This window comes from Blautia pseudococcoides, assembly GCF_001689125.2.
In the GTDB taxonomy this organism is placed as follows: Bacteria; Bacillota; Clostridia; order Lachnospirales; family Lachnospiraceae; genus Blautia; species Blautia pseudococcoides.
In genome coordinates this window covers 1425897-1541239 of sequence record NZ_CP015405.2, presented here as the reverse complement: position 1 = coordinate 1541239, position 115343 = coordinate 1425897, and the positions used below count along the sequence as shown (strand labels likewise).

106 protein-coding genes and 4 pseudogenes (2 of these 110 cut by a window edge) are annotated in these 115343 nt (G+C 44.8%); 84 read left to right on the top strand and 26 right to left on the bottom strand.

Going from position 1 to position 115343, the window contains the following annotated elements; all coding sequences use genetic code 11:
* The 30 genes and pseudogenes from A4V09_RS07235 to A4V09_RS26365 form a co-directional block, all read left to right on the top strand.
* Positions 1-366: the final stretch of an MBOAT family O-acyltransferase gene (locus A4V09_RS07235; protein WP_065541759.1), read on the top strand. It extends 1224 nt beyond the left edge of the window; 366 of the gene's 1590 nt are visible here — the last part of the coding sequence; the start codon falls outside the window, past its left edge; it ends in the stop codon at positions 364-366.
* Positions 353-1429, top strand: a complete 1077-nt coding sequence (locus A4V09_RS07230; protein WP_065541758.1) for an SGNH/GDSL hydrolase family protein — start codon at positions 353-355, stop codon at positions 1427-1429. The genes A4V09_RS07235 and A4V09_RS07230 overlap by 14 nt, the downstream gene beginning before the upstream one ends.
* On the top strand, positions 1338-1928 hold the full coding sequence (locus A4V09_RS26375) for a TVP38/TMEM64 family protein (RefSeq protein WP_065541757.1): 591 nt from the start codon (positions 1338-1340) through the stop codon (positions 1926-1928). The genes A4V09_RS07230 and A4V09_RS26375 overlap by 92 nt, the downstream gene beginning before the upstream one ends.
* Positions 1929-2029: 101 nt before the next feature.
* Complete coding sequence (locus tag A4V09_RS07220; protein WP_065541756.1) at positions 2030-2668, top strand: CDP-alcohol phosphatidyltransferase family protein; 639 nt, start codon at positions 2030-2032, stop codon at positions 2666-2668.
* 56 nt (positions 2669-2724) lie between these two features.
* Complete coding sequence (locus A4V09_RS07215) at positions 2725-3480, top strand: phosphatidylserine decarboxylase (protein ID WP_242964013.1); 756 nt, start codon at positions 2725-2727, stop codon at positions 3478-3480.
* 22 nt (positions 3481-3502) lie between these two features.
* The gene (locus A4V09_RS07210) at positions 3503-4219 is read left to right on the top strand and encodes a response regulator transcription factor (RefSeq protein ID WP_065541754.1); all 717 of its coding nucleotides are present in this window, start codon (positions 3503-3505) and stop codon (positions 4217-4219) included.
* Between the two features lie 358 nt (positions 4220-4577).
* Positions 4578-5522: an ATP-binding protein gene (locus tag A4V09_RS07205; protein ID WP_242964011.1), complete on the top strand. Its 945-nt coding sequence runs from the start codon at positions 4578-4580 to the stop codon at positions 5520-5522.
* Between the two features lie 371 nt (positions 5523-5893).
* Complete coding sequence (locus A4V09_RS07200; RefSeq protein ID WP_065541752.1) at positions 5894-6454, top strand: response regulator transcription factor; 561 nt, start codon at positions 5894-5896, stop codon at positions 6452-6454.
* Positions 6455-6942: 488 nt separating this feature from the next.
* Positions 6943-7377 carry a LuxR family transcriptional regulator gene (locus tag A4V09_RS07195; RefSeq protein WP_065541751.1) on the top strand — a complete coding sequence of 145 codons (435 nt, stop codon included), beginning with the start codon at positions 6943-6945 and terminating at the stop codon, positions 7375-7377.
* Between the two features lie 599 nt (positions 7378-7976).
* Entirely contained in the window at positions 7977-9944 is a 1968-nt protein-coding gene (locus A4V09_RS07185) for an ATP-dependent DNA helicase (protein ID WP_065541749.1), read from the top strand.
* Between the two features lie 171 nt (positions 9945-10115).
* Entirely contained in the window at positions 10116-11234 is a 1119-nt protein-coding gene (locus A4V09_RS07180) for a tyrosine-type recombinase/integrase (protein ID WP_065541748.1), read from the top strand.
* 14 nt (positions 11235-11248) lie between these two features.
* A complete protein-coding gene (locus tag A4V09_RS07175; protein WP_065541747.1) occupies positions 11249-12997 on the top strand; it encodes a tyrosine-type recombinase/integrase in 1749 nt (582 codons plus the stop codon).
* A complete protein-coding gene (locus tag A4V09_RS07170) occupies positions 12987-14495 on the top strand; it encodes a tyrosine-type recombinase/integrase (RefSeq protein WP_065541746.1) in 1509 nt (502 codons plus the stop codon). The genes A4V09_RS07175 and A4V09_RS07170 overlap by 11 nt, the downstream gene beginning before the upstream one ends.
* On the top strand, positions 14470-14853 hold the full coding sequence (locus tag A4V09_RS07165; protein WP_065541745.1) for a DUF6262 family protein: 384 nt from the start codon (positions 14470-14472) through the stop codon (positions 14851-14853). Before A4V09_RS07170 ends, A4V09_RS07165 begins: the two co-directional genes overlap by 26 nt.
* Before the next feature lie 184 nt (positions 14854-15037).
* Complete coding sequence (locus A4V09_RS07160; protein WP_065541744.1) at positions 15038-16423, top strand: metallophosphoesterase family protein; 1386 nt, start codon at positions 15038-15040, stop codon at positions 16421-16423.
* An 8-nt stretch (positions 16424-16431) separates the two neighbouring features.
* Positions 16432-16680 carry a hypothetical protein gene (locus A4V09_RS07155; RefSeq protein WP_065541743.1) on the top strand — a complete coding sequence of 83 codons (249 nt, stop codon included), beginning with the start codon at positions 16432-16434 and terminating at the stop codon, positions 16678-16680.
* 1 nt (position 16681) lies between these two features.
* Positions 16682-18424, top strand: coding sequence for a DUF2326 domain-containing protein (locus A4V09_RS07150; protein ID WP_065541742.1), 1743 nt, complete (start codon positions 16682-16684; stop codon positions 18422-18424).
* Positions 18425-18486: 62 nt separating this feature from the next.
* A complete protein-coding gene (locus A4V09_RS26370; RefSeq protein ID WP_242964010.1) occupies positions 18487-18765 on the top strand; it encodes an ATP-binding cassette domain-containing protein in 279 nt (92 codons plus the stop codon).
* A 1-nt stretch (position 18766) separates the two neighbouring features.
* Entirely contained in the window at positions 18767-21271 is a 2505-nt protein-coding gene (locus A4V09_RS07140) for an ABC transporter permease (protein ID WP_065541741.1), read from the top strand.
* A gap of 278 nt (positions 21272-21549) precedes the next feature.
* On the top strand, positions 21550-21861 hold the full coding sequence (locus A4V09_RS07135) for a winged helix-turn-helix domain-containing protein (RefSeq protein WP_198168575.1): 312 nt from the start codon (positions 21550-21552) through the stop codon (positions 21859-21861).
* A gap of 140 nt (positions 21862-22001) precedes the next feature.
* Positions 22002-23336 carry a sensor histidine kinase gene (locus A4V09_RS07125; protein WP_065541739.1) on the top strand — a complete coding sequence of 445 codons (1335 nt, stop codon included), beginning with the start codon at positions 22002-22004 and terminating at the stop codon, positions 23334-23336.
* A gap of 122 nt (positions 23337-23458) precedes the next feature.
* The gene (locus A4V09_RS07120) at positions 23459-24688 is read left to right on the top strand and encodes an ABC transporter permease (protein ID WP_065541738.1); all 1230 of its coding nucleotides are present in this window, start codon (positions 23459-23461) and stop codon (positions 24686-24688) included.
* Positions 24689-24702: 14 nt separating this feature from the next.
* The gene (locus A4V09_RS07115; RefSeq protein WP_065541737.1) at positions 24703-25128 is read left to right on the top strand and encodes a hypothetical protein; all 426 of its coding nucleotides are present in this window, start codon (positions 24703-24705) and stop codon (positions 25126-25128) included.
* Positions 25129-25146: 18 nt separating this feature from the next.
* Positions 25147-25494, top strand: a pseudogene (locus A4V09_RS25910) (ABC transporter permease); the annotation flags it as partial.
* Positions 25477-26094 carry an ABC transporter permease gene (locus A4V09_RS07110; RefSeq protein WP_330396571.1) on the top strand — a complete coding sequence of 206 codons (618 nt, stop codon included), beginning with the start codon at positions 25477-25479 and terminating at the stop codon, positions 26092-26094. The pseudogene A4V09_RS25910 and the gene A4V09_RS07110, both read left to right, overlap by 18 nt.
* A gap of 14 nt (positions 26095-26108) precedes the next feature.
* Complete coding sequence (locus tag A4V09_RS07105; protein WP_065541735.1) at positions 26109-26759, top strand: ATP-binding cassette domain-containing protein; 651 nt, start codon at positions 26109-26111, stop codon at positions 26757-26759.
* Positions 26760-27223: 464 nt separating this feature from the next.
* Positions 27224-27535 (top strand): DUF1330 domain-containing protein, encoded by a 312-nt coding sequence (locus A4V09_RS07100; RefSeq protein WP_065541734.1) that lies wholly within the window; start codon positions 27224-27226, stop codon positions 27533-27535.
* On the top strand, positions 27532-28356 hold the full coding sequence (locus A4V09_RS07095) for an MBL fold metallo-hydrolase (RefSeq protein ID WP_065541733.1): 825 nt from the start codon (positions 27532-27534) through the stop codon (positions 28354-28356). The genes A4V09_RS07100 and A4V09_RS07095 overlap by 4 nt, the downstream gene beginning before the upstream one ends.
* 209 nt (positions 28357-28565) lie before the next feature.
* Entirely contained in the window at positions 28566-29477 is a 912-nt protein-coding gene (locus tag A4V09_RS07090) for an alpha/beta fold hydrolase (RefSeq protein ID WP_065541732.1), read from the top strand.
* 362 nt (positions 29478-29839) lie between these two features.
* A pseudogene (locus tag A4V09_RS26365) lies at positions 29840-29938 on the top strand (cation transporter); the annotation flags it as partial.
* A gap of 17 nt (positions 29939-29955) precedes the next feature.
* Here the strand turns inward: A4V09_RS26365 and A4V09_RS07075 are convergent.
* On the bottom strand, positions 29956-30579 hold the full coding sequence (locus A4V09_RS07075) for a class I SAM-dependent methyltransferase (protein ID WP_065541730.1): 624 nt from the start codon (positions 30577-30579) through the stop codon (positions 29956-29958).
* 459 nt (positions 30580-31038) lie between these two features.
* Here A4V09_RS07075 and A4V09_RS07070 point away from each other — a divergent pair, with 459 nt between their 5' ends.
* From A4V09_RS07070 to A4V09_RS06945, 27 genes are all read left to right on the top strand, one after another.
* Positions 31039-31464 (top strand): 3'-5' exonuclease, encoded by a 426-nt coding sequence (locus A4V09_RS07070; protein WP_065541728.1) that lies wholly within the window; start codon positions 31039-31041, stop codon positions 31462-31464.
* A 576-nt stretch (positions 31465-32040) separates the two neighbouring features.
* Positions 32041-33048: a PhoH family protein gene (locus A4V09_RS07065; protein WP_065541727.1), complete on the top strand. Its 1008-nt coding sequence runs from the start codon at positions 32041-32043 to the stop codon at positions 33046-33048.
* Between the two features lie 32 nt (positions 33049-33080).
* On the top strand, positions 33081-33164 hold the full coding sequence (locus tag A4V09_RS26955; RefSeq protein WP_455802574.1) for a DUF7736 domain-containing protein: 84 nt from the start codon (positions 33081-33083) through the stop codon (positions 33162-33164).
* Positions 33161-33379: a PhoH family protein gene (locus A4V09_RS07060; RefSeq protein ID WP_065541726.1), complete on the top strand. Its 219-nt coding sequence runs from the start codon at positions 33161-33163 to the stop codon at positions 33377-33379. Before A4V09_RS26955 ends, A4V09_RS07060 begins: the two co-directional genes overlap by 4 nt.
* 42 nt (positions 33380-33421) lie before the next feature.
* Positions 33422-33916, top strand: a complete 495-nt coding sequence (gene ybeY, locus A4V09_RS07055; RefSeq protein ID WP_065541725.1) for an rRNA maturation RNase YbeY — start codon at positions 33422-33424, stop codon at positions 33914-33916.
* A 17-nt stretch (positions 33917-33933) separates the two neighbouring features.
* Positions 33934-35181, top strand: a complete 1248-nt coding sequence (locus A4V09_RS07050; protein WP_065541724.1) for a DUF3048 domain-containing protein — start codon at positions 33934-33936, stop codon at positions 35179-35181.
* 114 nt (positions 35182-35295) lie between these two features.
* On the top strand, positions 35296-35787 hold the full coding sequence (locus tag A4V09_RS07045; RefSeq protein WP_065541723.1) for a hypothetical protein: 492 nt from the start codon (positions 35296-35298) through the stop codon (positions 35785-35787).
* Positions 35788-35862: 75 nt separating this feature from the next.
* Positions 35863-36705 (top strand): glutamate 5-kinase, encoded by an 843-nt coding sequence (proB, locus tag A4V09_RS07040; protein ID WP_065541722.1) that lies wholly within the window; start codon positions 35863-35865, stop codon positions 36703-36705.
* Between the two features lie 40 nt (positions 36706-36745).
* Positions 36746-36967 carry a DUF896 domain-containing protein gene (locus A4V09_RS07035; RefSeq protein ID WP_065541721.1) on the top strand — a complete coding sequence of 74 codons (222 nt, stop codon included), beginning with the start codon at positions 36746-36748 and terminating at the stop codon, positions 36965-36967.
* A 272-nt stretch (positions 36968-37239) separates the two neighbouring features.
* Positions 37240-38697: a tRNA (N6-isopentenyl adenosine(37)-C2)-methylthiotransferase MiaB gene (gene miaB / locus A4V09_RS07030; RefSeq protein ID WP_065544680.1), complete on the top strand. Its 1458-nt coding sequence runs from the start codon at positions 37240-37242 to the stop codon at positions 38695-38697.
* Positions 38698-38703: 6 nt separating this feature from the next.
* On the top strand, positions 38704-41379 hold the full coding sequence (gene mutS, locus A4V09_RS07025) for a DNA mismatch repair protein MutS (protein ID WP_065541720.1): 2676 nt from the start codon (positions 38704-38706) through the stop codon (positions 41377-41379).
* The gene (gene mutL, locus A4V09_RS07020; RefSeq protein ID WP_065541719.1) at positions 41373-43646 is read left to right on the top strand and encodes a DNA mismatch repair endonuclease MutL; all 2274 of its coding nucleotides are present in this window, start codon (positions 41373-41375) and stop codon (positions 43644-43646) included. Before mutS ends, mutL begins: the two co-directional genes overlap by 7 nt.
* A gap of 9 nt (positions 43647-43655) precedes the next feature.
* Positions 43656-44600, top strand: a complete 945-nt coding sequence (gene miaA / locus A4V09_RS07015) for a tRNA (adenosine(37)-N6)-dimethylallyltransferase MiaA (RefSeq protein ID WP_065544679.1) — start codon at positions 43656-43658, stop codon at positions 44598-44600.
* Positions 44600-45898, top strand: a complete 1299-nt coding sequence (locus A4V09_RS07010; protein ID WP_065541718.1) for a methionine gamma-lyase family protein — start codon at positions 44600-44602, stop codon at positions 45896-45898. Before miaA ends, A4V09_RS07010 begins: the two co-directional genes overlap by 1 nt.
* 4 nt (positions 45899-45902) lie before the next feature.
* Positions 45903-47102 carry a BaiN/RdsA family NAD(P)/FAD-dependent oxidoreductase gene (locus tag A4V09_RS07005; protein WP_065541717.1) on the top strand — a complete coding sequence of 400 codons (1200 nt, stop codon included), beginning with the start codon at positions 45903-45905 and terminating at the stop codon, positions 47100-47102.
* A gap of 22 nt (positions 47103-47124) precedes the next feature.
* Positions 47125-48717 carry an NAD(P)/FAD-dependent oxidoreductase gene (locus A4V09_RS07000; protein WP_065541716.1) on the top strand — a complete coding sequence of 531 codons (1593 nt, stop codon included), beginning with the start codon at positions 47125-47127 and terminating at the stop codon, positions 48715-48717.
* Between the two features lie 95 nt (positions 48718-48812).
* Positions 48813-49511, top strand: coding sequence for a RadC family protein (gene radC, locus A4V09_RS06995; protein ID WP_065541715.1), 699 nt, complete (start codon positions 48813-48815; stop codon positions 49509-49511).
* Between the two features lie 62 nt (positions 49512-49573).
* Positions 49574-50566: a rod shape-determining protein gene (locus tag A4V09_RS06990; protein ID WP_065541714.1), complete on the top strand. Its 993-nt coding sequence runs from the start codon at positions 49574-49576 to the stop codon at positions 50564-50566.
* A 61-nt stretch (positions 50567-50627) separates the two neighbouring features.
* Complete coding sequence (gene mreC / locus A4V09_RS06985; protein ID WP_065544678.1) at positions 50628-51485, top strand: rod shape-determining protein MreC; 858 nt, start codon at positions 50628-50630, stop codon at positions 51483-51485.
* A complete protein-coding gene (mreD, locus tag A4V09_RS06980; RefSeq protein WP_084043466.1) occupies positions 51486-52019 on the top strand; it encodes a rod shape-determining protein MreD in 534 nt (177 codons plus the stop codon). It begins immediately after the preceding gene.
* Positions 52004-54898 (top strand): penicillin-binding transpeptidase domain-containing protein, encoded by a 2895-nt coding sequence (locus A4V09_RS06975; protein ID WP_065541713.1) that lies wholly within the window; start codon positions 52004-52006, stop codon positions 54896-54898. The genes mreD and A4V09_RS06975 overlap by 16 nt, the downstream gene beginning before the upstream one ends.
* A 119-nt stretch (positions 54899-55017) precedes the next feature.
* Positions 55018-55806, top strand: a complete 789-nt coding sequence (gene minD / locus A4V09_RS06970) for a septum site-determining protein MinD (protein WP_033142419.1) — start codon at positions 55018-55020, stop codon at positions 55804-55806.
* Between the two features lie 20 nt (positions 55807-55826).
* The gene (gene minE, locus A4V09_RS06965) at positions 55827-56081 is read left to right on the top strand and encodes a cell division topological specificity factor MinE (RefSeq protein ID WP_242964008.1); all 255 of its coding nucleotides are present in this window, start codon (positions 55827-55829) and stop codon (positions 56079-56081) included.
* A gap of 43 nt (positions 56082-56124) precedes the next feature.
* On the top strand, positions 56125-57255 hold the full coding sequence (locus A4V09_RS06960; RefSeq protein WP_065541711.1) for an FtsW/RodA/SpoVE family cell cycle protein: 1131 nt from the start codon (positions 56125-56127) through the stop codon (positions 57253-57255).
* A complete protein-coding gene (locus tag A4V09_RS06955) occupies positions 57252-57647 on the top strand; it encodes a methylglyoxal synthase (RefSeq protein WP_065541710.1) in 396 nt (131 codons plus the stop codon). Before A4V09_RS06960 ends, A4V09_RS06955 begins: the two co-directional genes overlap by 4 nt.
* Positions 57631-58680, top strand: a complete 1050-nt coding sequence (locus A4V09_RS06950) for a D-alanyl-D-alanine carboxypeptidase family protein (protein WP_065541709.1) — start codon at positions 57631-57633, stop codon at positions 58678-58680. Before A4V09_RS06955 ends, A4V09_RS06950 begins: the two co-directional genes overlap by 17 nt.
* Before the next feature lie 141 nt (positions 58681-58821).
* A complete protein-coding gene (locus A4V09_RS06945; protein ID WP_065541708.1) occupies positions 58822-59247 on the top strand; it encodes a twitching motility protein PilT in 426 nt (141 codons plus the stop codon).
* A gap of 79 nt (positions 59248-59326) precedes the next feature.
* Here A4V09_RS06945 and A4V09_RS06940 read toward each other — a convergent pair whose 3' ends face one another.
* Positions 59327-59539, bottom strand: coding sequence for a DUF378 domain-containing protein (locus A4V09_RS06940; protein WP_065541707.1), 213 nt, complete (start codon positions 59537-59539; stop codon positions 59327-59329).
* A gap of 146 nt (positions 59540-59685) precedes the next feature.
* Between A4V09_RS06940 and A4V09_RS06935 the strand changes: the two genes are divergently transcribed.
* From A4V09_RS06935 to A4V09_RS06900, 8 genes are all read left to right on the top strand, one after another.
* The gene (locus tag A4V09_RS06935) at positions 59686-61152 is read left to right on the top strand and encodes a biotin/lipoyl attachment domain-containing protein (RefSeq protein WP_242964002.1); all 1467 of its coding nucleotides are present in this window, start codon (positions 59686-59688) and stop codon (positions 61150-61152) included.
* A 13-nt stretch (positions 61153-61165) separates the two neighbouring features.
* Complete coding sequence (locus A4V09_RS06930) at positions 61166-61861, top strand: YggS family pyridoxal phosphate-dependent enzyme (RefSeq protein ID WP_065541705.1); 696 nt, start codon at positions 61166-61168, stop codon at positions 61859-61861.
* 16 nt (positions 61862-61877) lie between these two features.
* Positions 61878-62474: a cell division protein SepF gene (locus A4V09_RS06925; protein WP_065541704.1), complete on the top strand. Its 597-nt coding sequence runs from the start codon at positions 61878-61880 to the stop codon at positions 62472-62474.
* A gap of 18 nt (positions 62475-62492) precedes the next feature.
* Complete coding sequence (locus A4V09_RS06920; protein ID WP_065541703.1) at positions 62493-63245, top strand: YlmH family RNA-binding protein; 753 nt, start codon at positions 62493-62495, stop codon at positions 63243-63245.
* 16 nt (positions 63246-63261) lie between these two features.
* On the top strand, positions 63262-64353 hold the full coding sequence (gene aroB, locus A4V09_RS06915) for a 3-dehydroquinate synthase (protein WP_065541702.1): 1092 nt from the start codon (positions 63262-63264) through the stop codon (positions 64351-64353).
* 16 nt (positions 64354-64369) lie between these two features.
* The gene (gene lspA / locus A4V09_RS06910) at positions 64370-64891 is read left to right on the top strand and encodes a signal peptidase II (protein WP_065541701.1); all 522 of its coding nucleotides are present in this window, start codon (positions 64370-64372) and stop codon (positions 64889-64891) included.
* Complete coding sequence (locus A4V09_RS06905) at positions 64888-65802, top strand: RluA family pseudouridine synthase (RefSeq protein ID WP_065541700.1); 915 nt, start codon at positions 64888-64890, stop codon at positions 65800-65802. Before lspA ends, A4V09_RS06905 begins: the two co-directional genes overlap by 4 nt.
* Positions 65803-65938: 136 nt before the next feature.
* The gene (locus A4V09_RS06900; RefSeq protein WP_065541699.1) at positions 65939-66580 is read left to right on the top strand and encodes a cytidylate kinase-like family protein; all 642 of its coding nucleotides are present in this window, start codon (positions 65939-65941) and stop codon (positions 66578-66580) included.
* A gap of 105 nt (positions 66581-66685) precedes the next feature.
* Here A4V09_RS06900 and A4V09_RS06895 read toward each other — a convergent pair.
* Positions 66686-68106 (bottom strand): IS3 family transposase gene (locus tag A4V09_RS06895; RefSeq protein WP_242963995.1). Its coding sequence is split into 2 segments (ribosomal slippage): positions 66686-67620 and positions 67620-68106, totalling 1422 coding nucleotides; the frame shifts between segments, so codons are not numbered across the junction.
* Positions 68107-68197: 91 nt separating this feature from the next.
* The gene (locus tag A4V09_RS06890) at positions 68198-68926 is read right to left on the bottom strand and encodes a PP-loop family protein (protein ID WP_065544675.1); all 729 of its coding nucleotides are present in this window, start codon (positions 68924-68926) and stop codon (positions 68198-68200) included.
* Between the two features lie 228 nt (positions 68927-69154).
* On the opposite strand from A4V09_RS06890, the gene A4V09_RS06885 reads away from it, so the two are divergent.
* From A4V09_RS06885 to A4V09_RS06875, 3 genes are read left to right on the top strand one after another with little or no spacing between them, the layout of a single operon-like run.
* Positions 69155-70453 (top strand): AI-2E family transporter, encoded by a 1299-nt coding sequence (locus tag A4V09_RS06885; protein WP_065541697.1) that lies wholly within the window; start codon positions 69155-69157, stop codon positions 70451-70453.
* Positions 70450-70899: a D-aminoacyl-tRNA deacylase gene (gene dtd / locus A4V09_RS06880; protein ID WP_065541696.1), complete on the top strand. Its 450-nt coding sequence runs from the start codon at positions 70450-70452 to the stop codon at positions 70897-70899. Before A4V09_RS06885 ends, dtd begins: the two co-directional genes overlap by 4 nt.
* Before the next feature lie 10 nt (positions 70900-70909).
* Positions 70910-73432 (top strand): peptidoglycan DD-metalloendopeptidase family protein, encoded by a 2523-nt coding sequence (locus tag A4V09_RS06875; protein WP_065541695.1) that lies wholly within the window; start codon positions 70910-70912, stop codon positions 73430-73432.
* A 123-nt stretch (positions 73433-73555) separates the two neighbouring features.
* Here A4V09_RS06875 and A4V09_RS26950 read toward each other — a convergent pair.
* Positions 73556-74217: pseudogene (locus A4V09_RS26950) on the bottom strand (IS3 family transposase); the annotation flags it as partial.
* Positions 74218-74298: 81 nt separating this feature from the next.
* Positions 74299-74640, bottom strand: a pseudogene (locus A4V09_RS26945) (helix-turn-helix domain-containing protein); the annotation flags it as partial.
* 392 nt (positions 74641-75032) lie between these two features.
* Between A4V09_RS26945 and A4V09_RS06860 the strand changes: the two are divergent.
* From A4V09_RS06860 to A4V09_RS06840, 4 genes are all read left to right on the top strand, one after another.
* Positions 75033-75710, top strand: coding sequence for a response regulator transcription factor (locus A4V09_RS06860; RefSeq protein ID WP_084043463.1), 678 nt, complete (start codon positions 75033-75035; stop codon positions 75708-75710).
* Positions 75683-76837, top strand: a complete 1155-nt coding sequence (locus A4V09_RS06855) for a sensor histidine kinase (RefSeq protein WP_065541692.1) — start codon at positions 75683-75685, stop codon at positions 76835-76837. The genes A4V09_RS06860 and A4V09_RS06855 overlap by 28 nt, the downstream gene beginning before the upstream one ends.
* Before the next feature lie 186 nt (positions 76838-77023).
* The gene (locus A4V09_RS06845) at positions 77024-77698 is read left to right on the top strand and encodes an ABC transporter ATP-binding protein (RefSeq protein ID WP_065541690.1); all 675 of its coding nucleotides are present in this window, start codon (positions 77024-77026) and stop codon (positions 77696-77698) included.
* Positions 77695-80163: an ABC transporter permease gene (locus A4V09_RS06840; protein ID WP_065541689.1), complete on the top strand. Its 2469-nt coding sequence runs from the start codon at positions 77695-77697 to the stop codon at positions 80161-80163. The genes A4V09_RS06845 and A4V09_RS06840 overlap by 4 nt, the downstream gene beginning before the upstream one ends.
* 98 nt (positions 80164-80261) lie before the next feature.
* Here the strand turns inward: A4V09_RS06840 and A4V09_RS06835 are convergent, their stop codons facing one another.
* Positions 80262-81614, bottom strand: a complete 1353-nt coding sequence (locus A4V09_RS06835; RefSeq protein WP_065541688.1) for an MATE family efflux transporter — start codon at positions 81612-81614, stop codon at positions 80262-80264.
* Between the two features lie 66 nt (positions 81615-81680).
* On the bottom strand, positions 81681-82496 hold the full coding sequence (locus A4V09_RS06830) for a MerR family transcriptional regulator (protein ID WP_065544672.1): 816 nt from the start codon (positions 82494-82496) through the stop codon (positions 81681-81683).
* Between the two features lie 173 nt (positions 82497-82669).
* Between A4V09_RS06830 and A4V09_RS06825 the strand changes: the two genes are divergently transcribed.
* The 3 genes from A4V09_RS06825 to A4V09_RS24250 all read left to right on the top strand — a co-directional run bounded on the left by A4V09_RS06825 (position 82670) and on the right by A4V09_RS24250 (position 87843).
* Positions 82670-86908: a DEAD/DEAH box helicase gene (locus tag A4V09_RS06825; RefSeq protein ID WP_065544671.1), complete on the top strand. Its 4239-nt coding sequence runs from the start codon at positions 82670-82672 to the stop codon at positions 86906-86908.
* Positions 86909-87026: 118 nt separating this feature from the next.
* Positions 87027-87647, top strand: coding sequence for a DUF4317 family protein (locus A4V09_RS06820; protein ID WP_065541687.1), 621 nt, complete (start codon positions 87027-87029; stop codon positions 87645-87647).
* 19 nt (positions 87648-87666) lie between these two features.
* Positions 87667-87843 (top strand): hypothetical protein, encoded by a 177-nt coding sequence (locus tag A4V09_RS24250; RefSeq protein ID WP_157123466.1) that lies wholly within the window; start codon positions 87667-87669, stop codon positions 87841-87843.
* A gap of 5 nt (positions 87844-87848) precedes the next feature.
* Here A4V09_RS24250 and A4V09_RS06815 read toward each other — a convergent pair whose 3' ends face one another.
* Genes A4V09_RS06815 through A4V09_RS06805 form a run of 3 tightly spaced genes read right to left on the bottom strand, consistent with a single transcriptional unit; the run spans position 87849 to position 90462 of the window.
* The gene (locus tag A4V09_RS06815; protein ID WP_065541686.1) at positions 87849-88838 is read right to left on the bottom strand and encodes a sensor histidine kinase; all 990 of its coding nucleotides are present in this window, start codon (positions 88836-88838) and stop codon (positions 87849-87851) included.
* Positions 88825-89511 carry a response regulator transcription factor gene (locus A4V09_RS06810; RefSeq protein ID WP_065541685.1) on the bottom strand — a complete coding sequence of 229 codons (687 nt, stop codon included), beginning with the start codon at positions 89509-89511 and terminating at the stop codon, positions 88825-88827. The genes A4V09_RS06815 and A4V09_RS06810 overlap by 14 nt, the downstream gene beginning before the upstream one ends.
* A gap of 51 nt (positions 89512-89562) precedes the next feature.
* Entirely contained in the window at positions 89563-90462 is a 900-nt protein-coding gene (locus tag A4V09_RS06805) for a LysR family transcriptional regulator (RefSeq protein ID WP_065541684.1), read from the bottom strand.
* Between the two features lie 400 nt (positions 90463-90862).
* Between A4V09_RS06805 and A4V09_RS06800 the strand changes: the two genes are divergently transcribed.
* The 3 genes from A4V09_RS06800 to A4V09_RS06790 all read left to right on the top strand — a co-directional run bounded on the left by A4V09_RS06800 (position 90863) and on the right by A4V09_RS06790 (position 92744).
* Positions 90863-91609: an alpha/beta fold hydrolase gene (locus A4V09_RS06800; protein ID WP_065541683.1), complete on the top strand. Its 747-nt coding sequence runs from the start codon at positions 90863-90865 to the stop codon at positions 91607-91609.
* A 135-nt stretch (positions 91610-91744) separates the two neighbouring features.
* Positions 91745-92188, top strand: coding sequence for a DUF3795 domain-containing protein (locus A4V09_RS06795; RefSeq protein WP_065541682.1), 444 nt, complete (start codon positions 91745-91747; stop codon positions 92186-92188).
* Entirely contained in the window at positions 92181-92744 is a 564-nt protein-coding gene (locus A4V09_RS06790) for a YdeI/OmpD-associated family protein (RefSeq protein WP_065541681.1), read from the top strand. Before A4V09_RS06795 ends, A4V09_RS06790 begins: the two co-directional genes overlap by 8 nt.
* A 20-nt stretch (positions 92745-92764) precedes the next feature.
* Here the strand turns inward: A4V09_RS06790 and A4V09_RS06785 are convergent, their stop codons facing one another.
* Positions 92765-93832 carry a tyrosine-type recombinase/integrase gene (locus A4V09_RS06785; protein WP_065541680.1) on the bottom strand — a complete coding sequence of 356 codons (1068 nt, stop codon included), beginning with the start codon at positions 93830-93832 and terminating at the stop codon, positions 92765-92767.
* Positions 93833-93959: 127 nt separating this feature from the next.
* On the opposite strand from A4V09_RS06785, the gene A4V09_RS06780 reads away from it, so the two are divergent.
* The gene (locus tag A4V09_RS06780) at positions 93960-94415 is read left to right on the top strand and encodes an ATP-binding domain-containing protein (RefSeq protein ID WP_065541679.1); all 456 of its coding nucleotides are present in this window, start codon (positions 93960-93962) and stop codon (positions 94413-94415) included.
* 64 nt (positions 94416-94479) lie between these two features.
* Here the strand turns inward: A4V09_RS06780 and A4V09_RS06775 are convergent, their stop codons facing one another.
* The 3 genes from A4V09_RS06775 to A4V09_RS06765 are packed head-to-tail and all read right to left on the bottom strand — an operon-like array spanning position 94480 to position 96671.
* Complete coding sequence (locus A4V09_RS06775) at positions 94480-94902, bottom strand: DUF2000 domain-containing protein (protein WP_065541678.1); 423 nt, start codon at positions 94900-94902, stop codon at positions 94480-94482.
* Positions 94886-95815, bottom strand: coding sequence for a DMT family transporter (locus A4V09_RS06770; protein WP_065541677.1), 930 nt, complete (start codon positions 95813-95815; stop codon positions 94886-94888). Before A4V09_RS06770 ends, A4V09_RS06775 begins: the two co-directional genes overlap by 17 nt.
* On the bottom strand, positions 95808-96671 hold the full coding sequence (locus A4V09_RS06765; RefSeq protein ID WP_065541676.1) for an AraC family ligand binding domain-containing protein: 864 nt from the start codon (positions 96669-96671) through the stop codon (positions 95808-95810). Before A4V09_RS06765 ends, A4V09_RS06770 begins: the two co-directional genes overlap by 8 nt.
* A gap of 600 nt (positions 96672-97271) precedes the next feature.
* Here A4V09_RS06765 and A4V09_RS06755 point away from each other — a divergent pair.
* On the top strand, positions 97272-98465 hold the full coding sequence (locus A4V09_RS06755) for an MFS transporter (RefSeq protein ID WP_065541674.1): 1194 nt from the start codon (positions 97272-97274) through the stop codon (positions 98463-98465).
* Positions 98466-98512: 47 nt separating this feature from the next.
* On the opposite strand, the gene A4V09_RS24245 is transcribed toward A4V09_RS06755, so the two are convergent.
* The 3 genes from A4V09_RS24245 to A4V09_RS06745 form a co-directional block, all read right to left on the bottom strand.
* Positions 98513-98668 carry a hypothetical protein gene (locus A4V09_RS24245; protein WP_157123465.1) on the bottom strand — a complete coding sequence of 52 codons (156 nt, stop codon included), beginning with the start codon at positions 98666-98668 and terminating at the stop codon, positions 98513-98515.
* 49 nt (positions 98669-98717) lie between these two features.
* Entirely contained in the window at positions 98718-100016 is a 1299-nt protein-coding gene (locus A4V09_RS06750) for an HD domain-containing phosphohydrolase (protein WP_065541673.1), read from the bottom strand.
* A 98-nt stretch (positions 100017-100114) separates the two neighbouring features.
* Positions 100115-101281: a glycoside hydrolase family 5 protein gene (locus A4V09_RS06745; RefSeq protein ID WP_065541672.1), complete on the bottom strand. Its 1167-nt coding sequence runs from the start codon at positions 101279-101281 to the stop codon at positions 100115-100117.
* Between the two features lie 149 nt (positions 101282-101430).
* On the opposite strand from A4V09_RS06745, the gene A4V09_RS06740 reads away from it, so the two are divergent.
* Entirely contained in the window at positions 101431-102639 is a 1209-nt protein-coding gene (locus A4V09_RS06740; protein WP_065541671.1) for a helix-turn-helix domain-containing protein, read from the top strand.
* Between the two features lie 14 nt (positions 102640-102653).
* Here A4V09_RS06740 and A4V09_RS06735 read toward each other — a convergent pair whose 3' ends face one another.
* From A4V09_RS06735 to A4V09_RS06705, 7 genes are all read right to left on the bottom strand, one after another.
* On the bottom strand, positions 102654-104690 hold the full coding sequence (locus tag A4V09_RS06735) for an FtsX-like permease family protein (protein ID WP_065541670.1): 2037 nt from the start codon (positions 104688-104690) through the stop codon (positions 102654-102656).
* Positions 104680-105447 (bottom strand): ABC transporter ATP-binding protein, encoded by a 768-nt coding sequence (locus A4V09_RS06730; protein WP_065541669.1) that lies wholly within the window; start codon positions 105445-105447, stop codon positions 104680-104682. The genes A4V09_RS06735 and A4V09_RS06730 overlap by 11 nt, the downstream gene beginning before the upstream one ends.
* Before the next feature lie 68 nt (positions 105448-105515).
* On the bottom strand, positions 105516-106565 hold the full coding sequence (locus A4V09_RS06725) for a sensor histidine kinase (RefSeq protein WP_065541668.1): 1050 nt from the start codon (positions 106563-106565) through the stop codon (positions 105516-105518).
* Complete coding sequence (locus tag A4V09_RS06720; protein ID WP_065541667.1) at positions 106562-107227, bottom strand: response regulator transcription factor; 666 nt, start codon at positions 107225-107227, stop codon at positions 106562-106564. Before A4V09_RS06720 ends, A4V09_RS06725 begins: the two co-directional genes overlap by 4 nt.
* Entirely contained in the window at positions 107208-108650 is a 1443-nt protein-coding gene (locus A4V09_RS06715) for an NAD(P)/FAD-dependent oxidoreductase (protein ID WP_065541666.1), read from the bottom strand. Before A4V09_RS06715 ends, A4V09_RS06720 begins: the two co-directional genes overlap by 20 nt.
* Before the next feature lie 75 nt (positions 108651-108725).
* Positions 108726-109286: a chromate transporter gene (locus tag A4V09_RS06710; RefSeq protein WP_065541665.1), complete on the bottom strand. Its 561-nt coding sequence runs from the start codon at positions 109284-109286 to the stop codon at positions 108726-108728.
* Complete coding sequence (locus A4V09_RS06705; protein WP_089280636.1) at positions 109279-109848, bottom strand: chromate transporter; 570 nt, start codon at positions 109846-109848, stop codon at positions 109279-109281. The genes A4V09_RS06710 and A4V09_RS06705 overlap by 8 nt, the downstream gene beginning before the upstream one ends.
* A gap of 111 nt (positions 109849-109959) precedes the next feature.
* Between A4V09_RS06705 and A4V09_RS06700 the strand changes: the two genes are divergently transcribed.
* Positions 109960-110874 (top strand): LysR family transcriptional regulator, encoded by a 915-nt coding sequence (locus A4V09_RS06700; RefSeq protein ID WP_242963992.1) that lies wholly within the window; start codon positions 109960-109962, stop codon positions 110872-110874.
* 123 nt (positions 110875-110997) lie between these two features.
* Here A4V09_RS06700 and A4V09_RS06695 read toward each other — a convergent pair whose 3' ends face one another.
* Entirely contained in the window at positions 110998-113445 is a 2448-nt protein-coding gene (locus tag A4V09_RS06695) for an ATP-binding cassette domain-containing protein (protein WP_065541663.1), read from the bottom strand.
* Positions 113446-113574: 129 nt separating this feature from the next.
* Here A4V09_RS06695 and A4V09_RS06690 point away from each other — a divergent pair, with 129 nt between their 5' ends.
* Both A4V09_RS06690 and A4V09_RS06685 read left to right on the top strand, forming a co-directional pair.
* Positions 113575-114888, top strand: a complete 1314-nt coding sequence (locus tag A4V09_RS06690) for an MATE family efflux transporter (RefSeq protein ID WP_084043458.1) — start codon at positions 113575-113577, stop codon at positions 114886-114888.
* Positions 114889-114897: 9 nt separating this feature from the next.
* On the top strand, positions 114898-115343 hold the start of the coding sequence (locus A4V09_RS06685; RefSeq protein WP_065541660.1) for a phosphotransferase family protein. The gene runs 535 nt beyond the window's last position; the window shows 446 of its 981 coding nt (coding positions 1-446); the start codon lies at positions 114898-114900; its stop codon lies beyond the right edge, outside the window.

The window sequence follows — 115343 nt, the reverse complement described above, 5'->3', positions numbered from 1 at the left end:
CAGGTTTTAAAAACTTGGCTTATTATATTTGTTGGAGAACTGTTTTTCCGGGCAAATGGTCTGGCTGCCGGATTTCGGATGTTTAGAAGTATGTTTCGGAATTTCGAGTTGCAGAAATTATGGGATGGGACGCTGCTTACCTTTGGATTGGACCAGGCAGACTATTATGCCATTATAGCTGGGTGTATGGTGGTGGCCGTGGTCGGAATGATAAAAGAAAGGGGTCTGCTGGGTGAAGAAGGAATCGGGAAATTGTGTCTTCCGTTCAGATGGGCGGTCTATTATGGACTCATTCTGGCGGTGGTAATCTTTGGAGCCTACGGAAGCGGTTATCAGCAGGTGGACATGATTTATGCGGGATTTTAAAAGTATACGAAACAGAGCAGGAACACTAATTGTATTTTTTTCGGTTCTGATTGTAATTTTAGTAGGAGTATCAGAAAAAATAGAGCTGGCTTGTATAGAAAATGATAATCTGGTTCAGAGCAGGAATAAAAGTACCTTTCGGATTTTAAGGGAGCCGGAAAACAGCATAGATGTGATCGTTGTGGGTGATAGTCTGAGTTATTCATCAGTCTCGCCAATGGATTTATGGAAGAATCATGGGATTACTGCTTATGTTTGCGGCCAATCAGGACAAAAGATACAGGAAACATTTCATATGCTTGAAAATGTATTTACTGCACAGTCACCCAAATTGGTTATATTGGAAACAAACACTATGTTCAGGGGAAGAGGGGGACAGGATTTGATTAATCTAAAAGAAACACTGGAAGAATGGGCAAACAACTATATCCCGATTTTCCGTGGGCATGATATTTGGAAATCTTTTGTAATGGATAAAGAGTATCCAGAAGAAAATTTCAAAGGATTTGCGTTAAGGTGTGGTGTACAGCCATATGAAAAGGGAGATTATATGCTGGAAACCGAGCAGAAAGAGGAAATGCCGTCTATGGTAAAAAATTATATGGGGGATATCATAAATCTTTGCAAGCAAAATGGAGCTAAGTTGCTTCTTTTAGGAACGCCATCTCCATTAAATTATAATTATCGAAGGCACAATAGCATTGATGCATATGCAAAGGAGCACAATCTGGAATACCTGGATATGAATATGAAACTGAAAGAAGTTGGGATTGATTGGAATACTGACAGTTTGGATAAAGGTGATCATCTGAATCTGTCGGGTGCCAGGAAGGTTACACAATATCTGGGGGGATTTTTGACCAAGAAGTATGTACTCCCTGACCATAGGGGGGAAAGTGACTACACTGCATGGATGAAAGAAGCAGAAGATTATACGAGGAAATTAGAAAAATCGTTGATGGTGATGAGAGATGATAAGAATAAAACAAACAGAAAACTGGAAAAAGTGGATAACAGCGATATTTCTGCTTGTATGTCTGGCCTTTTGCGTGTTGCTGTTTAAAGCATATTTGGATGGAAAGTTCGACTCTGTTGATACTCTGCAAAAGTACATCGCGGGATTTGGTCTGATGGCCCCGGTCATTCTGACAGCCATTCAGGCAGCGCAGGTAGTGCTGCCGATACTGCCAGGATTCTTAGGATGCGTTGTCGGAGCTGTCATGTTTGGATGCATGGGTGGCTTTTGGTGCAATTATATTGGAATTTCGGTAGGATCCATTATCGCATTTTTACTGGCGAGAAGGTATGGGCAAGGATTGGTCAGCAGAATGTTTCCGGGAAAGAGGTATGAAAAGTGGGCGGATTGGGCAGCTAAAAGTAAGTCCTATACCGGGATTCTGTTTCTTGGTATGGTGCTGCCACTGTTTCCGGATGATTATTTTTGCTATTTTACCGGAGTTACAAATATGAGTGTCCGCAAATTTGTAACAATTATTGTTTTGGGAAAACCCTGGTGTATTTTTGTATATAGCTTGATATTTTCTAATTCACTTGGTAGATAGGACTAATATAATAAAAGGAGAATTCTGCGGATAAGTATGGGCACTCCATTTCGCGAAAGGGAGCTGTCATTGCAAAACGCAGGGAAAGATTGAGAAGAGAGATGGAAGAAAGAAAAAAACTATGTGGATACTATAACTATACGGTCGTTCTGACTTATTTGGGCATGCTTATGGGGTTTACAGGAATTGTGCTTGTGACTGAAGGCAAATACCGGCAGGCAGTTATCTGCCTGATGATTTCCGGAATCTGTGATATGTTTGATGGAACAGTTGCGGCGACAAAACAAAGGGATGCAAGGGAAAAACAGTTTGGGATTCAGATTGATTCTTTAAGCGATCTAATATGCTTCGGCATTCTCCCAGCTTTGCTTTTATACAGTATCAGTGGCAAAACATATCTTTCTTTTTTGACAGCGGCTTTGTATGTGTTATGTGCGCTGATTCGTTTGGCATATTTTAATGTTATGGAAGTAGAAAGGCAGGAAAAGGAAAGCGGAAGACGGGCGTGGTATCTGGGACTCCCGGTTACTGCAGTAGCATTGGTTGTGCCTGTCTGCTATATGATAGAAAATAAATTGGCTTATGGAGGAACTTTGCAGACAGCTCTTGTCATGATGGCTGTGGCATTTGTACTGCCTTTTAAAATAAAGAAACCGTATCTGGCAGGAAAAATTGGTATTATATTTACGGGAGTGGTAGAATTTGTTATCCTGTTATTGGGCTTGGGATTAGAAGTATGAAGAAAGATACACTGTTTATCCGATTTTTATATCATACCATCCCCGGACGGTGTATTTTGAAAATACTTGTAAAGCCGCAGATATCAAGAATAATAGGGATAATACTTAATTCCAAATTTTCCAAAGGACTTGTACCGCTCTTTGTAAGGAAGAATGGTATTAATCTAAAAGAGTATGAAGAGGAGAAGTATACTTCATTTAATGATTTTTTTACAAGAAGACGGCGTGCAACACGGATTGATATCACACCGGGGCATCTAATAAGTCCCTGTGATGGGTATCTGACCGTATATCCAATTGACAAAAACAGCACTTATCGAATCAAGCACATTGAGTATCATTTAGAACAACTATTGGAGAACAGAGAACTGGCGAAACATTTTTCCGAAGGTTGGTGTTTGATTTTTCGGTTAACGCCAAAGAATTACCATAGGTATTGCTATGTCTGTGAAGGTATTCAGCGAGAATACCGGAAAGTAGAAGGGAAACTACATTGTGTACGCCCAGTGGCATACACTTCGCTACCGGTTTTTATAGAAAACTGCCGAGAATACATGAAAATAGAATCTGACTTTTTAGGACATATAGTCCAGATGGAAATCGGAGCACTTTTAGTAGGAAGGATTCAAAATTATCCCTGTAGCCCTAAAGTGCTGCAGGGACAGGAAAAAGGGTATTTTGAGTTTGGCGGTTCAACCATCATTATACTTTTAGAAAAAAACCGCATAAAAATAAAAAATGAAATACAGGAACGTTCCCAGCGCGATGAGGAAACGGAAGTTCTTCTGGGAGAACAGATAGGCAACACTTAAAAAGAAAGGGGAAGTATAGTATATGAGTAAAGAACGTGTATTGCTAGTGGAAGATGATGCGGATATTCGGGAAGGTGTCCGTATTTTATTAGAAAGCGAAAATTACAACGTTGTAGAAGCGGAGAATGGCAGACAGGGGCTGGAACTTTTAGATGAAAATACGGATTTGGTTATTCTTGATGTAATGATGCCTGGGTTGTCAGGACTGCGGACCTGTGAAGAAATCAGGAAGGTTTCTAATGTTCCTGTACTTTTTCTTACTGCAAAAGCACAGGAGTCAGATAAATTAATAGGATTGATGGCGGGGGGCGATGATTATCTGCCGAAGCCTTTTTCATATGCGGAACTTCTGGGAAGGGTAAAAGCATTGCTGCGTCGGTACAACATCTATATGGGAAGAAATATGCCGGAAGCGGGTAAAGAAGAGTCATACTTGGAAAATGGCGGTATTAAAATACATGAAAGTTTTAACGAGGTGTATGTCGATGGTATGGAAAAAGAAATGTCTGATATTGAATACCACATACTTTTGTTAATGATGCAGCATCCGAGAAAGATATTTTCTGCACAGAACCTCTATGAAAGTGTGTGGGAAGAACCCTATTTTTATTCCTGTAACAGTACAGTCATGGTGCATATCCGGAAACTCCGGGTAAAAATAGAGAAAAATCCGAAAGATCCGAAGTACATCAAAACCATATGGGGAAAGGGGTATAAGTTTGGCGCGGGAAACGAGTAGAAGAAATTCCATTTATACACAGTTACTGCGTCTTTTGATTGTATCCGCATTTGCAGCGTTGGCTATGTTTGGTTTTTTGGATATTGCAGGGCAATACTTGACTGATTGTTATGTGGAAGGGACAAATTACGTTGAAAAGAAGAATCAACGATATGTAGTAAAACTTCAAAAATATGTTGAGCAACAAGAACTCTCAACCAGAGATACCAGTAAGTTGAATGCGTGGGTAAAAAAGCAGCAGTTATTATTCATACGAGTGTATAAAGATGAAATACTGGTATTCAATTCAGAATATCAGGGGCAGGAAATATGGGAAGAAGAGATTGCAGCTGAAAACTATGCATGGGAGAGCTCCTATATGGTAGAATTTTCAGATGGTACGGCGGAAGTCATCATAACAGGCGCATATATCTATCAGTTTTATAATTATGTTATGCTAGGTGAGATAATACTTTCTTTTGTCCTGTTTCTTCTGTTTGTCCTTATGGGCATTCGTCGGAAAATGGATTATATTCGAAAACTAAGCGATGAGATTGGAATTTTAGAGGGCGGTAGTTTAGATTATAAGATTACGGTAAAGGGAAAGGATGAATTATCTGAACTGGCAGAAGGGCTGGACAACATGCGGCTTTCTTTTGTCAGCCTGATACAGCAGGAAGCCGAGATGGTACGGGAAAACCAGCGGGTTGTCACAGAGATGTCCCATGACCTGCGGACTCCAGTAACCTCTATCATGCTTTATACGGAAATCTTGAAGAAGGGGAAGTATAAGAGTGAGGTACAGTTTCAAGAATATCTGGATAAGATTGACCTGAAAGCTCATCGCATGAAGCAGTTGACAGACCATCTTTTTGAATATTCCTTGATTGCAGGAGAGGGCGAGATAGAGCTGGAAAAACCGGAGCAGTATGAAGTTTTGTTTTACGATTTGTTTTCAGAGACCTGCAGCTTTCTTGGGCAGAAAGGTTTTCAGGTTGTATTTCATGTCGACTGGGTGGATAGTGTTGTACAGATTTCAACCGATTATGTGATGCGGATTTTCGACAATGTGACTTCTAATATTGTGAAGTATGCCGATCCGTTAGCACCGGTGGAGATTTCTTCCGTTCAGGAAGAGCATATGGTCGGTTTTTCTGTCAAAAACAGTATTCAGAGGTCAGGAAAAAAGCCAGAAAGCACTGGGATTGGAATACAGAATATAAATAATATGATGCAGAAAATGGGTGGAAAATCTATTGTTCAAGAAGATGAAAAGCAGTTCCGGTTAGTGATACTTTTTCCTTGTTTAGAAAATAAATGTTAGGGAAAGTTTTTTGTGTATCAATAGATATTGTTAGCAGAACTTATTGAGGAACTGGATGAAATAATACAGGAGGCAGATAACTCCTCATACAGAATTTATGGTGACATCATGAAAAGGAGTACATATCTGATAGATTTAGAACTATGGACAAAGGTAATGGACTTGCGTATATCTGAAAATCAGGGAGTTTTTTAAGATGGGGAAAATGAGCCTTCATTGGTAATAGCTGGACGAAATTATTCTGAATTGAAGTATAAGCTGACACAAAGATATTTCGGATTCATTAGTTATACAATGAGTAGTTTCATATTTAGCGGTTTATACTTGAAACGGTATGAACCGCTTTTGTGCAATTAGCAGGAGGAATACATATGAAGTATAATATACTTTTGATTTCCAAAGAAACTTCAATTAAAAGCAGGATATTTACACTAACTGAAAACTTTGCAAATACTTACTGGACAAAATGTATGCAAGACGGGCTGTTCCACTTAACTATGTTTTCCTATGAGTTGACCATTGTGGATATGATACAGGATATGAAATTTACATATGGTACTATAAAAACGATACGTAAATTTAGAAGATTACTGATACTTGTATTAGCATCGGAGAAGATTGAGGAAAAAATGTTATGTATAGAAGCAGGGGCAGATATAGCCATGACAAAATCCACAGCCGATGGAGAATTGCAGGCACAGATCTATGCGCTTGTGCGCAGGCCTGTCCAGAATATACAGGAAAGCGGTCTAACCATGAATTATGTGTTCCGGAAAGCATATTGGAAAGAAAAAGAGTTAAACCTTTCCAGATACGAATATGATTTCCTATACCTGATCGCTTCAACACCGGGACGGGTCTACACGTTTGAACAGATCTATCAGGTATTCTGGGGCGGTTATCCGCATGGTAATACAGATAACGTGCTTTGATGTCTTATTAAGCGGATTAGAAAAAAACTAAACGAACTTGAACCTGAGGCGGGCAATATTAAACAAAGTATTCCCAAAACCGGGTATTGCTTTCGTTTAAATCAAAATAATAGCGGATGAAACAGCAGATGACTATAAAAAGTAGCCTGCTGTTTCTTTTTTGTCATAATTTGCGAAAAGTGACCGCAGTATAACTGGCTGTCAACCATAAAATGACAGGTGCATTTTGTATACTACTCTATTGTGTGAAAAAGGGGGGGAGAATCCTAGTTACAAAGGAGCAGTTTATTTGCAGAAATGCCAGACGAAAGAAAAAAGCAAAGGCCTTTTAGTGGACCATATAGTGCCGGGATTCGAGAAGAATTTAAGGCACTTTTTTTGTCGACAAAATCAGACACCTATATACATTACATCATTGGGGAAGCAAAAGCAAGGCCACCACCTACTTCGATTTGATTTCTAAAAAATTCAAATCGGAGGTAGAAAGGATGGCTTATAACAAAGCAAAAGCAGAATATGCATGGAAGAAGTGGAAGGAAAAAGAAGAAAGTCAACTGAGGGAGGCTGGTGTTTCAGAAGATATGATTAAAAATTTACGGAAATCCGACTGGGAGGATTTTAAGGCAGAGAGGCGGTACTTTGAGCATACAGCCATGCTGCTTGGAGAGGCTGATCTGCCAGAGAGAGAAATGGCTGAACCAGACATTGATGATATAGGCGGATTGTTGAACTGCGTAGAAGATCGGCGGTTGCTACATACTCTGCTGGATGCGGATAAGAGCACGCTTCAGATTATCCTGTTTAAGATGATGGGATATCAGATAAAGGAGATTGCAGAAATGACAGTGACTCCGGAACAGACACTCTATACAAGAATGAACCGCCTGAAGAAAAAAATAAAAAAAATTCTGGAAGATGAATAAAAAGAGACAAATTAAACGGCTCTATTTAATGTAAGGGGTATTCTAGCCTCTTTTGTTCTTTGACAACTTCATACCAGCATTACAGGTACGTTCCCGTAAGTAGTAGCGTGGCAGAGTAAGCGCCAGGACAGATGGGACCAGCAGCCACACCAGCATTCCGACCGGGAGATATTTCCGGCTGGAAAACGCAGGAGAGATTTTCTTTTTGAAATTATCTCCCTGCCAGCTGGTATGGGGCGGTTTCGTTTCGAGCGAGTCCTTATATCTGCAAGAGAGCCGTGGCTGGCTTTCCGCCATGATCATAAGCGGGGGATAATGATACGTTTACCTGCCAAAGAGCAGAGGATGGACATTGGGTTGTAATCAGCAAGACCCTTTGAAAATTTGCGAATGACATCAGGCCGGATGTCTGCCTGTAATGTTCCCGCCACAAAGTTGTGGAAGGTTTCCGGGGGAGCGGGGTCAAATACGGAGCCAGAATCATTTTAAATTTAGAAATCAATGAAAGTGTGTGGTTGATATCAGATACATGCGGCTGTGGGGAACCATGGCCGCATTGATGTGGTATCAACTTCATGCGGATAGAGAAGGATGAGAGTATGTTTTATCGAAAAGAATATGAAAAGAAAGCCCACGGGGAGATAGAAAAAGTTTTCAGGGACATTCTCCCAAAGCATGGCTTATGTGTCCGGGAGGCACAGATACAGCTAAGCCACCAAATGCTGGACACCCTGCTGGGAAATAAGATCGCACTGTGTGATGCCGGGGTAGGGATTGGCAAGACCTATGCTTATCTGACAGCCAGCGTCATTTGGAGGAAGTATGCATCTGCCCTCGGTCATTTTTCAGTCTGCGACCACAGGCCAGTGACTATATCCACATCCAGCATTGCTCTACAGAAGGCCATTATGCAGGAGTACCTGCCCTTTTTATCTAAGGTAATGCAGGAGTCAGGGATGATACAGCAGCCGATCCAGGCAGTGCTGCGGAAGGGAAAAGAGCATTTCGTGTGTGACAGAAGGCTGGAATCCCGGCTGCAGGCGATCGGGCATAAGCAGAAGAATGCGCTTCAAAAACAGGCAGTTCTAAAATTAAAGGATATCTGCGACATGGATGCTGTCCATGGACTGAGCGGCTTTGACCGCAGGCAGGTATGCGTCCCCAAATTCTGCCCGTCAGATTGTCCGGGACGGAACGGATGCCGTTATCAACAATATTTGAAAAGAGCCAAGAGCAGGGATGTCTTTTTCCAGATCTGCAACCATAATTATCTTCTCGCAGACGCCTTGCACAGAGCAAAGGACTATAAGGCGCTGCTTGCGGATTACCGGGCATTAGTTGTGGATGAGGCGCACCAGTTACCAGAGGCCGCAAGACAGATGTATGGGAAGACATTGGGTGTTGAGGATATTGAGGAGATCGGAAGGTTTCTCGAAAAAGAATTCCGGAGAAAACAGGCAAAGAGATTGCGGGAGGCTTATCATGCTTTTTTGGAAGTTTTCCGAAACCAAGCGGAAACAACAGAACCGGATGGACATAGCGCATCACTTTCCGTACAGCAGAGAGAGGCGCTTAAAAACTGCCTTTCACAAATCCGGCAGATCCAGCAGGAACTAACGGGAGGCACTTCCCGGTGGCTTATAAACCGGCTGGGAGAAGCAGAAAAGGTACTGGCTGCCTTCGCCAATCAGGATCCCCACTACATTTTATACTGGAAGGAAGGCAGAAACCAGTTTCCCGTCTTTTGTGCCATCAGCCGCAGGATTCCCAAGCGCTTACAGGAGACACTGTGGAGCCAGAGGCTTCCGTCTATATTAACCAGCGGGACTTTAAAGGCCGGAAATGGATTTGAGAGGACCCGGCAGGTGACAGGGTTGACGGGGGAATCTAAAGTAAAAGAGTATGTGGCGGAGTCCCCGTTTCATTATAAGGAAAACTGCCTGTTATATCTGCCCCAGACATTAAAACCGATGAGAAAGGGAAGCCTGGGGGAGGTACATATGATAGCAGACCATATCCAAAGGCTGATTGGCGCCACCTATGGGCATACGCTGGTGCTGTTTACCTCCTATTCCTTGATGGGAAGCGTGTGCCAGCAGCTTCGGGACAGCCTGCCGTTCCCGCTCATTGAGGTCTGGAGGCATTCACAGGAAGAGATTCATCGGTTTAAATCATTGGAGAATGCGGTTCTGTTCTCAGCCGGCTCCTGCTGGGAGGGCGTGGATTTTCCGGGAGACATGGTGTCCTCCCTGATTATGGTAAAACTGCCCTTTGCTGTTCCGGATCCGGTAAGGGAAGCGGAGAAAGAACAGTATGAGCATTTGGAGGAATATATTCAGGAGAACATCGTGCCGGATATGCAGAAGAAACTGCGGCAGGGATTTGGACGAGCCATCCGGACAGAGCAGGATACCTGCGTGGTGTCGATTTTGGATACCCGTGCAGTGGCAGGAGGCAGGTACCATAAGGATGTCTTAAGCGCGCTGCCGGAATGTAGGATGGCAAAATCCATAGAGGATATAGAACAGTTTATCCGCAGCAGGAAAGGGACTGAATATTATATGTAAAACCGGCGCATGGGGACTGTTGGTTCTGCTGTAAAGCAGGACAAAACAGAGGAAAATGTTTGGTGGTATTTCAGAGGGGATTTTGCCCGGATTGTTGGTATTTGTGAATAGATATGTTGGCATGAGTTGGGTATACTGTGTATGACGTTAGAGGAAAGGAAGGGAAAGAGCATGAAGCGATATACTGTACAAAGCATGCAGGACGGAAAAATAAAATATTATTTTATTCGTGACTGTATCACCATGGAAATGGTACTGCTCCCTTCCAAATATCTGGCGCACAAGATCAAGGCGAACCAGTCTCCAAATACGGTCAGAAGATATGCGTTTGCGATTTCCTTCTATTTGGAATATCTGCTGGAAACCGGATTGGATATTGAACAGGTCTACGAACTGGAGTACGAAGATCAGAATGAGCATTTTATAAATTTCCTGAAATGGCTGAAAGCTGGAAAACATAAAGATGAAAATGACATAAGGATTCCCCATAATGGAACCTGCAATGCATACCTAAAGGATGTGTTCAGGTTCTATTCTTTTGTAGAGAAGGAATGCCAAATACAGACGGGACTTAAAGTTCTTTACTACGATTCTTTTTTTACACCGAATGCAGTAGGAGTGCAGAAAGAGATGCGTTTCCGGTCATTTAAAGGTTATTTAAAAGAGGAAGAACGGAAGGTCAGGGCTGCCGAACATGATGAAATTGTGGAAATTTTAAAGGCATGTACCAATATCCGGGATCAGATACTGGTCATGCTGATTTCAGAAACCGGGTACCGGATAGGGGAAATACTTGGTGTAGATTACACGAAGGATATCGATTACCAAAGGCATACTATAAGGATTTATTTCCGGGATGACAATGATAATGGAGCAAGAGCGAAAAATGCGGAATACCGCAGAGCAAAGGTCAGTGATGCAACCTTCCAGTTTCTAATGTGCTACCTCGCCAAGTACCGTGAACTGCTCCAATACCAGCAGATGCTGTTCATCAACATTTCCGGTGATACGAAAGGGCAGGCACTAAAGGTGGATGCGGTATACTGCATGTTTAAACGCATGGAAAAGAAAACCGGAATCCGGATTACACCTCATATGCTGAGACGGTATTTTGCAAATATGCGATGGGAAGCAGGCTGGCAGCTGGAAATGATCAGCCAAGCTCTTGGTCACAAACACCTGGATACGACAATCAAATACCTGAAAATTATAGATGACAGACTCATAGAGGCAAGTGACAAATTCTATGAGCAGCATTCTGAGTTATATGGTATTGAGAAACTAATTTAAACGGAGGTGGTGAGATGACCGCCTATGGCTTAAGGTTAGTAGAGCCGCAGGAAGACAGAGAAATACAGTACCGCCAGCTGGAAGAAGAAATCAATGCCTGTACGCATGTGATAAGTAATTTTAGAAACCGAGTGAAACAATTTCTGATAGAATATGAAGTCTGGCATATTGCTGATATAAATTTTTCACTTAGACAAGCTTATGAAAAATATCTAAAACAAAATGAAACCATACAGAAGCATGCTTCATGTCTGCATGCGTTTGACAAAATCAAACGGCACGCTATGTGGGAAGAACAACAGACTATGGCAGGAAAACGGAAATATGAATTGCGGTATGAAAACCAGCTTCTTTTCCTTCCTTATTATCCCAAATTAGAGATAGCAGAACAATTTGCCAGGCACCGAAAACAAGAAGGTTTAATATGGGATTTTACGAAATCTTGTTCCGAAATGATGAAGAGACAAGTTTTTACAATCCTGAATTATATTCTTGTGACATATAAAAAATGGGAACGAACAGAGAGATTGTGTGCTTTGGAAAAACTGTATGATTTCTGTATACACAGAAAAATTACAGATATAGAAAAGTTAACTCTGGAAGAGGAGGATTCCTTTCGCAAAAAGCTGCATGAATTGCTGGACGGGAAAAAAGAAGCGTATGCCTTTGGAATTGTGGAGATAAGCAGAAAAGTGCTTTTCCTACAAGGAGATAAAATAAACTGGAATTCCGCAGTCTGGTTTTTAGAACGGTTTCATCTTTCAAAAGAGAGAGTGAATCAGAGTAAACCAGTAGAAAGTCTTTCTTTCAGGGAAGTTACTCAGGAGGATAATCAAAAACTATTCAAGAAGTATGCACGGTACCTATTGGGAATCACGGATTTATCAGTTAGCACGATATTAACAAAATTTTTGTGTATCCGCAGTTTTCTGGAATATTTTAATAGAGAAACAGAACCGATATACAGACTTGAAAAAAGTAAAATTGAAGAATATTTTAAAATACTCCAGAACAAGGATATACATAGTAGGAATTTTAATGGGCAGATTTTTAATATTCTGCAGTTTTATAATTTCCTTTTGGTAAAAGGATATGTAAAGCAGATTCCTTTCCAGCACGAATATTATTTGAAGAAAGTCATTCCAATGCATCATGACAGGAGTGTGGAAGATACAGTATATGAAGAAATCCTGTCGAAGCTGAAATATTTTCCGGAGCATTTGAGACTTATGTTTCTGCATTTATGGGGCGTGGGGCTTAGAATCAGCGAGATATGTACATTAGAAGGAAAAGCCTACGAATGGAAAGATGGGGATGCCTGGATAAAGGTTTATCAGATTAAAATGAAGAATTATAAACGGGTTCCAATTCCTCACACTCTGTATAAGCTGATGCAGGTCTACATACAAAAATATCAGATAAAGCCGCAAGAATACCTGTTTAAAAACAGAAATGGGGGTGCATTCTTATATGCGACATTTCGGAGCCAGATGCTAAAACACTGTGAGGAAAACAAGATAGCAAATGGGGAATACATTTTTAAGTCTCATGATTACAGGCATACGCTGGCTACAGAATATTATGATAATGGTATATCCATACAGGCGGTGCGGGATTATTTAGGACATGATTACGAAGAGATGACCAGACAATACATTGATTATATGCCAAAGAGATTAGAAAAAGCTAGTGAAGAATATTTTAATGATCCTGAGCGCAGCCTTGCGGCCGAGTTGATGAAGGGAGCAGAGCATGAAAAATAAAATATACCTACAGGATTTAAAATGTTATAAACGGGCACCAGAAAACCAAAAGAAAATGGTCAGAGAAGATGTTAGCTTCGATTTAGAACTCTTGCCGACAAAAGGTTTGAAAAAGGAGTTTTACAGTTTTTTAACAGCAAGGTGTGAAACAAAATCTATCAGCACTTTGATTAAAGAAAGATACTTATATGACCGGATATGCCAGTTTTTCAAAGACAAGCGGATTCAGGCAGAGAGCCTCCATGAAAAGGAACAGGAGACATGGCTCCGGCAGCTTCGTGCTTGGCTTTTGAACCATGGGCAGGCAATAACCGTACAAAGTATGACTGCATATGGAAGCATTAAGACGCTCCCTTCCGCACCTATCATATATTTTAGAATGATTTATCATTTTATGGAAGAAGAGGATTATCGTGATGAGACAGAAAAGGATATATGGGAATTAAGCAAACTGAATATTTCTTACAGGGAAAATCTGGTTAAGAATTTTCAAACACTTAATTTTACAAAGATTATACAGCAGGACATCAGGGAAGAAGTAAAGAAAGCGGTTTTTTTACATTTACAGCAGGAAGCACTATCCAGTATCACGAAAGAACTTACTGCCATAAGACGGCTGTCTAAATATTTGAAAGAAGAATATCCAGAGATTGAGTCCTGCAGGGAAATCAACAGGGAGGTTTTTGAAGAATATCTGATTCAGCTACAGACAGAGGATACAGGAGTGAATAACTTTAAAGCGGATCTGACAAGGCTGCGGGCGCTCCTGGAAACGATAGGAAAGATTTATCGCTATGAACATCTGGAGTCCCTGGTACTAAATACGGATATACCCAGAATGACAAAAACAGTCATCAAATCTTACTCGGATTCAGAATTAAAAAGGCTGAACGCAGTCCTTGTGAAACTGGATGAACAGACATGCCGGCTGATGGTCATACACCAGATGCTGGGAACACGGATTTCGGACACTCTGACATTGATGACAAACTGCTTATATGAACAGAACGGCCATCCCATGATACGGATTCAGCAGATGAAGACAAACACATATGTAAAACCAATCAGTGCAGAAGTGGAGGTGCTGATCAAACAGGCGATTCGATATACGGAAGAACATTATGGTAAAACGGCATACATATTTGTGGATGATAAAAATCCAAAAAGACCGAAGAAATATAATTCGATTCAGGAAAAGGTTATGAGGCTCATCCAGAAAGAAGATCTGAGGGATGATAAAGGAGACTTATTCGGATTTGGAACACACATGTTCCGGCATTATTACGGAATCAAACTGACAGAGATGCATCTGGATGATAGGACTATAGCGAGGCTATTAGGACATAAAACAGTTAAAAACGTAAAGTATTACCGGAAGATGAGTCTCCAGATTATTGCAGAAGAGACATGGGAAATAAGAAAACAGAAAAGCCGGATGATAGAACAGAATTTGGACGGCTGGGGTGAAGAATATGAACAAGTACGACAAAATGATTGAGAAAAACAGAAAAAGCAGCGAAGACAAGATAAACCGGGCGAAACAAGCTATTCAGGAGATGCTGGATGACGAAGAGAAAGTTACGATTCCGAGACTGATGAAAAGCACAGGGCTTTCCAGAGGATTTTTTTACAAGAATCCTACGGTAAGGAAAGCAATAGATTGGGCAATGGAACAGCAGGCCGGGATGGTGGATAGAAGAAGAGCAGTCCTGGATATGGCGATGGATAATAGAATCATGCTGCTGGAGGAGGAGATTGTCCGGCTGCAGCGTGAGAATGCAGAATTGAAAAAGCAAAATGAAAGGCTTCATAAGATATTAAATAAGAAAGAATTGAATATTTTGAAGAATTTTTAACGGAGCAATAGATTATGACAAGAGGCTGTTAATATTCGTTAGATGTTGCGAAAGGGAAAAGTGTGTTTGAAATGTGTCAAATAGTTTACCTTGTGATAGAAAAAATGTAAATAATTGCCTAAAAATGTATTCAAAAGAAGAAAAAGATATTATAATAGTTCTAGAATCTTTTTGGGAGGACGTCATGGATACATTAAGATGGTTACATTTTTCGGATATACATTTTTCTAATGCCGAGGATTATGAAATTAAGAGGATGCGAGATAGCTTAGTTACAAAGTTAGGAGATTTACTGGGAAAAAATAAAGTGGATTTTGTTGTGATTTCTGAAGATTTAGTTTATCAATGTGGTTCTTATGATGCAAACTTAAAAAAGTTTGTGGAGTCAGTTATAAATATTTCAGGTATAACCCCAAATGACCTGTTTATGGTACCTGGAAACCATGATTTAAAAAGAACACAAATGAGAACGTTTTTTCTAGAAGGGATTAGAGCCGAGAATTCAAAATTTGAAAAAGAATTAATTAATCAATTGGAAAAGGATTTTAAAAAATATAATACATTTTATCAGAAAATTAAAGGGAAAAGTGGGAATTTTATATATAAAGTAGTGAAAAGAGGAGAATACAACATATTTTTGATGAATACTGCATTTACTGCTGGCACAGACCAGGATGAAGGAAAACTAGTGTTAGAGAAAAATTTATTCTTCGATGAAATAAAACAATTAAAAGATCAAGAGAGGTGTGTGAACATAGCAGTTGGTCATCATCCTATTTCCTGTTTTATGGAAGGAAATCAGGAAAAGATATGGAATAATTTTAATGATTATAACATTGATTTTTATATATGTGGTCATTTGCATAAAGGGGCATATGACTACGATTTAAGTGGTGGCCGAACAATACCGACTTTTCAATGTGGTAGTGGACGTGTTGACAACTATGCTACGGTTGCATTTATGATAGGTGAACTAGATATGCATAGTAAAAAGGGCAAATTAACATCTTACAAATGGCTAGTTAACGAAGAATGCTGGAATATGGGAGGCATGGATGGACGCAGAGCGGTTTCGGGTGAAATTGAAATAGATCTTGGAAGATTTAAAAAAGACGAGAATACATTTATTGAAGATGAAGATGTCGATGAGGATGAGTTTCGAAGATTTATGATGAAATTTCATGAACAGTTAAATCATAAAGGTATATCTGATATTAATATAAATCCTAAAGATGTATTTGAAAAATTTTCTAATATGAAATGTAATAAGAGTGTAGAAAAGCAGTATCATTCATTATGTAGATATTTTCCTGTGATTGATGAAATTATGGAAAGCGCACTATTAACACAAATAGAACGTGAAAGTATTCCAAATATAATTATATCTGAATATAACAAAGTGTGTGGGAAAGTTACAAATGGCAATGAAATTATTGAATTAATTGTAGAAAATATCTTTCAGTTATATAAAGAGAAATTTTCTTATTCAAATTCAATTTTAAAAACATATTTCAAAATTTTAGTATATTGGTCTATTTATGAATGTGATATATTTAATGATAAAATTTAGGAGGAAATATGGAATATTTTAAGGTGAATAAATATTCATCAGTCGATGAGAACATCTTGTACATTTCTAATAATATTATTGAGCTATTAAAAGGAAATGAGAAAGAATTCGGGAAATTAGTTGAGCAGTATGAAAAAAAATATTTTTCTGAGATAAGTGTTAATATTGAGATGAGCATCTATTTAGCAATGCTATTTCTTTTTGGAATTGGGAAAATTAAGGTCAATAATAAAAAAATTAAACTGGTGGTAAAATAGTATGATTTTAAAAGAACTTTATGTAATATCACTAAAAGAAAAAAAGGTACTTAGCAAATATGTGTTTAATGATACTGGTTTGAATATAATTTTAGGAGTGGCTAAAAAAGACTCTAATGGTGTGGGAAAAACAGCAATGGTTGATGCTATCCGTATGATTCTTGGAGAAAAAATGCCAGAAGATTTCCAACATAAAGAAGAATTGGCCAATAGAGACATTCTAATAGTTCTTAAAATTGATACTGGTAACAAAATACAATATTTAGCAAGACAAATTATTGATGATGAGAATGGATATATATCCGAACAAGTAGTTATGGATATAAAGGGATGGAATATTTATGACATAAATAGTTATCGCATGAAGATTCAGTCGCTTGTTTTTGGTACCTTAAATAGTGAAGATACTCCTTCATTTCAGTCAATACGGGAATATTTAATTAGAGATGAAAAGCAAGGATTTGGTGATATTACATTAACAAGACGAAAAGCAATTCAGAATAGTCAATGTTTGAATTTTCTATCATTATTGCCGGTTAATTATGAGGTTGATATTAATAAACTTAAAAATGAACAGGCGGCATTACAAACAGAAATAAAAATCATAAGGACAATAGCCAAAGATATAAGTAAACTAAAGAGTGAAAAAATTAAGTTGGAAGCAGAAATTAATAGAATGAAAAATATGTTGGATTCTATTAATGTAAGCGATAAAATTGATTATGATGAAGAAAAATATATTTTAGCTAAGCAGAAATTAAAAAATATAGAATCACAAATTTTTAAAAAGGAATATAGTAAAAGGCAATTCAAGCAAAACATAGAGGGATTAAAGCAAAGACATAAAAAGATGTGTGAATTAGTTGATTTACAGTCGTATTATGAACAAATATTAAAATATTTTCCGAAAGATTTAGAAAAGAATTATGATGATATGGAAAAATTCTTTTCTTATATGCTTGAAAACAGAGGAGACTATTTTCAAAGCAGAATAGATAAGCTGGAAGAAGAATTGGAGAATTTGCAGAAAAAGAAAAAAGAACTGCAGAGGATAATTGCAGAAAGTACAAAAATATTTCAGAACACACAATTAGTAGATGATATACATAACATTAATGAACAACTCAATATAGAATATCAAAAATTGGCAGATGTGAAAATGAAAATTGAAAAGTATAATGAGATAAATAAATTAACAAAGGATTTAAATCGTAAGGGAAAGGAAATATTAGAAAAAACACTTCAATATGAGCAGGAATATAATTCTTATGAGGATAATGTGAAAAATATTGAGGCTCACTTTAATGCGCTAACAGAAAGTGCTTATGGAGAAAGTGGCGATTTGACTTACGCTTACGAGAATGATGTGAAAAAAAAATCAACAACAGGTAGGATTAAGATCACTTGTCAAATTGCAGATGAAAATTCTCATGGTCGTTTATATATGAAAATCAATATGTTTGACTTGGCCTTATTCCTTAATAGAGTTGATTTGAATACGGGTTGTCAATTTCTAATTCATGATGGTTCTTACTGTAAACCTAATTTTGATGCAAAAGCAAAAGTTATTAAATATGTAGATGAATATTTAAAAGAAAAAGGAGTCGGTCAATATTTTATAACATTAAATAAATCAGAAATAGATGCTAAGGATTTGAAATACTTTAAAAGTCAAGGTATGGTTGTTGCAGAGTTTGATAGAGAGCATGAAGATGCAAATAGATTCTTTGGATTCAAATATTAAAAAGTATATTTAAAAGTCAGCACTTGATATTTATTAGGCGAAAGTGCTGGCTTTTATATTGATTGGATTTAGAGACTACTATTTTTGTATTAGATGCACAAGTGTGTATACCGTTAAGCCCAGTGTTTTCAAAGGATGAGGGAGAGGGGCACCAGTTTACGGATGAGCCAACAGGTAATCTTGATAGTCGAACAAGTCAAGATGTTTTAGGGTTGATAAAAGTTTCAAGTCAAAATCTGGGACAAACGATTGTAATGATTACCCATAATGAAGAAATTGCTCAACAGGCAGATAGAATTATCCGTATCGAAGATGGGAAAATTGTGAAAGGCGGTGAGTAAAATGCTCAAAGTCGATAATAAAAAAGTAATAAATGACCTTGCCAAAACAACATATAAGGCAAATAGAAAAAGGAATATATTAACGATAGTAGCAATTTTTTTGACAACATTTTTGCTTTGTACAGTAATATCTATCGGACTATGTTATTGGGATACGGTTTCTTTACGACAGCAAAGAATGCAGGGGGTAGATTATGATATTGAATTAACAGAACCTAGAGATGAGCAAGTATCTATCATGCGAGAAATGGATAATGTAGAATATGCAGGACTTAGTGTAAAATGTGCAATTATCTCAAAGTTTCAAGATAGAGAATTAGATAAAGTACAATTATTTTGGTTAGATGATATTTGTTGGGAAAAGCAAACAATTCCTGCTTTGGATCATTATACAGGAACTTATCCCACAAAAGAAAATGAATTGATGTTATCAAAGAGTGCTTTAAATTCTATGGGAATAAAGAATCCCAAAATAGGAATGAAACTTCCATTACTTTATCAAAATTTATCTGATAAGCAAACAAATGAAGATACTACAAAAACATTTGTTTTAAGTGGCTGGTTTTTAGATTATACTGGCAAAGACAAAGGTTATGTTTCAGAAGATTTTTATAAGACCACAGGTGCTCTTCCAACAGATTTAACACAGGGAACATTAAAAATTTCTTTAAAAAACCCTTTATATACTGAAAATGATATTATAGAAATGCAAAATCAAATTAAACTATCTGCAAATCAGATTATTGTGGCTGATTATGATACCATTTCTAATTTTATCAAAACTATTGTTGGATTATTAGTTTTATTAGGTCTTGTTTTTTTAAGTGGGTATTTATTTATCTACAACACATTATATATTTCGGTAAATCGAGATATTCGCTATTTTGGACAGCTTAAAACAATCGGAACAACTTCTGTTCAAATCAGAAAAATGATATATAAGCAAATGTTGTGGAACGCAGTCATAGGAATTCCCTTAGGTTTGTTTGGTTCAGCGATTGTTGGAAAAATTGTTATTCCACAATTATTACATGCTCTCAATCCTGCTATTACAGCAAGTGATGTTGAAACTGTTTCTTTGTGGGTATTCGTATTAGCAACCATTTTTTCATTTGCAACTACTATGATTAGCAGTCAAAAACCAGTGAAAATAGCCATGAATTGCTCGTCTATTGAAGCAATGAAATATATAGGGACAGCTTCTGTCAAAGTTAAAAGTAAAAAGCGCACAGGCGGAGATATACGTTCAATGGTAAAAATGAATCTGTTTCGAGATAAGAAACAATTTGTTATTATTATGTGTTCTTTCAGTTTGGCGGTATCGCTTTTCTTAATTATCAATGTTGTGATTCATGCAAATAATGCAAAAAATATTTTGAATCATACCTATGATTATGATTTAAGACTTTTGAATCAAACTTTACTTTCTGATAATGAAAAGCAAGTCATTACTTCGGATTTAATTGAACAAATAAAATCCATAGATGGTGTAAAGGATGTACGCGTTTTAAAATCGGCAACAGCGGTTGTACCATATCAAGAAAATGTCTATGGTGAATATTATAAAGAATTATATAGTTCCAGATACACTCCAGGCGACTATGAAAAGGATATGGAACTATATAAAAAACAGCCAGATTACGTTTATTTTACTTGTAGAATTGTAGGAATTGATGATTTAGAATTTGAAAAGATAAATAAAACTTTGAAAAATCCTCTAAATAAGGAAAAGTTTAAAAATGGAGAGGTTGCTTTTGTTTCCAAATCCTTTACACAAGGTGATAACGGTATCGTCGGAAAAAATGTTGAATTTTCAATACCAACTGCGTTAAATCCAAATGAAAAGGAAGTAGTTAAAACAGGTGCAGTCATAGACAATTATCCTGCCTATTATTCGGCTGGTTATACGCCTGATTTAATTATTAGTGCTGATTTTTTCGAGAATATTGTAGAACAACCATTGATAGAAATGTTAAAAATTGATTATGATGAATCTTTTTCTAAAAGCACAGAAAGCTCAATTAAAGGTCTTATGGAGAGTAACGAATTGATTTCTACAGATTCGAAATTAGACAGGTATTCTGAAATGAAAAATTCTGAAAATCAAATTACTGTTTTAGGTGGAAGTATTGGAATTATTATCATGCTGCTTGCTATTTCAAATTACCTAAACATGATGTCCGAAAGTATACAGAACCGTTCTAAGGAATTTGCTATTTTAGAAAGTGTTGGTATGACAAGAAAGCAAATTAAAAAGATGATAGTGTTTGAAAGTCTATGCTATGCAATTTTGTCGATTATCATTTCATTGATAATTGGCATACCGATGAGCTATATGGTATATACAAACTTCAATATATATAGCCTTCCGTTTGAGTTTCCTGTATTAAAGAATTTACTTTTATTTTTAATAATTATCATAACCTGCGTAGCCACCTCTTTATTTGTTTTTTCTAAATCGAAAGGTGAAACGATTATTGAATTATTGCGTAGAAATGAAATATAGAATAGCAAAAGAGAGATAAAACTTTAATAAATGAATTTAATTGCTTCCTGCGGAGCAGATTATCAACTAAGTAAAAACACAGAGAAAAAGAAAAGGGAAACGAAAAGTTTATTACTTCTCGCTTTCCCTGCTCTCTCTTGCTTCGCAGATGGTCATTTTTAATATAACCGAGGTGGTTACATGGGAAAATTTTAATTGTAGACTTTAATGAAAATGAAGAATTTGTCAACTATCAAACCCTTGAATATCTAGTTAAAAAATTATCAGTTGTACCAACAATGGCTAGGGTAAGTATTGACTTAGATATCAATCCATTTACAAGAAAATTTGTTAATAAAAGCGGAAAAGAAATTACATTAACATCAAAGGAATTTGATTTATTATATTTTATGTATTTACATAAAGGGCAAGTGTTTTCAAAGGAACAGCTTTATGAAAATGTATGGGGCTATGATGATATGCCAGCTTCAAGTAACCTTACATCATTTATACGAAAGCTAAGAAAGAAAGTAGAGCCAGACCCAGACAATCCGCAATACATTATAACTGTATGGGGTGTCGGATATAAATTCAGTGAAGAAAAACCGTAGATTGTAATTCACGGCTATGTGATCTACAAGCTACGGTTTTATCTATTCTCATTTATTTTTGTTTCAAACATTTTTACGGTTCTCGTAGATGTTTTGGTTGCTTTTAAAACATCTACAAGTACACGGACTTCATACTCCTTATGCCAAAGGCCTATGACCATCAGAAGAAAAAGGATCTGGAAGCAGATGTTTCTGTTCTGGCCCGGGAAATTACAGATGCCGCCCCGGAGGAAAGGCTTTCTATTGTGACGGATTTTGCAAGTAAGTGGAATGCAAATATTACAGTAGAATATGATGCGCTCTCTTATGAGGTGAATTTGCTAGGTGAGGAAATCAATCCGGCGCCCACTAAGGATGGCAGGGTGGATACAACAATCCGGTTTCGTAAGGATAACCATGACTCGCAAATTTCCCTGGTTAATAATATAAAAGGCGGGGCTGATTTTTTCCAGGCTGCACAAAGTTTCTCAGATGGTAAAGGGCACATTGACACAGTTGTGTCCCGCCAGCAGATTGAGGATGCTGTCAGTACTGTATTGATGATACTTCCATTTACCGCAATGATCTGTACTGTCATTTCTGTTTTCTTTGCCATCTTTTATTCCAAAATGTATACAAATCCCATCCGGAAGATTTGCAGTGCTACGGAAGAGATGCGGCAGCTGAAACCGCAGGCTCATTTCATGAATGTAACACAGGATGAGATTGGCATGCTGGCAGACAATGTAAACGGGTTATACCGGGATCTGCTGACGACCATTCACGAATTGGAGAGAGAAATTAAAAATGTGGAAGAAGCAGAAATTCAGAAGACAGATTTTCTACGGGCCGCATCCCATGAATTGAAAACACCAGTCACCGCCGTCAACGCCATGCTGGAAAATATGCTGATGGGAGTTGGTAAGTATAAAGACCGTGACACTTATCTTGCCAGATGCAAGGGACTGATGGAACAGCTTGCGGATATGATCAGAGACATCCTGGATACCTTAAAAATTGGATTTGCCGGTGTACAGGAGTGTTCTAAAATGGATTTGGCAGATACGCTGCTGACTGTCATGGAGCCATATCTGGTCATAGCAAAGACAAGAGGAGTGGAGTTTGATATCCGTCTGGAGAACTCATTTGTTTTGCAGATGCCCAGGGAGATGTTTAAAAAAGCACTTTCTAACATTTTGGCAAATGCCGTCTCCTATACCAGACAGGGAGGCATGATTTACATTTATATAGAGAAACAAACACTCGTAATAGAAAATGAGTGTACCCCAATATCGCCAGAACATCTTTCCCACATTTTTGAGCCATTTTACAGAACAGACTTTGGACGTAACAGGACAAACGGCGGCAATGGCTTAGGTTTATATATTGTTGCTGCCATTTTAAAGTCCATGGATGTTGAATACAGATTTACGCCATCTGAAATGATAAACGGAATGAGTTTTCAAATATTATTAAACCAAAAGGGCATTCCGTAACTCATGTCCTGCGGCAGTGCTGCATAATAAGATATAATTTCACACTGGCTCCACATACCACCCATACAGGATTCATATTGCGTTGTTAAGATACCTCCATCAAAAGATAGGAGGTATTTTATTTGGACATCCTGAAACGGGCTTTCCTTTTTAATATACATAAAAAAGGGAAAAGCCTGACCCTGTTTTTACTTTTTTCGATTCTCACCTCGTTCCTTACAATCAGCTTTTCTGTATTGTCTGCCACCCGGGCAGCGGCGGTCAGGCTGCGGGAAACGATAGGGGCATCTTTTACTCTGATGGGGAATCCAGTTGATTTTGACCGTACTGACGGGAAACAGGACAGCATTTCATTAATCCCAATACCCCAAGGGATGATTGATGCTATATCTGACAATGCCGGTATAAAAGGCTATAATGCCCAGCAATCGGCGTTGGTTTATGCCAAAGGCTTTGTTTTTCCATCTGGTATGCCATATGGAACCATATCTGCGAATACGGAAACCGTTTGGAACCAAAATTTTACAAACGGAACACTGACCCTTGCAGAAGGACATCACATCACCGGTAAAGAGTGTGATACTGCTCTGATCAGCAGGGAACTAGCCAAAGAAAATGATTTAGCGATTGGCGATTTTTTACCACTTACCTCAGCAGTAGAAGAATCCAGCTCTCATGCTGTGGCTTTACAAATTGCCGGTATCTATGAAAGCGACGCGGATATGGAATTTGATGCCGGCACCATCTTTACCGGACATGATGTGTATTGGGAATTGACAGGGAGAGAGGCAGATACTTACACTGGCAGGACTGATTTTTTTGTTACTGACCCGGCAGGGCTTGATGCTATCATCGCACAAGTCAGACAGGATTCCTCCATTCAGTGGGAGAATTATTTCCTTCAGGCAGATGGGGCAGAGTACGAGGCCATAGCACATCAGCTTTCATCTATGGGGCGTCTTATGGGAATCCTGATTGCTTTGACAGCTACCGTCAGTGCAATCGTCCTGTTGCTGCTTCTGGTAATGCGGATCAGGGACCGGAAACATGAGGCTGGCGTATTCCTTGCGGTTGGGATATCAAAGGGAAAAGTCATCCTGCAGTTCATGGCGGAGGCAGCCGGTATCCTTATCCCGGCAATTCTCATTTCCTGCCCCTTGGCCTATGCGGCGGCAATGCAGATTGGCGCTGTTCTGCAGGACAAAATTGGGATAATCAGCTTATATGTTCCGGTCGGAAGGCTCCTGCTGCAATATGCCATTGAGCTTATCCTTGTCCTTGGGGGAGTGGTTGCGGCAGCCAGCCCCATTCTTCAATTGCAGCCAAAAAATATTTTATATAAAATGAGTTAATGGGGGAAAATCATATGAATTTATGGAAACGTGCATTCTTATATACCATACGCAAAAAAGGGAAAACCTTAATTTTGTTTCTTGTTCTGTCCATCCTGTCAACCTTTGTCCTGTCCGGGCTTTCCATCCTGTCGGCAGTCCAACAGTCCGCCTTGAATCTGCGGCAATCCGTAGGCGGGAGCATCCATCTGATCCGGGACGAAGACAATAGCTGGAACTGGACTTACCAACAGGCGCCGGGCGGTACGCTGGTAGGCTATACCGGTTCTCCGATCACAGATCATGAGATAGAGAAGATTATGCAGGTGGAAGGCATAAATGCTTATAACGGTGTCGGGGACGGAAGTGTCTTTGCACGGGATTTCTCTTTTATTTCCGGGATTCAATTCAGTGAAAGAAGCGATTACAGCAGGCTGCCTTCTGTAACAAATTCTGAATAGTACAAATATTTTCAGAGAGGTGTTTTCCAGCTAATCGAAGGGCGGCATATCAGCCCGGAGGATAACAATGTTGTTCTGATCAGCACAGCCCTTGCAGAAAAAAACGGTCTGAAATTGGGTGATACCTTAACGGTACAATGCAATTATGACGCAGGCGGTTATCCGGATGTGACACTGGAAATCATCGGCATTTATAAAAGCACAGTGGATGACGGACAATTTAATACAACTTCCACAGACAAGAGAAACCGCCTGATTATTGACCATCATGCTATGCAGGAAATCATGATGACGGATACCGTGCAGTTTGATAATGGCGTAGAATTTTTTGTGAACGACCCAGAAAATATGGAAAATATTGTGTCGGAGATTCAAAAGCTGGACCTTGACTGGGACTGCTTCAAGCTGACAGTTGATAATTCTGGGTACGAAGCAGTCGCTTCTTCTTTGACAGCGATGCAGAGCATGATTACAGGACTTATTACCGGGATTGGCGTTGTGAGTGTTGGAATTTTGGCACTGATACTCCATATGAGGGTAAAGCAGAGGATTCATGAAACCGGCATCCTGGTTTCTGCTGGCGTAAGCAAAGGCGGGATTATTCTGCAGTACATTGCTGAGACATTGCTGATATCTGTGGCGGGGTTTGGCCTGTCATACTTTTCAAGCAGTATGATTGCACAGGGGACAAGTGATTTCCTTTTTGACCAGATTGCAGAAGAACAGCCGGTTATAGAATTAGAAGCACCTGATGATGGGTCGGAATTTCTGGATATTACAGGGAAATATATCCCTTATGACACGTCTGATATGGTGACGCCGCAAGACATTGAAGTCCGGGTGACAGGATTTCACCTGCTTCTGGTTTATCTGCTGGGAGGGTGTATTGCTGTCCTTGCGGTTACTCTGGCATCCCAATCGGTATTAAAAATGAAGCCTAAAAATATTTTAACACAGATGAACTGAGGGAGAGGAATGAAATGAACATCATAGAAGTGAAAAATCTGGAATATGCATATGAGAACAAAAAGAAGGTGCTGCGGAACATCAATGCAAAGATGGAGCAGGGAAAAATGTACGCTATCCTTGGCCCTTCAGGATGCGGCAAGACCACGCTGCTATCTCTGCTGGGTGGTCTGGACAGCCCGGTAAGCGGCCAGGTACTGTATCAGGGGGAGGACATTGGGAAGACGGGTCTTGCACAACACCGCCGCAGAAATGTGGCGTTCATTTTCCAGAGTTACAATCTGATCGATTATTTAACGCCTATGGAGAACGTGGCTCTGGCTTCAAAACGCCCGCCTCTTCCTGTCTTGGAGCAGCTGGGTCTCACAAAGAAGGAGGCGAAGCGGAATGTTATGAAGCTCTCGGGGGGCCAGCAGCAGCGTGTGGCAATTGCCCGCGCCCTGGCAAGCGACGCAAAGATCATCCTTGGGGATGAACCTACTGGAAATCTGGATGAGGAAACCGCAGCCGAGATTATTTCAATATTAAAAGAGACGGCGCATAGTATAGGAAAATGTGTGATTATCGTAACACATTCCAACGAGTTAGCCAGACAAGCGGATGTTGTAATGCGTTTGCAGAAAGGCGATTTGCAGACTTCAAATGAAGCTTGCAAGATCACCTGAAAAGAAAATAGGCGGAGCTTTTATGTCAGGCGGGCTTACAAAAAAGTACAGTGTTGGCAGACAGTCACGGCTGTGCAGCCTGCAGAGAAACACCAAGCACCACCAGCAAAACCGTAAGCGAACATTTTTTTCTGTATCCTATATCATCATCCTCTCTTTCTTATCGTTGACGGAGGGCGTATAGGTTTGCCGGACAGCACCATCGAGTGCCATCGTTTTTATGGTATGCTGCCCCAACAGGCAAAGTGGCTCGCCTTAATGTCGTTTTATTTTAGACAATAAGAATTCTTTATGATATAATAATTATCTAGGATGCAGAAGGGGTGCCGATGGCAGCCTTTTTGCTAAGAAGTATTATAAAGCATTTCTATAGGCTACAGGTTTGAATTTCTCGGAAATGAAATCTATATTAATTTATTATTTTTCAGGCAACAGCAAAAAGAGAACGGGGGAGGCAGATAAAGATGTCTTATTATTTTATGGTGGATACTTATATATCAGAAGAAGGTTTTGGAGAGTATAATGATTATATTGCCCGGGTTAGACCTATTGTAGAGCAGTACGGAGGGAGGTATCTTGTCCGTACCAATACCGTGGTAAGCCTGAACGATGGAAGATGCCCGCAGAGAAGCATTGTTATCGAGTTTCCGGATAAGACAGCACTGGAACGTTGCTTTTCTTCCACAGAATACAAGGCGATTATGATGAAACGGGTTAACAGTGTTGACAGCAGGGCAATTATCGTGCCGGGAATAGAGGAGGAGATAGGGCAGTGAAAGTTCACCAGATAAAGGTTGATTTTCTCGTTACAGAGCAGATTAAGCGGTATGTTTATGTATATATAATAGAAGGGAAGAGATGCTATCTGATTGATTCCGGGACTTATGGGAGCGAAGGAATCATTGAAGATTACTTACAGTCTATCGGGAGAAGTGTTTCTGATATCAGAGGTATCTTTCTGACACATGCACATCCGGATCATATTGGGGCAGCCGCATATTTTCAGAATAAAACAAAATGTAAGATTTACGCCAGCGCAGGGGAAAGACGCTGGATTGAAAATTTAGATCTGCAGTTTGAGGAAAGGCCGATTCCGAATTTTTATCATCTTGCCGGAAAATCATCCGTAGTGGACTGTGTAGTGGCGGATGGGGACTGCATTGATTTAGGGGAAGATTTTACAGTACAGGTTCTTGGCACACCAGGGCACTCAGCAGATGAGATTTCCTATATCATTGGCGGATCTGCATTTATTGGTGACACAGTTCCAGTATCCGGGGATATTCCCATCTATGTGGATAAAAAAGGCACTTTGGAAAGTTTACGGAGATTAGAAGAATTATCAGTGGCACATACGTTTTACCCGGCCTGGGACAAAACATATACCAGGGAAGAATTGCGGGTAAAAATCGTTGGGGCCAGAAACATAATCGGAATGCTGGAGGCTGCCACCGCAGCCGTAAGGAAAGAAATGCCAGGAGAAAATCTGGAACGGATTGCACCTCTGGTATGTGAAAAAGTTAATATGCCACAGCTGATGCAGAATCCGCTGTTTAAGATGACAATTAAAGGCCACTTGGAATCCTGCCAGGAATAACTGATAAATTTGAAAAACAGGTAGATAAAATAGAATTTGTTTTATCTTTGGGAAAAAGGCTAATATGATATATACTCTGATATACTCTGGCTGACAAGTTTCGTTCAAGGCAATGGTCGGTCAAATTGTTACCAAAAAAAGAAAGCCATAACTGCATGGTGTAATAAATAAATTTACATTTGTGCCAATATGGAAATAGGAAAAAGGAAATGTATATTGACGAACAGAAAAAAATTATGATAAATGGCGTGCAGCAATTTGTTTCCATACGCGCAGAAGTTAAGGATGCCCCTTTGCTTCTTTATCTTCACGGAGGGCCAGGGGATGCAGCGCTTCCACTGGTCATGAAGTATAACAGGGAATTAGAAAAGCATTTTACGGTTGTAATCTGGGAACAGCGTGGAGCAGGAAAGTCTTATTATAAATTTGACGGTGAGATAACCATAAATATTTTCCTGCAAGACCTTCATACCCTCATAAAATATCTGCTGGCACGATTTCATCAAAACGCTTTATTCCTGGCAGGTCATTCATGGGGAAGTGTCCTGGGACTTTCTTTTATTCAAGCTCACCCTGAACTGGTGCACACTTATATCGGCTGCGGGCAGGTTGTGAATATGAAGAAATCTTCTAAAATTGCCTACGATTATGCACTTATGCATGCTGACAAAAAAGATTTGAAACGGTTAGAAAAAATTGACTGTTCCTATTCTTCTGAAAAATGGTTAGACGATTTGCTTTTCGTCACAAGACAGGTTGTGAAGCACAAGGGTTCTCTCTATGGACAAACGAATTATAATGATTTGGTCAAGCCCTTTTTGTTTTCAAAATACTATACGATTCCTGATCTGATCAGGAGACAGAAGGGCAGTTTACAGGCAATCCAATACTTATGGCAGGAGTTGATGGAAATCAATTTTGAAAGCCAGACGAAGTATGAGGTTCCTATCATATTTGTTGAAGGACGGTATGACAGCCATGTATCATCAGCCCTTGCAAAAAGTTATTTTGACCAGTTAGAAACAGAAAAACAGTTCTTTTGGTTTGAAAAATCCTGTCATTTTCCACAATGGAGTGAGAGTGAACGATTTAACAAACTCATGGTCGAGTTGCTTTTATAGCATCCCCAGAAATAGCTCAGTAAGTATAGACGGAAATTCTAGGTATCCATTTTATATATCATTAGGGTGTTTAGTTCATACTTTTACATAGCCGAGTGGTTTTATCAACGAAAATTACTCGGCTGCATTTCTGGAGGTAATTTTATTAAATGAGAATGAACAAACCGTATGTGCAGCTTGACCCTGCGGTGGTTGAACATGGATTTGCTGACCCACCTCAATTCTGCCAACCGCATCGGCATCTCCGGTCAGCATAACGCTTTTACGGACGCCAACTGATTTCAATGCCTTTATAGCCGCAGGGGAATCAGCTTTTATTTCCATCGCAAGCCAGGTAAACGACGGTTCCCTGTTCAGCCTGCTCCGCAAGGATTGAAAAAAGTGTTTCAAAATTGTCAGGCATTCAGGAAGTGTCCGTAAATTTGTTAAAGAACAGCATGGTTTATCTATGGGTCACATGATGGGATGGCCGCTGAACTTACTGCACCCGCTTTTTCATCTCATATACACAACTATAATCACAATGATATTTTTGTATGATTTCAAATTGATTGTCAGAAAAATATTCCTTCTTATCCAATGCAAAAAAACTTGTAAAGGGCTTCGGTTCCAGTATTTTTATCGGTGCAAATTTAATGCTTTTAATAATGCTACTTGATTTTTCCCATTCAAGAACAATGAGTTCACCATCGTTTTTTAGAAGTCTATACGCTTCCTTTAGCATTGCGTTTGCAAGTTCCATTTTAATTTCATGAAGTACCAATGCAATTATGACATAATCAAATTTTTCATTTTCGAATTCAGTGTTTGTCGCATCGCATTTGTGGATACTTGCATTTTTTACCTTGTCCTTTCTTATTTTATCTTTAGCTATATTAAGCATATTGGAAGAAAGGTCAATGCCTATAACCTTAGCCCTTTTTCTTTTCTTTGCTATTCTGATACCGTTTGACATAGTTCCACAACACATATCTAAAACTTTCACATTCTTGTTTGGTATTATGTTCAAAATAGCTGTTCGAGGATTATCCCCTTTTGATGTAAAATAAAACACATCTATTAAATCATAGAATTTTGACAATATTTTATGTGTAATTTTCAAATTATTTTTCCTCCACAAATTTGCGACTTTGCATGGGCAAATGATGCAGGTCCGAATGCCGCAAACTGTGATTGGAAAATAATCAAGCTGTTCAATAACGGACAAAAAATCCTGACAGAATCGGAATTTGTCAGCATGAACGGCAACGCATCCGATTACATCTCTGCCTTTCCTTACTTACTGCATGTGACTGAGAAGAACATTGATGGATGCGGCGGAGAATGTGACATATAGGTACAGCTAGACAAGCTTCTTACCAGAACCTTGCGGGAGCGGTTTGCAAAACTGTTGGAGCAGGTAAAAAATGAGATGAAGATACCGGCACCGAAGGATTTGTGGCCGAGGCGATCCGACTGTTTACAGCCGAAAGTGGGATAGCAGCGGAAATTGTTCCATCCCCCGCAGATGACCACATTGATTTTTAAGAATACGCCCATCCACATGCATAAAGGAGAACTAATGGAGAAAGAAAAAGCGACAAAGAAGACATCTCTATTTTATTGGAGAAGCCTTCGTACAGTACAGGAAATTCAAGAAGAACTGGCAGCCTGTGAGCAGCTTATTGTTTATGACCTGGAGACTACCGGATTCAATCCGCTGAGCAGCAGGATCATTGAGCTGGCGGCAATCAAACTCAGCCAGAGGAACGTCGTATTCCATGAAGAGGCCCGATTACATCGGTATTTTCGGCTGCCAAAAGATATCCCCCTGCCGGATGAAACGGTCAAGCTGACTGGAATTACAAGAGAACAGTTGGAAGCAGAGCGGACAGAAGAGGAGTGCCTGGAAGACGTGCTTCATTTTTTCAGGGATACACCAATCGCTGGGTATAACAGTATAAATTTCGATGATTTGGTTCTCTGGACAGCACACTGCTCCAAGTGATGACAGATCTTATCCCGGAGACTGTACGGGATAATTTTGCAGATGTGGCCTCCTAAGTGAAGGATGGCAGTATCATACGGTGCGGCGAACATGGTATGGTCCATCCCGGGTATAAAATGATGGATAACTAGGAGGTATCTATATGAATACAGAAAGCACTATTTTGACAGACGCGGAGAGTGGGAACGGACAGCGGTGTTCTACCTGTTGTCAGAAATCGGTCCAAGAGATTACATCTATCCGGTTGTGGCATCCGCTCCTTTTCATTTGGACCCGGACCACCAGATATGCCTCATTGAGAGACCCGGCTTAAATAACCGGCAGTTCATGAGTGCGGACCGCTTCCGGGAATGGCTGGCGCAAAATGACCTGCCAATTCATGTGAGGGGACAAATACTTGCATTTCTCAATACATGGCTCCCTGATACACCTTGATGCCGCAAATTTTCTAAATACTTTCAAAAAATATGAAATCCGATTGAATATGTTAATACTTGCCCTTGAAAAAGTGCGTCCCATTGACTATAATAAAATTTGGGCTTTCCGCCCCAGGAAAAAGAAAGCGAGGTAAGGTATTTGCAGACAGAACAGCTTGAGTTAAATACCATAGAACAACAGCAGGCCCTTTTCGGCACTCATGATCAGTTTATTCGGGTCATAGAGAAGGCCTTATCTGTTTATATAGGAATGCGGGATTCAAAAATTGAAATCAAAGGCGAGTCCGATAAGAATGTCAAATATGCGTTAAAAGTACTTCAGTCCCTTCTGCAGCTTCATGGAAGCGGGGAGACGATCAATGAGGACGTCATCTACCGATTGATTGAAGACGCAGCAGATGGTGACCTGGAGGAAACAAATAAGGTGATGCTGGGAGATGTGGTTACCATCGCCCATAAAGGGCAGCCGATCCGTTGTAAAACGATTGGACAAAAAAATTATGTAAAAGCTTTGCGCGAAAATGCTGTAACAATCTGTATAGGCCCTGCCGGCACAGGCAAAACTTATCTGGCTGTGGCGCAGGCAGTCCAGGAATTACAAGAGGGCAAGATTGAACGAATCATTATGAGCCGCCCGGCCATTGAAGCAGGTGAAGAACGCCTGGGATTCCTGCCGGGTGACTTGGCCCAGAAGGTAGATCCATATCTGCGTCCCCTGTATGATGCACTATTTGATATGTATGGTGCAGAAAAGGCAGAAAAGCTTCGCGAACGTGGAACAATCGAAATAGCGCCTCTGGCCTACATGCGCGGACGCACATTATCCCATTGTAGGTTACTGATCGACGAAAGCCAAAACGCGTCCCTGTCTACTTTAAAGATGGCGCTGACTCGATTAGGTGAAGGTTCCAAGATGGTCTTGACAGGCGACGTAACGCAGATCGACCTTCCGAAGTCAGTCGATTCCGGACTGGAGAAATGTGCACACATTCTCGGCTCAATTGATGGCATTGGCGTCATTCGATTAACTAACCGCGATGTGGTCCGAAACAAGATTGTAAGAGATATCGTAAAGGCTTTTGAAAAAGCTGAAGCAGAGAAAGAGAAGCGAAACCAGTTTTCACGATCACCCCGAAAGAAGAGGTAAGGATAATAACGAAACAGGAAGCAGTTATTATCATGGCCTATACGGGAATAAACATGGGATTCATGGATGAATATTATGAGTACGTTGGGAATCTTATGGGACATCCTGTGATGTGACACAGATCGCTCTTCCAAAGATCACGGAATCCGGCCGGAAAAAATGTGCCGCTATTCTGGGTTCCATTGATGGAATCGGCCTTGTGCGGCTGAACAACCGGGATGTGGTCAGAAGCCGGCTTGTGAAGGATATTGTCAAGGCATTTGAAAAAGCGGAGGCTGATAAAAAACCGGGACAATCCGGCAGGCCGCAGCATAGCCGCGGAAATAAATAAAGCAGAAATAATTACGAAAGCGAATAATGGGGAGGAAAATGTATGACACTGAATATTGACAAGGAGTATCCCGGGGATGTGGATTTTGATTATGAAGCCATTGCCCGGCTGGTTGTGGAAGCTGCTCTGGATTCTGAGAACTGCCCTTATGAGGCGGAGGTGAGCCTGGTCCTCACTACAGATGAGGATATCCATAGAACAAACCGGGAATTCCGGGAGATAGACAGGGTAACGGATGTGTTGTCCTTCCCCATGCTGGATTATGATACACCGGGGGATTTCTCCTTTGCTGAGGAGTCCGGGGATACGTTCCATCCTGAGACAGGGGAGCTGATTTTAGGGGATATTATGATCGCAGTGCCAAGAATGCTGGAACAGGCTGACCAGTACGGACATGGAGCTGTACGGGAGTTTGCGTTTCTGGTTGCCCACAGTATGCTGCATCTGATGGGCTATGACCATATGTCAGAAAAAGAGGCTGCTGTCATGGAAGCAAAACAGGAATCCATCCTTGATGAACTGGGCATCCGCAGATAAGAATTTGGAGGAAAATTATGAGAACAAAAAAATATCTCACATGGCTGCTGGTTGGAGCTGTCTGTGCATCCACACTGCTTGCAGGCTGTGGGAAAAAGAAAGAGGTTGAGAAAAAAGAGGTTCCGCAGGAGACAGTTGAGAAGCCGGAAGAAAAAGAAGAAGCCAAGGAAATTGTCCTGCAGCCCAAAGAGCCGGAGACAGAGCAGATTCCGGAAGGTATGATGAAGAGCTACCTGACTGGGGAGTATGTAAGCCCTGCCATAGGCCAGAGAAGACCTGTGGCTGTTATGCTGAACAACATCCAGGCAGCTGTTCCCCAGGCGGGGATCGCTAACGCCGGTGTGGTATATGAGGCACCTGTGGAGGGTGGCATCACCAGGCTTATGGGCATTTTTGAAGATTATGACAATCTGGAAAAAATCGGTTCCGTGAGAAGCTGCAGAGATTATTATATCTTCTACGCAATGGAGTTTGAAGCTCTCTATGCCCATTATGGACAGGCAGCTTACGCGCTTCCTTACCTGGAGATTCCGGAAGTCAATAATTTAAGCGGCCTTTCCGGTTATGGGGCAGAGGTTTATTACCGCACTACAGACCGGGTGGCACCCCACAATGCTTACACCAGTTTTGCGGGACTGCAGAAGGGAATAGAGATCAATGGCTACAGCCAGGAGTATTCTGCGGATTACAAAGGGCATTTCCAGTTCGCGTGGGTAGGCAAAGAGGCTGCTCCGGCAGGAGGAACCCCGGCATCCACCATAAAGCCCGGCTATTCTGTAAATGCCCCCTGGTTTGACTATAATGCGGAGGAAAAACTCTACTACCGTTTTCAGTATGGAGAACCGCAGATTGATGAGCTGACAAGCGGACAGCTTGCTTACAAAAATGTGATTCTGCAGTATTGCCCCTGGGAAAATTATGAGGACAGCGCTTATCTGCACATTAATGTCATGTCCGGCGGCAGTGGTAAATATATCTCTGAAGGCCAGGCCATTGACATTACCTGGAAAAAGGATTCCGAATGGGCGCCAACACACTACTACGACGCAAGCGGCAATGAAATTACGCTGAACCCGGGAAAAACCTGGATTTGTATTATTCAGGATACCAATGCGGATCAGGTGGAAATCACAGGCCCGGAGCCGGCAGCACCGGAAGCGGCAGAGAATCCCGACCCAGCAGCAAACCAGGACGCGGTGCAGGGAACAGAAAACCCGGCGGAGACACCGGAAGATACCGGCGCAGAGGAGGCTCCTGTCCAGTAAGCAGGAAATCTTTTGAGAGCTTTAGAAAATGCAGGGAATAACTGAATAAAGTGGAAAAAAAAGCCGATACTAATATTCATAGAGAGTTTATATGAATAAAGGAGTGATTCTTTCATGAAAAGAATTTTTTATAGTATCGGCTTTGTATTTGCCATTTTTTTCCTGAGCTGTGGATTTTTCCTGAGTTACCAGCTCTCCTCTTTAAGAGACCGGATGAACCGTCTGGAGCAGGAGAGTGCCTTGATGGGAAAACAAGTCTCCGCCAATCCGTTTTCCAGGGACAGTGATTATGTCTTTGAATCTTTTAATTCTGAGACAGGCAAACTGGTCAAGGAACGCTTTCGGGTATCCTCCTACGCAGACGATCAGGTGGTACTGAGGCAGGAGCTGGGGGACGTATCCGCGTCTGATGAAGAGACCCGCTACTGCATCCGTATGGAAAACGGCAGCCTGGTGGTTTACCTGGAAGATGGAAAGGAAGTCTTTGAATACACGGATATTCCCCTTGAGGCGCTTCCAAGTCAAGAGCAGGCCGAAGTCCTGGGCGGCAAGGAGATCGTGGGGACAGATGAGCTTTACAGTTTTCTAGAGAATTATTCCAGCTAAAGAAAAAGGCCCTCTGGACGAACCCATAAAAATGGTGTAATATAAGAGGACATGAAAACTATGGAGTGATCAACAATGAACTTAAGAGAAAAATTAAAAGATAAAAAAAGAGTAGTGGTAAAAATCGGCTCCTCCTCCCTGACACATGAGGAGACAGGCCGTTTGAACCTCACAAAAATGGAAATTCTGGTCAGGGAACTGGCAGACCTTCACAACCAGGGCAAGGATGTGATCGTAGTGTCTTCCGGTGCCATCGCTGTGGGAAGAAGTGCCATGGGCATTCGCAGGCGTCCTGAGGAGCTGGCAGAAAAGCAGGCTTGTGCTGCTGTGGGGCAAGCCCGGCTTATGATGATCTATCAGAAGCTTTTTGCAGAATACAATCAGACTGCCGCCCAGGTGCTCATGACAAAATACACTATGATCAATGCAGCCACCAGAAACAATGCCATAAATACGTTCAATAAGCTGTTTGATATGGGGGCGATCCCCATTGTAAATGAGAATGACACCATTTCCACGGATGAAATTGAATTTGGTGACAATGATACCCTTTCCGCGTTGGTAGCCGCTTTGGTGGACGCCGATATGCTGATCCTGCTGTCTGATATTGACGGGCTCTTTACCGATGACCCCAATCAGAACCCGGACGCAAAATTTATTGAGGTGGTGGAAAAGATTGACAGCCACCTGGAGAAAATGGCAAAGGGCAGCACAGGAAGTTCTGTGGGTACCGGAGGCATGGCGACAAAACTGACAGCCGCCCACATAGCAACCAGCGCAGGTGCTGATATGGTGATCGCCAACGGAGAGGATTTCCATGTGATACATAAGATCATGCAGGGAAGAAACCATGGCACTTTATTTTTATCAGATAAAAAAGAAGGGTTCTATCTGGATGATATCATCCAAAAGCTCTGATGCTGCCCCTTGAAGAACAAGATAGGAGGAGAAGATTTACATGAACCAGGAACAGATAGACAGAATCAACGAACTTGCCAGAAAGTCTAAAGTTACAGAACTGACACCGGAGGAGAAAGAGGAGCAGAAAAGACTCCGCACAGAGTACATTGCCACTATCCGCATGAATATGCGTTCCCAGCTGGACAACATTGATATCCAGGAAAAAGACGGCACAGTCACGAACCTGGGACAAAAATACGGACTCAAAACAAAACATTAATTTTATAAGAAAAGAACACAGGAAAAGGTTGGGTGTATGACAAGATTTGATACATTCCGACCTTTTTTCCTATTCTGTTTCGATATTATGTAAATTTTAATGATTGAAAATTAAAATCCGTTATAGTAAAATAGGTCTGAATGTTTTGATGATAAAATCGAGGTAACTATTCAGCAGCCAAGCAAAAATCCCATCTCCAAATGCGAATCTGCATGGATTTTGCCTGTAACGTTGAGGATACTGAACAGTTGCAAATTTGGAAAGGATATGGAATGAATCAGGAAAATTTGGAAGAAATTCTGGGAAATATAGATATAAGCGGTGAAGCGCCGGTTCTTGAACCGGACCGCCAATATTATTTCATGAAAAAAGCACGGACTCTTGTGAAGGAAAAAAGCGAAGCTCTGGGGCGGCCCCTGACTTTCTGTGTAAATACTTTCGGCTGCCAGATGAACGCCAGGGATTCCGAAAAGCTGGTTGGCGTGCTGGAGAATATCGGATATGTGGAAAAGCAGGAGGAGGATGCAGACTTTGTCATTTTCAATACCTGCACGGTCCGGGAAAATGCCAACCACCGTGTATATGGCCGCCTTGGCCAGCTTCACGCAAAGAAAAAGAAAAATCCCCATATGATGATCGCTCTCTGCGGCTGCATGATGCAGGAGGCTCACGTGGTGGAGAAGCTGAAAAATAGTTATTCTTTTGTCAATCTGATATTCGGCACACACAATATTTATAAGTTCTCAGAGCTGATCGTCAGTGCCCTCACTTCTGACCGTATGGTCATTGATATTTGGAATGATACCGATAAGATTGTGGAGGATTTGCCTGCGGAGCGGAAGTATTCCTTTAAATCCGGTGTCAATATTATGTTTGGATGCAATAATTTCTGCAGCTACTGCATTGTACCCTATGTGCGCGGCCGGGAGAGAAGCCGAAGTCCAAAAGATATTGTAAGAGAGATTGAACAGCTTGTAGCTGACGGTGTGGTGGAGGTTATGCTTCTGGGTCAGAATGTAAATTCATATGGCAAAAATCTGGAAGAACCTATGACGTTTGCAGGTCTTTTGCAGGAGATTGAAAAGATTGAAGGACTTCGCCGCATCCGCTTTATGACATCCCATCCAAAAGATCTGTCGGACGAGCTGATCGAAGTCATGAAGAACAGCAAAAAAATCTGTAGGCACCTTCATCTGCCGCTTCAGTCAGGCAGCAGCCGTATCTTAAAACGAATGAACCGAAGATATGACAAGGAGCAGTATCTGGCCCTTGTGGAAAAAATCCGCGCCGCTGTGCCGGATATTTCCCTTACTACGGATATTATCGTAGGATTTCCCGGCGAGACGGAGGAGGATTTTCTGGAGACCTTGGATGTGGTGGAAAAGGTCCGCTATGACAGTGCCTTTACCTTCATCTATTCCAAGAGGACCGGAACGCCTGCCGCTGTCATGGAAGACCAGATTTCCGGGGAAGACGTAAAAGACCGCTTTGACCGGCTGCTTAAAAGGGTACAGGTCATAGGCAGGGAGATGTCGTCCAGAGATACGGGGACAATACAGGAGGTTCTTGTGGAAGAACAGAATGAACACGATAAATCTCTTATGACGGGAAGACTTTCCAACAACACACTGGTGCATTTTCCGGGCGATGCCTCTCTGGTCGGAAGCCTGATTCAGGTGCATCTTGATGAATGCAGAGGATTTTATTACATGGGTACGAAAGTAGGATGACAATATATGGGACTTACATTTAAAGACGTGGATGTGACATCACTCTCACCAATGATGCAGCACTACGTGAAGACAAAAGAAGAAAATAAAGACTGTATCATATTTTACCGCCTGGGCGACTTTTACGAGATGTTTTTTGACGATGCTGTCACCACATCCCGTGAACTGGAACTGACCCTGACCGGTAAGGACTGCGGACTTACGGAGCGTGCGCCTATGTGCGGCGTTCCCTATCACGCGGCAGAAGTCTACATAAACCGTTTGGTCGCAAAGAGCTACAAAGTGGCTATCTGTGAACAGATGGAGGACCCCAAAGAAGCCAAGGGCATGGTCAGAAGAGAGGTTATCCGTGTGGTCACACCGGGAACCAACTTAAATACCCAGGCTCTTGATGAGACAAAAAACAACTATATTATGGCAGTGGTCTATCTGTCTAACCGTTTCGGCATTGCCATCGCTGATGTGACCACCGGTGATTTTATGGTGACAGAAGTGGATAAAATAAGAACGCTCCTGGACGAGGTATACAAGTTCTCCCCGGCGGAAATCATCTGTAATGAGGCTTTCTGCATGAGTGGTGTGGATCTTGATGAGATCAAAAACCGTTTGAACATATCTCTGTATCCGCTGGAGAGCTGGTATTTTGATGATGACCTATGCACAAGAACACTGAAAGAACATTTTCATGTGGGCAACCTGGAGGGGCTGGGCCTGAAAGATTACGAGTGTGCCACCATCGGGGCAGGTGCTCTTTTGACCTACCTGCTGGAGACGCAGAAGAATTCCCTGGAGCACATGCGCGCCATCACACCATACATTACGGACCGCTTTATGGTGATCGACAGTTCTTCCAGACGGAATCTGGAACTGACGGAAGCCCTTCGTGAGAAGGTAAAACGCGGCTCTCTTTTATGGGTGCTGGATAAGACGAAGACCGCCATGGGAGCCAGAATGCTGCGTTCCTTTATTGAGCAGCCTCTCATTGACGAGGATGCCATCAACCGGCGCCTGGACGCTCTGGAAGAAATCAATTCCAGGGAAATGGACCGGGAGGAGATCAGGGAATACTTAAATCCCATTTACGATATGGAGCGTCTTATTGGACGTGTCAGCTATCAGTCAGCCAATCCAAGGGATATGATCTCCTTCAAATCCTCCATCTCCATGATCCCGTATATCAAACAGCTTGTCAAAAGCTTTTCCGCGGAAGAGATGCAGTGTATTTATGATGATATGGATGATCTGAGGGATTTGTATACGCTTCTGGAGTCTGCCATTGTGGAGGAACCGCCTCTTGCCATGAAAGAGGGCGGGATCATTAAAGATGGTTATAATGAAAATGTAGACCATTTCCGGGAGGCTAAGACAAAGGGGAAATCCTGGCTTGCCGAGCTGGAAGCCCAGGAGAGGGAAAAAACCGGTATCCGCAATCTGAAAATTAAATACAACAAGGTTTTCGGCTACTATCTTGAGGTCACAAATTCCTTCAAAGATATGGTGCCGGATCACTATACAAGAAAACAGACGCTTACCAATGCGGAGCGCTATATCACGCCCAGGCTGAAAGAACTGGAAGATATGATCCTGGGTGCAGAGGATAAACTCTACGCTTTGGAATACGAGCTTTTTGTGAACGTAAGAAATACCATTTCCAGAGAGGTGGAGCGTATCCAGCGGACCGCCAAGGCTATCGCCAAGCTGGATACCTATATTTCCCTGGCTTTGGTGGCTTCCAGGAATAATTTTGTCCGCCCGAAGATCAACACCAAAGGAATCATCGACATCAAAAACGGACGCCATCCGGTGGTGGAAAAAATGATCCCAAATGATATGTTTATCCCAAATGACACGTATCTGGACAACAATAAGAACCGGGTATCCGTCATCACAGGCCCAAACATGGCAGGTAAATCGACTTATATGCGGCAGACAGCCCTGATTGTCCTGATGGCGCAGATTGGTTCCTTTGTTCCGGCGGAGAAGGCAGACATCGGCATTGCGGACCGGATATTCACCCGCGTGGGAGCCTCGGACGATCTGGCAAGCGGCCAGAGTACCTTTATGGTGGAGATGACAGAGGTGGCTAACATTCTGCGCAACGCCACCGCCAGAAGCCTTTTGATCCTGGATGAGATTGGACGCGGTACCAGTACCTTTGACGGTCTCTCCATTGCATGGGCAGTTATTGAATATATCAGCAACACAAAAATATTAGGTGCAAAGACACTTTTTGCCACCCATTATCATGAACTGACTGAGCTGGAGGGAAAACTGGCCGGTGTGAACAATTATTGTATTGCCGTGAAAGAGCGGGGAGATGACATTGTCTTTCTGCGTAAAATCGTAAAAGGCGGAGCTGATAAGAGCTACGGCATTCAGGTGGCAAAATTGGCCGGTGTGCCGGATATTGTCATAGAGCGGGCAAAAGAACTGGTTGAGGAACTGGTCAGCGCTGACATTACGGCAGCAGTGAAGGATATAGCATCGGAAAACAAAAAGACCAAGACAAAACCTCAGGTACATTTGGATGAATTGGATTTGGAGCAGATTTCCCTGTTTGATACGGTAAAGGATGACGATGTGCTGGAGGAACTGAAAAATATTAATGTTTCTAATTTGACGCCAATTGACGCATTGAACACAATTTATAAACTTCAGAACAAGCTGAAGAACAGATGGTGACAGAATTGAGAAAAATTGCTGTTTTAGATCAGAATACCATAGATAAGATAGCGGCAGGCGAGGTGGTGGAACGCCCCGCCTCCGTGGTGAAGGAGCTGGTGGAGAATGCCATTGACGCCGGTTCCACAGCCATTACCGTGGAAATCAAAGAGGGCGGCATCTCCTTCATACGAGTGACCGACAACGGCGGCGGCATGATGAAGGAACAGGTGCCCTTGGCTTTTCTGCGCCATGCCACCAGTAAGATTGAGAAGGTGGAGGATCTGATGATGATCTCCTCTTTGGGATTTCGCGGGGAGGCGTTATCCAGCATTGCCGCCGTTGGGCAGGTAGAGCTTATAACAAAGACCCCGGAAGCCCTAACCGGAATACGTTATCTCATAGAAGGCGGAAAAGAAAAATCTTTGGAAGAAATCGGAGCACCCTGTGGTACTACCATTATTGTAAGAAATTTATTTTTCAACACACCGGTCCGGGCAAAATTTCTAAAGACAGCCATGACGGAGGCGGGATATGTGAGTACCTACATGGAACAGCTTGCCTTGTCCCACCAGGCTATATCCTTTAAATACATGGTAAACGGACAGACAAAGCTCCACAGTTCCGGCAATGCCAGCCTGAAAGATGTCATCTACGGCATTTACGGAAGAGATATTGCCAGGGAACTGGCTGGGGTAACATATGAGAAAAACGGCATTTCCATAGAGGGATTTGCAGGAAAGCCTGTCATTGCCCGCGGAAACAGAACCTTTGAGAATTATTATATTAACGGCAGATATGTAAAAAGCAAGGTGATCATGAAAGCCATAGAGGACGCTTACAAGCCTTATATGATGCAGCATAAATATCCTTTCGTCTGCCTGCAGTACAATATCCAGGGGGATGAAATTGATGTTAATGTGCACCCCACCAAAATGGAAGTGCGGTTTCAGAACCAGCAGGCCGTCTATCAGGCTACCTATGAAGCGCTTACCTCTGTACTGGCCCACAGGGAACTGATCCCTGACATTGAACTGGTCCGGGAGAAGGAGAACGAAACTCCAGAAAAAAACCCCGGAAAAACCGCCGGCCCGGAACCCTTTGAGCAGAACCGCAGGGCAGGCCTGTTTTATACAAACCAGCAGAGTGCCGGGAACCATACCCCACAGCAGGCTCGCTCTCCCCATACTTCCCAGATGCAGCGGGCAGCGTATACGGACGCACAGCAAGCGCAGCAGCCAGAGCCGATTAGCCCACAGCAGACGCGGCAGACAGAACACATCCATACACCTAAGACACAGCGGGCAACTCAGTCTGGCGGTATGCAGGTACAGCATACAGATCCGTTTAACGGCCAGCAGCCCGGGCATATCAAAGAGGAGAGCAGCCCATATAAATATGACAGCGCTTCCGAAACATCAGCGTCAAAGTCTGGGATCGGGCGGGATGCTGAGATTCCGGAAAACGGAAATCCGATTGGCGTTCACCCGGCAGTTGTAAGACCTGTTTCCGACGAAAAGATACAGCCGCCCAAGGACAGTGCCGTGACAGATACCAGCCCTTTTTCCGCTCCGGGCATTCAGTCTGCCAAATGCAGTCCTTCAGACGCCCCGGCCAATCCCGGTGAAGATACATCCCAGGATACCGTTATACTGAAAAACACCCAGCAGATGGAGCTTTTTGACGACAAGCTTCTGTCAAAAAAAGCCAGACAGCACCACCGCATCATCGGACAGCTCTTTGACACGTACTGGCTGGTGGAATACGATGAAAAGTTTTACATCATTGACCAGCACGCTGCCCATGAAAAAGTGCTCTATGAGCGCTTTATGAAAGAGTTTGAACAGCGGGAAATCATTTCGCAGATGGTCAGCCCGCCGGAAATCATTGCTCTCAGCCTTCAGGAGGCCGCCCTTTTGAAAGAACAGATGGAGATATTTGAGCAGTTTGGCTTTGAAATATCCTCCTTCGGCGGAAAAGAGTACAGTATCAGCGCAGTTCCGGCTAACCTATACGGCATCACGGTCCAGGAACTGTTCATTGAAATCCTGGACAGCCTGGAAGCAGAGGGCAGAAATAAGACGCCTGAACTGATCACCCACAGAATTGCCACAGCCGCCTGTAAAGCCGCTGTTAAAGGCAATCAGATACTCTCCGTTTTGGAAGCTGACAAACTGATTGATGAACTTCTGGGCCTTGAAAATCCTTATCATTGCCCACATGGGAGACCAACCATTGTCTCCATGACAAAATACGAATTGGAAAAGAAATTTAAACGGATTGTGTAGGTGAAAAACTTGAAACAACCTTTGATCATATTGACCGGGCCTACTGCGGTGGGCAAGACCCGCTTGTCCATCTCACTGGCCCACGCAGCAGACGGGGAGATCATCTCAGCGGATTCCATGCAGGTGTACCGCCATATGGACATCGGCTCCGCCAAGATCACGAAAGAGGAGATGGACGGTGTTCCGCATTATCTCATTGATGTGTTGGACCCTGAGGAAGAATTCCATGTAGTCAGATTCCAGCAGATGGCAAAAGAAGCTATGGCACAAATTTACGCAAAAGGAAAAATCCCCATCCTGACAGGCGGCACGGGTTTTTATATCCAAGCTGTGGCAAAGGACATTGATTTTTCCGAGGATACGGAAAAAAGCCCGGTAAGACAACGGCTGGAGCGGGAAGCTCAGGAATATGGAGCCGCCCGGATGCACCAGCGCCTCCGGGAAGCAGACCCGGTCTCAGCGGAAAAGATACACGAGAACAACATAAAACGAGTCATACGTGCTCTTGAATATTATGAACTGACAGGGGAGCCCATTTCCAAGCACAATGAGCGGGAGGCAGAAAAAGCTTCCCCCTACAACACCGCTTACTTTGTCTTGAACGATGACAGGGAAAAACTATACGCCCGTATTGACCGACGGGTGGATGAAATGCTGAACGCAGGTCTTATACAGGAAGTCCGGAGACTGAAAAATATGGGTTACAACAAAAATATGGTTTCCATGCAGGGCCTTGGCTACAAGGAAATCCTATCCTGGCTGGATGGGGAAATTTCCCAGGAGGAGGCAGTTTATATTCTAAAAAGAGACACACGCCATTTTGCCAAGCGGCAGCTCACTTGGTTCCGCAGGGAAAAGAACGTTATATGGGTAAATAAACCGGAATTCTCCTATGACGAGGATGCCATTTTAAAATACATGCTGAAAATATGTAAGGAAAGAGGAATTTTGTGATGCAGGAAATGAATGCAGTGTACCGCCGGCTTGGAATCAGCAGTGAGGTACTGGCATATGGAAATAAAATAGAAAAAGAACTGAAGGAGCGTTTTGCCGCCATCGACGAAAATGCAGAATACAACCAGATGAAAGTGATCCTGGCTATGCAGAAAAACAAAGTCAGCGAGGCGTGTCTCTATGCATCCAGCGGATACGGATACAATGATTTGGGAAGAGATACCCTGGAAGATGTATATGCGGACGCTTTTCACGCGGAAGCCGCGCTGGTCCGGCCCCAGATAGCCTGTGGTACCCATGCACTAGCTGTAGCCCTGTCCGGCAATCTGCGGCCCGGCGATGAATTGTTTTCCCCCGTGGGCAAACCATATGACACTTTGGAGGAGGTTATCGGCATCCGTCCGTCCGGAGGTTCCCTGGCAGAATACGGGGTCACCTACAGACAGACCGATTTGCTTCCTGACGGCAGCTTTGACTATGATAACATAAAAAAAGCCATGAACGAAAAGACAAAACTGGTTACCATTCAGCGCTCCAAGGGCTATCAGACACGCCCCACACTGTCCGTAAAACGAATCGGCGAACTGATTGCCTTCGTGAAACACATCAAACCGGATGTGATCTGCATGGTTGACAACTGTTACGGAGAATTCGTTGAGACTGTGGAACCCACTGATGTGGGAGCGGATCTGATCGTAGGCTCCCTCATTAAAAATCCCGGCGGCGGCCTGGCTCCCATCGGCGGCTATATTGTGGGGAAAAAGGAATATGTGGAAAATGCCGCTTACCGCCTTACTTCCCCCGGCCTTGGAAAGGAAGTAGGTGCCACTTTGGGTGTGAACCAGTCCTTCTTCCAGGGGTTCTTTCTGGCCCCCACAGTAGTGGCAGGTGCGCTGAAAGGCGCCGTATTTGCCGCTAATATTTATGAGCGCCTTGGCTTCGGGGTGGTTCCAAACGGAACGGAAAGCCGTCATGATATCATCCAGGCAGTCACTTTCGGCGTGCCGGAAGGTGTCATAGAATTCTGCAAAGGCATTCAGGCAGCCGCACCGGTGGACAGCTTTGTGGAGCCGGAACCGTGGGCCATGCCCGGTTATGACAGTGATGTGATCATGGCAGCAGGCGCCTTTGTGCAGGGCTCCTCCATTGAACTTTCTGCGGACGGTCCCATCAAGCCCCCCTACGCTGTATATTTCCAGGGTGGACTTACCTGGTATCACGCAAAACTTGGAATACTCATGTCCTTACAAAAACTTATTGATAAGAAAATCGCAGTATTGCCAAAACAGGAGGCATAGATCCATGAACAAAAAAACTGTCTGTATCATTGGCGGAGGCGCTGCCGGACTGGTATCCGCTATCTTTGCCGCAAGGAACCATGCGTCCGTTATCCTGCTGGAACAAAATGAGAAACCCGGAAGAAAACTTCTGGCGACCGGAAACGGCAGATGTAATCTGACCAATACCTTCCAGCAGCCATCCTGCTACCATGGCCGGCACCCGGAATTTGCATGGAAAGTCATACAGCAGTTTCCTATGCAGAAGACAGTAGCATTTTTCTCAAAACTGGGGATTTATACAAAGAACCGGGAGGGATATCTTTACCCTGCAAGCTTACAGGCGTCCAGTGTCCTGGAGGTTCTGGAAGCGGAAGCGCGTTATCTGAAAGTAAAGATCAAGTGCCGGGAGCAGGTGACGGACATCTGTGTGTGTCCGGACCGGAAACAGGGCAGATGGCAGGTCAAAACCGCAGCCTGGCAGTACAATGCAGACAGTGTGATCATTGCCTGCGGTTCCCCGGCTTCAGAGATTGCAGGTTCCTGCACATCCGGCTATGCATTTGCCCGGAAACTGGGGCACACGCTGATAAAACCCCTTCCTGCCCTGGTCCCCCTGAACTGTAAAGGCAGTTTTTTCTCCAAATGGTCGGGTGTCCGGGCAGAGGCCTGTGTTTCTCTTGTGGTCGGATATGAGATTTTCCGGGAGGAGAGAGGGGAAGTACAGCTCACGGAATACGGCGTTTCAGGGATTCCTGTCTTTCAGTTAAGCGGTCATGCGGTACGGCTTCTGGACGAGGGTGTGCCTGTAAGGCTGCTGCTGGATTTTATGCCGGATTTCACAGAGGAGCCCCTGGAATCCTTTTTAAGGACCAGGCTGGAAAACTGTCCATACAAAACTTTAAAAGAAAGCCTGGTGGGGCTGTTTCCCAAAAAACTCATAGATGTATTAACCCAGGATAACCGGGATGATATCACATCCCTGGTACAAAAGATCAAATGCCTGGAACTGGATGTCAAAGGTCCCCGTTCTTTCAAACAGGCACAGGTATGTTCAGGAGGCGTATCCACAGAGGAATTATCTCCTGAGACAATGGAATCCTCCCTTCATCCGGGTATCTTCTTTGCCGGGGAAGTAGTGGACACAGACGGTATCTGCGGGGGATATAACCTGCAGTGGGCCTGGTCAAGCGCAGCAGCAGCAGGCACACACGCTGCCTGCTGACAGCACAAAGAAAGGTAGATTTATGCTTACCATACAACAATTAAAACTTCCCGTGTCGCACACGGAGGGCGAACTGGAAAAAAAGATCCTAAAAACATTGAAAATTAAAAAAGAAGAGCTTCTCTCCTGGACAATCCGCAAACAATCTCTGGATGCCAGGAAAAAGCCGGAACTTTTTTTTGTATATACGATTGACGCAGAAGTTAAAAAGGAAAACACTATCTTAAAAAGAGTTGACAATAAAATTATTATGTCAACTAAAAGAACCTCTTACACATATCCGCAGCCCGGGAACCTATCCGGGGTTCAGCGGCCCGTGGTAGTGGGCAGCGGTCCGGCAGGTCTTTTCTGTGCCTATTACCTGGCACGGGCAGGCTTGTCCCCTCTTGTGATCGAGCGGGGCGATGATGTGGACAGCCGAATGGAAAAAGTGCAGTCTTTTTGGGACAGCGGTGTTTTGGACACAGAATCCAATGTACAGTTCGGAGAGGGCGGTGCAGGTACTTTCTCAGACGGAAAACTGAATACACTGGTCAAAGACCCTGCCGGAAGAAATCTGGAGGTGCTCCGCCTATTCGTGGAATGTGGTGCCCCACAGGAAATCCTCTATGTGCAGAAACCTCACCTGGGCACAGATTTACTGGTAACGATCGTAAAAAATCTCCGGGGCAGGATAGAGGCATTGGGCGGTGAGATCCGCTTCCGAAGTGCCATGACCGGCATTCATATGGAAAAGGGACAAGTGACCGGCATTGAGATTGATCACAAAGAACAACTATCTGTTACCTGTCTTGTTCTTGCCATCGGACACAGCGCCAGAGACACCTTTTCTCTTTTGGAGAAAAGCGGATTTTCCATGCAGGCCAAATCGTTTGCAGTGGGCCTGCGCATAGAACATCCCCAGACCCTTATTAACCGGTACCAGTACGGTTTGAAAGAACATGATAAGCTGGGGGCCGCCGCCTATAAGCTGACACATAAAGCAGCGGGCGGACGGGGCGTATACAGCTTTTGTATGTGCCCGGGCGGTTATGTGGTCAATGCATCCTCAGAAGAAAACATGCTGGCAGTCAATGGCATGAGCTACCAGGACCGTGCCTCCCAAAATGCCAACAGTGCCATGATCGTCACCGTAACACCGGATGATTATGGTAATACCGGCCCGCTCTCCGGCGTGGAATTCCAAAGAGGCCTGGAAAGGACCGCATACCGTCTCGGCGGCGGCAATATACCCCTTCAGCTTTTCGGGGATTTTAAAGAGGACCGCCCAAGTACCGGTCTTGGACTTGTATCGCCCTGCCTGAAAGGGGGATGGTCATTTGCCAATCTTAGAGAGCTTTTTCCTGCATTTATCAGCCATGCCCTGCAGGAGGGGATCACATATTTTGACCGTATGATCCCCGGATTTTCCAGGGACGACGTGCTGCTTACCGGCGTGGAAAGCCGAACCTCCTCCCCGGTGCGTATTGAGAGGAACACAGAGATGGAGAGCAATATCCGTGGTGTTTATCCCTGCGGGGAAGGTGCCGGATATGCGGGAGGAATCACCTCCGCAGCCATGGATGGATTAAAAATTGGGGAGGCAATTGTGAAAAAAGTGATAAATTTTTGTTAAGCCATATACATCGTTTTTAATCTGTGCTACAATAAAGTCTGCTAAATTTTTTTATGATGCCCATACCATGCTGAAGAGAGTATGTGGAAGATCATATGAATGACAATAGAAAAATCAAAGAAATACCAAATGAAAACCGGCCATACGAAAAGTGTCTGAAGCTTGGCGCCCAGGCACTCACCGATGAAGAACTGCTGGCAGTGCTTTTGCGCTCCGGCTCAAGCGGAAGCTCCTCACTGGAGCTTGCCGGGGAGGTGTTACACCTTTCCCGGGATAAAGAGGGCCTTCCCGGCCTCAACCAATTGAGTCTCCAGCAGTTAAAAAGTATACGGGGGATTGGAACTGTGAAAGCCATACAGCTCAAATGTATCGGTGAACTTTCCAAGAGGATTGCGGTCTCTGTGGCAGAAAAGGGTGTTTCTTTTGATCATCCGGCATCCATTGCCAATTTCTACATGGAGCAGCTCCGCCATCAGGAACAGGAGCTGCTGCTTTGTATGATGCTGGACTGCAAAAATCATCGCCTGGGGGAAGAGATTGTGTTTAAGGGGACTGTCAATATGTCCCTGGTAAACCCGCGGGAGATTTTTCTTGCCGCTCTTTCTTATCATGCGGTGGGAATCCTACTGGTTCACAATCATCCAAGCGGAGATCCGTCCCCAAGTCAGGCGGATATTAAAATCACGAAAAGAGTTCAGAGTGCCGGAGCAATGCTCGGCATCCCGCTTCTGGATCACATCATTATCGGAGACTGCCGTTACATAAGCTTCCGGGAGCAGGGGTTATTAGAATAAAGAATAGAAAGAACGCACACACAGTGATTCTTTCCTGGTCATAAATAAAAGGGGAGCACAATATGCCATTTCATAAAACGTTTGGTGTAGATTTAGGCACCAGTATGGTGAAAATCTATTCCTGCCAGCAGGACACCATCTTAACGGAAAAGAACATGATTGCCATCCGGAACGGAAAACAGATTCTGGCTGCCGGCAATGATGCTTATGAGATTTTTGAAAAAAATCCCTCAAATGTCTCGGTCATCACTCCCATGACATTCGGCAAGATTGCAGATATCAATCACACAGAGATGGTTCTGCATTCGCTTCTGGAGAAAGCAGGGGCCGGTACGGTTTTGGGAAATACACTGTATCTTGCAGTTCCTGCCGATTTATCCGAGATAGAAAAGAGGGCCTACTATACAATAGGTAATTCCAGCAGAAAAAATAAAATATATATGGTAGACAAGACCATTGCCGACGCGGTGGCTCTCGGCATACCTATTAACAAAACAAAAGGCTCCATGGTTGTGAACATCGGAGCACAGAGCTGTGAGATCTCTGTCATTGAAAAGGGCCGTGTGGTTCTGAGTAAGATCGTGGAGATCGGCGGCAAGCAGCTCAATGAATCCATACAGAACATGGTGCGCCGCCGGTGCAATCTGAACATAGGCAGCCGTACGGCCAGGCGCCTGAAATTTTCACTGGCTTATCTGAAGGAAGATAAAAAAGAGGCCCGGAAAGTAGTGGGCGTGGACAGCCTGACCGGTCTGCCCCAGGAGGGAGTCGTGTCCTCCAGAATGGTCTATGAGGCCATTTTGGAGCCTCTTGGCACCATCTGTGAGGAAATACGCTTTTTTCTGGAGCGTATACCGCCCCAGATCCGGCAGAATATTTCCAGGGAAGGCATCAATCTCACCGGAGGCACTACAAAGATTCCTGATATCGAATGGTTCATAAGCAGACAAACAGGACAGAAGGTCTGTCTGTCACGTTTCTATGACCTGTGTACCATATACGGACTCAAAGAAATTATAGGAAGCAAGTCTCTCAGAAAATGGGTGAAACAATAGAGAGCAAAAGAGAACCAATGGACTTTCTGTTGTTATGAATAAAAAGCTGAGGTTTTATAGAATGAAAAAAAAGCATGATTGGAACATAAAAAGTAAACATATCCTGGTTATAATGATTCTGGTGTGCATCAGCCTGATGCTTCTCACCTTTGCAGAGAAATTTCCGGCAGCACCGGTCAGAAAGGCAGCCAGTTACGCAGTCGTACCATTCCAGAACGGCATCAATAAAGTGGGGACCGCATTAAACGAAATGACATCCGGTTTCCGCAATAAGAAAAAGCTGGTGGAGGAAAATGAAAAGCTTCAGAGCAAAGTGGACGAGCTTACCGCTGAAAACAGCCGTCTGACCCAGTCCATCAGCGAACTGGACCGTCTGAAAAAGCTCTATGATCTCGACAAGGAATACAGTGAATATGACAAGGTTGGCGCGGAAGTGATCAGCAAGAACTCGGGCAACTGGTTTTCCACGTTTACCATCAACAAAGGCAGTGATGACGGCATTCAGAAGGACTGCAATGTCATAGCAGGAAGCGGGCTGGTAGGTATCGTCACAGAGGTTGGAAAAAACTGGGCAACGGTCCGTTCCATCATAGATGACACCAGCAATGTAAGTGCCATGACCATGACCACCTCTGACACCTGCATTGTGTCAGGAGATCTGCGTCTGATTGATGAGGGCAAACTGCAGTTTATCCATCTCAAAGATGAGGATGATAAAATACAGGAAGGTGAAAAAATCGTCACATCCGCAACCAGCGACAGATTTCTGAAGGGGATTCTGATAGGATATGTCAGTGAGATAGAAGAAAACCCCAATAACCTTACAAAGACAGGAACGCTCACACCTGCAGTGGATTTTCAACATTTGCAGGAGGTACTTGTGATCAAAGAACTGAAACAGCAGAAGGGAGATTCATAAATGAGAATTCAAAGGAAAGTGGTAACCCTCCTTCTGATTCTGATTTCCGCTATCCTTCAGGGAACTCTTTTCAAAGCGCTTTCCATCGGCTCCATCACGCCGAACCTGCTGTTGATCCTGACAGTTTCCTTTGGTTTTATGCGGGGCAAGAAGAACGGCATCTGGATTGGATTTTTTTGCGGTATTCTGAAAGATCTGCTCTCAGACGGACTGCTCGGTTTTTACGCACTGGTCTACCTGTGCATCGGCTATGCGGCAGGCTGCTGCTGTAAGCTGTTCTACGATGAGGAACTCCGTGTTCCCATCATACTTATGGCTGCAGGGGATTTGGTCTACGGCGGCCTGGTATATGGAATGCAGTATCTGATGCGGGGACGCATAGAGTTTTACTACTATTTTGGAAGGATCATCATCCCGGAAATGATATATACGGTTCTTATGACTGTTCTTCTCTACAGGTTACTCTTTAACATTAACAAGCGGCTGACAGAACTGGAAATGAAGGAGAGAGATTCTATTTGGCTAAGAAAATAAAAAACTTTTTAAAAAAATTATGTATCAAACGAACAACTGTGCTGTTTCTGGTATTTATTCTTATGTTTTTTATCCTGATACAGCATCTTTTCAAACTTCAGATCATAGAAGGCGACGAGTACGCCGACAATTTTAATCTGAGCACCACAAAAACACGTACCATAAAAAGCACCCGCGGAAATATCCGGGACCGCAACGGCCAGCTTCTGGCCCACAACCAGTTGTCCTATTCCATTATACTGGAAGACAATGGAAGCTATGACTCCAACAGGGAGAAAAATCTGACCCTCAACTATGTGGCATATTCCCTGATGAAGATTTTAGAAGCCAACGGCGAGACCCTGGACACCTCCTTTCATATTGTGGTGGATGAGAACGGGGAGTATGCCTTTGACGCAGCTGACTTTACCCTGAACCGTTTCAAAGCCGATGTGTACGGACAGGCGAAAATAGATTCCCTTAAAGAGGATCAGCTCAACGCTTCTCCAAAAAAGATCATGGATTATCTGTGCAGTGCCGAGCGCTTCGGTCTTGTGAACAAAGATGATCCTTATACGGCGGAGGAGTTAAAGAAACATGACCTGCCGGAATCCTTCACTCCGGAGGAAACCCTGGCGATTGTCCGTATCCGTTATGCCCTGTCTGCCAACAGCTTTAAAAAGTATGTGCCGGCAACCATTGCCACTAACGTCAGCGACAATACGGTTGCCATGGTCATGGAGAGCAAGGACAAACTTCAGGGTGTGGACATTATGGAAGATTCCATCCGTGTGTATGACGAGGGCGTATATTTTGCACCCATTATCGGCTATACCGGAAAAGCTTCCGCAGAGGAGCTGGAGGAACTGCAGAAAGACAATCCGGATTACTCCACAGATGCTGTGATCGGTAAGACCGGAATTGAGCAGTATATGGAAACCACCCTTCAGGGAAAAGACGGGGAGGAGCAGGTGACTGTGGACAACCTTGGAAAGGTACTGCAGATCAACGAAGAATCCCGGATCAACCCGGTATCAGGAGATGATGTTTACCTGACAATTGACAAAGACCTTCAGGAAGTGGCATACGAAGTTCTGGAACAGAAAATAGCCGGTATCCTTTCTGATAATATTATTATGGCAAAGGAATTCGACCAGGAATCCACCAACAACGATACCAGCAATATCCGTACACCGATCTATGATGTTTATAATGCGCTCATAGGCAACAGCGTGATTGATACCAGCCATTTTAAAGCGGAGGACGCCTCTGAGACAGAGCAGACGATTTACGGACTTTTTACCCAGAAGCAGGCGGAAGTCTTTGAAGCCATCCGGCAGGAACTTACCGCTGCCGCACCGGAAGCTTACAAAGACCTTCCAAAAGAAATGCAGGAGTACCAGAGTTATATTGTCAATGACTTCCTTATGAATAAAAAGGGAATCCTGTCCATGGATGCTATCGATGCCAGTGACCCGACTTATATTGCCTGGACAAAGGACAGCTCCATAAGCTTAAAAGAATTTTTAACATATGCGGTAAGCCAGAACTGGATCGACATTTCCCAGTTTTATGCTGAGGGGGATTATCTGGACTCCACAGAAGTCTATAATGCTCTTTCCGAGTATCTGACAGAGTCCCTGACAAATGATTCCCAGTTCTCCAAAATCATATATAAGTATATGATACTGTCAGACACCATATCCGGAAACCAGCTCTGCCTGGTGCTCTATGACCAGGGAATCCTGGAGGCAGATGAGGAATCCTATAATGCACTTGCCTCCGGTCAGAAAAAGTCTTATGATTTCCTGAAAGAAAAAATCAGTAACCTGGAGATCACCCCGGCCCAGCTGGCCCTTGACCCCTGTTCCGGATCTTTGGTCATGACAGATACAAAATCCGGGGAAGTCCTGGCTTGTGTCACCTATCCGGGGTATGACAATAACCGTCTGGCAAACCAGATGGATGTGGATTATTACGCCAAGCTTTCCCTTGACCTTTCAAGGCCCTTCTTTAATAAAGCCACACAGCAGAAGACCGCGCCCGGTTCCACCTTTAAAATTGTGACAGCGGTTGCGGGAATGGAAGAGGGGATTGTTGACAACAATTATGGTGTGACCTGTACCGGTGAATTCACCAAAGTCACGCCTCCTATTAAGTGCTGGCTGCATACCGGACATGGATATCTGGGAATACAGGGCGCCATTAAAAACTCCTGTAATACTTTCTTTAACCAGGTTGTCTATGATATGGGAACCGACAATGACGGAAACTTTTCAGATTCACTTGGACTTGAAAAACTTCGGAAATATGCAGAGCTGTTCCAGTTAGACCAGAAATCAGGACTAGAGATCACAGAGGCCGAACCACAGATCACGGACGAAGCTGCCGTGGCATCTGCCATCGGACAGGGTACCAACAACTACACGACCTCACAACTGGCACGCTATGCCACCACAATCGCAAGCCGGGGAAACATTTATTCGTTGTCCCTTCTTGATAAAGTTACAGACTCCAAAGGAAACCTCATCGAAGACTACACACCGGAGTTAAAGGCTACTATGGACATTCCGAACAATGAGTGGGATATCATTCATGCAGGAATGCGGGAAGTGGTAGAGAACAATGAAGCCTTCCAGGACTTTGATTACCCGGTATCCGGTAAGACCGGTACCGCCCAGGAAGTAACAACCCGGCCCAGCCACGGACTTTTCATCGGATTTGCCCCATCGGACAATCCGGAGATCGCCATGGCAGTCCGCATTGCCAATGGATACAGTTCCACCAATGCGGCAGCAGTAGCAAAAGATGTAATCAGCTATAAGTACAATCTTGTGGAGAAAGATGCGATAGTTACCGGAACGGCATCCGCAGGCGGAAGTACACAGCAGACAGACTAAACCTTTTTTGAGTCTTGAAAATACGCACGAAAAGTAAAGGCGGTTAATGCCACAGCTGCGTAACAGTTCAGCTTGTTTAACGGTTACGCAGCTTCAAAAAGGATTTAGGAGGATAGGATATGAGTGAAATTATTGTAGTGACTTCCGGAAAAGGCGGGGTCGGAAAAACCACCGTTACGGCAAACCTGGGGCTTGGACTTGCAAAGCTCAACAAAAAGGTTGTCGTAGTGGACACGGATATCGGGCTTAGGAACCTGGATGTGGTCCTTGGGCTTGAGAACAGGATTGTCTATAATCTCATTGATGTCATTGAGGGGAGCTGCCGCATGAAACAGGCGCTCATCCGGGACAAGCAGTGTGACAATCTCTGCCTGCTTCCCTCTGCCCAGACCAGAGACAAGACAGCTATCACACCTGAACAGATGATTAAACTGACAGATGATCTGTCGGAAGAGTTTGACTATATTCTGCTGGACTGCCCTGCAGGCATTGAACAGGGCTTTAAAAACGCCATTGCGGGGGCTAACCGGGCCATTGTGGTCACTACGCCTGAGGTTTCCGCCATCCGCGACGCAGACCGTATTATCGGGCTTCTACAGGCAAATGAAATGCCGAGAGTGCAGCTTATCATCAACCGCCTGCGTATGGATATGATAAGGCGTGGGGAAATGATGTCCGTGGAGGATGTGACGGAGATCCTGGCTGTGGAACTTTTAGGCGCGATTCCGGATGATGAGGCTGTGGTCATTGCCACCAATCAGGGAGAGCCTCTCTGCGGGCAGGACTCCATGTCAGGACAGGCATTTTTAAACATCTGCCGCAGGATAGCGGGGGAGGATGTACCTTTCCTGAATTTCCAGGCAAAGCAGGGTGTGTTTAAAAGGCTGTCCGGTATCTTTAAAAAATAATAAGGTAAGGGAGGGCCTGCGTGTTGATTCATTTTCGGAATAAACGTTCCGGTCATGTAGCAAAGGACCGGCTGAAGCTTCTCCTCGTATCCGAGAGGCTGGATTGTTCTCCACAAATGATGACCATGCTTCAAAACGATATGGTCCGTGCCGTGAGTAAATATTTCACTGTACAGGAACAAAAAGTGGAGATCCGTTATTTGAAGGATACCACCACCGTTTTGGCAAAGATTCCTCTGAAAGCAGATATACAGGAATCTTATCCCGGTTTTTAGGAACAGGTAAAAAAGGACTTTAAGGATAAAACTAGGTGTTTTCATGATTAAACAATATAAACTACGCGACTATAATTTCAGACTGGTGCTGTTTCTGGTTGTACTCACCTTCATGGGGGTGCTGCTGGTTGGAAGTGCGGAACCGGATCTGCAGAAGAAGCAGTTCTTTGGTATGATGCTGGGACTTTTTGTCATGGTGGTCATATCCCTGATGGATTTCAGCTGGATCCTGAATTTTTACTGGATCATGTATGTGGGCAATATTCTCATGCTTCTTCTGGTACGGCTGTTTGGTACAGAGTCCAAAGGAGCTGCCAGATGGCTGCGGATCGGAAGTTTCCAGTTCCAGCCCACAGAGCTGTCGAAGATCATCATCATTCTGTTTCTCGCACGCTACTTAATGGAACACGAAGAAGATTTGAATACATTAAAGACAATATTGAAGACCGTCGTGCTGATCGCCGTACCTCTGATTTTGATCTTTAGTCAGCCGGACTTGAAAAATACCATTACACTTGCTATACTTTTCTGTATCATGCTGTATCTTGCCGGGCTGAGTTATAAAATTATAGGCGGAACGCTGCTGATAGCCATCCCTTTGGTGGTTGTATTTCTTTTCATAGTCATACAGCCTGACCAGAAACTACTGGATGATTACCAGAGAAACCGGATTATGACCTTCCTCTATCCGGAGGAGGAGGAATACTCTGACGATGTTCTTCAGCAGCAGAATTCTATCATGGCCATCGGTTCAGGAAAACTTACAGGAAAAGGCCTGAATAATAATGAAGTGGCATCAGCCAACAAAGGCAATTTTGTATCAGAGAGCCAGACAGACTTTATATTTTCCGTTGCAGGTGAGGAATTGGGATTTTTGGGCTGTACGGCTTTGCTGCTGCTTTTGTTTTTGATCATCTTTGAAAGTATGAAGACGGGTAGGAGGGCCAAGGATCTATCCGGCAGCCTCATATGCTACGGTATGGCTTCCATTATAGCAGTACAGAGCTTTATCAACATTTGTGTGGCAACGGGACTCAGCCCCAACACGGGTACGCCGCTTCCCTTTGTCAGCTACGGGCTTTCTTCCATGGTAAGCCTTTATATCGGTATGGGGCTGGTATTAAATGTCAGCCTTCAGAAAAACAGAACCTACAGGGAGGTAGAAAAATCGTGAACATCGGATTAATTGCACACAACTCTAAGAAAAAATTAATGCAGAACTTCTGTGTTGCCTACAGGAGTATTCTTTCAAAAAACCAGCTATTCGCCACGGGTACCACAGGCAGGCTCATTGAGGAGGCTTCCAATTTGAATGTACACAAGTTCCTGGCCGGTCATCTGGGCGGAGAACAGCAGATGGGAGCGCTGATCGAACAGAACCAGATGGATCTCATCATCTATCTGCGGGAACCACTGGCGCCTCAGAAACATGATCCGGATGTAAAGCGGATTTTTCATCTGTGTGATACACATAATATACCACTGGCAACCAATCTTGCCACGGCAGAAATGATGATCAGATCACTTGACAGAGGAGAGTTAGACTGGCGTGAAATGTACAAATAAACCGAAAAAAAGGCTATCCAAAAAGGCACAGAGAAGGCGTAAGATCAAGCGTACCCTGTTTCTCGGCATGTTTTTTGTTATCCTGCTGTTAGCAGGTGTGCTGGGGATCTTCATGCTGAAGGGTAAACAGGCCGTGGATGCGCCTATGGCGTTCAGGCTGACTACGGAAGTGTTTGGTCAGACCATAGGCGAGGATTCCCTGGTAGCAGAAGGTGTGGCAGCAGATTTGTGCGTGGGTGCAGGTGATACACCGCTTGACGGGATTGAGGCCCAGGGAGAAGAAAGAGCAGCGTTGTTTGATATTCAGGACAAAAAACTGCTTTTTTCAAAATCGCTGTATGAAAAGTCTTATCCGGCCAGTATTACTAAGATCATGACAGCACTGGCAGCACTCGGCAAAGCCAACATGGATGAAATTGTGACCATTCAGGCACAGGATGTCCAGCTGGAGGCGGATTCCCAGGTCTGCGGACTTGTGGAGGGAGACCAGATATCCATGGACCAGCTCTTCCATGCACTTCTTGTCTATTCAGCCAATGATGCGGCGATGGCGATTGCCAGAACCGTGGGCGGCAGTGTGGAAGGCTTTGTGGATATGATGAATGAGGAAGCCCAGCGCCTGGGCATGACAGGGACACATTTTGTGAATCCGCACGGACTTCACGATGAAGATCACTATACAACGGTATATGACATCTATCTGATGCTCAATGAAGCCATGAAACATCAGGAGTTCACAGATATTACCCAGCTAAGTAACTATACCATCAACTATAAGTCAGCGGACGGTACCCAGATGCAGAAGTGGCTGGACGCCACAGACCAGTATCTGACAGGGGAGTCCAGCGCACCGAAAGGAGTTACTATTCTGGGCGGTAAGACCGGAACCACTGCCAAAGCGGGAAACTGTTTGGCTCTTATGGTTCAGAATAACTATGGGGAACCTTATGTTTCCATCGTTCTGAATGCGGAAAACAAACCCGTTTTGTATGAGCGCATGAACCAGCTTCTTGAGAAAGTGAACCGTTCCTAAAGAAAAAATGAAATTTCAAAAAATAGCAGAATTTTTTTATTTTACCATTGTATTTTTGAACGAAATGCACTATAATTAATTCCAAGATAACCACGTTTTTAGTAAATATACATATTACGTGCGGCTAAGGAGGAAAATGCGATGGTTCAGTTAATTGTAGGTGAAAAAGGTAAAGGAAAGACGAAAATTCTTCTAGACAAGGCTAATGCTGAGGTCAGGAACGCGAACGGCTCAGTTGTTTACTTAGATAAGAGTGCAAAGCATATGTATGAGCTGAATAATAAAATCCGTCTGATAGATGTGATGGAATACGGTATAGAAAACAGTGATGAGTTTGTTGGTTTTATCCGCGGTATTGTTTCCCAGGATCATGATCTTGAGCAGATGTATCTGGATGGTTTCCTGAAGATCTCCAGACTGGAAAATTCCCCGGAGAACATTTCAAAGGTTATGGCCAGCCTTGAGAAGATTGCAGAGTGTTATAATATTTCCTTTATTATCAGCCTTTCAAAAGACGAAAAGGATCTTCCTGAAGATGTGAGACATATGATTATCACATCTTTGTAAATAAACAAAAACGAATGAGTAAAAAAGCCGCTGCACACCCTGAAAAGACAGGCGTGCGGCGGCTTTTTTCTGCGCGTGCTCAGCGGTCACCCATAGATGTGATCCTTCCGAAGAGGCTCAGCAGATAGAGTCCGCAGATTCCTACAATGACATATACAACTCTTGAAAGCCATGTCATGTCTCCGAACAGGAAGGTAACCAAATTGAAACGGAACAGTCCGATCAACCCCCAATTGAGGGCGCCGATAACGGTAATAACTAATGCGGTATAATCTAATCCATTTGATTTCATGATAATTCCTCCTTTATCTTTTTCTATTTTCTGCATTATTTATAATTTTTATACAATAAAATTGGCTATTGTACTTAAATGCCGAAAATGTTAAAATGGAAAACGATAATGAAAGGAGATTTTCATTCCAATTGAGAGAAAAAATATTGACATTTATAAAAAAACTGCTGAGTATCATCAAAAAAATATTTACTTTTAATATTGCCACACTGCTTTTTGGAGCACTGTTTATTTACATGCTGATCACTGTTCTGCTTTACATCACCTCCACCCACGTCACCTCCTATCAGGTAACGGCAGGTCCTCTCTCCAGGAATCCTGTCTGTACAGCGCTGGCGGTACGCGACGAGGAGGTTGTCACTGCCGACAGCCCGGGCTATATACGTTACTATGCCAGGGAAGGCATGAAAGTACGAAAGGGCGGCAATGTCTATGCCCTGAGCGATACCAAAAACGTCAAGTCTGATATCACCCTGTCCAAAGACCAGCTAGAGCAAGTCCGCACGAGGATCGCTGATTTTTCCAATAACTTCAGCGGAACGGATTTTTACGATGCTTACAGTTTTAAATATGAAATGCAGGGCCTGATCTTTCAGCAGGCATCCTCCCAGGGGACGGCGCCGGCTGACGCTGTGGAGGACCAGGATGAGGAGGACAGTGATGTGACCGTCATCCGGGGTTCCATGACTTTTGGAAACCAAGTGGTACATACATCCCCCAGCGCAGGTCTTGTTATATATTCCACAGACGGATATGAAGGAAAAACCGTTGAGGACCTGACAGAGGAAGATTTTAATCAAAAAGCCTATGAAAAAAATGACCTGCTCACAGACGGGCAGGCCAAAGCCGGAGATGCTGTGTACAAACTGGTCAAAGATGACAACTGGACCCTCATGGTGCCTCTATCCGACAAACTGGCTGCTAAACTGGCAGACCGCAAAAGTATCAAAGTGAAGTTTCTAAAAGATGGAGAGACACAGACCGGGCAGCTCTCCCTTATGAATGTGGGAAACCAGAAGGTGGCAAAAATCACACTAAAAAATGGTATGGTGCGCTATGCCTCTGACCGATTCCTCAAAATAGAACTGGTCATCAATACCCAGAGCGGGCTGAAAATCCCCATGCGTTCTATTGTGACCAAAGAATTTTATATCATTCCCTCCTCTTTCCTGACCAAAGGAGGAAATGAAAATTCAGCCGGGTTCCTGCGGGAGACAGCCACTAAAGGCGGAGACAAGACAACAGAGTTTGTATCTGCCACTATTTATAAGAACACAGCAGAAGAGAACCAGGATGGCGAAGTATCCGAAGATACAGAGAATACGGCAGCCCAGGATGGGTACTGTTATGTGGATAAACAGACCTTCCAGGACGGGGATGTCCTGCATAAGCCGGAAACACAGGAAACCTTTGTGGTAGGTGAGATTGATTATCTGGAAGGTGTTTACAGTATGAACAAAGGATATGCGGTATTCAGACAAATTGATATCATTGACCAGAATGAAGAATACTGTATTGTAAAACCCAACACGTCTTACGGTCTGGAAGCCTTTGACAGGATTGTGGATGACGGAGAGAGCGTAAAAGAAGAAGATATACTGACTGGAAAGTAAGGAGAGATGAAACATGAGTGTATGTGAAAATTATCTTGCAGTGGAAGAAAAAGTAAAGGAAGCCTGCCGCCGGGCAGGAAGAAACCGGGATGAGGTTACCCTCATCGCTGTGAGCAAGACAAAACCCATGTCTATGATCGAGGAACTGCTGCCTCTGGGCGTAGTGGATTTCGGTGAGAACAAGGTACAGGAGCTGACAGCCAAGGAGGAGGCACTTCCCTCAGGTATTCACTGGCATATGATTGGACATTTACAGAGAAATAAAGTAAAATACATGGTGGACAAGGCCTGTCTGATCCATTCGGTGGATTCCCTCCGTCTGGCAGAGACTGTCAGCCAGGAAGCCGGAAAGAAAGGCGTCACAGCCAATATTCTCATTGAGGTCAATGTGGCCGGTGAGGACAGCAAATTCGGTGTCCGCCCGGAAGAGACGGCAGCACTGGCAGAGACCATTTCAAAACTTCCGAATATTTCGGTAAAGGGCCTGATGACTATCGCTCCATTTGTAGAAAATGCTGAAGAAAACAGGGAAGTTTTTAGAAATTTAAGAAAATTAAGTGTTGACATTGAAGAGAAAAAATTTAATAATGTTACTATGGCTGTGCTCAGCATGGGCATGACTGGTGATTATGAGGTTGCCATTGAAGAGGGTGCCACCATGGTCCGTGTAGGAACCGGCATCTTCGGAGAAAGAGATTATAGCAAATAAGATTGGAGATTTTATCATGGGTGTTTTAGATAAGTTTTTAGATGCAATCAAAGTGAACGACGATTACGACGACGACGAATTTCTGGATGATGAGTTCGATGACGACTTCGATGACGAAAAACCCAAGAGACGTTTCTTCAAAAAATTAGAGGAAGATGATGACGACTTAGATGACTACGAACCGCGCAGAAGAACGGAGAAACAGCCTGCTCCCAAAGCTGCCAAGACAGCCAAACCGCAAAAGACGGTCAAGTCCCCATCTTCAGCTTCCGCTTCCTCCTCCAAGGTTACCCCGATGCGTCAGGTAAAAAGAACAGGCAGCGCGATGGAAGTGTGCGTGATCAAGCCCACCAATATGGAAGATACCAGAGAGATCGCAGATACACTGATCGCTAACTGCACCGTTATCCTGAACCTGGAAGGCCTGGATATGGAAGTTGCACAGAGGATCATTGATTTTACTTCAGGTTCCTGCTATTCCATAGGCGGAAGCCTGCAGAAAGTGTCCAGTTACATATTTATTCTGACACCGGCAAGCGTGGACATTACAGGAGACTATCAGCAGATTTTAAGCGGTGCTTTTGACATCCCGTCCATACGGACCGAATATTAAGGACAGAGTGGACAAACCATGGAAAAAGAAGTTTTATTTGAAAAACGTATGAAAGAGTTAAGTAAGAATGCCTATTACCGCGGTGTTCTTACTTTCTCTGATTTTCTGGACTTAAATGAATTGCATATGTTGCACAGCCTGCCAAAGAATGAATCAGGGGTCAAAGTGGAGACCTTCGGAGGCTATGCATTGGCAGAGCGTCAGATGGCAGCATTCATCCCTGATGCTCTTTTCTTTCAGCAGGATTATCCCATCTCCTGCATCCAGATCCGGCCTGCGGCGGAGAAATTCGCAGAGAGCCTGACGCACAGGGATTATCTGGGAGCTATATTAAACCTTGGTATTGAGAGAAGTAAGATCGGGGATATCCTGGTGAACGGGAAGACAGCCCATGTCTTCTGCCATGAGAACATGGCGCCGTTTCTCATGCAGGAGTTGTGCCGCGTCCGCCATACGAACGTAGTACCAAAGCTTCCCCACGCACTGGAGGATTTGCCTGTTCTGAAAACAGAAAAAGTTTCCGGGACGGTTTCCTCTGTGAGACTGGACAGCGTCATCGCACTGGCATTTTCCACCTCCAGAAGCAGTATCATCTCCCTGATCGAAGGGGGAAAGGTATTTGTGAACGGAAAGAACATTCTCTCCAACGGATATAATCTGAAGGAGGGGGATATTGTGTCTGTGCGCGGCAGAGGAAAATTCCGTTTTGAGGAAGTGGAAGGCATCACAAAAAAGAACAGGTATCATATAAGCCTGGCCAGATATTGTTAAGACAGGAGTGAAAAGAATGACAGCAGACATATTACAGGTTAGAAGAGACGGGGATTTTTCCTATCCCATTATATTCCGCAAGGATTTTTCGGATTTATCTAAGCAGCTTAAGAGACTGGAATTCTCCGGGAGAAAATTCTGCATTGTGACAGACAGCACGGTTGCTCCGCTGTACTTAAATACCGTGAAAAAAGAGCTGGAACGGTGTGCCTGCTTTGTGACTTCCTATGTGCTTCCCGCCGGGGAGGAGAATAAGACACTGGAACAGATCCAGGGGATATACCAGCATTTGATTGAAATGCACTTTGACCGGAAGGATTTTCTGGTTGCCCTCGGAGGCGGTGTGGTAGGCGATATGACCGGATTTGCGGCAGCAACCTATCTGCGGGGAATTGCTTTTATTCAGGTACCCACCACGCTTCTGGCCCAGGTGGACAGCAGTATCGGCGGTAAGACAGGTGTGGATTTCTTAAAATACAAAAATATGGTGGGTGCGTTCCATCAGCCCCGCATGGTATATATGAATGTGAGCACATTGTGCACGCTGCCCCTGGAGCAGTTTTCCTGCGGTATGGGGGAGGTTGTGAAGCACGGATTTATCCGTGACGCCTCCTACTCCCGGTGGCTGTATGAAAACCGTGCAAAGATACTGGCCCTTGACACGGATACCCTTTCCGAGATGATCTGCAGAAGCTGTGTCATCAAAAAGACTGTGGTTGAAAATGACCCCACAGAGCAGGGAGAGCGGGCTGTTCTGAATATGGGCCATACGGTTGGCCACGCAGTTGAAAAGCTAAAGGATTTCCGCCTGCTCCACGGACAGTGCGTGGCAGTCGGCACGGTGGCCTCCGCATACTTATCCATGCGGCGCGGCATGATCACTGTGGAGGAGTATGAAGAGGTAAAGAAGCTTTTGGAGGTCTTTGGCCTGCCTGTTTTCACAGACGGGCTGCGCGCGGAGGAAGTGTTAAGCGTCACAAAGTCCGATAAAAAGATGGAGCAGGGCAGGATCAAATTTATTCTTATGAAAGAACCTGGATACGCGGTGGTGGATAAAACCGTGACAGATGAAGAGCTGCTCACCGCTATCCGGGAAATACTGGAGTAGCCCCAGGGAGATGAACATGAATCGGAAGACGAAAAAAATCACTGTGCTGGTGCAGTTTCTCATCAGCGTAACTCTTTTGACCGGACTGGATCAGTGGACAAAATACCTGGCTGTCCGGCATCTGAAGGATCAGCCGGATATCCCCCTGATTGACAATGTACTCTACCTGCATTATCTGGAAAACAAGGGGGCTGCTTTTGGCCTCTTTCAGAACCAGTTTCTTTTCTTTGGTATTATGACAGTCATCATTTTATGTGCTGTGATCTATGTACTCTGGCATATGCCCCCAGATAAAAAATACCTATTTCTCAGGATTATCTGTTTTGTCATCTGTGCAGGGGCGATCGGCAACTTTATTGACCGTGTCCGGCTGAATTATGTTGTGGATTTTATTTATTTCTCCCCCATTAATTTTCCTGTCTTTAATGTGGCGGATATCTATGTGGTAGTCTCCATGGCATTGTTCCTGATCTCCTTTTTATTTATCTACAAAGAAGAGGATTTTGCGTTTTTATCAGGGAAAGGAAAGAAGAAATGAAAAAAATCTGCCTGTTCGTTGACCCCTCCCTGGCAGGGGAACGCATCGACAAATATCTGGCACTGGAACTTGCGGACTATTCCCGCTCTTTTCTTCAAAAGCAGCTTAAGGAGGGAAACGTCACTGTGGGAGACCGGCCTGTAAAATCCAGTTACCAGCTTTCTGAAGACGAGGAGATTTGTGTCTTTATACCTGATAACCGGGAACCGGATATTCTGCCCGAGGACATCCCTCTGTCTGTCCTTTATGAAGATGAGCACCTTCTTGTGGTGGATAAGCCAAAAGGAATGGTGGTGCATCCAAGCGCAGGCCATTACAGCGGCACATTGGTAAATGCTCTTTTATACCACTGCCGTGGAAATCTCTCCGGCATTAACGGAGTCCTTCGTCCCGGCATTGTACACCGTATTGATAAGGATACCACCGGAGCGCTTCTGGTATGCAAGACGGATCTGGCACACAGGGATCTGGCGCAGCAGCTCAAGGATCACAGCATAACCAGACGCTACCGTGCCATTGTACATGGAAATTTGACTAAGGACGAGGGCGTTGTGGAAGGTCCCATCGGACGTCACCCCACAGAGCGGAAGAAAATGGCTGTCAATCAAAAAAACGGAAAACCCGCTGTCACCCATTATAAGGTTCAGGAACGTTTTGGAAACTACACCTATGTGGAATGCCGCCTGGAAACAGGCCGCACCCATCAGATACGCGTGCACATGAGCAGCATTGGGCATCCGCTTCTGGGGGATATGGTGTACGGACCGAAAAAGTGTCCCGTACCGGGCCTGGAAGGCCAGACACTTCACGCTATGATTTTAGGTTTTATCCATCCGGCCACAAAAGAGTATCTGGAGTTTTCGGCACCTCTTCCAGAATATTTTGAAAAACTTCTCATAAAATTCCGATAAAATAATATAAATTTTATATACAGATTGGATAAAATAGATTATAATAGTTATAGTAAGATAATAATTCCATATTTCTCTGTTGAATTGCTACAACAATCTCAGAGAGGGATTATCGAATAGAGAGGAGTGTTTGATTATGGCAGCAAATACGGTAATTACAATTGGAAGACAGTACGGAAGCGGCGGAAAAGAAGTTGGTCTGCGTCTGGCAGAGGAACTGGGTATTAAATGTTATGACAAGGAGCTTCTTGACAGGGCAGCCAAGGACAGTGGATTATGCCAGGAATTATTCGAGAATAATGACGAAAAGCCAACCAACAGTTTTTTGTATTCTCTGGTCATGGATACATATTCCTTTGGCTATTCCTCAGCGGCATTTACCGATATGCCCATCAACCACAAGGTGTTCCTGGCACAGTTTGACACAATTAAAAAACTGGCTTCTGAGGCTCCCTGCGTTATAGTCGGGCGCTGTGCGGATTATGCGCTTTCTGATTACGAAGGTGCGATCAGTGTATTTATACATGCTGATTTGGATAAAAGGATCAAGAGAATCGCCAGAAAGCATGAACTGACCGACTCGGCTGCAAAAGACAGAATCCAGAAGACAGACAAGAGAAGGGCCAGTTACTATAATTACTACACCAGCAAAAAATGGGGCGATGCCACCAGCTATGACTTATGTCTGAACAGCGGCATACTGGGTATTGACGGCTGTGTGGAAATGATCAAAAAGGCCATTGAGATCAGAGATAATAAGAGAAATAAAAAAGGCTGACCGTTTACCGGCTTATGGGAATCGTCATGTAGGAGCACCGCAGAATGAGGTGACCCCTAAAAGTTAGACTTTATTAGCGAGACAGTTTCGGCTGCCTCGCTATTTTTATGCAGCCAAGAGGCTGAGCCTGTATTGTACAGGACTCATCCATCCTAGTTTTTCTTTAATCCTCTGCTCATTGTAATACTTGATGAATCTTTCTATTCCTGATTTTAACTCTTCGAAACTGTAATAAACAGCACCATAGTATATCTCCTGCTTTAGCAGACCAAAGAAGTTTTCCATAACAGAATTGTCATAGCAGTTGCCTTTTCGCGACATGCTTTGGTAAATACGCTCCTCTTTAAGACGATGCAAGTATTCCCCCATTTGGTATGCCCATCCCCGATCTGAATGAAAAGTCCTGCGATAAGGACAATCAGAAGTTATTTCAATCGCTTTATTTAACGCATTCATCACATTTGCAGCAGTTGGTCGTTTAGCAATTCCGTAACTTATAATTTCTCCATTACACATGTCCATGAACGGATCCAGATACAGCTTGTGCATCGTCATGTGCCCTTTCGCGTCCACTTCATAGTATTTGAACTCTGTGGTGTCTGTCGTTATTTTTTGATGTGGTATATGTGTGTGAAATCTTCTTCGAATTCTATTAGGCGCAACAGTCCCTACATTCCCTTTATAAGAACTATATTTACGGCTTTTTCTAGTATACGATAGGACTTGAAGATTTAGCTTCTGCATAATGCGTTGAACCTTCTTCTTGTTTATCAGCATTCCTTGATTTCGAAGTTCTCCATACATACGTCGATAACCATAATCCTTGTTATTCTCATGGATTTCCATGATTTTATTTTCAATTTCTTTATCCGGATTTACTCTATCAAATCTTTTTTGCCAATACATATAGGTTGCTTTTGGCATACCGGAATACGAGAGCAGAACTTTTAATCGGAATTCTCCTCGGAGGCTGTGGATGACTCTTGCAATTCTCTCGTTTTTGCCTCGTCCTCTAAACGCAGCCTCCTCAGTTCTTTTAAAAATGCGTTCTCTATTTTTAGCTTGAGAAGTTCATCTTCAAGTTCTTTTACGTGTTCTGTACTTGTATCGACGGATACAGGATTGTCAGGAAGTACTTTGTTTTTATCAGTTGATGTCTCCAATGTCTTCTTACGACCTTTCTTACGTGGTCTTAACGCATCAGGTCCGGCAACACGATACTCATTCACCCATTTGCAAACAATCGCATTATTATTGATGCCGGAAGACAGAGCAACTTCCTGATACGACAACTCACTTGATAAATACAACTCTACCACATGAAGTTTAAACTCGAAAGAGTAATTCTCATTTTTACGGGATTTCAACAATCCTTCGTCACCGAATTGCTCATAATAATGAACCCAATTTAAAACTTGACGTCTGTTTTTAATACCATACTTTTCAGCAAGTAATGTGTAGCCACCTTCTCCACATAAGTAAGCATCAACGACTTGCTTCTTGAACTCATAGCTATATTTAGCCATAAAAATACCGACCTCCAATCATTAGATTATAGGTCTAACTTTTGGGGGTCGGTACAGAATGCAGATTCTGCGGTGCTTCTTGTTACGTCGTTTATTTCGGTATTCTTTTGTCCCATCCGTTTATACTGCTGTTTAAGATCGCAGTAAACATGCGTTCCTTGGTACCGGGATGTTCTTTTGTCAAATCCCGGAGCAGTTCCTTGGCATACTGTCTTTTAGTATATCCGTCTACCGGACAGGGGCTTTTCTCCACAGGCAGGTCATATTTATTTTTAAACCCAATGACATCTGCCTCCTCCACATAGAGCAGAGGACGGATCACGGTCAAGTCCATACGGTCCAGATAGGTTTTAGGTGAAAAAGTATGAAATCTTCCTTCAAAAATAAGGGAGAGCAGCATAGTCTCCACTACATCATCCTTATGGTGGGCGTAAGCCACCTTATTGCAGCCCAGTCTCTTTGCCTCCTCGTTGAGGGCTCCTTTGCGCATCTTGGCGCAGAGGGAACAGGGGTTGCTCTCTTTCCGCTCATCAAAGATAATCTGTGCGATATCTGTCTTCACCACTGTGAACGGAAGGGAAAGGCTATCACACAGCTCTTTTATTTTCTCCACATGGAACCCGGGATGACCAAGGTCCACGGTGATCACTTCTATAGAAAAAGGATGAGGGTAAAAACGCATCAGTCCGTGGAGGGCATAAAGCATGGACAGGCTGTCTTTTCCTCCCGAAACACCCACAGCGATCTTATCTCCGTCCTCTATAAGAGAGAACTCATCCACCGCTTTTCTGGTAAGACTCAATAACTTCTGTAATTTCATTTCAATATCCTCCGCAGCATAATTCTTTTCTTCTTTGCCCGCTACTGCCGTCACTTTTATTTTGGGTGATTTATCTCTCCGCCTATAGAGGCGGGAGAATCCTCACTTATCTCGTTGAATATATCATATAAAATTAAAAAAATAAATAACTTTTTTACAGAATTATGACACAAATAATAAATTTCATGTTATAATGATTCCAGTTTATGCATAATCGGAGGCTTAATCATGAAGTTTCGTTGGGATAAAAAATATTTGTATTGGGGCGTTACAGCATTGACCGTTATTTGTGCCAGTATGCTCTTTTATTTTGGGATTTTTCATATGGATGTGCTCATACGGGGATTCCGGATTCTGAGCAGTGTTATGATGCCGGTAATATTCGGCGTGGTCATAGCCTATCTGCTGACCCCTGTAGTCAACTTTCTGGAGGAGAAGTTTTTCTTTCCTTTTATGAAGAGAAGGAAAATAGAAATTAATAAAAAGAAGAAAAAAGCAGTCCGTTATATCTGCGTCTTTTTTGCGCTGCTGTTCGCGCTGCTGATCATTTATTCCCTGATGGCTATGATCGTGCCGTCTATTGTGGAAAGTATCATCAGTATTATCAATGATATGCCCAGATATGTGCAGAATGTGGGCAACTGGCTGAATTCCATCCTGAAGGATAATCCGGAGCTTCGCTCCACTGCCATTGATTTCTTCAACAGCTATTCATCCAAAATGGAAACCTGGATGAATGTACAGCTCCTGCCCCAGTTAAAAGAGGTTCTGCAGCAGTTTACCACAGGTGTGTTCGGCGCGCTGGTCTTCATCAAGAACTTTCTGATCGGTGCCATTATCTCGGTCTATCTGATGGCTGACAAAGAAGGATTTCTGACACAGGGCAAAATGTTCATCTACGCTGCCTTTGATGCGGAGAGGGCCAATGACATTATCAGAGGATGCCGTTTTGTGAATAAGACCTTCGGCGGTTTTGTAAACGGAAAGATCGTAGACTCCGCTATTATCGGTGTTTTGTGTTATATTCTGACCTCAGTCATAGGAACCCCCTATGCGATCCTGGTCAGTGTGATCGTTGGTGTGACCAATGTTATCCCGTTTTTTGGTCCGTACCTTGGTGCTATACCCAGCGCCTTTATTATCCTGCTGGTCAATCCCATGCAGTGCCTGTATTTCCTGATCACCATTCTTCTGCTTCAGCAGTTTGACGGTAATATTCTAGGACCAAAGATTTTGGGGGGCTCCACAGGCCTGTCCAGTTTCATGGTTATTGTGGCTATCTTACTGTTCGGCGGCCTTTTAGGCATTCCGGGCATGATCATCGGTGTACCGGTATGGGCAGTGATCGTGGCAGGTCTCAAATACCTGCGCAATTCCTGGCTGAAAAAGAAAGACCTGCCCACTGAGGATAATCTGTATCAGGATGTGGATTATATTAATCCGGAAACCCTGGAACCGGTAAAACTGGTTACCGAGGAAAAGAAGGAAGAAAACGAAAAGAAAAAAAGGAGTTTTTTGCGTAAATGAAATTAGTTATTCAAAAGGTCACGGAGGCTTCTGTCCATGTGGAAGGGGAGTGCATAGGCAGTATCAACCGCGGATTTCTGGTTTTCGTGGGAATCGGCAGAGAGGACACAAAAGAGACGGCTGACCAGTATATCAAGAAAATGGTCAACCTGCGAATTTTTGCAGATGCGGAAGGTAAGACAAACCTGTCTCTGGCAGATGTGGGCGGAGAGGTCCTTCTGATCTCCCAGTTCACACTGTACGCCAACTGTAAAAAAGGCAATCGTCCCAGCTTCTTCCATGCGGGAGAACCCCAGATGGCGGAATCACTTTATGAATATATGATAGAGAAAACAAGAGAGCAAGTACCTGTAGTCAAAACCGGCAGATTCGGCGCGCTGATGCAGGTATCGCTTGTAAATGAGGGACCTTTTACCATTATATTGGATGAAAGTACATTTGCGTAAGGGGGAGAAGATGAGGAATAAAAAATTAATCAAGACAGCCGTCTGCAGCGCGGTCCTGAGTGCATCCCTGATGGTAAGCCAGCAGAATATAAATGCGGCCCAGGAGGGCAGTACCACAAACACCAAGGTCCAGGAAAGCGGTACATCCCAGAATATTTCCGGTTCTGATGAAGAACAGCTGCCAGATTCTGATCAGAATACAGATAATACGGAGATTCCGGATGAAAACAAGAATGATGCGGATGCTGACCCCAATGGACCTGCAGGTGATCCTGGTGATGAACCGGCCTCTGAACAACCCGCGGAGGAGAATGATCAGGCGCTCCCTGTAAAAACAGGCTGGGTGGAGGAGGAAAACGGTACCCATTATTACGAGGAAGACGGTACCATGGCTACCGGATGGCTTACATTGGAGGAAGGCACCTATTACCTGGACGAGCAGGGGCTGAAAACCGTTGGATGGGGAACTGTTGACGGAAAGAAATATTATTTCCAGGAAGACGGCCTTATGTATCAGAAAACCATCCTGAAAGTATCCGATAAGCTATACTATATCAATAAAGACGGCAGCTTATATACCAAAGCCGGATGGCTGAAAAGCGGCAAGACCTATTACTATGTGAATAAAAATCAAACCCTCTACAATAAAGGCTGGCTGAATTTAAGCGGTGTCTGGTATTATCTGGCATCCGACGGAAAAATGAAAACAGGTCTTTTAAGTACAGACGGAAAAAAATATCTTTTAAATTCCAATGGCGCAATGCTCACCGGCAATGGCTGGGTAAATTATAGCAAGCATTGGTACTACATATATCCCGATGGCTCTCTGCACACAAACAACTGGCTGAATTTAAACGGCTCCTGGTACTATCTGAATAAAGATGGAATCATGCTCACAGGCTGGCAGAAAATAGGCGGCAGCCGGTATTATCTGAATGGCAGCGGAGTTATGGAGGCAGGGGGATGGCGGCTGATCAACAACCGCTGGTATTATTTACAGGGAAATGGCGCGGCCGCCACCGGATGGCTGAATCTGGGCGGTACCTGGTATTATCTCAATCCTTCTGACGGCGTCATGAAAACAGGATGGTACAAGGTGGGAAAAACCTGGTATTATTCTAATGGCAGCGGCGTCATGCAGACCGGGTGGCTGAACTTAAATGGCACCTGGCATTATCTGAATGGCAGCGGTGCTATGGCAGCCGGATGGCTGAACTTGGGCGGTACCTGGTATTACTTAAATCCATCCAATGGGGCCATGCAGACCGGATGGTATCAAGTGGGCAAGACCTGGTATTACTCCAATGGCAGCGGCGCCATGCAGACCGGGTGGCTTATCGTCGGAAATACCTGGTATTACCTGAATGGAAATGGTTCCATGGCCACCGGATGGCTGAACCTGGGCGGTACCTGGTATTATCTCAATCCCACAAGCGGTGCCATGCAGACCGGGTGGTATCAAGTGGGCAGGACCTGGTATTACTCCAATGGCAGCGGCGCCATGCAGACCGGGTGGCTTATCGTCGGAAATACCTGGTATTATCTGAATAGGGATGGCTCCATGGCCACCGGATGGCTGAATCTGGGCGGTACCTGGTACTATCTCAATCCTTCTGGCGGCGCTATGTGCACCGGCTGGTATCAGGTAGGAAAAACCTGGTATTATTCTAATGGCAGCGGTGTGATGCAGACCGGATGGCTGAAACTTGGCAGCACTTGGTATTATCTCAACGGCAGTGGTGCCATGCTTACCGGCTGGCAGAAAATCGGAGGCTGTTCTTATTACTTTAGTCCGTCAAATGGAGCCATGTCTTCCGGCTGGCTGACTATAAAAGATAAAAAATATTACCTCAGCAGCAGTGGGATCACACTCACCGGATGGCAGCAAATCAGTGGAAAATGGTACTATTTCAATGGCAGCGGTGTGATGCAGACCGGTTTTGTCACACTGGGAGGAAGCAAATATTATCTGGATAAAAATGGCGTCATGCAGACCGGATGGCAGAAAATAGAAGACGATTATTACTATTTCAAGTCAAACGGTGCCATGGCTGTCAATACCTATATGGATGGCTACTATCTGGATTCCAACGGTATCCGGACAGAGGTGGAAAATACCAACGGTCCGTGGTGCTTCCCCTGTCCAAGTATCACTTATGTATCCAGTGAATTCGGAGACCGTGACAGCCCGGGCGGGATTGGTTCTACCAACCATAAAGGTGTGGATTTGGCTGCACCGGCTAATTCCAGGGTTCTTGCCGCTGCAGGAGGCACTGTAGTCAATGCAGGATATGGCTGGGGAGGAGAGGGCAATTACGTGGAAATCGACCATGGGAACGGCCTTCATACCATCTATATGCACATGATCTCAAACCCTGTAGTCAAAAAAGGACAAACAGTCAAAGCCAGCCAGGTAATTGGCTATGTGGGTATGACAGGTGCCGCAACGGGATATCATCTGCACTTTGGCGTCAGCGTAAACGGCGTGTATAAAAATCCCTGGGATTATATCCGCAGACCTGACGGCATGTAAGGAGTTATGCTAACCGCAGCTGTAGAAAAACAATTATAAACCAAAAACACACATCGGAAATCTTGATGTGACCCCAAAAAGTTAGACTTTATTAGCGAGACAGTTTCGGCTGCCTCGCTATTTTTAGGCAGCCAAGAGGCTAAGCCTGTACCGTACAAGACTCATCCATCCTAGTTTTTCTTTAATTCTTTGCTCATTATAATACTTTATATATCGTTCAATTTCAGTTTTTAGTTCCTCGTAACTATAATAGACAACACCGTAGTAGATTTTTTGTTTTAGTAAACCAAAGAAGTTTTCCATCACTGAATTGTCGTGACAGTTTCCTCTTCGTGACATGCTCTGAAATATTCGTTCTTCCTTGCCTTTATAAGAACTATATTTACGGCTTTTTCGAGTAAACGATGTCACTTGAAGACCAAGCTTTTGCATGATTCGTTGTACTTTTTTCTTGTTCATGTTATACCCTTGATTTCTTAATTCTCCCAGCATTCGACGATATCCATAATCCTTGTTGTTCTCACGGATCTCAAGCATCTTTTCTTCAATTGCTTTGTCAGGATTTTCTCTGTCAAATCTTTTCTGCCAGTACATAAATGTTGCTTTCGGCATGCCAATATAAGAGAGAAGGTCTTTTAGTCTGAACTCTCTTCGGAGGCTGTTGATGACAAGTGCCGTTCTCTCATTTTTGCCTCGTCCTGCAAACGCAGCCTCCTCAGTTCTTTTAAAAATGCATTCTCGATTCTCAACTTGAGAAGCTCATCCTCTAATTCTTTTACGTGCTCAGCACTGGTATCAAGGTAGCTTTCTTCCAGTTTCTGCACTTTACTTTCTACTTTAGGCTTATTCAAAATTTTCTTCCGACCTTTCTTGCAAGGTCTCAAAGCATCAGGACCAGCAGCACGAAAACGATTTACCCAGATGCTTATCATACTTGGGTTTGTAATGCCTTCCCGAATTGCTAATTCACAGATTGAAATCTCACTTGATAAGTATAATTCTACAACAAAAAGCTTCTTTTCAAAAGAATAATATTCATTCTTGCGAGAGCGTTTTAATCCGTCATCACCAAAAGCAGTATAGTTATCTATCCATTTTTTGGCTTCACATTTGTTTGGAATATTAAATTTCTGTGCAAGTTGCCCACCCTTGCCATTTAAATATGCTGTAACTACTTTTTTCTTAAATGCAAAACTATATTTTGCCATAAAAATACCGACCTCCAATCGTTAGATTTTAGGTCTAACTTTTGGGGGTCGGGTCAAATTGCACTCCTCTGCCTGCTTTTTTAAATCCCTGTTCTATAGTCTGGGGGCTGCCCTGACGGGATTTCTTTTTTTACGCAGGCTACGGATCCGAAACCTGCGCGTCCTTGCAGCCATGACTGTGTTCTTTCTCCTGCTTTCTTTTTCTTTTGCTGTTTTTTATGTACCTGATGGCAGCGCACTTGTACAGGAACGGATTTTCTGGCTGTTATTTCCCTTTGTTTCTGGCTGAAATATCTGGATACGCTGCTGCCGTAAAGAGGCAGCCGGCCGATTGACAAATTCACGGGAATTACACTATAATCAGACTATCAAAAGAAACGAGGAGAATACTGTTGAAAAAGACCATATTGCTTCTGGAGGACGATGAAAATCTGAACCGGGGAATATCCATGCGCCTGGAAAAGGAGGGGTATCATGTACTTTCTGCCTTTGGCGCCTTCAGAGCGGAAGAACTTTTTGAGAATAATGAAATCCACCTGATCATCAGTGATATCAATTTAAAAGAGGGCAGCGGCCTGGATTTCTGCCGCAAAGTAAGAGAGAGGAGCAAGGTCTATATTCTTTTCCTGACTGCCCTGGACCAGGAGATTGATATTGTCACCGGGTATGATGTAGGTGCTGACGATTACATTACAAAACCGTTTAGTCTGATGGTCCTGGTTTCTAAGGTCCATGCTTTTATGAAAAGAGTTGAGACTGCCAAAACCTCTGCCTTTATCTGTGGTGATATCCGTGTATCCCTGCAGGAAATGAAAGTCTGGAAAAGTGGGGAACTTTTGTCCCTAAGCAAAAAAGAATTGCAGCTACTGATCTTTTTCCTGGAGAATCCCCAGCAGATTTTTTCTAAAGAACAGATTGCGGAAGCTGTGTGGGATATAGACGGCCAGTTTGTGGACGACAACACCATACCCGTCAATATCAGCCGTCTCAAGTCCAGGCTGGAATGTGACGCTATACAAAATGTGAGAGGAATGGGATACATATGGACAAAAGACGTAACAAAAGAATGATCATCTTTCTGGGATCACTGGCAGTTGTCCTTTTAGGAACTCTGTACACTGCCTTTCGCTGGATAGATACCGTATATACAGAAAAGCAGGTGCTTTTAGGCAGACTTATCCTTGCTGCCCCTGATTCAACAGGCGAATATACCAGCATCGTAGAAGGAAAAACAGAGATTGACTCCCAAAAGGCCCTTGTCGCAGGCAGAGAAGCGGAAGCCAGACACGGTTACAGCGGCAGATATACAGCCTTTCCCTCTTCCATCTTTTCATTTTTGCCGGTACCGCTGCTGACTGCCGTCTTTTTTGTCCTTCTGCTTGCTTTTCTGATCTTATACCAGAAAAAGCTCCAGAGCCTGGCAGAACTCAAAATCTTTGAGCTGAAGGATAAAACCGCACAATTGGAAGAGGAGAACAATCTGTTGAGATCCCAGATAGAGCGTGAGGCAGCAGAGACAAAAACACTGGTCACAGATATTTCCCATCAGTTAAAGACTCCCCTTGCCTCCCTGAAAATGTGCTATGAGATTGCAGACACCAGCAGCTTTACAAAAGAAGAGCAGCGATCCTTTCTCATGCAGGGAAAAAATGAGGTGACGAAACTGGAAAATCTCACGAAATCCCTGGTTCAGCTCTCCCGTCTGGAGACCAATATGATACGTCTGGAGCCTGTAAAAGCCAGCTTAAAAAACACGATCCAGGGTGCGGTCAGCAGTGTATATATGAAAGCTTACCAGAAGCATATGACCTTATCTGTCAATGAATTCCGGGATGAGGAGATCATTCAGGACCCCCGCTGGACCCAGGAGGCACTTGTAAATGTTCTTGACAACGCTGTAAAATATTCGGCACCGGACAGTGCCATAGATATCCGTGTGGACCCCATGGTCAGCTATTTCCTCATTGAGATAGAAGATGAAGGGATTGGGATTCCGAGAGAGGAGAGAGGGCAGATATTCAAACGGTTCTACCGCGGCAGAACGTCTTTTGTCCAGGAAGTTGACGGCTCAGGCGTAGGGCTTTATCTCACACGGAAAATACTGGAGGAACAAGGCGGAAGTATCTGCGTAAAAAATGGAAAAAAGGGGAGTACATTTCAGATTACCTTCCCGAAAACCCAGTACAAGACCTGCTGAATTTCATCACAAACTGCCTATCCAATGCAAGGCTGCTCATACAGGCAGCCTTTTTATATTTCTGCATGGCTTTTTTCCTGGCTGTGGAATGAATTCTTACAAATCTGTTATCCTGTCTGAAATGCTTTTGTAAGAATGCCCGTGTAAAATAAAGATAAAATAAAGCATCAAACAAGGAGAACCCCTATGAGATCAATGCTATTGGAAACAAAAGACTTATGCAAATATTACGGCAGCGGGGATAATCTGGTGAAAGCCATAGACCACACCACCATGACCATACAACGGGGGGAATTCACCGCCATTGTAGGCCGTTCCGGTTCCGGAAAGAGTACGCTGCTGCATATGCTGGGCGCACTGGACCGTCCGGACAGCGGCAAAGTCCTGATAGAAGGAAAAAGTGTATTTGATTTAAAAGACGAGGAGCTGGCTGTATTCCGGAGAAGAAAAATCGGATTTATTTTCCAGAACTATAATCTGATCCCCTCTCTGAATGTCTGGGAAAATATAGTGCTCCCCATGGGCTTAGACAAAAAGAAAGCGGACCATACATTTGTAAAAGACCTTACCGAGCGTATCGGAATCGCGGACAAACTGAAATCCCTGCCCAATACTCTTTCGGGAGGACAGCAGCAGAGAGCTGCCATTGCCCGTGCCCTTGCTGCCAAACCAGCCATCATTCTGGCAGATGAGCCAACCGGAAACCTGGATTCCAGGACGGAATTGGAAGTCATCTCTCTTTTAAAGTCCTGTGTAAACGAATACGGACAGACATTGGTGATGATCACCCATGACGAGACCATTGCGCAGATGGCTGACAGGGTTCTTGTCATTGAGGACGGTAAGGTGGTGAGCCAATGAACACAATAAACCAAACTGCGCTCTCCAACTTCAAACAGAACAAAGGAAAGAATATCATGGCCGGTATTGCCATTTTCCTGACCACCATCCTTATCTTTGTGGTTCCGGCACTTGGTCTGGGCACTGTAGATTTAGAGATGGCGGCTGCCAACAAAATTTACCCCACATTTCATGTTATGTACCGAAACGTGGATGTCAATACCGGGGAGGAACTTTCCCACAGAGCAGAAGTGGAAACCATGGGCTTTCGCCAGGATCCGGCGCAGATACCGGTACCGGATGGAACCGCTGTCATGGTCTACATGGATGAGACAGCCCGGAAGTTAGGAAAAATAAAGCTGGAGGAAGGCTCCTTTCCTGAAAACGGAAACGAGATTGCCGTATCCAACGCGCTTTTAAATATATTAGGGATCACAGCAGATATCGGGGACACCATAGAACTCCCCTACCAGCCAATAGAAGGGGATGGTATCGGAATTGAGAAGAAACAAAGTTTTGTTATCACCGGACTGCTCCCCTCTCCAAAAGAGAACGATGATTCCAATATGTATTCCGCTATGGTCTCCAAAGATTTTATGGAGCAGGAACAGCCTGTGGAAGTGCGTAAATACAGGGTGATGCTTCGGATCGCAGCCGATGATTCCATGAACACCACGGATATCAAAGGAATATACGATGATCTTGCAAAAGAGCTGGGTATTTCCGAAGCGAATATAGTTGAAAATTTACTCTACCTTGCTGCCAACTATAAAGACCCTTCCCTGTATACAGGAACCGCGGGAGTCCTTCTTATTGTCATATTGGCAGGCATCATGACCATTTACAGCCTTTACTATATATCCATGATATATAAAGTACAGGAATTTGGCAAGATCAAGGCATTGGGTGCCACCAAAAAGCAGATACGGCAGATTGTCTTTCGGGAAGGCATGCTGACTGCCTGTATGGCGGTACCGGCCGGATTAATTGCAGGAAGCATTTTTTCCACCGTGGGATACCGGTATCTGACTACTGCGTTCAGTCCCGATGACGCCATGGCTGCGGTAATGAAAGAACTGGTCAACAATCATGAGATCGTCCTGTTGAAACCATGGATGTATGTTATGGCTGTAGTTGTCACGTTACTCACCGTAGCGCTTGCCCTGCTTCGCCCCATGCAGATCGCGTCCAGGATTTCCCCAGTGGAAGCCATGCGGTACGACGGAAGTATAAAAACAAAGAAAAAAGTTCGCAAAGGCCACCTGGAAATGAACCTGCTCCATCTGACAGGAGCCAATCTTTCAAGAAACAAAAAGCGCACAATAATGACCATCGTGACCCTGAGTCTGATAGGAATCCTTTTTATGGTAATTTCCACTATCCTGTCCTGTTTAGAACCAAAAGAGATCGCAAGAGATTCCATCTTTGATGACTTTGTTTTATCGGTAGACAGCACCTCCGGAGATAAGATGCATCCTGACCTGGAATGGTCCGCCATATGCCAGAATAATCCTCTGAACCCGGATTTTGAAAAGCAGGTACTTGCCATACCGGGTGTAGAGAAGATCACAAAATCCAGTCGTTTAGATGTGGAGCTCCCGGATCATATGGATGGAGATGACATATGGAAGACAAGCATAATCGGAATACCTGAGGAATATGCAGACAGGATGGAAAAATCCATCGTGGAGGGTTCTTGTACTTATGAGGAGCTGCAGCAGGGGGATAAAATTCTCATAGACAAAAATATGCAGAGTTATATGCCCGGCACCAAAATAGGAGATACGGTCCGCATTTCCATCATTTCCGGAAATGATCCGGTTGAAAAAACATTTGAGATCGCGGCTATTGCTGATATGCCGTATGGACTGAGCCATTTTGCTTTTCTTGTCCTGCCTGATTCAGTGATCAAAGAACTGGCAGGACTTGATATGGATTATTACTGGTCCATAGCTGCAAGCGGCAGTGAACTGAAAAATGCTGAAACACAGCTCCAGGCACTCATAAAAGAAACAGGGCTGCTTAACCTGATAAGCTATGAGGATGAAGTAGCGTACAATGAGAAAATTACCCGTTTTACCTCCCAACTCTGTTATGTATTCATGATCGTTCTGAGCGGTGTGGGTATTATGAACCTGATCAACACTATGGTCAACAGTATCTATGTGAGAAGAAGAGAGCTGGGTATCATGCAGGCCATCGGTCTCTCTGAAAAACAGATGGTGCATATGCTCCAGATGGAGGGTGTCTTCTACACGGCGGGAACCCTTCTGTTCTCCCTGGGGATTGGAAACATCCTCGGCTATCTTACCTTTTTATATGTAAAAGAACACAAGATATTAGGTATCGTCGGATACCATTATCCGGTCATGCAGACGGTGATTCTGGTCGCCGTTATCCTTATCATCCAGATTCTTCTGACCTATCTGATCATGAAGAATTTCAGAAAGCAGAGTATGATTGAGCGTATCCGGTTCTCAGAATAAATTTTCCTTTTCTCTCGGTGCATGGTTTACGGTATCAATAGAAATAAGTCTTAAGGCGTAGTCTATGAGGTAACCATTTTTCCTCCCCAACAGAACTGTCAGAGGTCTGAGACCGCACTGCAGTCATATGTACCCGCCGCTGTTTTTTCTTTCCGTGCATCCTCCGGTCTCTTTCCGGTATATAAGCAGACGCAGAACACAAGTGCGATCAGCTCTGTTACCGGAAAAGTCAGCCATACATAAGAGAGCCCTTTAAAATGAAAGATCCATGCCAAAGGCACCAGAAGTATGATCTGCCGCAGTATAGTAATGCTGATACTTGCCTTTCCCATATTTACCCCCTGGAAATAGACAGTCAGCATGATCACAAAAGCTGCCGGAATAAAACTCAGGGAAATTATGCGGAGCGCAGTACAGCCAATCTCCAGAATCTCTTTTTTCCCGGAAAAGATGGAAAGCAGTTCGCCCGGTACTGCCATGAAAATTCCGCAGCCAAGGGTCATCACGATGACAGAGGCTGCAACGGAACATTTAAGTGTATCTTTCACCCGCCGATGATCCCCGGCTCCATAGTTAAAGCTCATGACAGGCAGGATCACCTGCTGAAGCCCCATAAGGGGGATAAAGAAGAAAGTCTGCAGTTTATAGTAAAGGCCGAGTACAGTGACTGCATCTTCTGTAAATTGCTTCAGGATCAGGTTCAGGCCGACCATATACAGGGTATAGAGGGACTGCATGATAATGGCAGGCAGCCCGGTCTTATAAATCAGGACACAGCTTTTTACCCTAATCCTGCCGTTTAAGGGACCATGCCGCAGCAATGAGATCAGGACCACCGCCATGGTACTCCATTGACCGATCACAGTGGCAATGGCAGCTCCCCGGATTCCCATAACAGGAAAACCAAACTTTCCGAAAATCAGAAGCGGGTCCAGCACAATATTGAGCAGTGCGCCTAAGATCTGTGCGCACATGGGAAGGACCATATTTCCCCTGGCCTGCAGTATTTTTGTACAGCTGGCCTCCACAAACATGCCCAGGGAAAACAGAAAGATAATGGCACCGTACCGCATTCCCCCTGCCTGGACCATAGGCTGGTCAGAGGAAAACCTGCAGTAGGCATTCAATACCGGCAGTCCAATAGCGGCAAACACCACAAAATTCACGATTCCCAGAAAGAATCCGCTTTTTATAATATCATTCTGGGGACCTGCCGCATCAGCCCCATCCATGCGCGAAACCAGAATGTTGATGCCTGTTCCGGTCCCGGTTGCCACGGCAGTCATCAGAAGCTGAACGGGGAAAATAATAGACAGGGCAGTCAGGCCCTCCGCCGAGTATTTTGCCACAAAATAGCTGTCCACTATGTTATACACGGACTGAATCAGCAGGGCAAGCATAACCGGAGGCGATAATTTGAGCAGTAATTTCCATATAGGTGTCTGTTTCATATGTAACCATCCTTTCTCAACGAAAAAAGAATAAAGGATGGAGTAACTACACAGTCAAGCGCTAATTTATTTTTTTGTCAAATGAGCTTTTATTTCACAGTAATAATCGTCTATGTAATCAAAAAGCTGCAGTCCCAGTTCATCTGCATACACGGCATCTGTTGTATATCCGCGTTCTTCCATCCAGGCAAAAAGCGGTTCAAAATCCGCAGATTCCCGGATGATCCGGACAATACAGACCGCATACTCCCCTGTTGGCGTGACATGCAGATTTTCAGGGCTGACGTGTGAATAACTGCTGTCCGCGATTTTCAGATATTCCCTGCATTTATAGATGTTTCCCTTTTTCATTTCCTCCAGATCCAGTATATATCCGTACTTTCTCTGTATAGTGTCCGCAAACCGAAGTTCATCCTTGGCAGCAGCCTGCAGATTGGCGTGATAGGAGGTACCGTCCCCAGCCATTATGCCGGCGATCACAGTCTCCCCCTTCAGCCATTTCTTTTTTACCACATCAGAGTGGATCGCTTTTGAGACCCTTTTATTTTCCTCGTCATACCACAGGATATCCTCCGCCACCTGCTGATAATATCTGCTCAGCCGGAGGGCTTCATTTCTGTAATCCAGCAGAAGCTGTGTGATCTTGCTGTTGTCATGAAAATCCAGTATCTGTTTTACCTTGTCCAAAGGCACGCTCAGTTTGCGGCATGTGGTTATAATATCCAATTGCCACAGATTCCAGCGGGAGTAGTAGCGGTATTGGTTCTTTTCCTCTATGTAATCCGGTACCAGAAGTCCGATTTTATTATAGAAATGCAGGGTATCTTTTGATATTCCTGTTATTTTACTGACCTCACCGATCAAATAATATCCTTCTTTCAAAATCTGTTCTCCTTGCCATTTTCTCTTTACACAGGTAATTATAACAAAATAGGTGGAAAAAGCCAATGAAACCCTACACGAGACCTTCCTTTTGGTGTACAATCGTAACAGAACATTTACCCGGTTTCTACCGGCTGAAATACAGGTATGGAAAGGATGAACACATGAAAGATATGACACAAGACAGCCTGAACCTATTTACACAGCCCACCGCTTCCTGGTTCAGGCAGGCCTTCGGACAGCCCACAAAAGTCCAGCAGGAAGCATGGCCTGCCATAAAAGAAGGCGGCCCCGTACTCATCAGCGCGCCTACCGGAACCGGAAAAACATTGTCCGCCTTTCTGGTATTTATTGACCGTCTGCAGGCATTGGCAAAAGAGGGGGGACTGAAGGAGGAACTCTATCTGATTTATGTTTCTCCCCTGAAATCTCTGGCCGGAGATATCAGAGAAAATTTAAACAGGCCTCTGGACGGAATCGGAGCTATGGAGGGCGGAGAAGGTGCCGGGAAGATCCGTGTAGGCATACGAACCGGGGATACCCCTCAGAAAGAGCGGCAGAGGATGGTAAAACATCCCCCTCACATACTTATCATTACACCGGAATCCCTGTATCTAATGCTGACCAGCCGAACCGGGCGGACAGTCCTTAAAACAGCCGGAGCACTGGTGATCGACGAACTGCACGCGCTGATTGATACCAAGCGCGGTGCCCACCTGATGCTGTCCGCTGCCAGATTAGACAGCCTATGCAGACATCCTCTCCAGAGGATTGGATTATCTGCCACCATAGAGCCCCTTCAGACAGCGGCCGGTTATCTTTCACCTGAACCGGCACATATCGTTGCCCCCCAAATGCAGAAAGAGGTACAAATTGAGGTAAACGGCATAGCACAGGCGCCCGGAAGAAAAAAAGACCCGGTCTGGGAGGAGCTGGCAGAGAAAGTATACAGCAGGTGCCTGCAGTGCAGAAGCGTGATCGCTTTTTCCGAAGGACGGAGATATGCGGAAAAACTTGCCTACTATGTCAATCAGCTTGGGGGGGAGGATTTCGCCCGTGTGCACCATGGCAGTCTGTCAAAGGAACAGCGGGCAGAAGTGGAGGACTCCCTCCGGAAAGGAAACCTGCGCCTGCTGTGTGCCACCTCCTCCATGGAGCTGGGAATTGATGTGGGCGATATTGACCAGGTACTGCAGATTGGCTGTCCGCGCACCATTTCCAGTACCATGCAGCGTCTTGGCCGGGCAGGACATAATCCCGGCCGGGTCAGCGTTATGTATATGTACCCCCGGACTGCCTCCGAGACATTATACTGCGGCATGACAGCCCAGGTGGCCAGACAGGGAGGGATAGAACAGGCCTGCCCGCCCAGTATGTGTCTGGATGTACTGGCACAGCATTTGGTGTCCATGGCTGCCACAGCCAAAAACCAGGAGACAGATAAAGGTTCCGGCGGTATTCCGTGTACTGCCTACACGGTGGATGACGTAATGGAAATCCTTTCCCGCACGTATACCTTCCGTTCTGTCTCCAGGCAGGATGTGAAAGATGTCCTGGCCATGCTGGCAGGCGATCATGAGCATAAACGGGAAATTCCCGTGCGCCCCCGCATTCTGTACGACAGACTGCACGAACAGGTCTTTGCCAACACTTACAGCCGGATGCTGGCTGTGGCAGCAGGAGGAACCATACCGGACAAAGGCATGTATACAGCCAAGACAGAAGACGGTGTAAAAGTGGGGGAACTGGACGAGGAGTTTGTCTATGAATCACAGCTTGGGGACCGATTCCTGTTAGGCTCCTTTGCCTGGAAGATCGTGGGGCAGGATAAAGATACCGTGGTGGTTACTCAGACCGGCGCGGAGGGCGCCAGGCTTCCTTTCTGGAAAGGCGAGATCAAGGGCCGGAGCCTTGGAACCAGTCTGGCATTCGGCAGGATCATGAGAACGTTATCTGAAGCTGAGCGAAGGGGCAGGCTTACGGAGGAACTGGAGAATCTTGGACTTGACCAGGCTGCCCGGGAAAATACCTCAGGATTTTTAGAGCGCCAGTTAAAAGCCACCGGCATTCTGCCTGATGACAGGACCATCGTGGCAGAACATTTCAAGGACTCCACAGGGAGCAGCCAGATCATGCTGCACGCGCTCTTTGGAAAAAGGATCAATACGCCCCTGTCCCTTCTTCTTCAGGACGCAGCCCAGAAATTAACAGGAAATCCGGTGGGCTGCGTGGAGGAAGAGGACGGAATTCTTTTGTATCCCTATGGGGAAGAGGTTCTGCCGGAGGGCATTTTATTTTCCATAGATACGGAAAAAGCAAGAGAGAACCTGGAAGCTATGCTTCCGGCAACACCTGTCTTTAACATGACATTCCGTTACAATGCAGCCAGGGCTCTAATGATGGGTATGAAGCGGAACGGAAGGCAGCCCCTGTGGATGCAGCGGCTTCGCAGCACGGAAATGCTGGAGTCCCTTGTTCAGGAAAAGAATCATCCCCTGATACGTGAGACGCAGAGGGAGTGTCTGGAAGACCAGTGGGACATAGAGGGTATGCTTGGCATACTCCATGCAGTGCAGAGCAGTCAGATAGCTGTCAGGGAAGTTTATCTGGATACGCCCTCCCCCATGTCACTGCCCATGCAGTGGCGCGTGGAGGCTGCAGAGATGTACGAATATTCCCCAACTACACCGGGAATCCGGCAGGCCGTATATGACGAACTGCGCTATATGGAAAAGGTGAAACCATCGGCAGAGTCACTCAAAAAGGTGCAGGAGCACAGAAAACTTCCCGAGGATGCCGAAGGTCTGCACACTCTTCTGATGATGGAAGGCGATGTAACAGTATCGGAGCTGCAGGATATGTACGCGGGAACTCCAAAACTTTGCTGTATATCGGACTGGCTGGAGGAACTGGCGGCACAGGAAATGGCAGACTATATGGAACCGGGACTTTGGATTGCCGCGGAACAGCATGAAGAATATAAAAATGCACTTACCGATCTGGATAAACAGGATGGTATGCACATCATACGGCGGATGCTCTATTACCGGGGGCCCCGGACTGCCAAGCAGATTCAGGAGCGCTATCTGCCGGGCATGGACTGCATGGTCCAATGGCTGGAAACCTTGTGCGCCCAAAAGGAGCTGGTGGAGGACAGCGGCTTTTATTACCACGCCAAACTCTACGACAGGGCAAGAAACGCCACCATCCGGGGATTGCGCATGGAGGCAGTCACACAGCCGCCGGAACACTATGCCTCCCTGACCGCAGGCCGGGTCCTGGTCAATGCTTCACCGGAGGAGCAGTTAAAGCAGACCATAGAATTATTCTGTGGACAGGGATTTCCCGTATCATTCTGGGAAAATATCATCTTTGCCAGAAGAATCCAAAGATACAGTGAAGGTCTGCTTGACCGGATCCTGACAGAAGGGGATTATTTCTGGAAAATGCTGCCCGGAGACATGCTTTGTTTTCTCCGGTATGAAGAGATTGACTGGAACGCGCCCCTTTCCGGAGATATGCAAGCCGAGGAACCGGAAGCAGCAGAGGAAAAAATTCTCTACCGGGAGCTTTGCAGGCGGGGTGCCAGTTTTCTGAAAGCCCTGACGCATCTTCCCCTATCCAAAGATGTGCGCAGCCTGCTCATGGAGCTGGCAGAAAAAGGAATGGTCAGTGCAGACAGTTTTGTTCCTGTAAGGCAGTGGAGGAACAGGGAAAAAATCAGGAGATCAGCGGCAAGACAGCGAGTCAATGCCAGGATCGCCGCCATGTCTAAGGGACGGTGGGATGTGGTCCACCCTCTGAAAAATCCGTCCATGGAGTATCTTCTGGAAAGCTTTTTCCGGGAAAATATCATCCTGTGCCGGGAAACCTTCCGGCGCTCCCTCTCTCTTCATACGGACCGTGAGCAGGAATCTTATCCTGACTGGAAGCAGGCCCTGGAGGTTCTTCGTATCTGGGAGTTCACAGGCCGCGTGAGGAGAGGTTATTTTGTACGCGGACTCTCCGGTGCGCAGTTTATACGAAAACAGGATTACAAGGGCATCGTACAAGCCCTGGCACATCCGGACCCCCAGATCATCTGGCTGAACGCAGCAGACCCCATGCAGCTTTGGGGAAAGGTGCTGGAACACTTAGAGGGCCGTTCTTTTTTGAATGTCCCCGGTACTGCCGTGGCGCTGCAGGGCGGCATTCCTGTCATGGTGCTGGAGCGGCAGGGAAAAGTTCTGAGGGTGCTGGAAGACGCGGATCCAAAGGCTGTTCTAAAAAAATTTGTTCTCGCATTCCGGGAAAAAGCACTTTTTCCGGAGAAGAAGAGGCTCACCGTCAAAGAGTATCCTGCAGATATGGGGGAGGCCCTGAAGGAAGCCGGTTTTACCAGGGAAATGATGGATTATGTACTGTACCGTTAAGGGGGCAGGGCCGTGCGATCTGGAAACAACCCTGTATTTAAAACAAAACCTCTTGTGGACAAAGAAAAATTGTGATATGAATATATAGGAAACGTATAATCTTCACAAGGAGACTGAAATGATAAACAGAGAGGATATGCTGGAACTGACCAGGCGCATGACACCGGCAAGGACTTCCATGACAAGAGTTGCAGGCAGTTATATGGATGCAGACGGTGAAATAGACGGCACTTTTAATACTAATTTTCTGAAGCTTTCAACCGGAGATAAAACAAAGAACCTTGCTGTCGCAAAGGCGATCCCCTTCTCCGGTACAAATAAAAATTTAAAAAGATACAAATTCTCCGGGGATTCCATAAAAATCGGCAGTATGCGGCAGCTTCTGATGGGAATGAAATCCTGCGGCCTGAAAAATGATGTGATGATGGAGACATTCTATGAATTGATCGCCGAAACCTATCAATCCACTCATGACTACGCGGTCCTCGTCTTCCATGACCGCTACGATGTGCCTGTAAAGGCAGCAGACCATGAACGGTTATGGGAATCGGAAGAGATGTTTGAATATCTTATTTGTGCCATCTGTCCGCTGGAGGGCGATTATGAACCGGGTAAACCGGAGTGCGGCTTTCTTTTTCCGGCTTTTTCTGACAGAAGCGCAGACATAAACCATGTGGATGTATTTCAGTCGGATACGGAACATCCCCACTTGGAAATATTGAAAATACTGGGATTGTGATCTATGCTTCCTTCCATTAGTGGGTTATGATGCGGAGTATCTTTATTTTGCGGAGAGCCTTGACTGGCTGGCAAATTATCAGGAAAAAGCGGAAGAGGGCTATAACCGGAAAACAAGCATTTCCAAATTTGAAAAACTGTGGATGGGCATTGATGCCATATGGGACAATCCGTATTTTGTCATCACCAGGGAGTAAATGCATTATTTTGGAAAACGGATGGAAAATACAGCACCGCCCTTAGGATGGTTCTTTGCGGTGACCGTTCCGCCCTGCCGGGTAATGATCGTCTTGCAGAGTGCCAGGCCGATTCCGTATCCCGCAGTGTCTGTATTTTTCCCACGGTAGAATCTGTCAAACAGGCAGGGCAGATCTTCTTTTTTGAAACCTGTCCCGCTGTCATGAAGGGTGATCTCAACAAACAGCGGGGTATCTTCACAGACAATTTCAATCTTTCCGTTATCACCGGCACTTTCGATACAATTTTTAATCACATTCTGAACTGCCTCCGAAAGCCAGCCTGCGTCCCCCCGGATCCTGGCCCCTTCTGCCATGTCTGTATACAGAACAATGTTATGCAGTTCCATTGGGATCAGAAATGGGCGCAGTGCAGCGTTTATCACACTTTTTATTTCTATAGTTCCCTCTTGGAAAACCACGATACCTGCGTCCAGCCGGGATAATTTCAGCAGGGAGGTAACCAGCCAGTCCATCTGTACAAATAATTCCTCTGTTTCCCGCAGCAGGTTCTTTCGTTCTTTACCGTCTGAAGCATTCTCCAGTAAAGACAATATCAGGTTGGCAGAGGTGAGAGGAGTGCGGAGCTGATGGGCAATGTCAGCGAGAGAATCTGCAAGATGCTGCTTCTCCTTTTTTAAGGCTTCGTTTTGCTCCCGAATACGCAGTGTCATTTTTGTGATCTCACTTTGCAGGATAGAGAGTTCGCCCTCCTCAGATTCACTGATAAACAAAGAATCCGCATTATGAAGGACAAGATCAATCTGTTCGGAAATCTGTGACAGGTTCTTATAGCGGGCTTTCGTAAATACAAAAAAAGCAGTGCCAAAAGCGGCAGCAGTAACCAGGGACAGTATCCCTGCTGCGGGATGGATGACAAATCCGGCTGCCGCTGCAGCGAAGGACAAGACAGCAAATAAGACGGAAAACTGCCGAATCTCTCTATTCCGAAACATAACTGCCTCCCAGCCGATATCCCGTTCCGCGGACGGTAAGGATTATCTGCGGGTTCGCAGGATCATTCTCGATCTTCTCACGAAGCCGTTTGATGTAGACGGTCAGGGTATTGTTATTGACAAACTCACCTGCCGCGTCCCACAGTTCATCCAGCAGCCTGTCCCTTGTCAGGATGATTTTGGGATTGTTGATAAACACCAGCAGCAGGCGGTACTCTAAGGCGGAGAGAAAAACTTCTTTGCCGTCCTTCTTCACCACACTGCTGGAGGTGTCCACATAAAGACCGCACATTTCAAAGGCAGACGGCGAACACCCGAATTTCCGCAGGGCAGTACCAATCCGGGCGATCAATTCGCGCGGGCGGAAAGGTTTTGTGATATAGTCATCTGCCCCCATATTCAGACCGGTTACAACACTGGCTTCATCACCGGAAGCTGTGAGGAAGATAACAGGTATCTTCTGTGTCTGTTTGATTTCTGTGCAGACTGTAAAGCCATTGCCGTCCGGCAGGGATATGTCCACCAACGCCAGGTCGAATTTATCTTCAGCCAGCATGGAAACCGCCTCTTGCTGGGTAGGCGCATGGGTAACCTGAAAGCCCTCCGAACGAAGCAGAAGCGTAAGATTCTTGGCAATCTCCTTATCATCTTCAACCAGAAATATTTTTTTCATTTATCATCACCATCCTTAACCGGTATCCTATTATCCTTTAACAAAAAACGTTTACGTTTGATCAGCATTCAGATGTTTCTTTAAGACTGCAATATATTTTTCTGCAGGTTTAGAGAATATCTGATATTTTTTCCATATAATACTCATTTCCGCCTCAAGCCCTGGATTCAGTGGTCTGAAACAAAGGCCGCTGTTTCCTGTTGTATTTATGATTTTATCCAAACAAACGGCATAACCCAAGCCTTCATCTACCATCAAAGAAGCATTAAAGATCAGATTGTACGTGGCCGCTATATTCAGATCCGATATTTGACATTTCAACCATTGTGTTAAGGCGCCGCCTTTCTCTTCCTGCTGGGATATGATCAAAGGCTGTTCCCATAAATCAGCTGGTGATATTGTTTCTTTTAATGCAAGAGGGGAATCCTTTCTCATCAAAACACCCCAGACATCTCTGGCAGGTATTTTGAGCGCATTGTATTTCGTCAAGTCCACCGGACCAAATACAATACCAAAATCCAGCAGGCCTTTATCCAGCTGTTCCATAACAAAAGTAGAATTTCCGCTGCAAATATGGTAGTGAATGCCCGGGGCCGTATTCTGCAGGCTTTTTGCGGCCTGCGCTAAAATACGGACAGCATCTGTCTCCCCGGTCCCGATCAAAATATCCCCCATAACAATATCATTGGTGAGAGTAACTTCCTTTTCTGTTTTTTTGACCAACTCAAGGATTTCTTCTGCCCGCATTCGCAAAATCATTCCTTCATCGGTGAGAGTCACTTTACGTGAACCTTTGGTACCGCGAATCAAGAGCTGCTTTCCCAGTTCTTCCTCCAGGTTCTTTATCTGGGTGGATAGTGTCGGTTGAGAAAGATGCAGGGATTCCGCAGCGCGGATAATGCTCTGCTCCCTGGCAATGGCAAGAAAATACTGAAGAACCCGTAATTCCATCTGATGACCTCCTAAATGGGTATGTGTACAAAACTTAGGCCTTCCTGTTATAGGGTAATTTACACTGATTATAGCAATGTTAAGATACCCTGTCAATTATTCCATACGCGCCTTGCAGCCTTACGGTAATCACAGTCAGCGCCGCTATCATTGCTGCGCAGCGTATCAGTACCATACTTGAAGCCCACCAAATCATTGTGTTGGAGGACGGACGGTTTGCAAAGAGAATTTCATGGTAAAATTCCCGTGATCCTATGGTATACTGAGAATATATTAAGAACGGAGGTTGCAAACTATGGGAATTTGGATCACAAAACACTAACAGCAAGGTGTTGGTGTCTACAAGCCTTGCTAATCAAATCAGAAAACCAAAAACAGAGAAACGATTAGGAGGCATACTATGTCATATTTCTATTATCAGTCAAAAAAAATTTATTACTCAGAAACAGGAAACGGAAAACCCGTGTTATTCCTGCACGGCAATACAGCATCTTCCAGAATGTTCGAGCCTCTGCTCCCTTTATATGAGGATACATACCATATCATTCTCATTGACTTTCTGGGCCACGGAAATTCAGACCGCCTGGAGGACTTCCCCCCAGAACTCTGGATGGAGGAAGCCGAACAGACCATTGCTTTACTGGAACATCTAAAGCTTGACCGGGTAAATCTTGTGGGGACCAGCGGTGGTGCGTGGGTCGCCGTCAATGCTGCATTAAAGCGCCCGGACCTGGTCGGCAGGGTAGTAGCAGACAGTTTTGATGGCCGGACATTGGCAGGCGATTTCTCTGCAAACCTGATAAAAGAGCGGGCAAATGCTAAGAAAGATGCCATGGCAGTAGAATATTACCGATGGTGTCAGGGCGAAGACTGGGAGCGTATCGTGGATATGGATACCAGAGCATTGACGCAGTGTGCAGAGAAGAAACTTCCATTATTCTCCAAACCCCTGACCAGCCTGCAGGTTCCGCTTCTGCTTATGGGCAGTGAAGGGGATGAAATGACCAGAGAGGACTTACAGGCGGAATACTGTGTAATAGCAGGTGAAACAGGGGCAGAAATCTGTGTTTTCCCAGAGGGGGGACATCCAGCCATTTATTCCAATGCGGAACAGGCAGCCATAACCATCCGCAGGTTTCTGGAATAAGTAAAAACAAACATGACATACTGTTGGCGTATTTATTTTGGTAAAATAGTATTGTAGTAAGCTGTAAAGATAAGAAGGCATAGACAAATATCAGAAATATATGTTCATGCCTTTTTGGATAAGGAGTGAATAAAAATGAGGATGCCGGAAAAAATAGAGCCTGCCATGTTTGCGCCCTGCGGAATGAATTGTATGGTTTGTTATAAACACTGTTATCACAAAAAACCCTGTGAAGGCTGTACAAAAGGTGACCAGGGAAAACCGGAGCATTGCAGAAAATGCAGGATCAAAGATTGTATCAAAGAAAAAGGTCTGACTTATTGCTTTGACTGTGCCTTGTATCCATGTAAGCAGGTAAAAGCGCTGGAAAAAAGCTACAATACCCGTTATCACAGCAGCCTTATGGCAAACAGCAGGGCAGTACAGGAGCAGGGACTGTTCCCTTTCCTGGAGCAGCAAAGAGCGGAATATACCTGTCCCAAATGCGGAGGTATCATTTCTATCCATGATGCTGAATGCAGTGAATGTCAGTACAAAAAACCATTAACAGACAGTCAGGAAGGATTCAAGCATGGATAATCCATTTAATTTTAAAACACGTGAGGAATTTAGAGCATGGCTAAAAGAGAACGGGCAGTCCAGTGAAGGTGTTTGGCTGCTTTTCGGAAAAACAAAGGAGATGTCAACCATAAAAGCCGGAGAAGCCCTTGAGGAGGCTTTATGTTATGGCTGGATTGACGGTGCTATGAAACGTGTTGATGATAAATCTTATGTGAAATATTTTTCTTCACGCCGTAAAAACAGTAAGTGGTCGGAGAAAAATAAAACATTGGTTAAAAGTTTAGAAAAACGCGGTCTGATGACCGATTTTGGAAGAGCAAAAATAGAGGAAGCAAAGAAAAACGGCCAGTGGGATAAGGCGGGTAAGCCCTCCGCAATAACGGAGGACCAAATGGAAATAGTGGGCAATTTAATAAAGGATAACGAAGTGGCATATACCAATTTTCAAGCAATGCCCCCATCCGTAAAAAAGACTTATACCCGAGCCTATTTAGATGCCAAGACAGAAGATGGGCAGAGGAAACGATTGGCATGGATGACAGCACGCTTAGAAAAAAACCTGAAACCCATGTAATGAAAACATAACTGCAAGCCTTATTCTTTTTCTCTCAGCCGTACCGCGCTTGCTGCGGCACGCCTTCTGGAGTCTTTCAGTTTGGCGTAATGTTTCTGTGTTGTGGACACACTTTTATGTCCCAGAACGTCCGCCACAAGGTAGATATCCCCTGTCTCTTCGTAGAGAGCAGTACCGTAGGTAGAGCGCAGCTTATGGGGTGTGATTTTTTTATTTGTAATAATGGGCTGTGTGTATTTCTTGACCATTTTCTCTGTGGCACGGACACTGAGACGGGTTCCCTGGAGGGAGAGGAAGAGTGCATTTTCATGGCCTGGCTTTGTCTCCAGATTTTCTCTTTCCTCCAGATAATTCAGAAGGGCAATTTCAACTTCCTCACCAAAATAAACAATTTTCTCATTTCCGCCTTTTCGTATCACACGGAGACCGCTGTTTTTAAAATTGACATCCGAAATATCCAGCCCCACACACTCAGACACACGCAGGCCGGTACCGAGAAAGAGGGTAATAATAGCAATATCACGCGTTTTTGTCTTTAAATAATAGCCCTTTTGGTGCGGCGTCAAATTGTCACTGAATTCCTCCATAGAATCTAAAATCATAGCAATTTCGTCAGGATCCAGTTGGATTATGGCTTTTTCATGTACTTTTGGGACGTCCACAATGCGGGTTGGATTATTTTTAACCATTTCATGTTTATAGAGATAATCAAACAAGCTTCTTAACGCAGAAATTTTTCTTGATATACCAATTTCACCGTTTGTCATTGCCTCGCCTGTATTTTGACTTTCGTAAACTTTCAGATAATTCTGAAATTCTTCAATATCAGTGGGACGAAGATTTTCCAGTACAGCAAGGGATATACTGCGAAGATCCGAATTTTTCAAAACAGGATTTGCAGTTGTAAGGAATTGAAAAAATATCTTTAGATCATAACAATATGCAATTTGGGTCTGCATACTAAGCGTTGTCTGGCGGCCTCTGCAGAAATCCTGTACATACGGAGGAAGCTCCGCCAGAATATTTCTGAGACGGATATTGTTATCAATATATTTTTTCTCGTGATAGCTGATGTTTTTTTTCTCCATGAATTTACACCTCATTATGATTAAGTTCTTAGCAGCGAATTTACCTAATTATAGCCCATCCGGACAAAAAAGTCCACAACTATTCGTAAAATGGACATTTCGCGAATAGTTGTGGAACGCTCATTTCATGCATTTTGCCAAATCTATTCTGCATCACACAGGGATTCAGCCTGTGGAACGCCACGGAGAAGCTCCCGCTGTGATCTCCTGTAAAACCGATGCGGATGAACTGCAGCACATACGGGCAGCGATCCACCGTTTTCAGAAAAGCGGCTTTGGTTCTTTGGGCATAATCCTAAAAACTGACCGGGCGGCAGAAACGCTTTATCATCTCCTGTGCTCCCAATATAAAACAGAGCTTATTTCACCTAAGAGTACAAGCTTTCACAACGGCATATCCGTTACCTCTGTGCGGATGTCAAAGGGACTGGAATTTGATGAAGTTATCCTTCCTCATGCGGGATGCGAAACTTATGCTTCCGAATATGACAGAAGCCTTCTCTACATTGCATGCACCAGAGCCATGCATAAGCTTACACTTCTGTATACCAAAGATCCATGTCCTTTCCTCCCATTACAGTGATCCTCATCTACTGCTATACAAAAAACGGGCGATACCGCTTTATGCGGAATCGCCCGTTTTCTTCCTATCTCAACAGCGGCAGGCTGCCTGTGAGTTTATTGACCAGCTTTTTGGCTCCGCAGATTCCGATACCAAAGTAAGTCATTTCTTTTTCCTCCACCCTTGCTGCTTTTTTAATATACTCCTCATAGACATTACAGCTCTGTGCAACATCTGAAAAATCAACCACGATCAGATCAGCGAATTCCGGCTGGAAGAGCTGCTCTCGGATCTCCCTGATTTTTTCCCGGTCTGCTTTCAGGATGGGAACCGGCAATTCAATGATTCCCAGGTGTTCTTTTCCGCTCTTATCCAGGACATCCGCTCCCACCGTCTCAGGGATGTGTTTTCCCAGCGTGATTCCCATGATTCCCGCTGTGTTTGCCAGAATGCCCAGAGGCAGGTCCTTGTCCAGTACCATGACGCATTTATCATTTTGTGCCTGCATATATCTTATACTCCTTTGCTTTTGCTGTAGTTTTCTCTGTTTTTCTGTCCTCAGATAAAAAGAGGCCGATCAAGGTCAGTAGAATACCCAGAATAATTGTCATCGTTAATTTTTCATGTAAAATAAGTGCTGATGTGACTGCTGTGATGACAGGTACCATGTAGATATAAACACTGGTTTTCACAGAGCCCAGGATCTTCACGGCAAGGTTCCATGTCACGAAGCATAATGCAGAAGCCCCAAATCCCAAAAACAGAAGATTCAGAACGTTTTTAAGACTGGCAAACTGCATAAGTTCAATATGAAAATCCATCAGGAGCAAAGCCGGAACCATAAAGATCAGCCCATAAAAAAACGTCCGCCTTGTAGTCTGAATGGTATTATATCCAAACCCACTGATTTTTTTTGTGATCGTTGAAAACGCGGCCCAAATCATTGCCGCTATCACAGCCAGCAAATCCCCCGTAGGATTTAACTGCAGATTCTTAACCCCTCCGAAGCTGATCAGGAAAATACCTGTAAGTGCTATTAAAAAGCCGGCAAAGAACCTTGTTTTTGGCCGTCCGTCATGCAGAAACAAGCAGGAGAATATAACCGTAAAAAATGGCGCGATAGAAATAATAACACCCACATTGGAAGCCAGTGTATAAGTCAGCGCTATATTTTCAAACAGGTAATACAGGGTCACGCCACAAAGCCCCGCGGCTGCAAAGTACCACTCCTGTTTCCTCTCACTGATGTTCAGCCTGCGCGGGCAGACACACCAAAGAGCAATGTATCCAATCATAAAACGGATAAATAAAATCTCCACCGGCTCAAAACTTCTGAGAAGCACCTTGGTGGAAATAAAGGTGGTGCCCCAGATTAATATGGTAAGAAAGGCAGCAATATGCCCATGTATTGTCTTATTCATTTGTCCACTCCTTTGCCGGAGTGACAGGCAGCGGTTTATCCGTAAAGATTTTCTGATACTGTTTTGGTGTCAGTCCGATAAATTCTTTGAAAAAGTTGGTAAAATGGCTCTGGTCCGCAAACCCCGCCATATCTGCCGCATCAATAGGCGCCACGCCCTGTTCCAGAAACTTTTTTGCTTTTTCCAGGCGCACGGTCTGCAGATAGCGGTAAGGTGAAACACCTACCTGCTTTGTAAAAGAACGCAGCAGATACGATTTGCCGAAACTTGTCATGGAAAGCAGGTCATCCAGCGTAATATTCTCGGAAAAATGTTTCTCCATATAATGACAGAGTGTCTTGATCTGCTGATTTGGCTCTGATATATCAATTTCATCAAAAGGAGCTGCATGTTCCTGCAGGATCTGCTCCAGAAGGAAGAAAAACGCCTCTTCCTTTTTCAGTTTAGGTGCGTGGGTAAGGATGGCATCATACAAATCACCGATGGACTGTGTAATGTCACTTTGATACACCACGTTGCTGGTAAAATGCAGGACAAAATCCCTACCTGTAATTTCTTTGACTGCTCTTTCCATCACGTCCACATTAATATTCACAGCACGGTAATCTAATATTTCACCATTGATGGGTGCACAGTAGTGGTTATCTCTGGGATTAAACAGGATCAAATCCCCTGCGGTCAGATCATACTCTTTGCCTTTGCACCAGAGATGCCTTTTACCTCCCTCCACAAACCCGATCACATAATAATCATGAAAATGGTTTGGAAATTTCTGGACAATACCGCTCAAATTATAAGCCTCTATCTCCAGGTCATGGTCATAATACACATGCCTTTGTTCTTGTTCTGCGTGCATCTTTTGTCCTCCTCCTTTCCTTTTCACTATTGTAGCACCCTGGAAAAAAGAATTCTTGAATGATATGACACCTGAGGTGCCATATCCGCGTTAAACAGAACTCTTTCTTTTGTATTCAGTAAACTCACTTCGAGTAAAATATATATTTTGTTCCATTATAACATATACAAACTCTCCATTGACAAGGAACTTTTTTACATGCTATATTAATTGATAAGATACAAGGATGATCCAAATGAGGTGGATATTATGAATTTCATTTTAACCGATAAATTGAGAAGACGAATCAGCTCCGTACAGATAACGTTTCCGGTGAGACATTGTACGGAGTTCAGATAGCGGCAGAACTGCTGCATTCACCGGAAAACAGTTGTGCCTCGTATCAGATTTTCTGATGCGTTTATTTGTGTACCTGTTTTCCGTGGATATCATAGTTCTGTATCTGGCTGCGGCGATGTGTTCGCCACAGCCTTTTGTCTGCAGACTGACTGGCAGAGGCTTATAATGTCCTCTGCCTTTTTTGCTGCCCGGCAGAGACATTTCGATACCGTGTACAGGCAGCAGCAGATTTCATTATTTCTTAGAAAGAGGTATTATATTATGGATTTAAACACATGGAAAGGGAAAACCTTTCGATTTTTAACAGCCCAGACTATCTCCCTGTTCGGTTCTTCCCTGGTGCAGTACGCCATTGTCTGGTATATTACACTGACAACATCTTCAGGAAAGATGCTGACCATCTCCACTCTCTGCGGATTCCTTCCCCAGATCATCATTTCACTTTTCGCGGGAGTATGGATTGACCGTTATGACAGGAAGTTCTTGATCATGCTCTCAGATGGTGCCATTGCGTGTTCCACACTTTTGCTGTCCCTTACCTTCCTGGCAGGACATAAAAACATCTGGTTTCTGTTTGCTGTACTGATCATCCGATCAGCCGGGACCGGCATCCAGACCCCTGCGGTGAACGCTATTTTTCCGCAGCTTGTTCCCAAAGAACATCTCATGAAAATGAACGGACTCAACAGCACCTTGTCCTCCTTCATGATGTTCTTATCACCTGCTGCCGGAGGTGCCATCCTCTCCGCAGCGCCTTTGGAAGCAGCGCTCTTTATTGACGTCATAACAGCTATTATCGGTATCAGCCTTACTTCCACCATAAAAATACCGCCCTACACAAAATCATCCGCAGACAAGGAATCCGGTCTGCATAAAATAGCTGGTGGTATTTTTTACCTCAGAAACAATGCTTTTATCAGAAAACTGCTGGTGTTTCAGATTATCATCCTGTTTCTCATAAGCCCCTCCGCCTTTCTGACACCCCTTATGGTGAGCAGGACCTTTGGACCGGAAGTCTGGCGGCTCACTGTAAGTGAAATGACTTACAGCCTTGGCATGGTGCTGGGGGGAATCCTGATCGCTTCCTGGGGCGGGTTTAAACATCATCTGCACACAACGCTATTGGCCGGTGGAGTCTATGGGACAATTATGATCGGCCTGGGAACAGCCCATGTATTTATTGGTTATCTGATCATGAATACCATGATAGGCGTTACCTCTCCCTGCTACAACACACCCATCAATGTGACCATTCAGGAAAAAGTGGAGCCGGATATGCACGGCAGGATTTTCAGCTTCATGCAGATTTCCACCTCCTGCGCGCTGCCTCTTGGCATGATATTTTTCGGTCCTCTGGCTGATCATATTCCTGTACAGTACCTTCTCATAGGTGCAGGTACTCTGGTCCTTACTATCTCTGTCTGCTTTAAGCTATTTAACTGTTTTAAGGAGTGACAATTACAAAAAGGAGGCGGCTAAAAGCCGTCTCCCGATTCTATCTGCTATTGCCGGACAGGCACGATTGTCCATCTTCCGTTTTGTTTCATCAAAAAACAGGGATGTCCCAGTTTATACCGGTAATATTTTTCCACAAGCTGCTGAGGGGCAGGAAAATCAAAGCGGTCGAGAAAATAAGAAACTTTATAATTTACGGACATGGGCAGTGCCTCCTTCTTTCTGGATACTATATTCTATGCCCTGTCCCTGTCACTTATGACTCCTGTCAGCAGGGTCCGCAGCTTCTGTGCTGCTGTAGAGATATTTTCCCAGCAGATACTGATATTCCTTGCGCAGGCCATAATAGGTATCTAATATGGGCCTGCAGCTATCCTCCACTTCCTCCAAAACAGTATCAAAATTCGCTTTCAGAGCCGCCACCACATCGCTGTCTATTTTTCCTTCCCCGGCCTGCTCCTCTAAAATAGACAATGTCTTCTCTTTAGAAAAAGCCTCCTTATAGCTCCGTGTGCCAAGCAGTGCACTGACAATATCCGAAACAGCCACAATCCGTTCCTCTATGGTAAGCGCATCTCTGGTGAGACCTCTGGGATATCCGCTTCCATCCAATTTTTCATGATGCCTCAGCGCAATTTTTGTTATCTCCTCATCTATAGTGCCGCCCAAAATCTTTTCCGTTAAATCTACATGGGTACGCATGACCGCCATAGCCTGACTGCTTAATTTTCCCGGATACTCCAGTATCTCCACCGGAATTCCGATCTTCCCCAAATCGTGCAGGAGCGCACCGTAAAAAATATTATGTATCTGTGCATCGGACAGTCCCATGTGGCTGGCAGCGCAGCAGCTGATGCGGGTCGTTGTGATGGTGTGGGTCACAGTGTGCTGGCTTCTGAAATCAATGGCAAAAATCATCATTCGCAGATACTCTTCACATTCCTTCCCTGACAACTGTACATTTGGAAGAATTTTATGAAAGTCCTTCTCCTCCTCCAGACAGGCCAGCAGGGAAAACTGTCTTTCCGCCTCATAAAACAGATCAAGGATATGGCTGTCGAATTTTGTATCTCTCACTTTTTCCAGTGATACAAACAAATTTGGGGGGTCTGTATTTTCCTGCAGGTATATGTCAATCCGGTCGGCAAGGCTGATCATCTGGGCCGCTTCCCGTATTGGCTCTTCCAAGGAGTCCGGCAGATGGACGGCTGCCACGTGATGGAACATGACAGCCCTTGCCCATTCTTTCAGCGGGGAGAGATTCGCCAGAAACAGATACCCGTAGATGGAATGCTCCCAGATGTCCTCTGATTCAAACTGGGTCATCCGGTTGATCTCCTCTGTCTTATAAGCGCCGATATCATGCAGCATGGCAAGAATACAGATATCCTGCATGTCTTTTGCAGAATACTTTTTCTGTGCTTCCAGCATCCCATAGACAAGAGACGCTACTCTTTTTCCGTGGTCCACCAGCCTTGGGTCCACATAGTTCAGCGTCCGTTCGATCAGGCCGCTTATGTTATTACTGTTGACAACTGCTTTCGCCTCCATATCCATCCTCCAAAATAGTCTATTCTCACCTTATGCATTACAAAAAATCCTGGTATTATTATAATATACCAGGATTGTAATTACAATGTATATCTATTCTATTCCTTTGGAAACCATCCAAAATCCGCACATCTGCCAAAATCCCAACTGTCCCATCCGATCCATCCGGCCTCGTTTACCGTATCCACCAGAAGCTTATAGCTCCAGTAAAAATATCCGGAACCTTTTTTCCAGGCATCCAACTGCGCTTTGGCAAGCGCGCTGTAAATGCGTTGTTTCTCCTCAGGGCTGACTGTCTCTGCCGCAGAACCTTCCACGCCGTTTAAAACACTCTGGCCGCCTTTGGTGTCACATCCGCAGGCAAGAGAGTTAAACAGGCACCATTCTCCGCAGATAACGGGAAAATACTGCTGCATCTCTTCTATATCCTTTGCCAAATTCTCCCGAATATAGGTGGTGTAAGACTCCACGGTCTGCTCACAGCCAAGAGCTTCCGCCACCATCAGATACTGGTGTGTATCCAGCACAACATTCTTATACTTCTCCCCGCGCATAAAGTCCTTCCAGGCCTTCAGCTCAAAGGCATCATGGAATACCACATATTTCTCATCCGGCATATATGTTCTGATTCTGTCGTAAGCCTGCAGGTAAAAGCCGCGGATAAATTCCATGGTATTCGGCCTGGTCCCCTCTGCTTTTTGGGGGTCTGCCGGTCTGAAACGGTTTTCCACATCCATGGTCTTCCACATATTTTCCAGGATAGGCTCATTTAATATCTCGATTCCCCACAGTCCCCGTCTGGTTCCGTATCGTTTTGCCAGGCGCTCCAGAACCCCAAGCTCGAACTCCACCTCATCCGGTTCCTGAGACCATTTACACACGCCGGAGATGCCGCCGTTGTCAAATCCATTCTGGCTGTCCGGTGCTGTATGCAGGTCTATCAAAATCTGCAGCCCATATTTTTCAGCCCAGTTAAATGCCTTGTCCAATTCCTCCACACATCCGATAAAGGGCTCCCTGTCGCCAAAGATAAAGTAAGGCACCGGGATTCTCACAGCATCCATTCCCATGGATTTGATTCTTGTAAAATCCCTCTCGCTTATATACTCCGCACGGTGGATTTTAATCCTGGCTTCATATACCTCTTTGGAAAGCTGTGTGGGAAGATAATATTCATCCTCCGCTGCGGTTCCCTCAAAAAGTGCCGGACTCATCCATTTTTCCAGTACCAGCCAGTTACCCAGATTCACACCTTTTACATACATGATCCATTCTCCTTTTGGACTTTTCTTTTATTTGTCTTGATTTTATGATAAAAGCAGCGGCTTATATATCACTTTTTCCTGTTTTTTATCACTTTTTCCATATAATCTGTTATACTATTAGGAAGAAAATGACCCGGAGGTTCTTATGTATGAATATCCCTTATCTGATGCAGCATATTTCGTACAGCCTGCACACCATCGTACGAGATTATGGGGAAAACCAAAAGCTGCAGGAGAGCTTCTGCGGACGTCCCGATTTTACGGACAGCCGTTTTTTTGAATCTTATCTGGAGCGAAGGCTGCTCTTGCGGCCTTCTGAGACACTGCCGCTTCTGCTGTCCGCTGGTGATAAACTGGTATATGCGGGGATCACGGTTCCTGGTCATCATTTTATCATTGGCCCGGTGAAGTTCAAGATTCCCGTGCGTTTGATCCACTGTGCAGAACTGCCGGATATTGACCATGCTTTTTTAGATACTGTCCCCTTCTGTGATTTTAAAGACTTAGCGGTAAATATCCTTCTGATCCATAACCTTTTCTGGGAACAGACGCTGCATGAGCGGGACTTGATCTTGTTTAACTGCATTGAGACATCACTGGATACGGAAATTCAGAGACATTTTTCAGACTTGCTGTTTGAGAACCGGGAGGCATCCCGTGGACACAATCCCTACGACCAGGAACTGCGGGAATTCTCCAGTATCGAAAACGGAGATATCCAACAGTTAGAACAAAGCTGGGCGGAAGACTACACCGGCAATATCGGCGTACTGGCAAAGGACAGAGTGAGAAGCTGGAAAAATATCGGAATCGTGGTGATCACACTGGCAAGCCGGGCCGCCATACGCGGAGGCATCCTTCCTGAAATTTCTTTTTCCCTCAGCGATATCTATATCAACAAAGTGGAGGAGGCATCTGATCCGGCCTCCATCACACATCTGCTGCGGCAGGCAGAATACCAGTATACGAAAATGGTGAGGGAACAGAAAGAACAGCAAAACGGTATGGGGAACAAAGAAAAGAATCCCCATATCCGCCGCTGCAAAGATTATATCTTTGCCCATCTCCACGACAGGCTCTCCATACAGGAAATAGCAGACTATTTGGGAAAGAATCCCGGCTATCTCTCTGAACTTTTCCATAAATGCGAGGGAATATCCATCAAAAATTTTATTCTCAGAGAGAAGATCGATCTGGCGAAAAATATGCTGACCTATTCCGGATATTCTTATATTGAAATTGCCGCATACCTTGGCTTTTCCTCCCAGAGCCATCTCGGAAAACAGTTCAAAAGGCTGACAGGCTTTACCCTCGGTGAATACCGCAATGCTTACGGTGTACAGAAATCCATAAACTGAGGCCCTATCCCCTTTTATTTTTCCTGCCGGATGAAATCATGCAGACGAAACTGTTTTGTGCCTTTCAGTACATTTCTCTGGTACTGCAGACATGTAATGACCAGATAACATCCGTACACCGCCAGAAAGATCCCGGCAGCTCCGGCAAAGGAGGCGATCAGCATACTGCGCTGTACAGGAAATGCAAAACCGATCCCCGCCATATAAAGAAGCAGGAAAAACAGGGGAAGGACCATAGGCAGGAAGAAATACACGGCTGTCTGCCTTACGGTAAGCTTTCGTATTTCACTGTCCATAGTTCCCATTCGTCTCAGCTGGTCATATTGGTATCTGTATTTTTTGCTGCTGCTTATAAGCTGAACCGCCAATATTGTGGCACAGATGAAGATGCAGATGAATGCGGCATAGCAGCAGATAAATGCGGTCATCATATAAAGGGACTGCATTTCTCCCTTCTGACCCTGATAAGTGTAGGTCATGATATAGCTGGGACCATCAGAACTTACTGTTTTTTCTATGGTTTTCTGAAGCGTGTCCTGATAATCCGTCTTTTCTCTGTCATCCACCATTGCTGCATAACATCCTCTTGCCTGTTTCAGCGTTTCACAGGCCTGATCCGGCAAAACAAGAATTGTTTTTGAACCATATCCGCTCTCGTTCATGCCATCCTGGGCAAAAGGACCTTCCAGCACCTGTCCCAGGCGGTATTCTCTGCCGCCTGTCTTCAGGGGAGTGCCTGCCTTCTCAATCTTATCCCTGTAATACCCTTCCTCTGTCTGCATGGCATATTCGTCCTCCTGCAGGCTGACAGGATATTCTCCCAGGAAACTCCGAAGCTTATTATAATCCGATAGTCTGATGCAGCGGTCCATATTCTCCTCAGCAGCCCAGTCCTCAAGCCCCTCAACAGGTTCCCGTTTTCGGTCAATCATATCTGCGATCAGAGTGCTGTCCTCCAGATAATAGATGTCGTATGACAGATCCGCCGTAATTATACTGTGCTCCTTTATAAAATCACGGCATGCTTCTACATCCAGTTTTCCGTAATGCTGGGAAACCTCCACGTCAAACGGGACTTTATTTTGCAATGCATCTTCATAGGCGTTTGCCATAAAGGAAGCGCCCCCCAGTCCCATAAAGGTAAGCAGCAGCAAAATAGAAATAACGCCCATTTGTCTTCCATTGGTGTTCAGGCGGGCGGTTAGCTGCCGATAAAAAAATATGTTCAGATGATGCAGTCTTTTTCCGCTCTTTTTATACCGCTGCAAAATCACTAGGGCAAGCTGCCGGTAAAAGAGCATAAGACTTACCCCCTGAAGTAAAACACCTGCTGCCATAAGGAACATATTCGCGAAACCTGCGAAGAGTTCTATCGTTACGGAAAATGCCACATACAGACAGAGCAGTCCAAGCACTCCCAAAAGCACTGCAGCGGTCATTTTTAATCTGACGTTTTTTCTGCCTGCCGCCACCCCATTCTCATTCTGCCTGCTGTAACTCATCAATTCTTTTATCCTTACCTTTTTCAGTATGCGGTTCTGCTTCAAAAGGCAGAATGCGAACATTACAAAAAAGCAGAGAATCGTCAGACTGATGGCTGGCAGCTGGAACGATAGATCCATGTAATAGGTCTTGTCAAACATTTTAAAGATCACCTGGCTGAGCGCCAGATAAAAAACATTTCCCAGCAGAATGCCTCCCACAAGCGTCACACTGCCAATGACAAGCTGTTCGGTGAGGAAAAGACGGCTCATGGCCGGCCGCTCCATTCCCATCGTCATATAGCAGGCAAATTCCCGGCTTCTCTGTTCAAAGATAAAATGTGTGATATAGGAAATCAGCCATCCGAGAATCAATACCACCATGACTGTGACACATATGAGAATAGACATCATAGGCCGCATCAGCTTGCTGAAGGAATTGATAGCATCAGAGAACAGCAGGGAGTTGTAGGCAAATATCATGGAAATGCTCAGCACAAGAGTCAGCACATAGACCGCGTAATCGCCTATACTCCGTTTTACATTCCGTATAGCTATTTTAGCGTACATGGGCAACATCACCGCCTAACATAGACATTACATCCAGTATTTCCTGGAAGAATGTTTTCCTGTCCCTGTTCCCCTTGCGCATCTCTGTAAAGATATGCCCGTCCCGAAGGAAAAGTATCCTGCTGCAGTGGCTGGCAGTAAATGCGTCGTGGGTAACCATAAGAATCGTGATTCCCATATCGTGGTTCAGGTCATCCATGGTGTCCAAAAGCCTGGCGCTGGATGCGGAATCCAAGGCTCCGGTCGGTTCATCCGCCAGCAGCAGACGCGGCTCATTGACAAGGGCTCTGGCACAGGCGCAGCGCTGCTTCTGGCCTCCTGACACTTCATAAGGAAATTTTTCAAGCTCTGAAAGAATTCCCAGTTTTCCCGCAATGGCCTCCACTTTCTTTCCGATCTCATCCTTTGGCGCCCGGCGTATGGTCAGTGCCAGCTCAATATTTTCCCCTAAAGTCAGAGTATCCAGAAGATTATATTCCTGGAACACAAATCCCAGGTTTTTGCTCCTGAAACGTGCGATTTCCTTTTCCGTCAATTTTGTAATGTCCTTCCGGTCCAGCAGGATCCGTCCGCCGGTAGGCTCATCCAGTGTGGAAATACACTGCAGCATAGTAGTTTTCCCGGAGCCGCTGGCACCCATTATACCCACAAATTCTCCCGGTTCCACAGAAAAGCAGACATCATCCAATGCCTTTGTCACATTTGTGCTCTCTCCATAATATTTGGAGACATGTTCAATATTCAGTAATGGTTCCATATTTATCACCTCAGGTACAGGGTATCATATGTGTCTTCCTCAATGTATCATACTTTCTTGCAGAAATCTTACTTTTCCGAAAGGATCGGAAGGCAGATGTTGATCTGGGTGTAAATACCCTTTTCAGAACTGGCAGATAAACCGATGCCAAGCCTGCCGCATATTTTTTTACAGAGATACAGCCCCATGCCCGTGGAACGGCGGTTTTCCCTGCCGTTTCTCCCTGTAAATCCCTTCTCAAAAATCCTTGGCAGATCTTCCGGCGAGATGCCGCATCCATTGTCACGGACCTGAAGCAGCAGCTTATTTCCCGGTGTTTCACTGCCGTCCCATGCACCGGATTCTTTTCCATTCAAGACCAGACAGGAGATCGTTATCCTGGGAACCTCCCCCGGCTTTTGATAGGTGACTGCATTATAGATGATCTGATTTAAGACAAACAAAAGCGCCTTTTCATCCGCGTAGACTCCGGGTATTGTATCCGGAATATCCAGGGAGACCTTGTTTTGTATCAAAAGCTGCTTGTTTATGGATAAGCATTCCCGGATAACGTCTCGGGTATTTACTTTCTGTATCAGAAAATCCGAGTGGGCGCTTTCACTTCTGCCGAAATACAGGATCTGCTCCAGCAGATGATTCATTTTTTCAAGTTCCAAAAGTACAGCTCTGTTTTCCCCGTTTTTCTCTCTCCCGGCAATCAGGGAGACTACGGATATGGGCTGTTTCATATCATGTACATAAGTTTCCAGCCTCTCCTGGTATTCCATCTGTACCCTTCTGGCCTCCTCCGTCTCCTCCAGCATGGATTTTGTACATTCTTTTAAAAGGCAGTAATAACCTGCTTCCTCCCAGGAGCCTGCGCCCTTCCATACCTGGGGAAAGAGATACTTTTCATCCAGGCTTTCCATTAGGACTGCCATTTTATGAAAATAGTTTCTTTTTCTGTAAAAACGCAGCAGGTTCCAAAGGATCAGACTGCCCATATAAGCCAGAACCAGGGGCAGAAGCTGTACCCAGGTAATGCCAAGAGCACGCAGATATAAAGAGGCCGCACACAGGCACATCACCTGCACAAGTACAGGGACTGCCTGCTGCCGCCAATACATCCGCCCGTTCATATCAGATACCCCAGTCCGTACCGGGTCTGAATGAGATCGCCGGCATCCAGTTCCTTTAATTTCCCCCTGAGGCGGGTCATATGGACACTCAGCGTATTGTCATCAATAAAAACCTGATCATCCCATAATTCTTCTATAAAATCCACCCTCCTGATAACTTCACCCGGACGGGCAAACAGACAGGACAAAAGCAGGGTTTCCTGCCTGGTCAGCATGACTTCCCCGCCGCCCCGGCACAGTTTTCCCTTGGCCGGCAGAAGGCGGAAATCCTGCCACAGAACTTCTCTCTCCGGTCCCGAATCGGGATAGCTGCGTCTTAAAAGTGCTTCAATCCGGGCCAGCAGTATGGGCATTTTGTAAGGCTTTCGGACAAAGTCATCCCCGCCCATGGTCATGCCGTACAGCTCATCCATGTCTGTATCCCTGCTGGTAAGGAATATAACAGGGATACTGGAAAAGCGCCGGATGCTCCTGCAGATCTCATACCCGTCCCTGCCCGGAAGTGTGACATCTAAAAGCACAAGATGTACCTCCCCCTTTTGCACGATCTCCTCTGCAGCATCAAAGGTTTGGGGCATAACAACCTCATATCCATGGCTTTCCAAGTCCCTGGAGAGTTCCCTGCCTAGTACCGCATCATCCTCAACTACCAGAAGTTTCATCCACTGCATCTCCTTCCTGCTGCTCCCGGAACGTTTTCAGAACGGCCCGCGCCACGCAGAGGCCGTTTGCGGACGCCTGCATCAGCCCCCTGGTGATAGATGCGCCGTCCCCCATGGAGCGCAGCCCTTTGATATTTGTCTCAAATTCCGTATCTACCAAAACCCTATTGGAATAAAATTTGACCTCCACACCATAGAGCAGGGTCTCATCACTTGCAATTCCCGGCGTCACCTTGTCCAGCGCTTCTATCATCTCCACCACAGCCACCATGATCCTGTGGGGGAATACCAGGGACAGATCCCCGGGAACCGCATCTTTCAGCGTGGGGATTATATTATTCCGGGTAAGCCTCTCTGCGGTGGTCCTTCTGCCTCTCTTGAAATCTCCGTATCTCTGCAGCAGAATTTTCCCGTCACTCAGCATATTTCCAAGCTGCGCGATGTGTTTGCCGTACTCAATGGGAGAGCGGAAAGGCTCAGTGAAATTTTTGGAGACAAGCAGGGCAAAATTGGTGTTGTGCGTCTTTTTGTCTTTGGATTTATAGGCATGGCCATTTACCACGGCAAGACCGTTCTCATAGTATTCCGCGGAAACTTCACCGGATGGGTTTGTGCAGAACACCCGCACCTTGTCGTCAAACGTGGGTGTGTAGTAAACCAGTTTTGCCTCATACAGTTTTTCATTGAGTGCTCTCATGATTTCATCCCGGACTTCAACACGGACCCCCACATCCACGGTTCCGTTTCTTGTCTCAATATGATGCCCGCTGCATACGCCGGCAAACCACTCCGATCCTTCCCGCCCTACACCTGCGGCAATCTGGGGTGCGTAAAAGGTCTCCTGTTTATCTGTCACAACGCCTTTCACCCTGCCCTCTTCCATAAGGATATCCTTCACCATAGTCATAAACAGGATTTCCACCCCTTCAGCCAGCAGATGCTCCTGCAGGCGTGTATAAATCTTATAGCCTTCCTCTGTGCCCAAATGGCGTATGGGGCACTCAATAAGCTTTAAATTGGCGCGGATCGCTTTTGTGCGGATCTCAGAGATAGCTGCCCGGTCATCTATTCCGTATACTTTCCGGTCTGCTCCAAACTTCAGATAGATTTCATCTGCCTCATGAATCAGCTCCTCCGCCTTTTCATATCCCAGGATATCCGGAAGCGTGCCTCCCACATCCGGTGAAAGGGAGAGCTTTCCGTCTGAAAATGCTCCTGCCCCTGCAAATCCCGTAGTGATGGAACAGGGGACACAGCCTGCGCAGACATTGGTGGTACGCTTTGGACAGCGGCGTTTTTCTATGCATCTGCCTTTTTCTATCATCAGCACTTTAAGCTGTGGATCTTGGCGTTTCAGCTCATAGGCACAGAAGATTCCCGAAGGACCTGCGCCGATAATGATCACATCATAATTTTTATCCATATTCTGCCTTCCTTCTAAATTAAGCTGCCGCAGTCGCCAGATGGGAACAGGCTCCCATTTGGCCCGTTTCTGTCATTATATCATACTAACGCAAAGTCCTACAATCCCTGTGCCGATCATTACTGCGATAGGATTTAATTTCCATTTTCTCAATACGAACAGAGAACACAAAAAAATTGCCGCTGCTGTCCAGTCTGCTGTTCTGATCTCAGATATCACAGAGGTACCTGTAAAAGACAAAAGAAGGATCGTCACGGCAGCAGATATGATCAGGCCAAGAGAGGCTGCCTTCAGGCCGCTCAATAGTTCCATGATATACTCCGACTTCTGAAAACGCTGAAACAGCCTGTACAAAAAAGCAGAAATACTGATGCCGGATATGACGCATCCGAATGTTGCCAGTACCGCTCCCGGTATCCCTGCAATCTGTATGCCGATAAAAGTGGAAGTATTCACAGCCAGAGGCCCGGGTGTCATCTGCGATATGGTGATAATATCCGTAAAGGTCTTCTGGGATACCCATGAAAACCGCTCCACCACCTGCTCCTGGATCATAGGGATAATGGCATACCCTCCCCCGATACTTAACAGCCCTATCTGGAAAAAGGTCACTGCAAGCCGGATAAGCTTACCCATATATCTCACCTCTCTTTCTAAACCACACACGTCCGGCGCAAAGGCCGCAGCACACCAACAGTATCATCGCAATGTTGGTATCCGTCAAAAAACTAATGACAAACACAGCAACCGTCATGGTACTTAGAAAAAGGGAGCGCTCCCCCAGTACGGCACGGGTCATATCCACCACAAAATCCACGATCAGGGCCGCAACACCTGCCTGCATCCCTTTGAGCACAGCAGCTATGATGGTATTGGCAGCCACCACGGCATACCATTTTGAAACAACTGCCAGAATGACCAGAGGCGGGATGACAGAACAGATGCCGCTGATTACAAGCCCGGCCATTCCCGCTGCCCGATATCCTGCCAGGGATGCCATATTGACAGCAATGGCCCCAGGGGTGGACTGGGCAATGGCTGCCATGCGGATCAGTTCCTCCTCATCAAAGAGCTTTCTTTTCTGTACAAAATACTTCCGTATCATGGGTACCACCACATAACCGCCGCCAAATGTAAATGCACTGATAAACAGATTGATATACGCCAGCCACAGGCAAAGCTTTATTTTTTCTCTCATATCCATATCCTCCCTGAAAGATTAGTATAACGCTTGTATATCAATCTGTAAAACGATATAATATTGTGATAATCATTAATTTTATTCATGATAGATTAGGAGGAGACTACTATGATGACCCTGCGCCATCTCTATATATTCAAGGCGGTAACAGAGACAAAGAATTTCACAAAAGCTGCCCAGAGATTATACATCACCCAGTCCGCGGTCTCCCATGCGGTAAGAGAGCTGGAGGAATATGCCCGGACTCCGCTGTTTGACAGACTCTCCAAACGGGTCCAGCTCACCAGAAGCGGGGAACTTCTCCTGGATGAGATCCTGCCCGTGCTGGCTGCCTGTGAATGCCTGGACAGCCGCATAAAAAATCTGGAAGAACAGGCCCCCATCCATCTGGTATCCAGCATCACCATAGCGATCCACTGGCTTCCAAAAATACTGGCGGATTTCAAAAGGCAGTGGCCCGGGGTGGCCGTTCAGGTGGAAGTAGTAAGCGCTGCCAATGCACTGGAAACGCTACGAAAGGGAAAAGCCGATTTCGCTCTGTTGGAGGGTTCCGTTCCTCAGGGGCCTTTTTCCCATGCCTCCTTTGACAGATATTCTCTGCAGATAGTCTGTTCCCCCCAATATCCCTGCGCTTGTACTTCTATGGATATGGAATCTTTCTGTTCAGAAAATCTGCTGCTGCGTGAAACGGGAAGTGCTATCCGCGATGTACTGGACAGCACGCTTCTGTTATCCGGCCACAGCATACGCCCGCTGTGGGTCAGCGTCAATTCCCCAGCCCTGATCGAAGCGGCAAAAGCAGGGCTGGGAATAGCCGTTCTTCCCCACATTCTGATCAAAAATGATCTAAAGAACGGCTCCCTTATCTCCCTGGATGTGAAAGGCCTTTCCCTGGAAAATGAACTTTTTGCTGTGTGGCATAAGGATAAATATCTGCCCGCGCCGCAGAAAGCCCTGCTGTCCTGTATCATACCTGCTGATACGCACGATGCTCTTGGGGAAGTTTCACTTGACAGTTTGTAACCACGTATCTATGATGTGCTTACTGGCCGCCTTTTTGCTTCCTATACTCCTGTGTTACGGTTTGTATTCGATTCCTCTATCCCCCTGAAACGGCAGCGGCCTGCTGGTTTCAGGGGGATATTTTTACAGGTATTCCGCGGTAATGCCTGTGCCGCATGCTTTCATCTTTTCCGGGGTTCCCTCAAAAATGACAATGCCTCCCTTATCCCCTCCCTCGGGGCCAAGGTCGATCACCCAGTCACTGTTTCTGATCACCTGCTGGTTATGTTCAACCACAACCACGGTATTTCCCGCATCAGCCAGCCGGTCAAGCAGTGCCAGAAAATGCTCAATATCCTTTGGATGCAGGCCTGTAGTAGGTTCATCCATGAGATACAGGCACTGTTTTTGGCCGCGGTTCCCGATCAATTCCTTTGCAAGCTTCAGCCGTTGTCCTTCACCGCCGGATAAGGTAGTCAAAGGCTGGCCAAGCTGCAGATAGCCAAGTCCCACATCCTGCAATAGAGCCAAGATTCCCGTGATCTTTTTATGGCCCAGAAAAACTTCGCAGGCCTCCTCCACGGACAGATCCAGAATATCTTTGATAGAATACCCTCTGTACGTCACATCCAGCACTTCCCTGTTAAAACGGTTTCCGTTACAGACCGGGCATATGACTTCTGTATCAGCAAAAAACAGCATATTATTCTCCACATACCCAAGCCCTTCACAGTTTTCACATCTGCCGCCGGATGTGTTGAAAGAAAAATATTTTGCCGAAAAGCCGGCGCTTTTTGCCTCCTCTGTCCTGGCAAATACTGTCCGGATCTCCGTATAGACTTCTGAAAATGTAGCCACGTTGGACCGTTTCATCCTGGCAGCTGCTGACTGGTCTATCTCTGCAATCTGCTCAAATCTGTCAAGTCCCGAAACCCGGTTATGCGTCCCATCCGGATTTCCCTTTGCCAGCACCTCAAAAATAAGCGTTGATTTTCCGGAACCCGAAGGTCCGGTGACCGAGACAATACAGCCTGTGGGGATATCCACGGATACATGCTTTAAATTATAGGTATCTGCATTTTCAATGTGTATTGCCCCGTCAGGAACTCTGTATTTCGTCCTGCCCGGCTGAGGCGCCTGAAGGTATCTTCCTGTCACAGAGGCGCTCTGCCGCATAAGGTCAGACATGGTTCCTGCTGCGATCACCTCACCGCCATATTTTCCCGCACCTGGTCCCATATCAATGACGTAGTCCGCGCCTGACAAAACATCCACATCATGTTCAATGACAAGCACTGTATTTCCCATGTCACGGAGTCTTTCCAGAATATCCATCAGCCCTTTTGTATCTTTTGGGTGAAGTCCTGCTGTGGGCTCATCCAGGATATATATGATCCCGGAGAGTTCAGAATCCAGGGCTGCTGCCAGACGCAGCCGCTGCATCTCCCCTCCGGACAGAGTGATGATCTGGCGGTCCAGGGAGAGATATCCAAGTCCCGCCTTTATAAAACGGCCAAGTTTTGTCTCTATATCCGTCAGATAATCCTCCACCAATTCTTTTTCCTGATTTGTAAGGGAATCCCCCAGCTCCTGTATCCATGTGTATAATTTTTCAAGAGAAAACCGGGATATCTCCGGGAGACGAATCCCATGCACGGTTACCTTCCGGCTCAGTTCCCCCAGCCGTTCCCCTTTACATTCGGGACATTCCACCACATCAAAATAATCTCCCAGCTGCTTTGTATCCCCGTTTTTCTCTGCAAGACGCCTCCGCAATATGGGGTATACGCCTTCAAATCTGCCCAGAGAAACACTTTTGGGCGGCTTACGATCAGGGAAAAACGCTTTTACCGCACTGCTGTCTGCCCCTTCATATAAAATCGCTTTCTGCTCTCTGCTAAACTGCTGTACCGGCAAAGTGATATCCTGTTTTAGTCCATAGTAGGCAAATGCTTTTTGAAGTACAGAAAACTGGTATTTTCCATACTGTTTCTCAAAGTAACACACAGCCCCTTCCTCCAGAGACAACGTTTCATCTACTACCTGCTCTTTTTTTATGGTATGTACTCTGCCAAGCCCTTCACAGGCGGGACATGCGCCTTCCCTGGTATTAAAAGAAAAATAGGTGCGTGTGATTTTATCCATTCGCCTGCCGCACCGGCTGCAGTACATATAGACATAAAAATCGTTTCCTATTTTCTCTGTTTCCTCCTTACAGTCAGCGGATGAGATCACCTCGCCGCAGTGGGGACAGGTTCTCACACCCAGCTTTTCATAAATCATCCGCAGGTCTGTGTAAACATCCGTCATGGTTCCCACTGTGGAGCGGGGATTGCGGTTCATGGCGGTTTGTAGGATTACTATGGCGGGGGAGGCCCCCTGTATCCGTCCCACCTTCGGTTTGCGGATCCCTTGTAAAGCCATGGCTTCCAAGTACTGCCTTTGGCACTCATGAAACAGGACGTCAATTAACAGTGTGGACTTCCCGGAACCTGATAACCCGGTGAAGACCACCAGTTTATTTTTCGGTATTTCCAGGGAAATATTTTTCAGACATCCCTCATAAGCGTCTGTGATTTTAATATAGTTCATATATGCTCCTTTCAAACAGTAGAAGGCAAGCTGCACAAACTTCTACTGTCATGAATAAAAATATAGATATTTTAATCGTTTTTTTGTATACTGATACCATAAGGAAACGATTCAAAGGCGGTGATAACAATGACAGAAAACCGTTTGGGAAAACAGCCTCTGAAGAGTCTGCTGCTCACCCTGTGTACCCAGACCACATTTTCACTGATATTATACAGTATGTACGGCCTGACCGATGCCTTCTATGTATCCCGGGGTGTGGGGGGATACGCCAGCGCAGCCGTTGGGGTCTTCTCCCCTGTCACTGTCCTGATCGGGGGGATCACCACCACGGTCGGCACAGGGACCGGCTCTGTCCTTTCAAGAAAACTGGGAGCAAAAGAACAGGATAAAGCTGCCGATGCTGTTGGCTGCATGTTCTTCCTCTGGATCGTCTGCGCAGGACTGATCACCTTTGTGGGTTTAAGCCTGTTTGAGCCGCTTATAAGACTTTTGGGGGCTGCCGGGCAGATACTCCCCTACATACGGGATTACGGCAAGATTTTGCTGGCGGGAACTCTGATCAGCACAGGATTTTCCGGCGTCATGCGGGCAAACGGAGATATCTCCTACTCCACCCTGCAGTGGTCCCTTCCCGTCTTGCTGAATATGGTGCTGGACCCGATTTTTATCTATGTTTTCCACATGGGGATTTCCGGAGCTGCCCTGGCAACCCTGGCTTCCCAGATGGTTTCCATGCTTACCAGTCTGTATTATTTTTTCATCAGGAAGAAGACACCGTGCCGCATTTCCATACGCCACATCCGTTTTCACAGAGCCCTTGCAGGGGAGATCATCTCTGTGGGCCTGCCTTCCTTTTTGAATAATCTGGGCAGCAGCCTGATCATCACGGTATTTAACCACATGCTGCGTGCAGCAGGCGGCCCTATGGCACTTGGAGCCTACGCTATTCTAAGCCGTATCACTTCTGTCCTCTTCACGCCATTTACGGGCATCATGCAGGGGATACAGCCTATCATCGGCTATAATTACGGGGACAGAAACTATAAAAGAGTACGGGACACTGTCCGCTGTGCTTTTCAGGCAGACTTTGTCTATGGCCTTGCCATCACACTTTTCTCCCTTGCCGGGGCAGGCCTGGTCTTCCGCCTTTTTACCAGCCAGGAAGAGATCCGTATGATTGGAATGCAGGCCCTCCGAATCCTAAGTCTTTCCTTCTGCGTAAAAGGCTTTGTCCAGACTGCTGCTGCATATTTCCAGTCCACCGGAAATGCACGGACGGCGTTTCTGCTCTCTGTTGGAAGCATTTGTTTTATCCAGCTCCCCGTCCTGCTGGCGGCAGGCTTTCTGGGAAATATAACCTTTCTCTTTACTGCCTGTGTCGTAAGCGACCTTGCGGCCGCTGCCTGGGCGGTCCGGATATACCAAAAAAATAAATTGTGAGGTAATAGTATGATAAGTATGACGAAAAACACACAGTCCCGGGAAACCCTGCTGCAAATGGCACAGAAAGCCTTTCCCGGTGAGACCTGCACCAAAATCCAGGAACTGACCGAAGGTTATTTCAATGTGGCATACCTTCTGCTTTTTGACAGCGGCCGGGAAAGTGTCCTGAAAATTGCCCCTCCAAAAGATGCGCGCATTATGTCTTATGAAAAAAACATTATGTATAGCGAGGTAACCGCCATGAGGCTTGCTGCCCAAAAGACGGATGTGCCTGTGGCAGAGATCCTCTTTTTTGATGACAGTCTTACCCTTTGCAGTTCCCCCTACTTTTTTATGGAAAAGCTGGAGGGAAACAGCCTGTCCTCATTGGGAGACTCCATACCGGACTCTGACAAAAAGAAGATCCGGAAAGATTCCGGAATGCTGAACCGGAAAATAAACAACATCACCGG

Bases quoted from the DNA above. Each gene is read 5' to 3' on its own strand.
- A4V09_RS07230 (WP_065541758.1), top strand. From the start codon at position 353: ATGCGGGATTTTAAAAGTATACGAAACAGAGCAGGAACACTAATTGTA.
- A4V09_RS26375 (WP_065541757.1), top strand. From the start codon at position 1,338: ATGATAAGAATAAAACAAACAGAAAACTGGAAAAAGTGGATAACAGCG.
- A4V09_RS07220 (WP_065541756.1), top strand. From the start codon at position 2,030: ATGGAAGAAAGAAAAAAACTATGTGGATACTATAACTATACGGTCGTT.
- A4V09_RS07210 (WP_065541754.1), top strand. From the start codon at position 3,503: ATGAGTAAAGAACGTGTATTGCTAGTGGAAGATGATGCGGATATTCGG.
- A4V09_RS07205 (WP_242964011.1), top strand. From the start codon at position 4,578: ATGGTAGAATTTTCAGATGGTACGGCGGAAGTCATCATAACAGGCGCA.
- A4V09_RS07200 (WP_065541752.1), top strand. From the start codon at position 5,894: ATGAAGTATAATATACTTTTGATTTCCAAAGAAACTTCAATTAAAAGC.
- A4V09_RS07195 (WP_065541751.1), top strand. From the start codon at position 6,943: ATGGCTTATAACAAAGCAAAAGCAGAATATGCATGGAAGAAGTGGAAG.
- A4V09_RS07185 (WP_065541749.1), top strand. From the start codon at position 7,977: ATGTTTTATCGAAAAGAATATGAAAAGAAAGCCCACGGGGAGATAGAA.
- A4V09_RS07180 (WP_065541748.1), top strand. From the start codon at position 10,116: ATGAAGCGATATACTGTACAAAGCATGCAGGACGGAAAAATAAAATAT.
- A4V09_RS07175 (WP_065541747.1), top strand. From the start codon at position 11,249: ATGACCGCCTATGGCTTAAGGTTAGTAGAGCCGCAGGAAGACAGAGAA.
- A4V09_RS07170 (WP_065541746.1), top strand. From the start codon at position 12,987: ATGAAAAATAAAATATACCTACAGGATTTAAAATGTTATAAACGGGCA.
- A4V09_RS07165 (WP_065541745.1), top strand. From the start codon at position 14,470: ATGAACAAGTACGACAAAATGATTGAGAAAAACAGAAAAAGCAGCGAA.
- A4V09_RS07160 (WP_065541744.1), top strand. From the start codon at position 15,038: ATGGATACATTAAGATGGTTACATTTTTCGGATATACATTTTTCTAAT.
- A4V09_RS07155 (WP_065541743.1), top strand. From the start codon at position 16,432: ATGGAATATTTTAAGGTGAATAAATATTCATCAGTCGATGAGAACATC.
- A4V09_RS07150 (WP_065541742.1), top strand. From the start codon at position 16,682: ATGATTTTAAAAGAACTTTATGTAATATCACTAAAAGAAAAAAAGGTA.
- A4V09_RS07140 (WP_065541741.1), top strand. From the start codon at position 18,767: ATGCTCAAAGTCGATAATAAAAAAGTAATAAATGACCTTGCCAAAACA.
- A4V09_RS07135 (WP_198168575.1), top strand. From the start codon at position 21,550: ATGGCTAGGGTAAGTATTGACTTAGATATCAATCCATTTACAAGAAAA.
- A4V09_RS07125 (WP_065541739.1), top strand. From the start codon at position 22,002: ATGCCAAAGGCCTATGACCATCAGAAGAAAAAGGATCTGGAAGCAGAT.
- A4V09_RS07115 (WP_065541737.1), top strand. From the start codon at position 24,703: ATGAATTTATGGAAACGTGCATTCTTATATACCATACGCAAAAAAGGG.
- A4V09_RS07110 (WP_330396571.1), top strand. From the start codon at position 25,477: ATGGAAAATATTGTGTCGGAGATTCAAAAGCTGGACCTTGACTGGGAC.
- A4V09_RS07105 (WP_065541735.1), top strand. From the start codon at position 26,109: ATGAACATCATAGAAGTGAAAAATCTGGAATATGCATATGAGAACAAA.
- A4V09_RS07100 (WP_065541734.1), top strand. From the start codon at position 27,224: ATGTCTTATTATTTTATGGTGGATACTTATATATCAGAAGAAGGTTTT.
- A4V09_RS07090 (WP_065541732.1), top strand. From the start codon at position 28,566: ATGTATATTGACGAACAGAAAAAAATTATGATAAATGGCGTGCAGCAA.
- A4V09_RS07070 (WP_065541728.1), top strand. From the start codon at position 31,039: ATGGAGAAAGAAAAAGCGACAAAGAAGACATCTCTATTTTATTGGAGA.
- A4V09_RS26955 (WP_455802574.1), top strand. From the start codon at position 33,081: ATGGCCTATACGGGAATAAACATGGGATTCATGGATGAATATTATGAG.
- ybeY (WP_065541725.1), top strand. From the start codon at position 33,422: ATGACACTGAATATTGACAAGGAGTATCCCGGGGATGTGGATTTTGAT.
- A4V09_RS07050 (WP_065541724.1), top strand. From the start codon at position 33,934: ATGAGAACAAAAAAATATCTCACATGGCTGCTGGTTGGAGCTGTCTGT.
- A4V09_RS07045 (WP_065541723.1), top strand. From the start codon at position 35,296: ATGAAAAGAATTTTTTATAGTATCGGCTTTGTATTTGCCATTTTTTTC.
- proB (WP_065541722.1), top strand. From the start codon at position 35,863: ATGAACTTAAGAGAAAAATTAAAAGATAAAAAAAGAGTAGTGGTAAAA.
- A4V09_RS07035 (WP_065541721.1), top strand. From the start codon at position 36,746: ATGAACCAGGAACAGATAGACAGAATCAACGAACTTGCCAGAAAGTCT.
- miaB (WP_065544680.1), top strand. From the start codon at position 37,240: ATGAATCAGGAAAATTTGGAAGAAATTCTGGGAAATATAGATATAAGC.
- mutS (WP_065541720.1), top strand. From the start codon at position 38,704: ATGGGACTTACATTTAAAGACGTGGATGTGACATCACTCTCACCAATG.
- mutL (WP_065541719.1), top strand. From the start codon at position 41,373: ATGGTGACAGAATTGAGAAAAATTGCTGTTTTAGATCAGAATACCATA.
- A4V09_RS07010 (WP_065541718.1), top strand. From the start codon at position 44,600: ATGCAGGAAATGAATGCAGTGTACCGCCGGCTTGGAATCAGCAGTGAG.
- A4V09_RS07005 (WP_065541717.1), top strand. From the start codon at position 45,903: ATGAACAAAAAAACTGTCTGTATCATTGGCGGAGGCGCTGCCGGACTG.
- A4V09_RS07000 (WP_065541716.1), top strand. From the start codon at position 47,125: ATGCTTACCATACAACAATTAAAACTTCCCGTGTCGCACACGGAGGGC.
- radC (WP_065541715.1), top strand. From the start codon at position 48,813: ATGAATGACAATAGAAAAATCAAAGAAATACCAAATGAAAACCGGCCA.
- A4V09_RS06990 (WP_065541714.1), top strand. From the start codon at position 49,574: ATGCCATTTCATAAAACGTTTGGTGTAGATTTAGGCACCAGTATGGTG.
- mreC (WP_065544678.1), top strand. From the start codon at position 50,628: ATGAAAAAAAAGCATGATTGGAACATAAAAAGTAAACATATCCTGGTT.
- mreD (WP_084043466.1), top strand. From the start codon at position 51,486: ATGAGAATTCAAAGGAAAGTGGTAACCCTCCTTCTGATTCTGATTTCC.
- minD (WP_033142419.1), top strand. From the start codon at position 55,018: ATGAGTGAAATTATTGTAGTGACTTCCGGAAAAGGCGGGGTCGGAAAA.
- A4V09_RS06960 (WP_065541711.1), top strand. From the start codon at position 56,125: ATGATTAAACAATATAAACTACGCGACTATAATTTCAGACTGGTGCTG.
- A4V09_RS06945 (WP_065541708.1), top strand. From the start codon at position 58,822: ATGGTTCAGTTAATTGTAGGTGAAAAAGGTAAAGGAAAGACGAAAATT.
- A4V09_RS06940 (WP_065541707.1), bottom strand. From the start codon at position 59,539: ATGAAATCAAATGGATTAGATTATACCGCATTAGTTATTACCGTTATC.
- A4V09_RS06930 (WP_065541705.1), top strand. From the start codon at position 61,166: ATGAGTGTATGTGAAAATTATCTTGCAGTGGAAGAAAAAGTAAAGGAA.
- A4V09_RS06925 (WP_065541704.1), top strand. From the start codon at position 61,878: ATGGGTGTTTTAGATAAGTTTTTAGATGCAATCAAAGTGAACGACGAT.
- A4V09_RS06920 (WP_065541703.1), top strand. From the start codon at position 62,493: ATGGAAAAAGAAGTTTTATTTGAAAAACGTATGAAAGAGTTAAGTAAG.
- aroB (WP_065541702.1), top strand. From the start codon at position 63,262: ATGACAGCAGACATATTACAGGTTAGAAGAGACGGGGATTTTTCCTAT.
- lspA (WP_065541701.1), top strand. From the start codon at position 64,370: ATGAATCGGAAGACGAAAAAAATCACTGTGCTGGTGCAGTTTCTCATC.
- A4V09_RS06905 (WP_065541700.1), top strand. From the start codon at position 64,888: ATGAAAAAAATCTGCCTGTTCGTTGACCCCTCCCTGGCAGGGGAACGC.
- A4V09_RS06900 (WP_065541699.1), top strand. From the start codon at position 65,939: ATGGCAGCAAATACGGTAATTACAATTGGAAGACAGTACGGAAGCGGC.
- A4V09_RS06890 (WP_065544675.1), bottom strand. From the start codon at position 68,926: ATGAAATTACAGAAGTTATTGAGTCTTACCAGAAAAGCGGTGGATGAG.
- A4V09_RS06885 (WP_065541697.1), top strand. From the start codon at position 69,155: ATGAAGTTTCGTTGGGATAAAAAATATTTGTATTGGGGCGTTACAGCA.
- dtd (WP_065541696.1), top strand. From the start codon at position 70,450: ATGAAATTAGTTATTCAAAAGGTCACGGAGGCTTCTGTCCATGTGGAA.
- A4V09_RS06875 (WP_065541695.1), top strand. From the start codon at position 70,910: ATGAGGAATAAAAAATTAATCAAGACAGCCGTCTGCAGCGCGGTCCTG.
- A4V09_RS06855 (WP_065541692.1), top strand. From the start codon at position 75,683: ATGGACAAAAGACGTAACAAAAGAATGATCATCTTTCTGGGATCACTG.
- A4V09_RS06845 (WP_065541690.1), top strand. From the start codon at position 77,024: ATGAGATCAATGCTATTGGAAACAAAAGACTTATGCAAATATTACGGC.
- A4V09_RS06840 (WP_065541689.1), top strand. From the start codon at position 77,695: ATGAACACAATAAACCAAACTGCGCTCTCCAACTTCAAACAGAACAAA.
- A4V09_RS06835 (WP_065541688.1), bottom strand. From the start codon at position 81,614: ATGAAACAGACACCTATATGGAAATTACTGCTCAAATTATCGCCTCCG.
- A4V09_RS06825 (WP_065544671.1), top strand. From the start codon at position 82,670: ATGACACAAGACAGCCTGAACCTATTTACACAGCCCACCGCTTCCTGG.
- A4V09_RS06820 (WP_065541687.1), top strand. From the start codon at position 87,027: ATGATAAACAGAGAGGATATGCTGGAACTGACCAGGCGCATGACACCG.
- A4V09_RS06815 (WP_065541686.1), bottom strand. From the start codon at position 88,838: ATGTTTCGGAATAGAGAGATTCGGCAGTTTTCCGTCTTATTTGCTGTC.
- A4V09_RS06810 (WP_065541685.1), bottom strand. From the start codon at position 89,511: ATGAAAAAAATATTTCTGGTTGAAGATGATAAGGAGATTGCCAAGAAT.
- A4V09_RS06805 (WP_065541684.1), bottom strand. From the start codon at position 90,462: ATGGAATTACGGGTTCTTCAGTATTTTCTTGCCATTGCCAGGGAGCAG.
- A4V09_RS06800 (WP_065541683.1), top strand. From the start codon at position 90,863: ATGTCATATTTCTATTATCAGTCAAAAAAAATTTATTACTCAGAAACA.
- A4V09_RS06795 (WP_065541682.1), top strand. From the start codon at position 91,745: ATGAGGATGCCGGAAAAAATAGAGCCTGCCATGTTTGCGCCCTGCGGA.
- A4V09_RS06790 (WP_065541681.1), top strand. From the start codon at position 92,181: ATGGATAATCCATTTAATTTTAAAACACGTGAGGAATTTAGAGCATGG.
- A4V09_RS06785 (WP_065541680.1), bottom strand. From the start codon at position 93,832: ATGGAGAAAAAAAACATCAGCTATCACGAGAAAAAATATATTGATAAC.
- A4V09_RS06780 (WP_065541679.1), top strand. From the start codon at position 93,960: ATGCATTTTGCCAAATCTATTCTGCATCACACAGGGATTCAGCCTGTG.
- A4V09_RS06775 (WP_065541678.1), bottom strand. From the start codon at position 94,902: ATGCAGGCACAAAATGATAAATGCGTCATGGTACTGGACAAGGACCTG.
- A4V09_RS06770 (WP_065541677.1), bottom strand. From the start codon at position 95,815: ATGAATAAGACAATACATGGGCATATTGCTGCCTTTCTTACCATATTA.
- A4V09_RS06765 (WP_065541676.1), bottom strand. From the start codon at position 96,671: ATGCACGCAGAACAAGAACAAAGGCATGTGTATTATGACCATGACCTG.
- A4V09_RS06755 (WP_065541674.1), top strand. From the start codon at position 97,272: ATGGATTTAAACACATGGAAAGGGAAAACCTTTCGATTTTTAACAGCC.
- A4V09_RS24245 (WP_157123465.1), bottom strand. From the start codon at position 98,668: ATGTCCGTAAATTATAAAGTTTCTTATTTTCTCGACCGCTTTGATTTT.
- A4V09_RS06750 (WP_065541673.1), bottom strand. From the start codon at position 100,016: ATGGAGGCGAAAGCAGTTGTCAACAGTAATAACATAAGCGGCCTGATC.
- A4V09_RS06745 (WP_065541672.1), bottom strand. From the start codon at position 101,281: ATGTATGTAAAAGGTGTGAATCTGGGTAACTGGCTGGTACTGGAAAAA.
- A4V09_RS06740 (WP_065541671.1), top strand. From the start codon at position 101,431: ATGAATATCCCTTATCTGATGCAGCATATTTCGTACAGCCTGCACACC.
- A4V09_RS06735 (WP_065541670.1), bottom strand. From the start codon at position 104,690: ATGTACGCTAAAATAGCTATACGGAATGTAAAACGGAGTATAGGCGAT.
- A4V09_RS06730 (WP_065541669.1), bottom strand. From the start codon at position 105,447: ATGGAACCATTACTGAATATTGAACATGTCTCCAAATATTATGGAGAG.
- A4V09_RS06725 (WP_065541668.1), bottom strand. From the start codon at position 106,565: ATGAACGGGCGGATGTATTGGCGGCAGCAGGCAGTCCCTGTACTTGTG.
- A4V09_RS06720 (WP_065541667.1), bottom strand. From the start codon at position 107,227: ATGAAACTTCTGGTAGTTGAGGATGATGCGGTACTAGGCAGGGAACTC.
- A4V09_RS06715 (WP_065541666.1), bottom strand. From the start codon at position 108,650: ATGGATAAAAATTATGATGTGATCATTATCGGCGCAGGTCCTTCGGGA.
- A4V09_RS06710 (WP_065541665.1), bottom strand. From the start codon at position 109,286: ATGGGTAAGCTTATCCGGCTTGCAGTGACCTTTTTCCAGATAGGGCTG.
- A4V09_RS06705 (WP_089280636.1), bottom strand. From the start codon at position 109,848: ATGAGAGAAAAAATAAAGCTTTGCCTGTGGCTGGCGTATATCAATCTG.
- A4V09_RS06700 (WP_242963992.1), top strand. From the start codon at position 109,960: ATGATGACCCTGCGCCATCTCTATATATTCAAGGCGGTAACAGAGACA.
- A4V09_RS06695 (WP_065541663.1), bottom strand. From the start codon at position 113,445: ATGAACTATATTAAAATCACAGACGCTTATGAGGGATGTCTGAAAAAT.
- A4V09_RS06690 (WP_084043458.1), top strand. From the start codon at position 113,575: ATGACAGAAAACCGTTTGGGAAAACAGCCTCTGAAGAGTCTGCTGCTC.